Below are 109237 nucleotides of genomic sequence, written 5' to 3'. Positions count from 1 at the left end.
GGTACTGCGCGTCGGGCCACTGAAGCCGTCGCTGACGGAGACGTTGGTTGCCGAGTACGACGCACTGGAACTACCCGAGGGCGACGATCGTGATCAGTTCCTCGATGCGCACGGTGAGTCGGTCATCGCGGTCGTCACCTCCGGCCGCACCGGCGTCGACGCGTCGCTGATGGCACGCCTGCCGCGGCTCGGTGCCGTGGTGAACTTCGGCGTCGGATACGACACCACCGACGTCGACGCGGCAGCCGAACGAGGCATCGCCGTCAGCAACACGCCCGATGTGTTGACCGATTGCGTGGCGGACCTCGCCGTCGGTCTGGTGATCGACACCATGCGAGGTATGTCGTCCGCCGAGCGATTCGTGCGCGCCGGGCGGTGGCCTGTCGAGGGCCACCCTCCGCTGACGCGCCAGGTCACCGGCAAGCGCGTCGGGATCATCGGACTGGGCCGGATAGGTTCGGCAATTGCCGAACGGCTCAAAGGTTTTCGATGCACTATCTCGTATCACAATCGCAACGAGATCCCCGGTTCGCCGTACTCCTATGCGGCAGGCCCGGCCGAACTCGCAGACGGTGTCGACGTTCTCGTCATCGCGGCATCGGGCGGTTCGGGAACGGCGCATCTGGTTGATCGGACGGTGCTCGAAGCATTGGGGCCGCAGGGATACCTGATCAACGTGGCACGCGGAAGCGTCGTCGACGAGGAGGCGCTCATCGAGTTGCTCGCCGCCGGGAAGCTCGCCGGAGCCGGTCTGGACGTCTTCGCGCACGAGCCGCACGTCCCCGAGGCCCTGCGGGCGATGGACAACGTCGTACTGCTGCCGCATGTGGGCAGCGCAACGGTGCAGACGCGCGACGCGATGGAGGCGTTGACGCTCGAGAATCTCGATCGCTTCCTGGCCGACGGCACTGTGGTCACGCCGGTCACGCCCTGACCTCGTCCTCACTGCGAGGATTCGCAACCTTCCCTCCGGTAAGAGTAGAGTTCCCGGCGGAGCAGACGCCCGTGTCACCCTGTCCGGCTCGATCTGCTCGCATCCAAGAAACCGATCGGAGTTGTTGTGTCTCGAGCTGCCCAGGTGCCTGTCACCGCCGTCGAAGACGTCTCGGTGCTGGGTGCGTTGCGCTCGCCGAAGCGACTCAAAACGGAGGTCCTCGCCGGCTTGGTGGTGGCGCTGGCGTTGATTCCGGAAGCCATTTCGTTCTCGATCATCGCCGGAGTCGATCCGCGGGTCGGTCTGTTCGCGTCGTTCACGATGGCGGTCACCATCTCCATCGTCGGCGGTCGACCCGCGATGATCTCCGCCGCTACCGGAGCGATAGCGCTGGTCGTCGCTCCGTTGGCACGCGACTACGGTCTCGACTATCTGATCGCTGCGGTGATCCTCGGCGGGGTTCTGCAGGTGGTGCTCAGCGTGCTCGGCGTCGCCAAACTGATGCGATTCATTCCGCGCAGCGTCATGGTCGGATTCGTCAACGCGCTGGCGATCCTGATCTTCACCTCGCAGTTGCCGTACCTGATCGGGGTGCCGTGGTTGGTCTACCCGCTGGTCGCCGTCGGCTTGGTCATCATGTTCTTCTTGCCCAAGCTCACCACCATCGTGCCGGCACCGCTGATCGCGATCGTGATTCTCACCGCCGCCACACTCGTGTTCGCGCTGGCTGTGCCCGATGTCGGTGACGAAGGCGAACTGCCGTCCTCGTTGCCGTCGTTCCTGATCCCGAATGTGCCGTTCACTCTCGACACACTCTCGATCGTCGCTCCGTTCGCGTTGGCCATTGCCCTCGTCGGGCTGCTCGAGTCACTGATGACGGCCAAGCTCGTCGACGACATCACCGACTCGCACTCGAACAAGACCCGCGAGGGTTGGGGCCAGGGCGTGGCGAACCTGGTCACCGGGTTCACCGGCGGCATGGGCGGTTGCGCGATGATCGGGCAGACCATGATCAACGTCAAGGTCTCCGGTGCCCGCACCCGGATCTCGACGTTTCTCGCAGGCACCTTCCTGCTGATACTCGTGGTCGGTCTCGGCGACATCGTCGCGTTGATTCCGATGGCTGCGCTGGTCGCGGTGATGATCATGGTCTCCGTCGGAACCTTCGATTGGCACAGCATCAACCCGAAGACGCTGCGCCGGATGCCCAAGAGCGAGACTCTCGTGATGGTGGCCACCGTCGCGGTCACCGTCGTCACCCACAACCTTGCATACGGTGTGGTCGTCGGTGTGATCACCGCGATGGTGCTGTTCGCCCGACGGGTGGCCCATCTGACCGAGGTCATCGACGTGGCACATCCCGACGAGGACACCCGCGTCTACGCAGTCAAGGGCGAGTTGTTCTTCGCGTCGAGCAACGATCTGATCTATCAGTTCGACTACGTCGGAGACCCGAAGAACGTCGTGATCGACATGTCCGAGTCACACATCTGGGACGCGTCGACTGTGGCGACCCTGGACGCCATCACCACCAAGTACGCGGCGAAAGGAAAAACGGTCGACATCGTCGGTCTGAACGCCCCGTCGATCGAGCGGCACGATCGCCTCAGCGGAAATCTGGGCGGCGAGCACTGATGATGAGGGTGGCCGGTCGGGTGAAGAGAGGCAGCAGATGAGCGAGGACGGCAGTCACATGCAGATCGGGCAGGTGGCTCAACGAACCGAGCTCTCGATCCGCACGGTCCGCCACTACGACGACGTCGGGCTGGTCACCCCCTCTGCCCGGTCGGCAGGCGGATTTCGGCTCTACACCGAGGCCGACGTCGAGCGTCTGCTCGTCATTCGGCGGATGAAGCCGCTGGACTTCACGCTGGCCGAGATGAAGCAGCTGCTCGAATCCCTCGATACGTTGGTCGATGCGGACGCGACCGAAGACGACCTGTCATCGGCCGCGGCCTTCGTTCGCGAATGCCACACCAAGGCCGAGGAGAGCTGCCGGACGTTGCGCCGCCAGCTCGCCTACGCCGAGGAGCTGACCGAGGTGTTGTCGGCTCGCGGAGCCGCAACCCGGAGCGAGTAGGTTCGGCTCTAGCGGCCGAAGCTACTGCATCCGGGTTGAACCGGAATTCCTGCGAGGCGGTCGTCCAACCACGCGAACGCACCGGGAGCTCCGCTGCCGGCAACGATGCTGTGCTCACCCAGGTATTCCTCGAGGCGGACGTCGGCTCCGCGTGAACACCACTTGTCGAACACGGCCTCGGGACCTTCCTTCGGAATCCAGAACTCCTGCTGTCCGTGATACATGAACACCGGTGCCGTCGGGGTTCCGCCGTCTCCCAATCGGTTCTGATCAGCAACCGCGAGCGCCAGCGGCGAATTGAATGCATCGGGAGTGATGGACAGTGACTCGATGCGGATCGGAGCAACGATTCCGAGCGGGGCAATCCCGACGATGCACAGGTCCTTCGACGCTTGTGCGAGCCGCCACCCGTCGTCGTTGTAGAGCGAAAGCATCTCCGGGTACTCGCGAGCAACACCCATCGCTGCCGCAAGGAACACTGCCGACGCTGCGTTGCCGTTCATGGACTGACGCAGCAGTGCGAAGTCGGTGGGCGTTCCGCCGAACGCTGCGCCGACGATGTTCAGTTCGGGGGCGTATGCCGGAGCCTCCTGCACGGCCCAGCCCGATGCGATCGCCCCGCCCGAGTAGCCTGTAATGCCCAGGGGCGCAGTCGGATCGAGGCCGATCGCAGCGGTTGTGACCGCGCCGCGCAGACCGTCGAGGACGGCGTGCGCCGCCATCGGTCCGACGGCGTACGCATGGCGTGGCCCCTGATGGTCGGTGACGACGACGGCGTAGCCCCGCGCCAGAAGCAGCTGCACGGGTGCCAATTCCGGAGCGATGCCGCGTTGCATGGTCCACGATGGCTCACACGTGGCACCGAGCGAATCTATGGCCATGTTGTAGGCGACAACAGGGCGCCGGCCGGGCGAGGTCCAGGGCGCGGTCGGGACGATGACGCTGGTGATGATGGCAGCGGGGCGGTCCTTCGCGTCGGTCGAGGCGACCAGCAGTTGGGTGGTGGTGACCGGGGTGACAAGTGGTCCGACGGTGACGCTGCGGGTCCGCAGAACTGTTCCGGGGGCTGCCTTTTCGTATCCGGGCGGCGGAACGACCCACGGATCGTCGAGCGGTGTCGCGGCGATCGATTCGGCGGTTCGCGGCGGATTCTGGAAATCGCCGAGTGGATCGGCAGCCGCCGACCATTGCCCGCCCACTACCACCAGTGAAACCGCAGCGACCACCGCCGCACACCGACGGCCGAACTTCGCGTACTTCCCCATCGAGACCCCCCGGTCAAGTTCCGGATCGTTACCGGTGCTTTCCACACGACTCTAGGGGCCCGGAACCATCTACAGGGGCCGAACGCACTATCTGCTCGGTGCGAGCATGATGAATTGCTTCAGCGCCGGTGCGGCTTTCTTGTGGTGACGTCCCTCGCCACCGACAAGACATGCTTTATCCGTCGACCACCACCGGGACGATGAGGGGCTGACGACCCAGGGACTGCTTGGCCCATCGAGCCGATTCCTGGACGATGCGCTTTTCGATCTGCTCGCGCGATGCGACCGTGCTGTCGCTCTCGCGGGTGAGTGTCTTGCCGATCGCCTTGGCCAGTGAGTCGAAAGCGTTGGGCTCGTGCGCGAATCCGCGTCCGATGAAGTCGACGTCGTCGACCAGCAGGCCGGTATCGGGATCGACGATCGCGATGACGGTGAGAACGCCCTCGTTGGCCAGCAGTCGACGGTCGGCCAGCGAATCCTCGGTGACACCACCGACGGCACTGCCGTCGACGTAGATCAGTTCGATGGGCACACTGCCGGTGATGCTCGCGACGCCGTCGAACAGGTCGATGACGCTGCCGTTCTCGGCGATCAGGACGCGATCACGCGGGACACCGGTCTTGATCGCGAGATCGGCATTGGCGCGCAGGTGTCGGGATTCGCCGTGTACGGGAAGCACATTGGCGGGTTCGAGAATGTTGTAGCAGTAGACGAGCTCGCCTGCGCTCGCGTGACCGGAGACGTGCACCTTGGCATTTCCCTTGTGCACCACGCGCGCACCCTTGTCGACGAGCCCGTTGATGACGCGGTAGATCGCATTCTCGTTTCCGGGAATGAGGCTGCTCGCCATCAGCACGGTGTCGCCGTCGCCGACCTTGATCTGATGCTCTCCCGAGGCCATTCGCGACAACGCGGCCAAGGGCTCGCCCTGCGAGCCGGTGCAGATCAGCGTTATCTTGTGTGCCGGAAGCCGATTGAGCTTCGGTAGGTCCACCACGAGTCCGTCGGGAACATCGAGATAGCTCAGGTCGGTCGCAATCTTCATGTTGCGCACCATCGATCGTCCCACGAATGCGACTTTGCGACCCTGCGCATGTGCGGCGTCGAGCACCTGCTGGATGCGGTGCACGTGACTGGCGAAGCTCGACACGATCACTCGTCCCGATGTTTCGCGGAACACCTTCTCGATGGCCGGAACCAGATCTCGTTCGGAGACCATGAACCCGGGAACTTCGGCGTTGGTCGAGTCGACGAGGAGGAGATCGAGGCCTTCCTCGCCGAGGCGTGCGAATCCGCGAAGGTCGGTGATTCGACCGTCCAGCGGAAACTGGTCCATCTTGAAGTCGCCGGTGTGCAGGACGAGACCGGCGTCCGTGCGAATGGCGATGGCGAGACCGTCGGGGATCGAGTGGTTGACGGCGAGGAACTCGAGCTCGAACGGGCCTTCCTGACGGGTTTGCCCCGCCTCGACCTCGATCAGTGTGGTCGAGACCTTGAACTCCTCGAACTTGGCAGCCAGGAAGTGCAGCGTCAGTCTCGACGAGATGACCGGGATGTCGCCGCGCTCACGCAGCAGATAGGGGACGCCGCCGATGTGGTCCTCGTGCCCGTGGGTGAGGACGATCGCGACCACGTCGTCGAGACGATCCCGGATGCAGCTCCAGTCGGGGAGGATGACGTCGACGCCGGGCTGGTGTTCCTCGGGGAACAGCACGCCACAGTCGACAATGAGCAGTTTTCCGTCGAATTCGAACACGGTCATGTTGCGGCCGATCTCGCCGAGACCGCCGGTCGCGATCACCCGAAGGTGCCCTGCCTGAAGCGCGGAGGACGATCGCTTTCTCGGAGCGGCGGGGGATTTCCGGTTACGTGGTGATCGCGACATTCCTCCAACGCTACGGGGGTCCCTCGACCTGGCTTCGACCCCGTCCGGCATTCGGGTCCCGGCAGGTTCTGCACTCGCCTCGGCGAGTGCATCAGCTCGGTAGCACGAACACGAGCCAGGACGCGACGGGTGCCACGACGATCATCGACATACCCCAGATGAGCAATCCTCTGAAAGTCTTGTCCCGCAGATGTTCTTCGGTATTGGCGATGATGAGTGCACCGCCGGTGGAGAACGGGCTGGAGTCGACAGCCGATGCGGCGATGCACAGCGCCACCACGAAACCGAGCGTGCTGACCTCGCCTGCCAGAACCAGAGGAGCTGCGAGGGGGACCAGGACGACGAACATGGCGTTGGTGGAGGCGAAGGCGGACACCACTCCAGCGACGAACAAGATGGTCAAGGCTGCAACGAGTGGCGCGCCGATCGTCGAGACGTCCGCAGCGATCTCCTCTACGACGCCTGCGCTCTGGAGCACCGAGATGTAGGTGACGATGCCCCCGATCAGAAGAATCACACCCCAGCCGATCTGCTCGAAAGCGCGTTTCGAGTCCTGCGGGCGCAGGGCGGCAAGTACCACCGCAGCGGTCAGTGCCAGGAACCCGACGTCGAGGGTGAAACCGAGTGCCAGTGCCACAATTCCTACGAGGAGGACGACGGTGAGGATGTTCGTGCCGGTCCAGGTCCTGGTCCTGGCCTTGACGGCAAGTCCGGTTCCGGCCGTCGTTCCCCCGCTCGGCTCGTCGTCCGATGGTTCGATCGCCTGCTTTCCGCGACGGAGTAGATCGGGGCCGCCGAGCATGAAGAATGCCACCAGATTCAGAACAGAATTGGCCACGAAGGTCAGCAGGAAGATCGGAACCGGGTCGAGGGTGACCCCGCTCTGCCCGAAGACGTCGTCGACGATGTTGAAGTAGACCGAGATCGGGGAGAAGCCGCCTGCGTTGGTTCCGTTGAGCACGCTGAGGCCGACCAACAGTGGGCTGATCTTGTACCGATAGGCGAATGCGAGGCCGACGGGGATGAGAATGGCGTTGGTGGCGGCACTGAGGGCCCCAGCACCGGTGATGATCGCCGCCAGGACGAAGAACACCCAGGGAATCATTGCGACTCTTCCGCGGACGAGGTGCACCGCACTGCCCACGATTGCGTCCACGGTTCCGTTGGCGCGAGCAATGCCGAACAGATACGTCACTCCCAACAGAGTCACGAAGAGGCTGCCCGGGAATCCCTGTGCAATGTCGCCGACCTCGAGACCGAAGTAGCCGACGCCGAGTGCGAACGCGGCAACCAGCGCCACTGCTCCCATGTTCAGTGAGCGCCACATCGCGATGGCAAATATGGCGACGAGTCCGGCGATGGCGATCAGTTCTGGTGTGTTCATCGAAGTTCCAATCGGTAGCGGAATGCGGCGGCTATGCCGTGGGAAACGCGGTACTCGACGACGTCGCCCGCGTGCGTGAGGGCCGTTCTTTCGATGCGTACCAACGCCTCGTCGGGCCGGCAGCCGAGTTCGGCCGCGATGTCGGGATCTGTGGCTCCGAACGAGAGATCCTCGGATGCCGAGCCGACGATGACACCGGCGTGTTGTTCGTAGGCGGGGTAGAGCAGTGGGCCGAGATCGGCGATGTCGATATCGGCGATCGCGTCGAACCGCGGCAGGGGCAGCCAGATATCCTCGACGAGAAAAGGATTCGCGTCGTACTCGCGAATCCGGTGCAGATGCAGGACGTCGCCGTCGTGTTTCAGCGCGCGAGCTGTGTCCTCGGAAGCGGTATGTCTGACTCGTTCGAGTATCCGCGCATTCGGTACCCGGTTGCCATCACCGCGGGCGCGGAAGAATCTGAAGAACGCGTTGTCGAACGTGGGGCGCCGAACGAAGGTTCCGCGTCCTTGTCGCCGGTCGAGTAGGCCGTCGGCCACGAAGTCTCCGAGAACTCGCCGCATCGTGCCGATGGAGACGTCGTACGCCGCGGCGAGTTCCGCTTCCGACGGCAGAGCCACGTCGGGACCCCACTCGTTTGCGACGATCCGTTTGTTCAGGTCGTCCCTGAGCCGCGCGTGCAGAGGCAGTCTGCTGTCGCCGTGCTGTGTCATGACTCACACTCAAGCACATACTTCTATAAACATCTAGTCCTTTACAGGTTTAAATGTTTCTCGTATGTTCGCTCGCATGCGTACCCAACCCTCGCCGCCTCTGGTCGACACCCATGCGCATGCATTTCGTCGAGGTCTGACCCTGGCGACCACACGGCGATACGCGCCCGATTACGACTCGACCGTCGAGGACTATCTGTCGGAGCTCGATACCAACGCGATCGAACGCGGAGTGTTGATTCAGCCGAGCTTCCTCGGAATCGACAATTCGTATCTCCTCGCTTGCCTCGCACTGCATCCAGCGCGGTTGCGCGGAGTGGTCGTTGTCGACCCGGAGTCGAAGCCGGACCTCGACGAACTGCACGAACAGGGCGTGCGTGGTGTCCGGCTGAACCTGATCGGAGCCGAGGTTCCCGATCTGAGCCGACCGTCCTGGCAGGGCATGGGAGAGGCGATGGAGCGGTTGGGCTGGCACCTGGAGGTGCAGGCCAAGGGTGAACAGTGGGTCGATCTCGCTCCCCGGCTCGCCTCGTGGACCTCGCAGGTCGTCATCGATCATCTCGGACTGCCGAGCGCGGAGGATTCGCGTGCGATCGACCTGGTGTCCGAAGTCGGGCAGCTTGCGCACGTATGGACGAAAGTGTCGGCACCGTATCGAAGTGAAGGTGCAGTCGAGGCTGTCGAGAGGTATCTCGACACGCGAGGAACCGAGAATCTGCTGTTCGGTACCGACTGGCCCTTCACCAAACACGAGGAGGGGCGCTGGATGAACGCTCAGGTCTCGTGGGCGAGGAGCCTGCTCGGGGACGACGCATTCGAGGACGCGCTGCCGAGGAATGCGCAACGCCTGTTCGCCTGGCACTGAGGGCACAGGGAACGAGACGAACCATTGCGGAATCGTGCGTCATCACTTTAAAGTGATGACGCACGTCATCGAATTTGGGGTCTCATCGGGAGGGGTTCGTCGGCATGAATGTTCACACCGTCGTGATCATCGGCAGCGGCTTCGGTGGCCAGTGTGCAGCGAAGGCACTGCTGGACCGGGGCATCGACGATCTCGTCATCCTCGAGAGACGCCCGTTCCTCGGTGGTACCTGGAAGCAGAATCGCTACCCGGGTGCAGCCGTCGACGTGCAGAGTCCGCTGTACTCGATCGCGTCGGAGCCCTTCGAGTGGTCGCGCATGTTCGCCGAACGCGCGGAGCTCGAGCGATACACCGACCACGTACTCGAATCGAACGGCCTGCCGGACCGCACGCATCTCGATACCGATGTCCAGAAGATCGAATGGGCCGGAGACCACTGGACCATCGCCACCTCGCGCGGTGAGTACGCAGCCACGTTCGTCATCAATGCCTCCGGCCCCCTCAGTACACCCGTCGTACCGCCGTTCCCGGGGCGGGAGAAGTTCGAGGGCAAGCAGTTCCACACCAACGACTGGGATACCGCCTACGAGCACGCAGGCAAGAAAGTGGCCATCGTCGGCAGCGGTGCCAGTGCTGCTCAAGTGATCCCGGCGATCCAACCGGACGTCGAGGAACTGCATGTCTTTCAGCGCACTCCGCACTGGGTGATGCCGCGTCATGATCGCGAGTTCACGCCGCTGCAGCGAAAGTTGCTGCGCATGGAGCCGATTCGACGGCTCGTCCGCGCAGGCATCTACTGGAGTCTCGAGACTCGCATCCTCGGCTTCAAGTATTCACGACGGTTGCTCGAGGCGGTGGCGCAGCGAACAGCAGTGCAACACATCGAGTCTCAGGTCTCGGATCCGGATCTTCGCGCCAAGGTGACCCCGGACTACACCATCGGGTGCAAACGAGTACTACTGTCCAACACGTTCTACCCGGCGCTGGAACAATCCAATGTCACCCTGCACGACAAAGACGACGGAATCGCCGAGATCACCGAGACCGGAATCCGCACCACCACCGGCGAACACGTCGACGTCGACCTACTGGTGTGGTCCACCGGATACGACGCCACCGACGGTGTCATCTCGTATCCGGTGATCGGCCGCTACGGCCGGGCGCTGTCCCAGGTCTGGGACCCGTACCCGCGCGCGTATCTCGGTACCACGATTCCCGGCTTTCCCAACCTGTTCGTCGTCACCGGGCCGAACACCGGAATCGGGCACACCTCGGCCATTTTCCTCATCGAGGCGCAGATGGAGTACATCGTGCGGGCAGTGGACGCCGTCCGTGAGGCAGGGGCGAGGTCCATCGAGGTCACGGCCGCCGCCGAGCAGGAGTACACCGAGACGATCCACCGCGAGATGGAGGGCACGGTCTGGAAGGACGGGGGCTGTCACAGCTGGTATCAGTCCAAATCCGGGCACGTCGTCGCCATGTTTCCCGGATTCAGCTTCACATTCCGTCGGTGGGCCAAACGCTTTCGGCCCGAAGCTCACCACATTCACCGGTCGACCACCGAGACGACGAAGGACGAGGTATCGGCATGAAGGATCATTCGGGTCGGGTAGCACTGATCACCGGAGCCGCAGGTGGAATCGGTTCCGCCGTGGCAACCGCACTTCACCGGCGCGGTGCCTCCGTCGTTCTGGTCGACATGCACTCGACCGATCTGGAGTCACTCGCGGCGAAGCTGGGCAACCAGCGCGTGGCGATCGCCCATGCAGATGTCACCGTGCGTGAGCAGCTCGACGCAGCCGTCGCCACTGCGACCGACACCTTCGGCGCGCTCGACATCGTGATGGCGAACGCCGGAATCTCCAGTGGCGCAACGGCAGCGACGGTACGGTCGGTCGAGGACGGGATCTTCGAGAAAGTCATCGGCGTCAACCTCCTCGGCGTGTGGAACACGGTACGGGCCGCTCTGCCGCACATCGTCGATTCCGGGGGATACGTACTGCTCACCTCCTCGACGTACGCGTACCTCAACGGTTTGGCCAACGCGCCGTACGCGGCATCGAAGGCGGCCGTCGAACAGCTCGGGCGCGCACTGCGCCTGGAGCTGGCAGGAACGGGAGCGACGGCAGGTGTGCTGTATCCCGGCTGGGTGGCAACGCCCATCGTGGACGTGGCTTTCGGCGGTGACGAGATCGCAACGGCGCTGGTGGCCAAAGGGTTTCCGGCTCTGTTGCGGCAACCGATTTCTGCGGACAAGCTCGCGCGCGGTGTGGTTCGGGGCATCGAGCGACGCGCACCGCGGATTCAGGTTCCAGCGCGATGGGTCCCGCTGTCACTGTTGCGCGGCGTGATCAACCCCGTGTACGACGCAATTCTCGAGCGAGACAAAGACGTACGTGCGCTCACCGCGCAGCTCGACGCGCGTCCGCGGTGACCGAAAGTCAGGGCCCGGGCCGGGCATACGGCGGGGAAAGTGCTGCCGATCGCGACGACCGCAGGCGCAGGCAGCTCCTCGACGCCGGGCTGCGGGTGTTCGGAAGTGTCGGATTTCGTGCTGCGACCGTCCGAGGACTGTGCCGAGAGGCCAAGATCGCGGATCGAGACTTCTACCGACAGTTCGAGAACACCGAGGAACTTCTTCTCGCCGTGTACACGGAATGCATTGGCCGCCTCACTGCGTCGATCATCGAGGCGATGCCGCAGGTGGATCCGCGCAGTGATGTTCGGGCCGTCGCGCGGCAGGTACTCGACCCGTTCTTCCACGTCATCGAGGACCCTCATCTGGCACGAGTGGTGTGGCTCGAGGTGCTCGGCGTCAGCCCGAACGTCGAACGGACATATCTTGCGGTGATGCAACAGTTCGGATCGATGCTGATCGGCTACCTCCGCACATTCGCAGGCCCCGTACCGTCCACTCCGGATCTCGATATCGAACTGCTCGCCACCGCGTCCGTCGGGGGTATCAGCCACACGGCCCTGACATGGTTCCTCAGTGACTATGCGGCAGAACGACGCGTTGTCGTCGCGACCATCGCGACAATGCTGGGCAATGTGGTCGAGCCGCTGTCGCTTCCTCCGGAATCTCGATCTACTTGATGCGCAATGCCATTCGAGGGCACAGCCGCACAGCGTCCTGCGCCCGCTCGGTGTCGGTTCCGTGTAGCAGGAGATCGTTTCCGGGTCTTCTGGCAAGCGGATAGCCCCACTCGTCTCTGGTGAGGGTGGCGGGAAGCAACTCGGTGCACACGCCGCGTCCGTCGCACCGCGTCCAGTCGATGTGCAGGACGTCATCTTCTCGGCGTTCGATGGTCATCGCCGTCCTCCTCGGTGAATTTCGCACGAGCCCAACCGATGCAGATGTACGTCGTCGGCGAAGACCGACATCGCCGACCGGATCAGACGCGCCGTACCGTCGGGGTGATGGCAGGCTCCCCGGCCGTCGACCAGACGGGTGTATCGCTCGATCTCGCCGATGGCGACCTCGACGTTCTGCCCGGTGGACAGCCGCGAGAACGCGTCGGCCAATCGAGGCAGGCCGTTGAGGCAGGGGCCGCACTGACCGGCGCTTTCCTCGGCCAGGTAACGGACGAACTCGGCCGTGGCCGCGAGCCCACAGGAGCCGACGCCCAGTACATGCACGATGCCCGCGCCGGGGCGGACACCGATGTCTGCCAGCGATTCTCGAGACATCGCACGGCCGACCAGAGCATCACGGCCGGCCCAGGTGCCGTGAAACCCGCCGAGCAGCACCGCCCGCACCGAGCGTAGGTCGATACCGGCATCGCGGGCGAGCATCTCCTCGACCGACGAGCCGAACGGAACCTCGACGACGCCGGCTCGCCGGACGTCCCCCGAATAGGTCACGAGCATCGTCCCGGGCTCGGACGAGGTACCCCGCGAACGGAACCACCGTGGACCCCACCGCTCGATCAGCGCGATATGCGCGAAGGTCTCGACATTGAGCACCAACGTGGGTCGCCCGCGAACCCCGGACACCGCGGCACTGTTCTTCTTGTCCCGGGGAAGTGGCGGACCTCCTTCGATGGCCGAGATCACCGCGGACTTCTCCCCGGAGACGAAACCGGATGCGGATGCGACCACCTGTACGTGCGTCGTATCCCATCCACGACGCCGTCGCTCGTCGATCGCCGCTCGTACGCCGACCACGGCGTCCTGCGGAACGTACAGGTAGCAATCGCGGCATCGAAGTGCCGAGGCCGTGGCGGCGATACCGTCGAGAATCAGATGCACCGACCGTTCGAGCAGCACTCGGTCCTTGCTGCTCAACGGTTCTCCCTCGGCACCGTTGGCGATCAGGACCGATGCACGACCCGAGATCGCGCGCATCTTCGCGCCGGTGGGAAATGCCGCACCGCCGTGCCCGCGAAGGCCCGATCGGACGACCGCATCGACCAGCGAGCCGTCGCCGGGCGGTCGCGCGCCATAGAGATCGGTGTGGCGTCGCAGGTCGGTATGCGCTTGGGACAGGAGCGAGTCCGTGAGATATGTCGGTGTGGTCATCGGCCGATCCTGATTCTGGTGTGCTGGTGTTCTTGGAAGTTGTAGCGCAGGCGCCAGGCACCTGCTGCGGCGACGACCATCGTGCAGGCCAGTGCCGTCGCCAGGAACCATCCGCTGCCCGCATCGGTTCCGTTGCCGATACCGTGTGACAGGGCTATCGGCCATAGTGCGTACGAAAGCCAATGCACTGCACGAAAAGTGCGATAGCCGAGACGGTGTCGGAGCAGACCGGTCAGGGTGATCGCGATCAGCAGGTCGAACGCGAGGGTGCCCAGGCCGAGCCAGAACGGTTTGTACGCCCCGGCGAAGGGGATGACGACGTCGACCAGATCGAGTTGTGCGTACGGGTCGAAGAACAGTGTCGCGATGTGGATCGCAACGAATATCGATCCCAGAAGTGCAGTGCTCCTGTGTAATTCGACGACACCGAACCGAGGGACGGTCAACAGCGGCCGCCCCGATCGAGTGAAGATCCCCGACGCCACCGCCAGGGTGAGCAAGACGAGTGCAGCGATACCCGATCCGCGGCCCAGCGCCCACAGTGCTTCGCTCATGACCTGTCCTCCTCGTCCTCGGGCCAACCGCCACAGCGAGTGACCGTGCCGTCGGCGGAGACGGCCCGAACAGGAAGACCGAGGTGCGCGAGCCACGCCGTTGCCTGCGATCCCCGGACGATGGACGCGGTGCCGACGGTGTTGGCGGTGAGGCAGCTCGCCGCGATCACAGTCACTGTGCGCCAATACGGTTCGGCGGGCCGTGACAGCTCCGGATCCAGTATGTGATGCAGCAACTGTCCCTCGTGCAGCCATCGCCGCCGGAGCGTGCTCGAGGTCGCAACCCCGGTGTCGGATCCGATCTCGACGACGGTGGCGGGCTCGGAATCCCCGTCGCACACTCGTATTCGCCAACCGCTGTCGGGATACTCCCCCCTCGTCGCGATATCGCCGCCGAGGGAGACCAGCACGCCGGTTCCGAGCTCGTCGTGTACCGCGCGGGCACAACGATCCGCCGCCAGCGCCTTGGCCGTCGCCCCCAGATCGAGAACCAGGCGCTCGGGGACCGTGATGTGGTCGTCGTCGAGCCTGACCATCGTCCAGTCGGCCCGGGTGAGAAAGGTTGCAGTTCCGACGGCGGCCGCCGTCCGCTGAGAGGGCGAGAGTGCGAGCGCGTCGAAGTCCCGGTCGTATCCCAGGTTCACCAGCGTCGACCCGACAGTGGGATCCACGGCACCGTCGGTCAGACGTGCTGCGCTGAGTGCAGCGTCGACGAAGGTGTGCAGGGTGGCGCTGATGGGCGTGGGGCGACCACCGCTGTGCGCGAGCATGGTCAGCTCCGAATCAGGTCTGAATCTGCTGCAGGCTGCATCGACCTTCGCGAGTTCTGCGCGCACGATCTGTTCGGCTCGTTCGATGCTGCCGGGGTCGGTGACTGTCAGCTCGGCTGCGCAGCCCCATACCGTCCAGCTCGCGGTGGCCGTCGCGGTGCGCGTGGCGGCGCGGTTCACGACCCGTGCGTTCTGGCGTGGGTGGTACCCGAACTCGAGGCGCTGTTCGGCGAGCCGACTCCGGGAGCAGTGACGCGGGGTGCCGACCCGAACGACGGAACGTGTGCAGAGGCATCGGTCTGTGTTGCCGTCGTGACCACCTCGGGTTGGTGAGTGCCGAGGTAGGCCAGTGAGGCGGATCCACCGAGCACGGTGACACCCAATGCAGCCACTGCTGCAGTGGCGATGCGCGTGCGCCGGTAGCCCTGCTCTGGTGTGTTCATCGTGGTTCCTTCGTCGACGAGCGGGCGGCGATGTTCTCGACGATGCCCATGTTCACTGTGAGGACGCTGTGTTCCGGCTGTGCGACCGGTTCGGAGCGAGGAGTCATGATCGTCAGTGTGCAGCGGTGCAGCTGAAGGATCGCTGAAAGATTCTGGGCGGACATCGCGTCGATCTGGTGTACTCGTGTTCCCACTGCCCGAGCGATTCGAGAGTGCGTTGTGCGAGTACTACTTGTCGAAGACGAGACGCGGCTGGCAGAGACCATCCGCCGTGGACTCGACGCCGAAGGTTTTGTCGTGGACGTCGAACACAATGGCATCGACGGTTTCCACAGTGCAGTCAGCGGCGACTACGACGCGATCGTCCTCGACATCATGCTGCCGGGCAAGCAGGGTTACGACGTCGTTCGGGACCTGCGTCGGCAGGGGGTGTGGACGCCGATCCTGATGCTCTCCGCCAAGGACGGTGAGTACGACCTCGCCGATGCTTTCGATCTCGGTGCCGACGACTATCTCGTCAAGCCGTTCTCGTTCGTCGTCCTGATCGCACGGTTGCGGGCCCTCGTGCGTCGGGGTGCACCGGCGCGCCCGACGGTTCTCACGGTCGGGGACCTCGAGCTGGACCCTTCTCGTCACCGCGTGACCCGGCAGGGCACGGAGTTGTCGCTGACGCCGCGCGAGTACAGCGTGCTGGAATATCTGATGAGGCGAAACGGAGTGGTGGCGAACAAATCCGAGATCGTTCGGTCGGTGTGGGATGCCAATTTCGACGGCGACGAGAACATCGTCGAGGTCTATATCGGTTACCTGCGTAAGAAGGTCGATCACCCGTTCGCGGTCAAGCTGATCGAGACCGTGCGCGGTGCCGGTTATCGCATTGCCGCGGGCCACTGACATGGTGCATCTCGGCCGAGATCTGCTTCGTCCCCGATCGTGGACTGTCCGCGTGCGGTCGGCGGTGGCGGCGACAGTGGTGGTGGCTGTCTGCTTGATCGCGGCCGGCGGTGCGCTGCTGGGTGTTCTCTACACCTCGCTCGAGGACTCGGCACGTTCGGCTGCGGCCGCTCGCGTGGCTCTGATCGCTGCGCAATGGGGAACCGGCGACCGCGACGAGAACGGGCCACGCGTGGAGAACTCTCTGCTGGCGACCGACGGGCAGGTAGGGATCGTGCAGGTGGTCGACGCATCGGGGAAGGTGTTGACGTCCTCGCCGGGCGATGCGTCCACGCCCCTGACGACGCAGCAGGTTTCCCCGTCGGAGGTGCAGGATCTCGGACGTATCTCCGTTCCCGGGATCGGTGACTTCTGGGTGACCGCGGCGGGACTGTCCTCGCCTCGGGGACAGGCGACCGTCGTGGTCGGTGCCGACCGGGAACCTGTGGAGAAGGTGGTGTCCACGGTTGCGCTTCTGCTGGCCGCGGTCGGTCCCTTCGTTGTCGCGCTCGTCGCCTTCGCCACGTACCGGCTGGTGGGTGCGGCCTTGAGCCCCGTCGAGAGCATCCGGGCCAGGGTCGCATCGATCTCGGGAGCTCGATTGACCGAACGGGTTCCGGTTCCCGATACTCGCGACGAGATCGCTCGGCTCGCACTGACGATGAACCATATGCTCGAGCGCCTCGAAGACGGGCAACGTGCTCAGCAGCGTTTCGTCAGCGATGCCTCCCACGAATTGCGCAGCCCACTGGCCACGATCACGGCGGCGTTGGAACTGGCCGAGACGCGACCTGAATTGCGTGATGCGGCGCTGTTGAACGACTCCCTGCTTCCCGAGGTTCGACGGATGCGGCAGCTCATCGAGGACCTGTTGGTTCTTGCGCGGTCCGACGAGATCGACACCGCTGCCGCCTACGGCGATGTCGATCTGGAGGATCTGTTGTACGAGGAGGCCAAACGGGTCCAGGCCACGTCCGGTGTGGTGACGGAGTTGTCCATAGTTCCCGTTCGAGTCAGCGGAGACCCCTCGGCGCTTGCCCGAATGGTGCGCAATGTCGTCGACAACGCCGTTCGGCATGCGAGAACACGAATAGTGTTGTCCTGCTCGATGTCCGGTGACGACGCTGTGGTCTCCATCGACGACGACGGTCCGGGTGTGTCGATGGCAGATCGAACACGCGTGTTCGATCGTTTCGTTCGGCTCGACTCGTCACGGGCGCGGGACGAGGGCGGTGCAGGCCTCGGTCTGGCCATCGTCGCCGATACCGTGTCCGCCCATGGCGGCAGCGTGCGAGTGACCGATTCCCCGGCCGGCGGAGCTCGATTCGAGATTCGACTTCCCACGTGAGGGTCGACGCATGCGGCACTCGCGCACACCACCGCGAGAGCGCACAGTAGGGTTTCGCAGGTGACAGACGCTCACCCGAGATCGCGATGGACTGCGAGCTTCCGACCGACGCCGGTTCGGGTGATGGCGGCGGGTTTCGCACTGGCCATCGTGCTCGGAGCGGGCGTGCTGATGATTCCGGGCTCCACCCAGTCCGGGAGCGAGGCCGGATTTCTGCAGGCGTTGTTCACCTCCACCTCGGCTGTCAGTTTGACGGGTCTGATCGTGGTGGACACCCCGGTGTACTGGTCGGGCTTCGGGCAGGGGATCATCCTGGCCCTGATCCAGATCGGCGGGTTCGGGATCATGACGATCGCGTCCCTGGTCGGATTGTTTCTGGCCGACCGAATCGGTTTGCGCGGCAGACTCAATGCCGCCGCCGAGGTACGCACCTCGGGGCTGGGAGACGTCAGGAGCGTCGTCGTCGGCGTATTCCGCACCAGCCTGATCATCGAGAGTCTCGTCGCGATCTGCTTGGCGGCCCGCTTTGCCATCGGCTACGACGAGCCGCTCGGTCGCGCAGTCTGGTTGGGGATCTTCCATGCCGTCTCGGCCTTCAACAACGCCGGCTTCGCCCTGTTCAGCGACAGCATGATCGGTTTCGCCACCGACCCGTGGATCTGCGTCCCACTCATGACGGCGGTCGTGTTGGGCGGCATCGGATTCCCTGTTCTGTTCGAGATCGGTCGCCGAGTCCGGACTCGGGCACGCGGTCACCGATCGCGTCGACGCTGGTCACTGCACACCCGGATGACGCTGACCGTCACCGCCGTGCTGCTGGTCCTCGGTCCCGCCGCGGTGTTGGCCCTCGAGTGGTCGCGGACTCTGGGCGGGTTCGGTTTGTGGCACAAGATGCTCGTCGCGACATTCCAGGGCACCATGCCCCGAACCGCAGGATTCAACAGCGTCGACTACGCGGACGTGGACAACGGGACCTTGCTGATCACCGACGTTCTGATGTTCATCGGTGGTGGCAGCGGCGGCACGGCAGGCGGCATCAAGGTGACGACCTTCGCGCTTCTGCTGTTCGTGATCCTGGCCGAGATTCGAGGTGACCGCGAGGTGACGGCATTCGATCGTCGGATCGACACGCGCGTACAGCGCCAGGCGCTGACCGTCGCGCTGATCGGGGTCGCGCTGGTCATGGTGCCGGTCCTGGCGTTGCTGGCAGGCACCGAGTTCGATCTCGATGCACTGCTGTTCGAGGTGGTCTCGGCGTTCGCCACGGTGGGACTGTCCACCGGGATCACCGCTCAGTTACCCGGCTGGGGCCAGGTGATCTTGATCGTCCTGATGTATCTGGGCCGCATCGGTTCTATCACGCTGGTCAGTGCCCTCGCCGCCCGCGACCGCGGGCGGCGCTACACGCTCCCCACGGAAAGGCCGTTCATTGGCTAAGAAACCGTCCTCCGACGTCGTCGTCGTCCTCGGTCTCGGCCGATTCGGCAAGTCGCTGGCACTGGAACTGATGGGCCAAGGCGTCGAGGTCCTGGGCATCGACACCGATGAAGCTGTGGTGCAACGGGTTTCGGATCGGCTCACTCATGCGGCCGTGGCCGACACCACCGACGAGGAGTCGCTGCGGCAACTGTCGGTGCACGAGTACGACCGCGCTGTCGTGGGCATCGGATCCGATCTGGAGGCCAGCTTGCTGACAGCCTCCGCGCTGATCAACCTTTCCGTATCGAATATCTGGGCCAAGGCGATCAGCAACGCCCATGCCAAGATCCTCAACCAGATCGGCGTCCACCACGTGGTGCGGCCCGAGCACGACATGGGCAAACGCGTCGCGCACCTGGTCCGCGGGCGGATGATGGACTACATCGAGTTCGACGACGGTTTCGCGATGGTCAAGACCTCGCCGCCGGAATCGATAATCGGAAGAAAACTGGGCGAGAGCGTGATTCGCACCAAGTATCGGGTCACCGTCGTTGCGGTGAAACGACCGGGCGAAGGATTCACCTACGCCACAGCCGACACCATCATCGCCGCGGGCGATACCGTCATCGTGTCCGGTCAGGTCCGCGACACCGAACGATTCAGTGAGCTGACCTGAGCGCCTCCAGGGTGGCTCGCGCACCGTTCTCGTGCAGCGATGCAAGCTGTTTCGTGTACTCGGCGACGAATCGCTCGTTGTCGATCAAGTCCCCGAACACCGCGCGATTGGCGATGAACGCCGTCGGATTCTCGCGCTGACTCTGCGCGATCGGCACCAGCGAGTCTTTCAACTGGTCGACGATCTCGATCGGTTCGCCGGATTCGTCGACGGCTTCGGCGTACCGTGCCCAGCTGGCCACCACGGCGGTGGACCGCGAGATCTCCCCACCGGTGTCGAGATTCTTCCGGATCACAGGCAAGAGCCACTTGGGAATTCGATCCGAGGACTCGGCGCACAGTCGCGCCACGGTATCGCGGATCTCCGGGTTGGAGAACCGCTCTATCAGCGTCTGCTTGTACTCGGCCAGATCGATGCCGGGGACGGGCTGCAGCGTCGGCGTCGCCTCCTCGTCCATGTATGCGAGCAGGAATTCGGAGAACAGCGAGTCCTGGCAGACCTCGTGCACGAGTCGGTAACCACTGAGGTACCCGAAGTACGCCAGGGCCTGATGGCTGGCATTGAGCAGTCGTAGTTTCATCAGCTCGTACGGCGTGACGTCCTCGACCACCTGGACGCCCACATTCTCGAACTGCGGTCGACCGAGCGTGAACGAATCCTCCAGTGCCCACTGAGTGAACGGTTCGGCCGCTACCGGCCAGGCGTCCTCGATGCCGTAGCGGTCGGAAAGTTCTTGCATCACTTCGGGAGTGGTCACCGGGGTGATTCGGTCGACCATGGAGTTCGGGAACGTGGCCTCGGCCTCGATCCAGTCTGCGAGTTCCGAGTTCTTCAGACGAGCGAACGTGATGAACGTCGACTTCGCGATGTGACCGTTGCCTTCGATGTTGTCGCAGGACATGATCGTGAACGGTGTCATGCCACGATCCTTCCGCCGCGCCAACGCCTCGACCACCAGTCCGAAAGTGGTTGCCGGAACGGCACCGTCGGCCAGGTCGGCGACGATCGCCGGATTCTCGGTGTCGAACTCGCCGGTGGTCGCGGAGAAGTTGTATCCACCCTCGGTGATGGTGAGCGAGACGATCTTGACCGCCTCGGACGCCATCTTCTCGATCACCGCTTCCGGATCCTCGGGGGCGAACAGATATTCCACTATCGACCCGATGACGCGCGTTTCCCAAGTGCCGTCGGAGTGCTTGAGAGCGAGGGTGTACAGGCAGTCCTGTTCATCCATCACCTCTTTCATCTTTCGATCGTGCGGCAACACACCCACCCCGCAGATGCCCCAGTCCGACGCCTCGCCGCGCGCGAGCAGCCGATCCACGTACATCGCCTGGTGTGCGCGGTGGAAGCCGCCGACGCCGAAGTGCACGATTCCGGTGGTGACCGCTGCGCGATCGTAGGTCGGTACCTCCACATCGGAATGGATCTCTGAGAGACTGTTCGTTCGAAGTTTCATGCATTGTCTCCATCTTCTCGAAAACCAGGTATCACAACAGCTTTGATGCTTCCGGGCAGCTTGTCGGCGTTCAGTGCGTCCTCGACGCGATCGAGTCCGAATCGAGAGGTGACCATCGCGTCGAGATCCACCATGCCCGACTCCACCAGGGCGCGCGCGACGGGCCACGTGTTGGCGTATCGAAAAACCCCGGTGAGCAGCAACTCTCGGTTCTGGATCACCGAGATCGGCAGTGGGTAGTCGGATCCGCCCATGCCGACGAGCACCACGTTACCGGCGGGTCGAACCGCGTGAATGCCGTCCACCACAGCCCGGGCGGCACCGGAGGCGTCGATGAACGCGTCGACAGTCAGGGTGCGTACGTCCTCGGTCGTGGGGTCGAGCACCCGGGTGGCTCCGAATCTCTCCGCATTGGCTCGGCGGGAGGCGTCGAGGTCGGTGACGATCACCTCGGTGGCTCCGAACGCGCGAGCGACCTGCGCGGTGACGAGCCCGACGGGTCCTGCGCCCGCGATCAGCACGCTCGATCCCGGCGAGATCGCTGCCTTCTGCGCCGACGCGATGCCCACGGACAGCGGCTCGAACAGCGCTGCGGCCTCGTCGGTGATGGTGTCGGGAACCTCGTGCGCAAACGTCGATTGGATCAGCACGTACTCCGCCAACGCGCCGTCGATGGGCGGCGTCGCGAAGAATTCCATGGCCGGGCACAGGTTGTAGCGGCCGGCGCGAGATTGGGCGCTAGTGGGATCGGGCCGCTGCGGCTCGATGGACACGCGTTGCCCGATGCGGGTCTCGGAGACCCCGGAGCCCACCGCGACGACAACGCCTGCCGCCTCGTGACCGAGGACGAGGGGACCGTCGACGACGTAGTCGCCGATCCGTCCTTCGCGGTAGTAGTGGGCATCGGAACCACAGACTCCGACGGCCGTGACCTGGACGAGAACCTCGTCGTGGGCGGGGGTGGGTACGGGTCGGTCCTCGGTGTGTATCTCGTGCGCTCGGGTGAGCACGCTGGCCTGCATGGACTGTGGCACAGCTCGCTGCGTGTGAGGGGGTGTTGTGTAGATCACACCTTAATGTTACCTTAGTGAGCAGATGAACACGAGCTGAGCATATGCTCACCCAAGGAGGTATACATGGCCGGATCAGCGTCCGGTGGCGGCGGGGCACAGTCCTCCCGGTCCAGCGAGGACCTCCGCCTGGCCCTGCGGGCCGCAACCATGTATCACCTCGAGGGTGCGACGCAGGCGGAGATCGCCCTGAAGTTGGGTGTCTCGCGTCCCACTGCGGGTCGGCTCGTCGCGCGTGCTCGAACGCAGGGGTTGGTGACGATCGAGATCAACGTCCCCGACGATCTTCAGGGCACCGTGCACGCCGAGGTCGAGCGCGAACTCGAAGCGCAGTACGGGCTCACCGAGGTGCTTGTGGTCTCGGATGTCATCGACGGCACGGACTCCGGCTACGGATCTCTGGGCCGGGCCGCGGCGACATTGCTGTCACGACGGCTCAAGGACCAGGACGTTCTCGGATTCACCTGGGGCCCGGAGACGGTGGCGGTGGCCGGTTCGCTCAAGACGCGGTCCACCAAATGTACTGCGGTGGTGCAGCTCGACGGCTCCATCACCTCGGCCGACTATCAAACCGGCGTCGAGTACACACTCGGACGGTGCGCCGCCTATCTGCAGGCGACACCCATCAGGCTCAACGCGCCGCTGTACGCAGATCAGGCGACAGTGGTTGCACTCGAGCAGGATTCCGTGATCTCGCGCGCCCTCAAAGCCGGGACCGATGCCGACGTGATGATGTACGGCATCGGTCCCGTTTCCACGTCCACCACATTGTTCGAGGGCAGCTTCATCGACCTCGAAGTGCTCGACGAACTGCGCAGGCTCGGTGCGGTCGGCGAGATCGGCGGACGGTTCTACGACGCCGACGGTAACGACACCGGGGGATCGCTCCCGGGTCGAACCGTGTCGGTGGGGCTCGACGCCATCAGAGCGTGCGAGCGGGCTGTGCTCGTCACCGGCGGACAGCGCAAACACGAGGCGCTGCTCGGTGCGCTGCGCGGTGGACTCGCCTCGATCTTGGTGACCGATATCGAAAGTGCACGTTGGCTTGTGGCGCAGGCCGCAGCAACGAACGGAAAGGTAGCTCAGTGAGGATATTACCGAAAGTGGCTGTCGCGGCCTCGCTCGCGACGACCTTGGTACTGTCCGGATGTGCCGGAGCAGGCTCGTTCGGAGGTGGCGGTGACGGCACGACGATCACCGTTGCGATCGTCTCGAATTCGCAGATGTCCGACGCCATTTCCCTCGCTCCGGAATTCGAGGCGGAGAATCCGGGCATCAATCTGAAGTTCGTGTCGCTGTCGGAGAACGAAGCACGCGCCAAGATCACGGCCTCGGTGGCCACAGGTGGCGGCGAGTTCGATGTGGTGATGATCAGCAACTTCGAGACCCCGCAGTGGGCCGAGAACGGGTGGCTGACCAACTTGTCCGAATATGCCGATGCCACACCGGGCTACGACCAGGACGACTTCATTCCGACGTTGAAGGAGTCGTTGTCCTACGAGGGCGACATGTACTCGGTTCCGTTCTACGGCGAGTCGTCGTTCCTGATGTACCGCAAGGACTTGATGGAAGCCGCGGGCATCACGATGCCGGAAGAGCCGACCTGGCAGCAGGTCGCCGATGCGGCAGCCAAGCTCGACAGTCCCGGTGTCTCGGGCATCTGCTTGCGCGGCAAGCCCGGTTGGGGTGAGGTGCTGGCACCGCTCGACACCGTCATCAATGCCTTCGGCGGACGGTGGTACGACGAGAACTGGAATGCGCAGCTCACCAGCCCGCAGGTCGAGCAGGCCGTACAGTTCTACGTCGACCTGGTTCGCGAGCACGGGCAAGCCGGCGCTGCCACAAGTGGATTCAGCGAGTGCGGCACCCAGCTCTCGCAGGGAAATACCGCGATGTGGTACGACGCAACGTCCGCAGTGTCGGTGTTGGAGGACCCCACCTCGAGCAATGTCGTCGGCAAGATCGGATACGCCAAGGCGCCGTCGGCGGTCAAGGGCGACAACGGCTGGCTGTACTCATGGGCGCTCGGCATCCCGAAGACCACCGAGCATCCGGACGACGCATGGAAGTTCGTCTCGTGGATGACCAGCAAGGAGTACCTGAAGAAGGTGGGCAACGAATTGGGCTGGGAGCGAGTGCCTCCCGGCAGCCGCCTGTCCACCTACGAGATCCCCGAGTACAAGGAAGCATCCGCGGCCTACGGCCAGGTGACCCTGGATTCGATCAACGGTGCAGACCCGAACAATCCGACCGTTGATCCGGTTCCCTACACCGGAGTGCAATTCCTGACCATTCCCGAGTTCCAGGACCTGGGAACCCGCGTCAGCCAACAGATCAGCGCAGCAGTGGCAGGACGAATCAGCGTCCAGGACGCGCTCGACCAAGCGCAGCAGTACGCCGAAGTGGTCGGCAAGACGTACCAGGAGGGCCAGGGATGACCACCACCGAAACGCGATCGGCGCAGGCCGATTCCGAAGAGTTCGTACCGAGAACCAGAACTGTCTCGAAGGCAGAAGGCTGGCGACGCCGCGGCCCGCTGCTGCCCGCCATGGTGTTCGCCATTCTCGTCACCCAGGTTCCGTTCCTGTTCACGCTGTACTACTCGACGCAGTCGTGGAACCTCGTCCGGCCGGGTTCGCAGAGGTTCAACGGGCTCAACAACTATGTCGCGGTCTTCCGAGACAGCCAGTTCCGTGAAGTGGCCCTCAACACGGTGATCATGATCGTCGGAACCGTCATCATCTCGGTGGTTCTCGGGCTGTTCCTGGCGCTGCTGCTGGATCGAAAGTTCATCGGCCGCAGCCTGATCCGAACACTGCTGATCACCCCCTTCCTGATCACCCCGGTCGCGGGAGCGTTGATCTGGAAGACCACGATGTTCGATCCGGTATTCGGCCTGATCAATTTCGCGCTCAGTCCGTTCGGCGTCGATCAGATCGACTGGGTCTCGCGCTTCCCACTGCCCGCGGTCATGGCGAACCTGATCTGGCAGTGGACTCCGTTCATGATGCTGCTCATCCTCGCGGGTCTGCAGTCCATGCCCAAGGACATAGCCGAGGCTGCGCGGGTCGACGGTGCAGGCCCGATCAAGCTCTTCCGTGAACTCACGTTGCCGCACCTGCGCCGATTCATCGAACTCGGTGCAGTGCTCGGAGCGATCTATCTCGTCAACACCTTCGATGCCGTCTACATGATGACCTCGGGCGGGCCTGGTGTGGCCAGCGCGAACCTACCGTTCTACATCTATCAGCGCGCGTTCCTCGGCTTCGACATCGGCCAGGCCGCAGCCATGGGCGTCGTCACCGTCGTCGCCACCATCATCGTCAGCACCCTGGCGCTGAGACTGATCTTCAAGAGCTTCAGCGGAACCGAGGAGGCTGCGTGATGAGCACCGCAACTGTGGACAGAACCGACACCGACGCCGCGCCGATCAAGCGCAAGAGCAAGTGGGGACCGGGATCGATCTGGTCTCTCGTGGCCTGGGTCGCGGGTATCACCTTCTTCTTCCCGGTGCTGTGGATGGTTCTCACCGGCTTCAAACAGGAGGCCGACGCCTACTCGGACCCGCCCAAGCTGTTCTTCACTCCGACCCTCGATCAATACCGCGGCGTGCTCGAGAGCGGCATCGGGACCACACTGCTGAACTCGGCATTCGCGACGATCGTCTCGACGATCTTCGTTCTGCTGCTGGGTGTTCCGGCAGCGTTCGCATTGTCGCTGCGTCCGGTGAAGAAGACCAAGGACGTGCTGTTCTTCTTCATCTCCACCAAGATGCTCCCCGTCGTCGCGGCGATCGTGCCGCTGTACGTCATCGTCGGCGACATCGGGATGTTGGACAACATCTGGACCTTGGTGGTGCTGTACACCGCGATGAATCTGCCGATCGCCGTATGGATGATGCGTTCGTTTTTCCTCGAGGTGCCGAGCGAACTGCTCGAGGCTGCGAGCATGGACGGCGCATCACTGTGGACATCGGTACGCGAGGTGATCCTGCCGCTCGTCTCGCCTGGCATCGCGGCCACGTCGTTGATCTGTGTGATCTTCTCGTGGAACGAGTTCTTCTTCGCCGTCAACCTCACCGCCGTTCAGGCCCAGACGATTCCGGTGTATCTCGTCGGATTCATCACCGGCCAGGGCCTGTACTGGGCCCAGCTGTCCGCTGCTGCGACATTCGCAGCCCTCCCCGTCGTCCTTGCCGGATGGTTCGCGCAGAACAAGCTCGTGCGCGGCCTGTCCTTCGGCGCCATCAAATAGGAGAAAGTCTCATGGCTGCAATCACGTACAAGAAAGCGTCCTGCGTCTACGAAGGTGCCGACAAGCTCGCCGTCGATTCACTCGACCTCGACATCCAGGACGGCGAATTCGTCGTACTCGTCGGCCCTTCCGGCTCCGGCAAGTCCACCGCCCTGCGGATGCTCGCAGGACTCGAGGAGATCGACGGAGGTGCCATCGAAATCGGCGGCAAGAACATGGTGGGTGTTCCGTCCAAGGACCGCGATATCGCGATGGTGTTCCAGAACTACGCGCTCTACCCCAACAAAACCGTCGGGGAGAACATGGGATTCGCGCTCAAGATGCGCGGCATCTCGCTCGAAGAGCGGACGAAGAAGGTGGCCGAGGCCGCGAAGATCCTCGACCTCACCGAATACCTCGACCGCAAGCCCGGCAAGCTTTCGGGTGGTCAGCGTCAGCGAGTTGCCATGGGACGCGCCATCGTTCGCGAGCCGCAGGTGTTCTGCATGGACGAGCCGCTGTCCAACCTGGATGCGAAACTGCGTGTGCAGACGCGTACGCAGATCGCTGCGCTGCAGCGCAGACTCGGCACCACCACCGTCTACGTCACCCACGATCAGGTCGAGGCCATGACCATGGGTGACCGCGTAGCCGTACTTCGCGGCGGCAAGCTCCAGCAATTCGCGTCGCCGACGGACCTGTACGACAAGCCGGTCAACGCCTTCGTCGCCGGCTTCATCGGGTCACCGGCGATGAACCTGATGACGGTACCCATCGGCTCGGGTGGTGTGCAGATCGGCAAGTTCCTGCTCCCGCTCGAGCGCGACGAACTGACCAAGCTCGCGAGCCTCGGTCTCGACGACGTCACCGTCGGGCTCCGTCCGGAGCAGCTCGGCATCGTGCACGGCAGTGGTGAGGGCTTCGAGGGCAAGGTCGATCTGATCGAGGAACTCGGCAGCGAGTCGTACCTCTATGCGCACCTGGACGATCCGAAGGTCCGGGGTCTCGACGGGGGTCCGGTTTCGCTCGTCGCCCGTTCGGCAGTGCGGGCACCGGCGAAGATCGGCGAGAGCATCGGCCTGACGCGTCTCGATGGTCCGATTCATCTCTTCCACCCGGAGACGGGGGAGCGGATCTAGCGGGGCTCACCTGCGGTTCTTCGGGCGAGGATCAGGGCCGTCAGTAGCGAGGCCCCCCAGAGCAGGAAGATGCCGTCGAAGAGCAGGTGTCCGTATTTGACGCTGCGGTTCTCGTCCGAGGCGATCAGGCCGATCACCGCACCGAAGAACGACAATCCACCCCACGCGATCAGCAGCACCGAGCCGGGCCAGGAAATGCCGAGAATCAGCGACGCCACCCTGGCCCGGCTCTGTGCTGTCAGGCGCGGCTTGTTCATGTATGCAAGGGCGGGCAGAATCGCCGCGGCAAGCTTGACGAGCGCGAGCACCAGCAGTGCGGTCTTCGCGGTCGCCGGTTCGGTGTCGACCCACTCCGTCGCGAAGGCACCGACGGTAGCGAGCATCCAACGCCCACCTGCGGCCCAATAGGCGGAAAACGCGGCGTGGACTATCCCCAATGCGCATGCGACCGCGAAGTATCTGATGGCCACGGTGCGCCAGGGTAGCGGATCTAGGCCCCCCATTCAGGGGTAGCGGGCGTGTCCGAGATTCCCTAGCGTGGCAGTGATGGGCATCACAGGCGTAGGAGGCAACATGGTCGAGTCGGCGTACACGGCGTTCAGGAACGCGCGCGATCTACTGCTCGACACGTACGGCGAGTACGACCGCGCAGTAGCGACTTTCGACTGGCCGTCGTTCGGTGAGACGTTCAACTGGGCGATCGATTGGTACGACGCGATCGCCCGCGGCAACGACGCTACCGCGCTGTGGATCGTCGAAGAGGACGGCAGCGAGGCCAAATACAGCTTCGACGACATCGCGCGCCGCTCCGACCAGGTTGCCCGCTGGCTCGAACAGCAGGGAATCGGCCGCGGCGACTCGGTGATCCTGATGCTCGGCAACCAGGTGGAACTGTGGGAATCGATGCTGGCGGTGATGAAGCTCGGTGCGGTACTGATGCCGACCACCACCGCCATCGGATCGAGTGATCTGACCGATCGCGTGGTACGTGGAAATGCACGCGCCGCGATCGTGAACCCCTCGGACACCGGCAAATTCGACGAGGTCCCCGGCGACTACCTACGCATCGCAACCTCGGCGGCAGACGGTTGGATCGACTACTCCGAGGCCCGCTCCGTGGAGCGCCGGCCGTTCGAGTCCGTCACTGCGCCCACCGACCGGCTGCTGATGTACTTCACCTCCGGCACCACAAGCAAACCCAAGCTGGTCGAACACACGCAGATATCCTATCCCGCAGGACACCTGAGCACGATGTACTTCCTCGGCCTTCGTCCGGGCGACGTACACCTGAACATCAGCTCGCCGGGCTGGGCCAAGCATGCGTGGAGTTGCTTCTTCGCGCCGTGGATAGCCGAGGCCACGATTTTCATCTACAACTACGGCAAATTCGACGCGAAGGCATTGCTCGAGCAGATCCGTCGCGCCGAGGTGACGACGTTCTGCGCACCACCGACCGTGTGGCGCATGCTCATTCAAGCTGACCTTGCCGGTGGTGGAGGTTCGCTGCGTGAGGCCATCGGTGCCGGTGAACCGCTCAATCCGGAAGTGATCTCCACGGTGCAGCGGGAGTGGGGCCTGAACATCCGCGACGGATTCGGGCAGACGGAAACCACTGCGCTGGTCGCCAATACACCTGGCGCGGTGCTCAAGTCCGGATCGATGGGCCGGCCGCTACCGGGCGTACCGGTGGTGATCGTGGACCCCGGCACCGGAGAGCTCGCCGACGAAGGCGAGATCTGCCTCGACCTGGCCCAGAACCCGTTCAACCTGATGACCGGCTATCTCGGTGACCCCGAACGCAATGCCGCCGTCATGGCCGACGGCTACTACCACACCGGCGATGTCGCATCGCGGGACTCCGAGGGCTACATCACCTACGTCGGCCGCACCGACGACGTGTTCAAGGCCTCCGACTACAAGATCTCCCCGTTCGAGCTCGAAAGCGTGCTCATCGAACACCCCGCAGTGGCCGAGGCCGCCGTGGTGCCGGCCCCCGACGAGACGCGACTGGCCGTGCCCAAAGCTTATGTGGCATTGGCATCGGGCTGGGAACCCAACGAAGAGACGGCATTCGAGATCCTGAAGTACGCCCGCGAGCACCTGGCACCCTTTCTGCGAGTGCGCCGAATCGAGTTCTTCGAGCTGCCGAAAACCATCTCCGGAAAGATTCGCCGAGTGGAACTGCGTGCCCGCGAGGACGCGGCCGTCGGGCCGCTGGACACCGAGTGGCGTGACGACCAGTTTCCTGCACTGAAGAAGTGACGTGGGTGTCCACTATTCGCTGTGGGAGGCGGGATCCCGATTGCGGAGGCGAATTGTGGACACTGAGGTCCGTTGGTACGGGTGTGCAGGGTTTCGCGTGCCGTAGGTGATGTGGGTGTCCACTATTTGCGGTGGGAGGCGGGATCCCGATTGACGAGGCGGATTGTGGACGGAGAGGTCAGTTGCCCCAGAACCGCTCGAGAAGCTCGAGCACGTCAGCCGAGGCCGCCATCGTCGTCGAATGATCGAATCCGCGAATGACATGCAACTCGGAGTTCGGAACCAACGCCGCAGCAGCCCGGGTGTCGTCGAGCCTGGTGCCGTCCTGGCTGCCGACGTAGAACAGCGACGGCTGCGTGAATCCCTGCAGAACCTCGTCGGGTAGTCCGGGATCGGCGTCGCAGGCCCGGATGTACGCAGCCAAGGCCTGAGCATCGTTGGCGGAAAACACCGTTCGCGTTCCTGCATCCACCGGGAAGATGCGGTGTTCGTTCCACGCCTCGAGAAAGCCGTCCATGCCGGCCTGCTCCAACACGTCCGCGCACCCGGGAAAGAACAGGCGATCGAATGCGCCCGCCTGAGCGCCGTGGCTCCCGCCGCCGACCGCCAGTGACCGCACCCGCTCGGGTGCCGCGGCCGTCAACGCCAGGCCCGCCCGCGCCCCGAACGAATACCCGAGGTAGTCGACGGTCTTCGTGCCCACCGCATCGAGCACCGCCGTCAGATCGCCGACGATAGTGCCCATCGCATATGCGTCGGGGGAGTGGGGCTTCTCGCTGCGGCCGTGCCCACGATTGTCGACCAGGATCAGCTGCCGACTCCCGCGCAGCGCCTTCACGTAGCCGAACGTCCGCCAGATCGTATGCGTCAGAAAACTGCCGTGCACCATCAACAGCGGTGGGCCGGAGCCCGTCACCGTGTACGCGATCTGTGTTCCATCGGCTGCATTCACGGCGTACTCCACCCCGCGATTGTTGCCCGTCGAGTCCACTCAATGTGACATTGACCCCCGAAACATTGAGTCCCCACGGGCGGCCGCTTCTTCGGCAGCTTCGGCGGGCGGTGTGGGCGGGGTGGGGCTCAGGTCGATGGTGCGGGTGGGACCGATGGCGTCGAGGAATGGGCGATCGTGACTGGCGACGATCAGTGCACCCTCGAAGGTTCTGAGTGCATCGATGAGGTGTTGTCGGCTGGCGATGTCGAGGTTGTTGGTTGGCTCGTCGAGCATCAGTAGTTTCGGAGCAGGCTCGGCGAGCAGAATTCGTGCCAGTGCTGCCCGCAGTCGTTCGCCACCGGAGAGAGTGGCGACGACGGCATCGGCGTCGGATCCGCGGAACAGGAATCTGGCGAGCTGGCCCCGGATCTGTTCGGGGGTTGCGTGCGGTGCGACGTCGGCGACGTTGTCGGCTACGGTTCGCGATTCGTCGAAGACATCGAGTCGCTGCGGCAGGTATTTCCACGGCACCGTCGCGCCAGCGGCTTCGAGGGTGCGCAACAGTGTGGTCTTGCCGCTGCCGTTCGGTCCGGTCAGAGCGATCCGCTCCGGGCCGACGATGTGGACGTCCCCGCAGGCGAGTACTTCTTGCCCTGGATGGACTTTTGTTGCGGGAAGGTCGACGCGTATCTCGCGGTCGTCGCGCAGGAGGTCCTCTGCGGCGGACAGGGATGATCGGGCGTCGTCGAGTCGGGCGGTGTGGGTTCCGTGCAGTTTGCCTGCCGATTCCTGTGCTGCTCGCTTGCGTCGGCCCGCGAGGATCGGAGGCACGCGCTTGTGTTCTTCCATCTTCTTGCCGTAGCGCGCACGTCGGTCGAGTTTGATTCGGGTGTCGATCAATTCGCGTTCCTGCTTGCGGACGTCGTTCTTGGCATCACGGACGGTTGCCCGCGCTGCGTCTTGTTCCGCGTCGACGACCGAACGGTAGTGCTGGTAGTTTCCGCCGAACATGCGCAGCCGCGAGACCCCGCCGCGTTCGGCCCGCACTTCGGCGATGGAGTCGACGCGTTCGAGCAGCTCGAGATCGTGAGTGCAGACGATAAGCACGCCTGTGTAGCCGTCGACGGCCGTGTACAAGCGTTCTCGTGCAACCTGATCGAGGTTGTTCGTGGGCTCGTCGAGTAGCAGTACCTCGGGTTCGGCCAGCAACTGTGCAGTGAGAGCGAGCAACATGGCTTCGCCGCCCGACAGGGTGCCTACTGGTCTGTCGAGGTCATCGAGCGAGCCGACGATGGCTCCGAGGCCGAGCTTGTCCAGCAGTGCCAGTGCGCGTTCTTCGATGTCCCACGCAGTTCCGACGATCGCGAAATCGTCCTCGGTCGACGTTCCGGATTCGATGCGGTGCAACGCTTCTCGGGTGGCGGCGATGGCCAGTACCGAGTCCACGCGAAGCTGGGGATCGAGTGTGACGTCCTGACGCAGGTAACCCAGGACGCCGGGCGTCGAGATCGAGCCGCGCTGCGGTGTCAGTTCACCGGCGATCAACCTCAACAGAGTGGACTTTCCGGCACCGTTGGAGCCGATGAGACCTGTTGTACCGCTGGGGAAGATGGCGGAGAGGGCGTCGAAGGCGGGATCGCCGCCCGGCCAGGTGAACGTCAGGTTCGAGACAGACAGGGATGAAGGACGAGGCATCGAGAGCTCCAAAGGTGTGCATGCGGACGATCAGCAGGCGTCTAGAACCTTTGGAAGAGCAATGGCCTCTCCGAATCTGTGGGCAACAAGGCAAGGGCAACGGTAACCCCGAGCCTGACGTTCGCGCAATCGAATTAGATCTTCGGCCCCTTCTTGCGCAGTTCGTCGACCGATTCCATCGCCCCACGTAGCTCGTCCAGCCACTCCTGAGTGTGTTCGCCGACCAGCTTGACTGCCCAGGCGAGTGCATCCGCGCGAGATCGAGCGACGCCTGCGTCGACGAGGGTGTCGAGAACGCGGCGCTCGGGCTGACGCAGCCGCGTCATGACCGGGACGGCGAGGTGAGTGAACAGGACGACCTCGGAATCGTTGCGGACTCCCCAGGCGACCTTGCGGCCGTAGCGTTTCTCGGCCTCGGCAGCGATCTGCATGCGGTCACCGCGGGTCGTCTCCCGGAAGCGAGCGATGCGGCCCTCGGTGGCGGCGGGTGAACTGTCCTGTTCGGTGGGCAGTTCGCCGATGACGACGATCTCCTCGCGGTCGACCTCGACGGAGGCTTCGCCGTCGAACCAGCTTTCGGGAAGTCGGCCGCCGAACCATTCTCCTACGTCGGTGGCATCAGGGATGTCTGTGTGCTGCCAGCCGCCGGGGCGGCCGAACGAGCGTCCGTTGGGTTTCATGAGTGCTCCTAGCTGGGATGTAATCGTAGTTACATGATTACACTTTGGGCGGCGGGTGCGCCACCGATTCCTCGAACCACCGGCCCGACACGCAGCACACCGGACGGATCGTGTTCATCGGCGAGAGCGCTGAGCCAGTGCACGGTGTCCTCGTCGTACGTCCGCGCAATGCGCTCGGGCTCGACACCCGCCGCGAAGTTCGGCAGCGCCCCTCCGGTCGACCACGGGGCCATCGCCTGCTCGACCTTTCTCGCGTGTTCGTCGAGCGCCCCGTGCCCTGGCACGCCGACGGTGAAGAGCGTGAACGCGGCATCTCGATGGCAGAAGGCGCTTCGGTGCTGTGGCTCGCGAGCGAGAGCGCCGCCGAGCAGGCGGAGTTCCACCACCGTCTGCGGTGAGCCGGACTCGGGACCTGCCACCGCGAGTAGTGAGTCGACGGCAGCATGGGTCAATCGGTTGGTGAGGCAACTGAATTCGTGCGACGGCATAGGGTCGGTCGGATCGGCGTGCACCGCACCGATGGCCGAATAGGGAAGTACTCCAACGGCATCGATGACGGGAGCGGCGACGGCTCGCATCGGAGCCAGCAGGGCCTGCGCAGCATCCGGTTCTGCGACACTGGCGAACCGGATCGCCACGGTGAAGCGGCCGGCCAGTGGCGGGGGAACCTGAGGGAGTGCCGGTAGCTGAAGCAGCGCCATCGACGTGGACGTGTGCTCGGGCAGATCAGCGCACAGATCCAGCCAGGCATGGGCGACGGCGGAAGCATCGGAGCCACTGAAATACAGTGCACCCCCGTAGAAGTGCGAGATCTTCATCAGGTCGATCTCTACCGCGGTGACGATGCCGAGAGTCGACTTCCCTCCACGCAGTCCCCAGAACAGTTCGGCGTGCTGATCGGCCGTGACGCGCAGGATGTCGCCTTCGCCGGTAACCAGTTCGAAAGCCAGGACGTGATCGGAGGACAGACCGAATGTGCGCACCAGGGGGCCGATGCCCGCACCGGTGAGGAAGCCGACCACCCCGACGGCAGTGGACGATCCGCACAGTGGAGCCAGACCATGCGGTGCTGCGGCGTCGACGACGTCCTGCCAGATCACGCCTGCGCCGAGCCGTGCGGTTCGGGTTTCGGGGTCGACGACGCAGCTGTCGAGGTGTCCGGTGTGGACGAACAGAACGTTGTCGTCGATCGGGACTGCGCCGTGGCCGGTGCGGCCGACAGCCACCCGTAGCCCGGTTCGTGCGGCACATCGAACAGTGCTCACCACATCGCGCGCGTCACGTACCGCGACGACGGCGAGCGGTCGCACGGGTACGGCGACATTCCAGGGCATCGCGAGTTCGTAGCCCGGTTCGCCTGCCGTCGCGAGCGAGCCCGTCAGTTCGCCGCGCAGCGAGTCGATATCAGCGTCGATCGTGGAGGAGTGAACAGTCATGGTGGAATCCGTTTCTCGTCGTGTGGTTCAACGAGAACGACAATGACCGATCGCGCTTGGAGAATTCTTGAACTGATCAGCGAGGCCGCGCATGCCGCTTCGTTCGGCCTCTGCGAGTATCTCGGCCACTGCATCCGCGCGGGCGGTCGACGGTGGCAACAGCTGCGCTCGAAGCAGTCGGCACCGCAGCAGGGTCGGGCGGCTGCCGGTACGGGTTGCCAGTGCCTCGGCACGATCGAGCAACTCGGCGGCTCGATCGGCGCGACCGAGCACCGCATGCAGCCGTGCCGATGCCTCTGCGACCGACCCGATGCAGCCGACATGCCCGACCGTCGCGATGCGGTCGGTGAACGGCTCGAGCAGATCCACGAAAACCTCGGCGAACTGGACCAGCTCGAGATCGGCGACAACGCGCGCCAAGAGGGTACGGTGGCCGAGCGTTGTCCATGTCGACGGCCCGGGCTCGGCCAGCCATCGAGCTATCGACTGTGCCACTTGCTCTCTGCGGCCGTTCGCGGCGTCGATGGCAATGGTCCACGACTGCGGCTCGACGATCCCCGGCTCGGTGTTCGCGAGACTGCCGCACTCCCACTCCAGCGAGTTCCATGCCAGCCCGGCGCTGCCGGCGGTGTACAGCTCGGTCTGCAGGTGGATCTGGCGTGCCGTTTCGTGCTGCCGACGACTGTGGTCGAAGTCTCCGTGCCAGGCGGCCAATGTTGCTTCCATCCAGCGTAATTGGACTCGCAGCACTGGCAGTCTCAGTAGGTCGCACCCGGCGATCCCGCGTCGCAGATGATCGGTGGCCTTGCCCACCTCGCCCAGGTTCATTTCGGTCATGCTCGCCACGGCATGGGCGATGACGTTGTCGAACGGCGCATGACGATGAGGGAGCGCGAACAGTTCTCGGAGCAGTCCGAGGGATTCCTCGCTGTGCTCCGCCACACCTGAGAACAGCAGGATCCGGCCCAACAGGGCGTCGGCGAGCACCTCGGAGTTCCCTGTCGCCGTCGCGATGTCCAGGGCACGACGGCTCAGCGCATCGGGCACCGTGGAGTCCGGGTGATAGCAGAATCCGACGGCCGTGGCCGCCAGCACTCGCGCGTGAGCAGGTGCGTCGGATTCGACGAAGTGTTCCATGCCGGCGAGCCTGCCGAGCAGGGGTGCGGGGTCGCGCCCGTAGGACACCCACGGCCAGGCACCGGCGGCGCGCAGGAGGGCAGCGGCCAACCGTCCGACCGTCGACGTCCGGCCCTGACGCACCGCGTCGAGCAGACACTCGTCGACGACATCGAGCACAGTCTGGCCGCGGCCTGCCCGCGCCAGCGCTTCCACGCGTGCCACCAGTAGGTCGTCTCGCTCGTCCGAGACCTGCTCCGAGGCCGGAAGGAGATCGAATGCCCGGACTGCGCCCTCCCACCACCGCGCCGCCGTTTCCGAGCTCCACCGTTCGGTCGCTTCGCGCGCTGCATCGGTGCAGGCCGAGAGAACGATTCGAGGATCCACGATCGGCAGCGCGGCCATCAGATGTTGCGCGCGCATGCTGGATCGGTCCGCATCGTGCGAATCGGTCAGGGCCCGGGCCACCGAGGCATGGATGCGTTGCCTGCGCAGTGCTGGAATTGCCTCCAGCACTGCCTCTCTCATCAGGCCGTGGGTGAAGACACAGCCGCCGGTGGGATCGGCCACGATGATGCGTTCGTCGGCGGCGTCGTCGAGGTAGTCGGCGAGAGTGTCGACGGTCATCCCGGTAGTCGCAGCGAGCAAACCGACGTCGATGGAGTCACCGATCACTGCTGCGACCCGAAGTATGTGCAGTACAGCCGGTTCCACCGCGTTCAGGCGACGGCCGAGTACCGAACGGACGGCAGAAGGTATCTGGCTGCTCTGGCGATCGTCTCGTGGTAGGCGCGCGTACTCGGCGACGAAAAGCGGGTTCCCCCCGGTGCGCTCGGCGAGACGGCGAATTTCCTCGGCCTCCAGGGCCTCGCCCGAGACCCGCCGTGCCAGTGCGTCCACCTCCGCCGGTCCCAGGGGAGCGACCGTGAGGTGGCGGTTGGCCGGCGCGTGCAGTACCGCATCGACCAGTCTGTGTACCTCGGGGCCGGTCTCGCTCTCGCGCAACGTCAGAACGAACCATACGGGGTATCGATGGACCACGGTGACCAAGTGCATCAGGCATCGCAGGGAGGTCGTGTCGGCCCACTGGACATCGTCGACGATCAGGGTCAGCAACGCAGATTCCGATCCCGATCTCAGCCCCTGTACGGCAGCCTCGACGGCGGAGGAGACCCGCTCGTAGACCGCAAATCTTGCCTCGTCCGGTTCCACCTGAGCAGGTGGGACGAGGATGCTGTCGGCGTCGACCCCCAACTGGCGCAACAGTTGCCGAATCGGCCACCAGGCCGGGGTGCCCTCGTCCTCGAGGCATCGCGCCCACACCGAACGTCCGGCACCGGCGGCTGTGCGACGGTCACACTCCTCGGCCAGTCGCGTCTTGCCGATGCCGGCCGGGCCGGTCAACACCAGCCAGCGACTCTCGCCTGCACGCACCTGATCGAGCATTGCGTCGATCAGTTCGGATTCGGTGGTGCGCCCGATCAGCGTGGATTCGGGTGCTGCCTCGGCGAACTCGGCCGGAGCGGCAGGCGAGTCCGGGATGGACAGCTGTTCCGCGCCCGTCCATCCCGGCTGGCGCGGCCATGCCGCCAGCCCCGGATCGTGACGCAGGATGGCGGTGTGCAGTGAGGCGAGTTCGGTTCCCACGTCCAACCCGAGTTCCTCGTCCAGCCGGGCGGCGTGATCGCGGAAGGTCTGCAATGCCTCGGTGGAGCGCCCGGCTCGGTGCAACGAGAGCATGCGCAGCCAGCAGGTGCGATCTCGCAGCGGATATTCGTGGCACAGCGCAGCCGCCTCCACCAACGCCGGTGCCACACGTCCGGCTGCCAACAGAGCCGTGATTCGGGTTTCCCGGCATTCGGTGCGCACTTCCTCGAAAGCCGCTGCTTCCACCTCGACCCAGTGCTCGTCGCGAAGGTCTTCGAGGAAGGGCCCGCGCACCTGGTTCAGGGCGCGTTCGGACATGACCAGGGCCTGCTCCCACCGAGCCGCCTGAACATGTCCGCGCGCTGCTTCGGCATCGGCAAGGAATGCGGTGCGGTCGATGTCGCGCTCGTCGATGTCGAGCACGTAGCCCGGTGCTTGCCGAACGATGACCGATGCCGCGGCAGGGTCGACGCGTAGCGCACGCCGCAGGTTCGAGATGTAGGCCTGCAGGCTCGCCATGGCACTGGACGGGACGTTGTCCTGCCACAGGGCGTCGATCAATCGATCGGTCGATACGACCCGCCCGCTCTCGACCACCAGGGCGGCGAGCACAGTGCGTTGCTTGCGCGGGCCGAGGTCGAGCGGGTGGCCGTCGGGGTCTGTCACCTCCAGCGGGCCGAGCAATCGGTAGATCATGTGTTAGCCCCTCCCGACGTGCCGTTCCGAGTCGAGTGACTGTGTGTCGGCGTCAGTGTAAGTACGGCGGGTCGATTCCGGCAGCGAGAACGATCACGCGGGTACCTCGGTCCCTGGTGAGTTCGAGACCGCTACGGACGCCGGGGCATTGTGCCGGGTGGGGTGGATAGTGGTCGCGCAGACGAGAGCGCCGACCGCGGCGATCAGGGCGGCGGCGAACAGGGCGGCGTGCAGGCCGTGCACCAACTCCGTCGGCGACCCACCGGGCAGCAGCGACTCCGCGGGGAGAAAAGCGCCGAGTCCAGCGACTCCGACGGCAATTCCGCTCTGTCGGAAAGCGTCGTTGATACCGGCGGCCAAGCCGGAGTGTCGGGCGGTGCTCTCACCCAGAACGAGGCCGCTCATGACGGGATTGAACACTCCGGCACCGATGCACGCGACCACGAATCCGGGTATCAACGCATACGGAGAGCCGTCGACATCGACGACCGTCATCATCAGCAGGCCGACGGAGACGAGTATCAGCGAGACCGTCAACGACAGTGCAACCGGTATCCGCCCTTCGAGCTTGGCCGTCATGCCGGCCACGACGAACATCGCCACCGTCGCGGGCAGGTAGGTCAGACCCGCCTCGATCGGGGAGAGATTCTGCACGTTCTGGAGGTAGACGGTGGTGTAGACGAATACTGCGAACAGCGACGCCGAGATGGCGAAGGCGGCGACCTGAGCTCCGGCGAACGCCCGGTTGGCAAGCAGATGCGGCGGTAGCATCGGCTCCGGTGTATTGAGTTCGTGCAGGCAGAACGCTGCCAGTGTGACTGCGGCGATGCCGAGCGCGAGCATGGTGATCGGCTCCGTCCAGCCGGCCTCGTTGCCGTGCAGCAGTCCGTAGACCAGGCCTGCCAGGCCCATCGAGACCAACAGCTGCCCGGGCAGGTCGGCCCCGCGGGGACGTCGATCACGGGATTCGGGTACCCACGTGAGCGTCGCGACCAGCGTCAGCAGTCCGATGGGAATGTTGACCAAGAACACTGCCCGCCAATGGAACACCTCGGTCAACACCCCGCCGACGAGTGGGCCGACAGCGAAGGCGCCACCGATCGTGGCTCCGTAGGCGGCCAGTGCCGATGCTCGTGCCGGACCCTTCTCGAACACGTCGGCGAGCAGTGCGAGCGAGCACGCGAAAAGTATTGCGCCGCCCACTCCTTGAGCGGCACGGGCGATGTCGAGTATCACGATGTTCGGTGCGAGCGCACACAGCAGAGAGGTGACTGTGAACGTGACGATGCCGATGACGAACACCCGTTTGCGTCCGCGGCGGTCCGCCCACGAGCCCGCACTGAGAACCACTGTTGCCAGAGCGAGGGTATAGGCGTCGACAACCCATTTGAGGGCGCTGACGCCGGAGTTCAGGTCGGCTGCGATCGACGGTAGGGCGGTGTTCACCACCGCAATGTCGAGCATCAGCATCGCTGTCGTCACGCAGACGACGGCCAGGGTGGCACGGCGGACGGCCGTACTCGTCGTGTTCGAGGGCATGGTGAGTCCTGGTAGGTCGAAGGAACAGTGCTCGATCACGGTGCGTGAGAGGACTTGGTGAACTCTTGGACTCCGCCAGGACCGACTCGAGGCATGATCGAATCCGTGCGTACATCGACGAGACCGACGACTCTGGCCGCGAGCGTGACGGTAGTGGCGCTCACCCTCGCCGCATGTGGGCAGAGTGGGCCGGATCAGCCGCAGACGGTCGCCGAGCAGTTCGCGACCGCGGTGAACAGCTCCGACATCGCGCAGGCGGCTGCGTTGACCACCGATCCTGCCGCGGCGACGGCAGCGCTCACCGAGTTGTACGACGGTTTGTCCGGCGGCGGGACTGTCACGGCCACTCCCGATTTCGAGGTGGCCGATGCCGACGGGGATGCGGGGACGTTCACGTTGAACGCCGACTGGCGGTTCTCGACGACCACCGACGGCACCGCCGAACCCGATGGTGAGCCGAAGGAGTGGAACTACACGACCGCTGCGACGGCGGCGGAGACCGAGCAGGGGTGGAAGATCACCTGGGACCCGGCGATGTTGGTGCCCGGGCTCACTGCCGATTCCTCGGTGCGGTTCACTCCGACCGATGCGCTCGTTGCACCCCGAATCTTCGACGGTAACGGCGTCGAGCTCATGTCACAGCAGGTGGTCACTCTCGTGAATGTCGACGCGACGGCCGATCCGGTGGCGGTCGCGAATCTCGTCGGATCCGTCGTTCCCGGCATCACTGCTCAGTCCATCTCGTCGACTGTCTCTGCTGCACAGGGGAGCTCGGCGACGATAGTGACGCTTCGGCAGTCGGACATCGACCCCATCGGTGCTCAGCTCGCGGCACTGCCGGGGGTGACCCTCGCGCCGCAGACCCGGCTGCTGGCCACCGACCGCAGCCTCGTCTCGCCGGTGCTCAACGACCTGACGACCGTGTGGGAGCAGCAGCAGGCGGCCAACCGAGGCTGGGCCGTCCAGGCGGTCGCGGCCGACGGCACCGTCACCCGGTTGGCCGGGCGCGATGCCGGAACCGGCCAGGACATCGCCACCACTCTCGACTCGGCACTGCAGCTCAAAGCCGAGAACGCGCTGGCGTCGTTGCCGCAACAGGCGGCGATCGTCGCGCTCAGGCCGTCGACGGGAGAGGTACTGGCCGTGGCCCAGAACGCCGCTGCGGACGCCGAGGGCCCGATTGCCCTGACGGGCCTGTACCCGCCGGGGTCGACGTTCAAGACGGTCACCACCTCGGCCGCCCTGCAGTCCGGCGCGGTCACCCCCGATACCGTTCTGCCGTGCCCGGGCACCGAGAACATCGAGGGCAGGCAGATTCCGAACGACGACAACTTCGATCTCGGCGACGTCCCGTTGCACACCGCCTTCGCCAAGTCCTGCAATACGACGATGGGCCGGCTCGGCGTTGCACTGCCCCCGAACGGTTTGACCGAGGCGGCCGCGCAGTTCGGGCTCGGCGTCGACTACGTCACTCCCGGACTGACGACCGTGACCGGATCGGTGCCCTCGGCCGATACTCCGGCGCAACGCGTCGAGTCGGCCATCGGTCAGGGGCAGGTGACCGCGTCACCGTTCGGAATGGCGCTGGTGGCGTCGTCTATAGCGAACGGTGCGCTGCTTCCGCCGACGATGATCGCAGGTCGTCCCGGGGTGCCGGACATGTCACCTGCGCCGGTGAACCCGCAGGTCACCGATCAACTGAAGGCGATGATGCGCGAGACCATCACCGGCGGCACCGCGACGCAATTGGACGATATTCCCGGCTTGCTCGGGAAGACCGGGACCGCTGAATTCGGTGCCGACAACGGCGGCGCTCATGGCTGGTTCGTCGGGATCGCCGGTGATCTCGCGTTCTCCGTCTTCGTGTACGACGCCGGTAGTTCGACACCGGCGGTCGAGGCCGCGGGCCGCTTTCTGCGCTAGGACCTCGCCGAAACAGACCACGCCGTATCTCAATCGTGATCGGCTCGTGTGAATACCGTGCTTGTTACTCATGTGACTGCAGTGAATATTGTGACTCATGAGTTCTACGAGTCGCGTCCGTCGGGGCCCGCGCACAGTTCGCGGTCGCTACCTCGTCGCCGTAGTAGCGGCGGCGACAGTGACGGTCTCGGCCGCGTACTGGATGGTCGATCGCCCACCGAGTGAGGCCGAGCTGCTGGTCTCGAAGTTCGTCGACGCACTGGACCATCGCGATGTTGCCGCCGCGGCAGCGCTGACGACGTACCCGAACGCTGCGTCGGCCGCGATCACCCAGATGTTCGACGGCTTGTCGGCAGGCGGCACGTCCACCGGCGACTTCGATCTCACCCAGTACATGGATCTTTCCGACGAGAGCGGCTTCTTCACCCTCGCGTCCGCGTGGCACTTCGGTGAGGGCAAGGATTGGAAGTACAGCACGCAGGGCTCGACCAAGAAGCTCAGCGTCGGCTGGCGGATCGCCTGGGACCCGGCCACCGTCGTTCCGGACCTGACCTCGGGCGGCTCGGTGCGATACACCCGCACCGACGCCGCTCCGCCGCTGATCTTCGACGCCGCGAACAACGTGCTGATGAGCGAACGCACGATCAACGCCATTTCCCTCGATCCTGCCCAGATGAGTGATCCGGTTGCGTCCACGCAGCAGCTGGCCGACGTCATCGATGTCGTGGCACCGCTGATCACCTCCGAATCGATGCTGGCAGAGCTCAATTCGTCCGGAGGTGCTCCGATCACCGCAGTGAACCTGCGCGATGACGACTTCGCCGTTCTCGAGGACGACCTTCGGGCCGTGCCGGGAGTCGTGGTCTCGCCCCAACCGAAGCTCATCGTCGACGATCGGCGCAACACCTCACCGGTACTCGATTCGCTACGCGCCGCATGGCAGGCCGGACGCGACGCCACCGCAGGCTGGGCCGTCGACACCTACACTGTCGACGGAATCGGTCAACGCCGCGTCGGATTCCAAGGGCCTGCTGGGCCGGACCTGCACGCGACGCTCGATCCGCACATCCAGTTGGCCGCCGAGAATGCAGTCGTGATGGCCGGAAGCTCGGCGTCGATCGTCGCTCTGTCTGCGTCGACCGGTGCGATTCTCGCTGCCGCACAGAACAGTTACGCCAACGAGCAGGGTGATGTGGCGTTCGGGGGCTCGTATCCAGCGGGCACGGCAGCCGATCTTGTCAAGGCTGTTCAGTCCGATCGCGGCGACGACAGCGCACAGGACGCGGCCTCGCAGCTCGGTCTCGGAATCCACTACTCGATGCCTGGTCTCGATGCCTACACCGGAACCCCGGCAGACAGTCGCAGCGCGATCGACGGTATTCGGACCGTGTCCACCACCTCGCCAGCCGAGGCGACGGTCACGCCGTTCGGACTGGCACAAATGGCAGCGGCGATCTCGCGGGGTAGCGCGCCGACACCGGCGATCGTCGTCGGGCAGACCGCAGTCGCCGACCGCGCGGCCGAGCCGGTCGGGCCGGACGCGGCGCAGCGGTTGCGCGGGATGCTGGCCGATTCGTCGCGCAGCAGTGGCCTCGATACGTTCGACGGTGTGCAGGGATTCGCAGGGCAGAGCGGTGATGATCGCTTCGTGCTCGCCACCAGTGGCGATGTGGCGTTCGCGGTGTACATCGAGGACGCAGACGGCGGAGACCAGGCAGTGCGCATGACGAGTCGGTTGCTGCAGGAAATGGCGAACCCGAGCGAGTGATGTCGAGCAGATAGTTAGGCACGGTAGTTTTGTCCGGTGACCGTGCTCGATTTCGGACTTCTGGTGGTGGCCGGGTTCTTCGCTGGGCTCGTGGGTTTCGTCACCGGCCTCGCCTCGCTCGTCTCCTACCCGGCGCTCCTGGCGGTTGGCTTGCCTGCGGTGTCGGCGAACGTGACGAACACGGTGGCGTTGGTGGCGGCCGGTGTCGGAGCGACGGCGAGTTCCTCGGCCGAGTTGGCCAAGGACGGCAAGCAACTCGTTCGATATGCGGTCTACTCGGCGCTGGGCGGCACCACCGGTGCGGTTCTGTTGCTCGTCACCCCGGACGGTTCGTTCGAAGCGGTCGTGCCGTTCCTGGTGGCGATGGCAGCCATCGCCCTGCTGCTGCAGCCGAACATTCGAAAGCTTTCCGGGGACAAGCAGTTTCCGACGCTCTATCCCCTGGCACTGTTCGTCGTCGCGATCTACGGCGGCTATTTCGGTGCCGGAGCAGGCGTCATCTTTCTCGCGTTGGCGCTGATCTGTACTGCAGATACCTTCTGGCGCGCAAGTGTTCTCAAGAGCTTCTTCCTCGGTATCGCCAATCTGATTGCTGCCATCATCTTTTCGTTCTCCGGCCAGGTGCACTGGCTGGCGGCTCTCGCACTGGCGATCGGCTGTTTCGTCGGCGGAGCCTGCGGGCCACCGACGGTCAAGGTCATCTCGCCGATCGTGCTGCGCATCGGCGTGGGGATTCTGGGACTCGGCCTCGCCGGCTGGCTGGGGTATCAGGCCTTCGGTTGAGTCGGGTCGAGCGAGAATTCAACGATCGAGGCGGGGTCGAAGCAGTGTCGCGGTGATGCCACCCTCGGCGAATCGGAGCAGGGCGGTATGGCGTTCGTCCATATCGCGCGCGTGCATCCGGCCCTTGGTGAGACTGTCGAGTCGGAGATTGTTGGAGTAGGTGTGCATCGCGGCGGCGACGAGGTGTAGATACGCGTCGTGAATCGCCACCTCGTTCGCCTCGGGAAACAGTGCCTGCATATGGCTCATGAACTCGGTGGCGATGGCGTTGAAGTCGTCGACGATCAGACGCCCGATAGGACTTCCCGAGTTGGCGAGTTGGGCGATGAGCCGAAAGTAGTTGTCCCATCCGGGATCACCGGTGCGGCGGCGCATCGGTTCGGTGAACGCCTCGATCAGTGCGCGAAGACGTTTCGCGCGGCCTCCGCGCGTCGGCAGCGTGGCCAGCTGGGCGCGCCGATCGGCGTTGAGAGGGCGGATGCGTCGAGCCAACACGGCCTGGAACAGTCCCTCTTTGCCGCCGAATTGCTCACTGACCGATGCCAGACGCGTGTGTGCGCGATCGGTGATATCGCGTACCCCGACGCCGAAATACCCGCGGCCGGAGAAGAGTTCCTCGGCCGTGTCGAGCAGTCGAGTCTGTAGTTCGGCGCGGTTGGCGTCTCGTTTCGAGCGGGACGGCGACGCTCCGGCGGCGCTGAAGGTCACGAATCGAGTACGACGTGGCTGATGGTGCCGATCCCATCGATGCTGAGTTCCAGGCTGGCTCCGGGTGTGAGCCAGTGCCCGGTTTCCATCCCGCTGCCTCCGGGCAGGGTGCCGGTGGCGAACAGTTCGCCGGGCCGCAATATCTCACTGCGGGAGGCGTGCGCCAGCACTTCGCCGATGCTGTGCTGCATCCCAGCGCTCGATACCGTCGACACGGTGGTGCCGTCGATGGTGACCGTGCCACGCAGCGAGTCGATGATGGGCAGGATCTCGTCGGCGGTGACGGCCACCTCGGACAGCGAGGTCGCGAAGTGTTTGGACTTCTGTGGCCCGAACCCGCTGGCCATTTCGGTGCGCTGTACATCGCGGGCGCTGAAGTCGTTGAGCACGACGAACGCTCCGATGGCATCGAGAGCCTCGTCGGCGGTGGCGTCGAACAACGTTCGGGCCAGGACGAACCCGATTTCGAGCTCGTAGTCCAGCGCTCGTGAGTAGGAGGGCGCAGCAATCGCAGTCCCCGAGGGAACGAACGTGAGTGCATTGGACATGTAGTACATGGGTTGGGCATAGAACAAGGGCTTGGGGCGCAGCAGCGGAAAGGTGCGCCGGGTGATCGCTTCGACTGCGGCGACGGCCTTCGCCTGCATCGGATGGAAGCGTCGGACCAATCCCCGACTGGCGTCGACGACGTGGTGTTCGTAGAGCATGAAGTCACGGAACGAGGCCGGTTGGAACGGCAACAACACCGCACTGTTGCGGAGATGTTCGTCGGCGCGGGCCAGTTCCCACTCGGGGTCGAAGACTCGGCCGCCCAAGGCAGACCGGTCCTCTGTCGGTTGCCAGGATGTTCCCTCCGTCGAGGTCTGCAACTGCAGTCCGTCCGCAGTCCGTATCCGTCGCAGTTTCATCGTGCGAGTCCTTTCGGTGACGGAACGACTGTTCCGCTCAGCGTGTTCCCGATGTTAGCGTCGGAACGATCGTTCCGAAAGAGTGAGTGAGGGCCGGTATGCAGGAAATTGCCGACGACGTGTTCTGCGTCGAAGGGACAGCGGTGAACTGGGCGTTGTTGCGTGACGGCGCGGCGCTGACGTTGATCGACGCGGGATGGTCGAAGGACACGGCCCGGGTGGAGGCCTCGATTCGAGAACTGGGCTGCCACCCCCGCGACGTCCAGGCGATACTGCTGACGCACGCTCACATCGACCACATGGGTGCGATCAACCACTTCCATCAGCGCTACGGCACACCGGTGTTCATGAGCGCTGCCGATGCCGAGCATGCACGCAGCGGCGATCTCGAACAGGCCAGTCCGGTCGACATCGTCAGACGCTGCCTGCGGCCGCGTGGACTGCGTTGGACGGCCCGCATCCTCGGAGCGGGTGCGCTGACACCCATCACGATCGGGCACGCGCAGCCGTACCCGCAGTCCGGTCCCCTCGATCTACCCGGTGCCCCGGTCCCCGTGGCCTGTTCGGGGCATACCTCGGGCCACAGCGCGTTCCACCTCCCGAGCAGCGGTGTGCTGATCACCGGTGATGCGTTGGTGACCGGTCATGGGCTCTCGCCCATTGCCGGCCCGCAACTTCTGCCGCCGTTCTTTGCCCATCGACCCGATGAGGCAGAGGCGGCACTGTCTGCGCTCGCCGATATCGATGCGGAGTGGATTCTGCCGGGGCATGGCGCGCCGTGGCACGGAACACCCACCGCTGCTGTCGAACTCGCTCGTCGCAACGCGAGTGTCACCGACAGGATCTGACGGAGAAGCGGCGAAGGTCGTAGCTGGGCGGTGCACTGAGCGTCCACGATCGTGAACCGAAGGCGGGATCCCGCTCGCGGAGCGAAATAGTGGACAGTCAGGTCAGCTGCTCGATACCACCGGGCTTTCCACGTGAATCAGGGCTTCGTGCTGAGCAATCGGGATGTGAGAGCCTCGACACGGATGGCGATATCGTCCCGCACCAGGCGCATTCGTTCCATTCCGTCGATACCGCGCTCGGAGGGCTCGTCGGTGTCCCAGTTCTCGAACGTCGGCCCGTCGACGGTCTCGACTCGCGCCTCTCCGCCGAGGGTGATGACGTAGTCCATCCGAGCGAGCAGAGCCGGGTCGATCGGTTTCGGATGTTCGCCGGACACATCGACGTCGACTTCGAGGAGGGATTCGGCCGAGAGAGCATTGATGGTGACGCCGGGTTTCGTTCCGGCAGAGTGGACTTCGACCGCAGTACCGGCCAGCTTACGCATCAGTCCGGCCGCCATCTGCGACTTGCCGCCGTTCTTGACGCAGACGAACAGCACACTCGGGGTATCGGGCATCAGGACTCCTGGCGTGCTGCAGTGGCGGTTGGCATGGGAGAGAAGCGTTTACGCAGTGCGAGCGAGACGTACACGAGGCCGACCAGTACCGGGACCTCGATGAGAGGCCCGACGACACCGGCGAGTGCTTGCCCGGACGTCGCGCCGTAGGTCGCGATCGCCACGGCGATCGCGAGCTCGAAGTTGTTGCCCGCGGCGGTGAACGCGAGAGTGGTGGTGCGCTCGTAACCCAGGCCCATTGCGGCACCCAGGGCGTAGCCGCCGCCCCACATCACCGCGAAGTACACCAGCAGTGGCAGCGCGATGCGTACCACGTCGAAAGGCTGTGACGTGATCTGATCACCCTGCAGCGCAAAGAGAATAACGATCGTGAACAGCAGGCCGTAGAGCGCCCACGGAGCGATACGGGGGATGAACTTCTCCTCGTACCAGTCGCGGCCCTTGGCGCGTTCGCCGAAGAAGCGCGATGCGAATCCTGCTATCAGCGGGATTCCGAGGAAGATGAGGACCGACTTGGCGATCTGCCACGGCGACGCCTCGATGGTGGTCTGCTCGAGTCCGAGCCAGCCGGGAAGAATCGAAAGGTAGAACCATCCGAGGACGGCGAACATGAACATCTGGAAGACGGAGTTGATCGCCACCAGAACCGCGGCGGCCTCACGGTCTCCGCACGCGAGGTCGTTCCAGATGATGACCATCGCAATGCATCGAGCCAGGCCGACGATGATCAGCCCGGTTCGATACTCGGGCAGGTCGGGGAGGAAAAGCCAGGCGAGAGCGAACATCAGCGCCGGCCCGAGGATCCAGTTGAGCAGCAGCGATCCGATCAGCAGACGCTTGTCTCCGGTGACGGTGTCGAGGCGGTCGTAGCGCACTTTGGCCAGCACCGGGTACATCATGATCAGCAGTCCGATGGCGATCGGAAGCGACACTCCGTCGATCGAGATGGACGACAACACGTCGTTCAGGCCGGGGATCAGGCGTCCGAGGAGCAGGCCCACAACCATGGCCACGCCGATCCAGACGGGCAGCAGCCGGTCGAGGGTGGAGAGCTTGCCGACCACGGCTGTATCGGTCGTCGTACTCATGCCACGGCCCGAGCGGACTCTGCAGCATCGAGAACTGCCGACAGTTGTTGCAGCGCAGCGGGAATCACCGAGTAATAAACCCAGGTGCCACGTCGTTCGCAGTCGAGCAACCCCGCCTCGCGCAACACCTTGAGGTGGTGGGAGATGGTGGGCTGCGACAGGTCGAATGCTGGGGAGATGTCGCAGACACACGCTTCGCCGCCTGCGTGGCTTGCGACGAGGCTGAGCAGCCGCAGCCGAACCGGATCGGCGAGGGCTTTGAACATCTGGGCCAGATCTGCTGCTCGATCCGCGGTGATGGGTTCACGGATCAGCGGTGAGCAGCACTCGGTCGCCAGTTCTTGGTTCGACATGCGTCTATATTGACAGTCGTCGAATCAGCCGTCAATCGGGGCGACGAACCTGTACCAGTCGATATCCGACACCGAGCGCCACCACCACGATGCCGACGGCGATCGAGGTTGCCGGCAGGGTAGCGAGGAGAATCACGCAACCGATACTGCCGACTATCTGGAGAGCTCTGGGATAGCGGCGGTGCTGGGAATCCTGGTTGTATGCGCTCAGGTTCGCGACCAGGTAATACAGCAGCACTCCGAACGACGAGAAGCCGATGGCGTCCCGCAGGTCGACAACCAGAATCAGGACGCAGACAACTGCCGCCACCGTGATTTCGGCACGATGGGGAACCGAGTATCGCGCGTGAACCGCAGTCAGATACGACGGCAGATCCCGATGCCGGGCCATCGCCAGGGAGGTGCGGCCGATTCCGGCGATCAGCGCGAGTAAGGCACCTAGCGCGGCCGCGGCGGCTCCGAAGCGCACCAGCGGCGCGGCCCATGAATGCCCTGCAGTGGAGACGAGATCGACCAGTGGAGCCGAGGACGACGCCAGTAACTCCGGGCCGAGGACCGACAACAGTGACAGTGCCACCACCGCGTAGACCAGCAACGCGATGCCCAGCGCCGAGACGATGGCGCGCGGGATGGTGCGTTCGGGCTGCACGACCTCCTCGCCGAGGGTGGCAATGCGCGCATAGCCCGCGAAGGCGAAGAACAGGAAGCCGGCCGACTGCAGAATTCCGTACCAACCATCGGCGGTGAAGGAGCCGAGTCCCTCGGCTGCCGGGCTGGACGAGCCGGTGGCGCCGAGAGTCACTGCGGTGACCAGGACGGCGAGCACTGCCAGGACCAGGACCTTCGTCAACAACGCTGTCCGCGTGATGCCGAAGTAGTTCACAGTGGTGAGGGCCGTGATGGCGAGGATGGCAACGAGTTCGGTGTAACCGGCAGGCGCGACGTAGGCCGCGAACACCAACGCCATGGCCGCCGAGCTGGCGGTCTTACCGATCACGAAGCTCCACCCGGCCACGAAACCCGGCCACTGTCCGAGACGCTCACGGCCGTAGACGTACGTGCCGCCGGACGTGGGGTACTGCGCAGCGAGTTGCGCCGACGAGGTTGCGTTGCAGAACGCCACCACGGCCGCGACAGCCAGACCGATGAGCAGCCCAGCCCCCGCCACGGCGGATGCCGGTGCGAACGACGCGAACACCCCGGCCCCGACCATCGAGCCGACGCCGATGACGATGGCGTCGAACAGTCCGAGTCGACGGGCCAGCGGCGGCGGAGCTGTCACGCGGGTAGCCGGTAATCGATCACGGCGACCACTGTAGAGGGGCTCGGCGATAGTTGTTCGGCGACGCCTCCCGCGCCCTGGACCGGGATACGAGTAAGGCCCGCCTCCTCGCGGGGGCGGGCCTTACTCGGTATTGCACACGTGGTCCGGGATCGGACCAGGAACTGCGTACTACTTCTCGTACACGTCCGGGATGCCGTCGTGGTTGTCGTCGCGGGTCTCTTCGATGTGGTATGCCCGGTAGGCCTTGTTGCGGCTGCGCAGGATGATGGCTGCCAACGAGGCCGCGATGATTGATCCGGTGAGCACACCGACCTTGACGTGGTCGTCGCGCTGCGTTCCCTCGCCGAAGGCGAGATCGCCGATGAGCAGCGACACCGTGAATCCGATGCCCGCGAGCATCGCCACGCCCAGAACGTCGAGCCATTTCAATCCGGCATCGAGCGTCGCTCGGGTGAAGCGAGACACCAGATACGTGGTGCCGAAGATGCCGATTGCCTTGCCGATGACGAGGCCGGCGATGATTCCGATGGCAATCGGATCGGTCAGGGCGCTGGCCAGGCCGGAGAATCCGCCGACGGTCACGCCTGCCGCGCAGAAGGCGAACAGCGGGACCGCGATACCTGCCGAGATCGGCCGAATCTTGTGCTCGAAGTGCTCGGCGAGGCCGGGGCCTGCCTCGGGGCCACCGGCGGCCTTGCTGCGAATCACCGGAACGGTGAAGCCGAGCAGCACGCCCGCAACGGTCGCGTGAACGCCGGACTCGTGCATCAGTACCCAGGTCACGACCGCCAGCGGGATGAGAACCCACCACGAGCGGACGCGCATCTGCACGGCGACAGCGAACAGGGCGAGCGGAATCAGCGTCAGGCCGAGCGCGACGAAGTTGATGTCGTCGGTGTAGAAGATGGCGATGACGCTGACGGCCAAGAGATCGTCGACCACGGCCAAGGTCAGCAGGAACGTCCGTAGCGCGGCGGGTAGATGGGTGCTGATCACGGCAAGCACAGCGACCGCGAACGCGATATCGGTTGCGGTGGGGATAGCCCAGCCGAGCAGAGCGCCGTCGCCCGTGCCCAGGTTGATCAGCACGAAAATGACTGCCGGAATTGCCATTCCGCCGATGGCTGCGGCCACCGGTAGAGCCGCTCGTGCGGGATCACGGAGATCGCCTGCAACGAATTCTCGTTTGAGTTCGAGTCCGACCACGAAGAAGAAGATGGCCAGCAATCCGTCGGCTGCCCAGGTCGAGAGCGTCAGGTCCAGATGGAGCGCCGAAGGGCCGACTCGGGTCCCCATCAGAGAGTGGTATGCGTCGGACCAGGGTGAGTTGGCCCAGACCAGTGCGATGACGGTGGCGACGAGAAGCAGCGCGCCGCCGACGGTCTCCTTACGAAGAATCTGCGCGACGCGATCGGTCTCGGACCAGGAACCACGCGAGAACAGCGGCAATCGCGTTCTCGGCCTGGGTGAATCTGTCGAGCTGGATGGATCTGTCACGGAGACAACGCCTTTCGGTAGCTTCGTCGAGCCGCGAACCAACCGAACTTTACTCAGCAAGTACGCAGCACAGAGTTGTTGCCGACCAGACTTCCCGGCGCACCGAGTATCACTCTATCGCGTGCAGGCCGTCATGGACGACCGCTGGGGACCAATTTCGCCAGAGCTCGCCAACCCAGCAGCAGCACGGCGGTGGCCACCGAGGCGACGATGATGAACGACCCGGCCGTCCCTTGCCCGGTCAGCGCACGCAGAGTCATACCGACCACGACGGTCATCACCCACACGACGATGCCCGTCGGGACGATGAGGAAAGCGTCGAACTTGTTGCGATACAGCGCGAACGTGACGAGCCAGCCGATGGCACCGCCGACGACGAACGGCCACGCGGTATGGAACAGGCCGGACAATGCAGCGGCCTCGGCATGGCTGCGACGGCCGATAGCGGCGAAGAGCACCACCATGAGCAGGTCGAGGACGGCGGCAATGGCGGGAGAACGAAGCTTCACGCGCCCCACTGTAGACACCCCGACATTCGACACCGACGGCGAACGGCCCGTATCGCGTGTGCGATACGGGCCGTTCGGAGGGTGAGGCGGGGAGGGCGGAATTACGCCTGCAGCCCGGCTTCGATTTCCAGGTTCAGCGTGATCTTGTCGCCGACGACTGCGCCGCCGCCTTCGAGGGGCATGTCGATGCTGATGCCGAAGTCCCTGCGGTTGATGACGGTTTTGGCTTCGAACCCGGCGACCGGCCCGTTGCCCATGCCGGCGTTGACGCCGTTGAACTCGAGCTCGAGATCGATGGAGTTGGTGACGCCGTGGAGGGTGAAGTCACCGGTGACGACGAAGTCTCCGCCGTTGGCCTTGACCGAGGTGGACTTGAACGTCGCGGTGGGGAACTTCTCGACCTCGAAGAAGTCTGCGGTCTTGAGGTGACCGTCGCGCTGGGCATTGTCGGTGGTGATGGAGGCGACGTCGATCTCGGCGTCGACCGAGGGGGTGCCGTCGGCGGCGACGGTGATGGTGCCACTGAAGTTCTGGAAGCGGCCACGGACCTTGCTGACCATGAGGTGGCGGACGGTGAATCCGACGGTGGAGTGGGATGCGTCGATGGCCCAGGTGCCTGCGGTGAGCTCGGGAAGTGCGATGGCGGTGGTCATGGGGACTCCTTGATGAGTTGAAGTTTCAATTCTCATAGTACACAAACGGACCAAGGTCCGAATAAATTTCTCGAGAACGGAAAGTGACGGATACCACAGGGCGCGCTATGCGGGCTCCGGGTCGCCCTTCGGGCCGCGAACATCCTCGGTGCCGCGCAGATCAGCCGTTTCCTGCCGCTCGAGGGCGATGTCGAATTCGAGATCGGCATGTTGATGGCGCCGAAACAGCACCAGGAACACGATCCATCCGATGATGGCGACGAGAATGAAGCTGATCCCGCGGTACACCAGTGCCGAGGCCACGGCCTGCGATGCGGTGATCGATGCGGCGCTGGTCAAGAACGCGATCAGGGTGGCATCGACGACGACCAGCCCACCAGGAGCAAGTGGAACCGAACCGACGGCCTTGCCCGCGGCGAAGGCGATGAGCAATCCGGACAGTCGGGGATCCGCGCCGACGGCCAGGCATGCGAACGCCAGGCACGCCACATCGGCGAGCCGATGAACCGCAGACCACGACAGCGTCAGTGCGCCATCGCGCTTTCCGAGCTCGACGGACTGAATCTGCCCGATGATCTTGTCGATGCCCTCGGCACCGGCGTCGAGCTCGTGGTTGCGTAGCGCGTTGTACCGACGCAGCCCCCAGCGTGCGATGTTCTTGATCGAGTCCGGGTGACGCGAGATATAGCGGACTGCGGCGACGATGGCGATGACACCGGCGATCGGGAGCACCACGGTGAAGGTGTTGAAGGAGCTACCCACGATCAGCCCACCGGCGAGCCCGAGGACGGCAAGTCCAGCCGCGGCGATGACGCCGGAGATGGCCAGCTGCCACGACGCCACGACCGGGCTCGCTCCCCACCGGCGGGTCTCGCGATAGGTGAATGCCGTCGAGAACACCTGTCCGGCGGGAAGCGTGAGCGACATGGCGGTGCTGCCGTAGATGACGGCAACGGACTTACGCTGGCGCACCTGCACGCCACCTGCGTCGAGTAGCTGCTTCTGCACTCTGCCGAATGCGCTCAACGACACCGCCTGCGCACCCACGCAGGCCGCCAGCCAACCCCAGTGAATCTCGCGCACCGCGGTCCAGGATTCGTGCAGTCGCGGCCACAGGTAGACCGCCTCGGCCACCAGCAACGACACCAGTGCGATTCCGGCGATCCACTTGACCCACCGCAGTCGGTTTCGCGGACGCCGCACTGCGGGTCCGCGGGTGGAACTGGGGTCCGGCACCGTGTCAGACTAACTGTCGTCGGGCGTGGCGTCGGGGTGCTCCACCGGCCAGGCCAGGTGAGTGGCGCGGCGTCGACCACGAAGTTGCACCTGGTCGCCCAACTCCCACTGCTCCTGTTCCTCGTCATCGGCGAAGTACAGGGCCGAGGTCGACGCCAGTACGCGTCCCGGTCTCAACTTGGCCAGCTCGGTGAGCCGCGAGGCCTCGTTGACCGGGTCTCCGATGACCGTGTACTCGAAGCGTTCCGCCGCACCGATGTTTCCTGCGACGGCCAGGCCCGCGGAGACGCCGATGCCGATATCGAGCCCGGTGATCTCGTTCAGCGCAAATCTCAACTCCCGCGCGGCAGCGAGCGCCGCAGTAGGGGCATCCGGGCGATCGAGCGGAGCCCCGAAGATCGCGAGGGCGGCATCGCCCATGAACTTGTTGACGAAACCGTGATGGTTTCCGACGACATCGACGACCACCCGGAAGAACTCGTTGAGCAACACCACGACCTCGCTCGGTGGGCGCTCGGAGGCGGTGGCGGTGCTGCCGACCATGTCGACGAACAACACCGCGACGAAGCGGGTCTCGCCGCCGAGTTCGGTTCCGAACTGCAATGCCCGACGCGCCACGTCCTCACCGACGTGCTGACCGAACAGCTCCCGCAGGACGCGTCGTTCGGTGGACTCTTCCATCATCCGGTTGAAGCCCACCTGAAGGCGGCCGATCTCGCTGCCGTCGAACACATCGACCTCGACGTCGGTTTCACCGCGCTGCACTCGCTCGATGGCGCTGTGCAGCGCACTGATCGGGTCGGAGATCTGGCTCGCGGTGAGCATCGAGAGCACGAACGCCTGCACGATCGCCAACACGCTGAGCAGGATGATGGCGACCGCGAGTGCATTGGGGGAGAAGACGAGATCGGTGGTGAGCTGGGTGGCGCACAGCAAGATGATGCCGATGACGGGCATCAAGGTGCCCAGCCCCCACGTCATGGCCATCCGGGTGCCGACGCCGGGCGTCATCGTGCGATCGAACCGACCTTCGCTCAAGGCCATCGCCGCGACGGGACGCAGAATGCGTTCGCCGAGCATGTAGGTGAACCCGAAGGTGACGGTGGCGGCCATACCGACGGTGACGATGACGGCGACCGACAGGGACGGCATCTCCGCGATGGTCAACAGTACGAAGATGATGCCGCCGATGATCCACAGAATCAGGTGCACGATGGCCTGTCGCAACGGCGCGTGCAGCGTCGTCATCTGTTCCTTGCGGGTGGGCGGACCGCCGCGCAACTGCCATCGAATGACCGAACGCAGCAGGAAGTAGGCGTAGATCAGGCTGACCACCAGGGCCACGCCCAGATAGGCCCCGAAGATGTACACGTTGCGAACCCGGTCGGCCACGATGGACTGCGACTCCGGGATGGGTAGGCCGTAGCGAACGAATGCGAACACCAGCACCGCGCCGAAGACGTTGGCGATGAGCATCGAGAACATATAGAGCGGCCAGCGACTCTTCAGGGTGAGCGAGACCGCTCGGAAAGATGCCAGCACAGGTTAAATTTAGCGGGTGAGCACCGACGAGTTGCGGGCGCAAGGTACGGGGGCGTCCCCGCGCCTCACTTCGGCCGCGGATTCGGTGCATCCCCTGGTGCGGGTGGGGGCGGAATGGACGTGGCGACTGCTTGTCCTGTTTGCCGGGTTCGTCACTTTCGCCTATGTGGTCGCGAGACTCAGCACCGTCGTCATCCCGTTGGGTCTCGCCTTGTTGGCCTCGGCGATGTTGGTCCCGGTCGTCGACTGGATGCACCGGCGCGGGGTACCGCGAGCCCTCGCGGTGATCATCGTCATCATCGCGAGCATCGGCGTAGTCGCCGGGATCATGACCTTCATCGTCGAGCAGTTCATCGAGGGCCTCCCGCAGGTGGGCGATCAGTTCACCCAATCGATCAACAGCGTCGAGAGCTGGCTCACCAGCGGCCCTCTGCACATCAGCGAAGACCAGATTCGACAAGCCACCGACAACATCGTCAAGGTCGTTCAGGACAATCAGCAAGCAGTCACCAGCGGAGCACTGACCACCGCCACGGTGATCGGCGAAATCCTCACCGGGGCAGCGCTCACCCTGTTCATCCTGATCTTCTTTCTGTACGGCGGTGATCAGATCTGGCAGTTCGTCACGCGTCTGGCACCGACCCAGGCCCGCCGCAAGATCCGGACCGCCGGCATTCAGGGTTTCGGTTCGCTCGTGGGATACGTCCGCGCGACGGTCGCCGTCGCCGCCGCCGATGCGATCGGCATCGGCGCAGGTCTCGCCGTTCTCGGTGTTCCGCTGGCTCTTCCGCTCGCATCGCTGGTCTTCATCGGTGCGTTCATCCCGATCATCGGTGCCGTGTTGACCGGGTTCGTCGCCGTGTTCATCGCCTTGGTGACCAAGGGGCTGATCACCGCCGTCATCACCCTCGGCATCGTGGTGGCCGTCATGCAGCTCGAAGGGCATGTGCTGCAACCACTTCTGCTGGGCCGCGCAGTGCGACTGCACCCGCTCGCGGTGGTGCTGTCCATCACCGTCGGAATCCTGCTCGCGGGCATCGTCGGAGGCTTGCTGGCAGTACCGATCGTCGCAGTCCTCAACACCGCCGTTCGGTCACTGCTCGCCGACGACCCGGACGAGGTGTTTTCCGAACCCGAGGAGACCGATCCGCTGTACTCGGCCGAACCGAGCGATCCGCACACACCGCCGGGTGCCTACGAGCCGGAGCGGCTTCCCAAGGGGGAGTTGACGATCCCGGAGCCGGAGAGCGGAGGTTCGAAGACCGATGCCGACGGTTGATCGGGTGCGAACCACGCTCACCTCGTCCGATCCCGACACCCCGCTGTGGCGGGCCTCCCAGGCTTTCAGGCTGATCACCCTCGTCTACGCCATCAGTTATCAGGCCGCCACCGTCGACAATTACGTCAATCCGCGGTTGAGTTGGGTTCTCGTAGCTCTGATGGCCGTGTGGTCGGGAGCTTCTGCGCTGGTGCTCTCACGTGCAACGCTTCCGCGTTGGCAGGTGGTGCTCGCCGACCAGGTCATCGTCATCGCGTTGATGGCATCGACGCGCCTGGTGGCCGACTACGACTGGTACAGCACCCGCCAGACCTTGCCGACCACCCTGTGGGCCACCAATGCCGTCATCTCCGCCGCGATCCTGTGGGGGCCCAGAGGCGGAATCGCGTCGGGAGTGGTGATGTCGGTGGTCAGCGCCCTCGTCCGTGACCGCTTCGATCTCGACCTGTGGTCCGACGCCACCGCCCCGGTTCTGCTCTCGGCGGGACTGGCACTGGGATTGGCGTCGAACACCGCCCGCCGCTCGCACGAGGAGTTGCGTCGCGCAGCACGTTCGGCCGCGATCACCGAAGAACGCGAACGGCTCGCCAGGCAAGTGCACGACGGGGTGCTGCAGGTCCTGGCCTTGGTTCGAAGGCGCGGTCTCGAAATAGGCGGTCCGGCAGCCGAACTCGCGGAGCTGGCCGGGGAACAGGAAGTCGCTCTGCGGGTACTGATCTCGGAGCAGGCCGTTCCGCGTAGTGAGCACCCCGGTTCGATCGTCGACGTCAGGGCGCTGCTGAACACCCAGGCCAGTACCGCGGTGTCCGTCTCGACCCCTGCCGATCCGGTTCTCGTCGAATCCCACGTGGCCCGGGAACTGGCCGCCGTCGTCGCAACTGCCTTGTCCAATGTCGAACTCCATGCCGGTGCCGAGGCACGGGCCTACGTACTGCTCGAAGACGTCGACGGGGAGTTGATCGTGAGTATTCGCGACGACGGACAAGGGATCCCAGCTGGACGGCTTGCCGCCGCCGAAGCCGAAGGCCGGATGGGAGTGTCGAAATCGATCCTCGGCCGCGTCGAATCCCTCGGTGGCACTGCGATACTCGACACCAACGAGGGCGAGGGGACCGAATGGGAGATCCGAGTACCACGAGCGGGAGGACCGGCATGAACGAGGACGAGAACGCGCATTCCGAGATCGCGGTGATGGTCGTCGACGATCATCCGATGTGGCGCGACGGTGTTGCCCGTGATCTCGATGCCGCCGGATTCAGGGTCGTTGCCACCGCGGACGGCGTTGCCGCTGCTGGACGCCGGGCCCGGGCCACCACTCCCGACGTCGTGCTGATGGACATGCATCTACCCGACGGCAACGGAGCCGACGCCACTGTGGCGGTGCTGGAAGCGTCGCCCGAGACCAAGATCCTGGTGCTGTCGGCGTCGGCAGAACGCAGCGACGTGCTCGACGCGATCAAGGCGGGTGCGACGGGATACCTGGTCAAGAGTGCGTCGGCGGAGGAACTGTTCGACGCGGTCCGCGCCACGTCGGCCGGGCAGGCGGTGTTCACACCCGGCCTCGCGGGCCTGGTCCTCGGGGAGTTCCGGCGGATGTCGTCCTCGCCCGAACCGGAATCCGACACCCGCCCGACGCTGACGGATAGGGAAACCGAGGTGCTGCGTTTGGTCGCAAAGGGACTGAGCGCCAAGCAGATTGCGACGCGATTGACGCTCAGTCACCGCACCGTCGAGAATCACGTGCAGGCGACGCTGCGGAAATTGCAGCTGGCCAATCGTGTGGAATTGACCCGCTACGTCATCGAAAAGGGTCTGTGAGGGTTTGCGTCGCGGGCCGACGGGCACTCTTGACCCCATGACCGACAACGAAGCAGTGGACACCACCGTCGACCCGGCGAAGCATTCGAAAGGCGTCGACGCCGATCAGGATCAGACCGGCGGCGAACGCGATGAGGCGATCGACGAGTTCGACGGCCATCTCGACGGGTCCGGCGAGGAGTCGTCGTTGCCGACGCCCGAGCCGACCGAGGTAGCCGACCAGTCCGAGGAGAAGACAGTGCCGCGGTCCGAGTAGCTCTACCGCGCACACAACCGGTGGAGCGCGAACTTGGCGACGGGCAGATAGGGCAGCACCAGGGGTGCAGGGCCGTCGACCGTCAACCAGGCCCGGGTTCCGCTCGGCCGCGACACGACCCCATGAGTCAGGTCGATCCCGATGGCCTGATTCTGGAACCACGCAGACCACGCCCAGGTCCGCGACCGTTCGTCGATCGAGTGCACCCGAAACTCGATCGGAACACCCAGTGGTCCCAGCACCCGACCGGTAGTCTCGGCAGTGAGACGCTCGCCGCCGTATTCGACGCCGGTGATCTGCGGTGCCCAGATCTTCCACTGCGCCGGTTCCATGTAGCGTTCCCAGACCTCGGACGCCGGGGTGTGACCGGTGGATTGCAGTGTCGCTCGCATCTGCCCCGCCTACCCGTTGGTAGCAATTGCCACACAGAAATTCCGCGAGGGTTCGGTCACTGTCCATCGGCGCGCCGCCGGATGGATCCTCTGGTGAGAAGACTGAGCGAGTGCGCATCGTGCAACTCGCCAACTTCTACGGGCCACGCTCCGGTGGGCTGCGGACGGCAGTCGACCAGCTCGGGGCGGGTTACGTGGCCGGTGGTCACGAGGTGACGTTGATCGTGCCGGGAGCGCAGTGGCGTGAAGAACTGTTGCCTTCGGGAGTGGTCCGCATCGAAGTACCCGCACCGCAGATTCCGTGCACCGGCGGCTATCGGGTGGCCGATCCGCGCCGGGTGTCTTCGGTGGCGTCCGGACTGCGGCCGGACGTGATCGAGGTGTCGGATCGACTCACGCTGCGTGGCATGGGTCGCTGGGCCGCCCGCCGGGACATCCGCAGCGTGATGATCTCTCACGAGCGCCTCGATCGACTGTTCGCGCAGACGATGCCGATGCGCTGTGCCCGACCCGTCGCCGATCTGGCGAACCGGCGCACCGCCGAGCAATACGACGCCGTCGTGTGCACCACGCAGTTCGCTCAGCAGGAGTTCGAGCGCATCGGTGTTCGCAACGTGCACCGGGTGCCTCTCGGGGTGGATCTGGACCTGTTCCATCCGCGGCGCAGACACGTCGAGAAGCGCTCGGCACTGGCGGAACGGCTACTGGTGCACTGCGGCCGACTGTCGGTGGAAAAGCACGTCGAGAGAAGTATCGATTCGCTTGCTGCGCTGCGTAACTCAGGAGTTTCCGCGCGATTGATCATCGCCGGCGACGGACCTCGCCGGGCAGGTCTGCAGCGACGCGCCCGCGGCCTACCCGTCGATTTCCTCGGATTCGTCTCCGGCCGATCGACGGTCGCGGAGTTGCTGGCCTCGGCCGACATCGCGCTCGCACCCGGACCGCACGAAACCTTTGGGCTCGCCGCGCTGGAGTCACTGGCAGTGGGCACCCCCGTCGTCGTCTCCGAGACCTCGGCGCTGGCACAGATCGTCACCCCACACTGCGGAGGATCCTCGAAGAACACCGCGGACGGGTTCGCCGCCGAGATCGCGCGCGTACTCGAACTCCCTGCCGACGGCCGTCGCATCGCCGCCAGGTTGCGTGCCGAACAGTTCGGTTGGCCCGCTTCGGTGTCTGGAATGCTCTCGGTTCTCGGTGGTCGCGCAGCCTGAGATCTTCGCTACCCTGGATGCATGGAGGCCAGGGATCTGCGAGTGTCCGATGCCGAACGCGAGCACGTCGGCCAGCTGCTGCAACGCGCGGTGGGACAGGGCATGCTCTCGCTCGGCGAGTTCACCGAGCGCATGGACACCGCCTTGGCGTCGAAAACTCGTGGTGAGCTGAATTCGGTACTGGCGGACCTGCCCGGGATGCAGATCGCCGAGCAGCATCGCCCGTCGGTGAAGCCGGTTGCCGAACCGCCCCCGCGCCGCGTCGTCCAGGAGCACTGGGGCCACGGCGGCGGATCCTCGGACACGCTGCGCGGCACCATGTCCACCATCGCCCGCAAGGGGAAGTGGAACGTGCCACCGAGCTTGCGCCTGTCCACCCGCATGTCCACGGTGACGCTCGATTTCACCCAAGCCGTGATGTCCACCCAGGTGGTCGAAATACACGTCGACGACTACTGCAGCACCGTCACGCTGATCGTGCCGACCGAAGCGACCGTCGACCTCAACGCTGTCGACACCGTTGCGGGCAGCGCTACCAACAAGGTTCGCACCGGCCCACCCTATGGTCCGCTTCACCTCGTCGTCTCGGGCAAGGTTCGCCTGGGCTCGGTGACCGCGAAGCATCCCTTCGGTAGCTCGCTGCGCAGGATGTTCGGCTAGCGCCCGGCCTGCGTCGATTACTCGAGCGAACCGAGTAGCACTACTCACGCTATTCGAGGCCGACCGCCGCAGAATCTTTCGCATGACTTCTTCCCAGAACGCCGGGCTTGATCCGCAACTCGTCGCGCGCCTGTCCAGTCGCTTCGATTCACTGGGCGACCACATGCGTCAGGTCGCCGTGGATCTGCAGACCCTGCAGTCGCAACTCGGTGCTGCCCGCCAATTTCCTGTTCCCCAAGCTCCTGTTCCCCTCGCGCAGTCCTATGCAGCGCCTTTCGTGCCGCAGCAGCCCCCTCCGCAGAACTACGGTCAGCCGATCCACCGGACCATGGGTCAGCCCGCCGGCCGGCCGGCCGATCGCACTCAGCCGGCCGCGCCAACGCCGCGTGGGCCGGTAGTTGCGCCGCGTCCGCCCGCTCCGCCCAGGGAGCCCTGGTGGCAGCGGGACGGTGTCATCAGCCGCCTGCTCGCCGTCGCCGGTGCAGGCGTCACCCTCGTCGGTGTCGTGATGCTGTTGGTGCTCGCGGCGCAGGCGGGGTGGTTCGGCCCGCCGCTGCGCGTCGCGGCCGGCGCCGTGTTCTCGCTCGCACTGATCGCCGCAGGCGTTCGGGTGTCCGGACGCTCCGGAGGACGCGTCGGCGGAATCGCCCTCGCCGCCACCGGAATCGCCGGCCTCTACCTCGACGTTCTCGCGACGTCGGTGCTGTACGGCTGGCTCGATCCGGTCATCGGTCTGCTCGTCGCATTCGGAATCGCAGCTGCGGGAACGGCCCTGGCGGTGCAGTGGACATCGCAGCCGATGGCCGTGTTGATCCTGGCCGGTGTCGCCGTGTGTGGCCCGGTGCTGACCGACGGGCTCACCCTGACTTTGATCGCGTTCTTCACGGCCACCTATCTCGCCGGCTTCCCCGCCCAGCTCGGACGGAATTGGCAACTCCTGCAGATCGTTCGCACCCTTCCCCTCGTCGGTACGGTACTGGCGGCCGTCGCCAGTGCCGATGTGAGCGGAACGACCGGCGACTACTGGCTGCTGTCGGCCATCGTCTCGGTGGCCGTCCTCGGCATCGGAACCTCCCTGGAATTGCTGCGCCGCAACACCTCCGATGTGGTAGCGACCGTGATGATCGCCCTCGCGTCACTGCCGGTCCTGCTCTGCGTGGACGTCTTCGATCGAGCCGTCGTCGTCGCCGTTCAACTGGTCCTCGCTGCGGGCGCTCTGGCGATCGTCGTGCTGGTCGGTTGGCTCCCCGGACACGCCCGCGTCACCGTCGCGGTGATCGGCGCGTTGGCCACCCTGCAGGCTGCCGTCGAATCGACGACCGTCGAGATCCGCCCGGTCGTAGTGTTCGCCGTCGCCCTGGCGCTGCTCGCCGTTGCGCACAGCACCCGTTCGACGTTGGCGTACTCGATCGGCAGCGGATTCGGCGTGATCGCCGCGTTGATGTTCGTCTCGATCTGCCCTCCGCGTACCCTGCTGGACTCCGACCATGCCGTCGGAAGCGCGGGGATCATCGTCGGCGGAATCCTGCTTGCAGCAACGGCCTTCGCGTTCGCCTACGTCCTGGCCGCACTGAAATTGCTCGACGACGGAAGGCAGACCCTGGCTGTCGTCTCCGGTGTTCTCGCGCTGTACGGGCTGACGGCGGCCACGGTGACCCTCGGTATCGGAATCGGCGGGGAAACAACCGGATTCACGGCCGGCCACACCGCGGCGACCATCGAGTGGATGATCGCGGCCTTCGCGCTGCTGGCCTTCGGGCTGCGCAGCGTCACCCACGCCCACGTGGCGCTACTGGCCGGGCTGTCCTTGACCGCAGCGGCGATCGCGAAACTCTTCTTGTTCGATCTGGTCGCCCTGGACGGACTGTTCCGCGTCATCGCCTTCATCGCCGTAGGACTGTTGCTGCTGATCGCCGGTACCCGGTACGCCAAGGTGTTCGCGGATCGCGAGAGTGCAGCTACATCCTGACTCCCGCGATGGGGCGGAGAATCAGACCTCGTCGGGAGCAGTCTCGCCGAGTCCGAGCTTCTTCTGCATTCGTTTCATTGCGGCCGGTGCCCACCAGCTGGCGTCGCCGAGCAGTTTCATCGTGGCAGGTACGAGGAACATGCGGATGACGGTGGCGTCGATGATGAGTGCGGCGATCATGCCGTAGGCGATGTACTTCATCATCACCAGATCGGAGAACGCGAATGCTCCGGTGACGACGATGAGGATCAAGGCTGCGGCGGTGATGATGCGTCCGGTGTGCGAGGTGCCGATATGGATGGCTGCACTTGTACTGGAACCGTTTTCGCGAGCCTCGACCATTCGAGACAGGAGGAACACCTCGTAGTCCGTGGACAGGCCGAACACGATAGCGGCGATCAGCAGAAGAATCATCGCCATGATCGGCCCCGGGGTGAAGTTCATCCACGCAGCTCCGTGCCCGTCGATGAAGATCCACGTCAGGATGCCCATGGTGGCCCCGAGGCCGAGCGTCGTCATGAGCACTGCCTTGATCGGCAGCACCAGAGACCCGAATGTCAGGAACATCAGGACAGTCACGATGAGGACGACCAGTACGGCCATCAGAGGTAGCCGGTCGACCAGGGCATCGATCGAATCCCGTTCGATCGCAGGCGTTCCGGTCACCTGCATTGTGGTGCCGTCGGGGGTGTTGATGCTGCGCAGATACTCGATGGCGGGCGCACCGTCGTTTCGGTCGATCAGCCCGGCCTTGAAGACGATGATGCCGTCTTTGCTGGCACCGACCGGAGTGAACGGCTCGATCAGGCCGGGTGCGTTGTTCGCCTGCGTGGTGATGGCCCCGAGTGTGGGGCCTTGCGCGTTCTGGATGACCAGTTTGATGGGTTCGGTGCGTTGCCCGGGGAACAACTCGTCGAATTGCTCCTGCGCCACTCGAGTCGGATTGTCCGGCGGCAGATACGTTTCGTTGATTCCGCCGAACGCGAGGTTGCCGATGGGCAGCGTCAGGGCCAGCAGTCCGAGAACGATGGTGACGACCACCTTGATGGGGTTGCGCATCACCCAGTTCGTGAGCTTGCCCCACCTACCGTTCTCGATCTCCTCCGAGGACTTGGTCTTGCGCATGAACTTCAGACCGAGCGCGTCGACACGAGGGCCGAGAATCGACAGGATGGCGGGCAGGATGGTGATCGCGTTCAGCGCGGCAAGAGCAACTGTCGCAATCGAACCCAGGGCAACGGACCGCAAGAACCCGTGCGGAAACAGCAGCAGGCCCCCGAGGCACGCAACGATCATCGTCGCCGAGAACACCACCGTGCGGCCCGCGGTCATGACTGTTCGACGGATCGCATCGGGAGTCGAACGGCCGTCGCCCAGTTCCTCTCGGAAACGCGAGACGATGAACAGGCCGTAGTCGATCGCCAAGCCGAGACCCACCAGGGACACCACCGGTGCGACGAAGGTGTTGACCTCGGTGACGTGGGTGAAGAGCTTGACGATGCCGTTGGCCCCGATCACCGTCAGAGCGCCGACGACGAGTGGCAGCGCGGCAGCGACCACCCCGCCGAAAACGAAGAACAGCAGTACCGCCACGGCTGGGATGGCGAGGACCTCCATGCGATGGATGTCATCGGTCATCGTCGACTGGAGTGCGGCAGCGACCGCCTGTTGGCCGGCGACCTGCACGTCGACACCATCGATGTAGAAGTCGTTCTGGACTGCCTGAAAATTGTTGGTCAGCTCGGTGTCGTCGTTGCCGACGATCGCGATGCTCGCGATGGCATGCTGCTTGTCGGCGGTGCCGAGCACGGGGAGCGCAGGGGCCTGGTCTGTCCGGAAGTAGCTACCGTTGATCTTCGCGATGCGATCCGGGTGGTCGGCGACCAGGGAATCGAGATTCTGGACAATCGCTGCGTCGAAAGCCGGATCGTCGATGGTCGAGCCCTCGGGGGCGGTGTAGAGGACGATGACATCGCCCTGGGTGTCGCGGCCGAACGTCTCGTCGATGAGATTACTGGCGGCGGCCGACTGCGACGTCGGGTCGTCGAAGCCGCTCTGACTCAGGTGGTCTGGGAGGTCCCAGCCGTAGGCGGCCAGAATTGCTGATCCCGCCACCATGACCCCGAGAACGGAGTATCGGAGGCGGTGGACGACATTTCCCCATCGAACGAACACGTGTGTAGAACTCCCCCTCGGTACACGCGACGATCCGCCTCGTGAGTGAACCCGACCCTTGAAGCGGGAGTGTAGCCTGCGAAACGATCCTCCCGGGGGCGGGAGCACTGCTCGGGGAGCTGTCTGGAGAAGACAGCCGGTTCATCCGATCGTCAGCGTGAACGATTGCGCTCGCGGGCGATCAGTTCGCTGACGCTGACCACCTGTCCGTTCTCGCCGCCGCGATGACGACCGCTGTCTCCGCCTTCGGTGGACGGTGCTGCCCGTCGGCCCGAGGGCTTGGGTGACTCGCTCGGCGTGGGTTCGGTGTGGCCGCTTCCGTTGTGCTCGGACCCGTTCTGCTCGGTGTCGGTGCGTCCGGAGCCATTGGTGCTGTTGCGCCCGGAGCCATTTGTGCTGTTGCGCTCGGAGCCATTGGTGCCGTTGCGGCCGGATGCATTGGTGCTGTTGCGCCCGGATGCATTGCTGACGTAGCCGTTCCGAGGGGAACCGTTCTGTGACGAACCGTTATCGGCACGCCCGTTGTGGCCCGCGTCCTCGGAAGCGGAACCGTTGTAGCCCGATTCGTTCTGGCCCGTGCCCTCGGCTGTGGAACCGTTGTGGGACCCATTCCGGCCTGCGCCTGCGCCTGTGCTCGTCGAACTCGGCCGACTCGACGGCGGAGATGCACTGGGTGCACGCAGGTCGGCGAGCCAACTCTCGATCGATCGTGAGTCGGGTTCCTCGGCTCGTGGTGCCCGCCCGACACGGCTTCGACTGGGCGGCGCGACCGGTGGTCGGGGAGCACTCGATGGGCGCGGGGGCCGAGCCGACGGGGGAGCGGCGTCCGAATCGGCCGGGGACGCAGGACGAACAACATCGGCAGCCTGGGTCGGCTCCGGTTCGACGGTTGGACGCGGCGGCACCGGCCGGCTCGGGGCCGGCTCGGGAGCGCGTCGAGGCGCAGGGGCGGCCTGAGTTGCGCGAGTCGGTTCGTCCTCGGGTGGTGTTGCCGGCCGCCCCGTCACGGTGCGCCGGGACTCTTCCTTCGCCGCGTGAGTCGCCCTGATGGGGCCTGAACCATGCGGTGCGACAACGGGAATGGGCTCGGTGAGTGGTTCGCTGCGGCGCGGTGCCGGACGGATGGGCGGTGCGACTTTGGTGGACGGCGCGCCCCCGGCCAGGGCGAGTTCGGGAACGTCGGCGATCGGGAGGAGTTCGTCCTCGAGAATTGTCTCGCCGAGTCCGAGCTTGCGCTGAATGCGCTTCATCCACTGCGGGGCCCACCAGCAGTCGTCGCCGAGCAGCTTCATCGTGGCAGGCACGAGGAACATGCGGATCAGGGTGGCGTCGATGATGAGTGCGGCGATCATGCCGTAGGCGATGTACTTCATCATCACCAGATCGGAGAACGCGAATGCTCCGGTGACGACGATGAGGATCAAGGCTGCGGCGGTGATGATGCGTCCGGTGTGCGAGGTGCCGATCCGGATGGCTTCGCTTGTGCTGGCACCCTTTTCGCGTGCCTCCACCATTCTGGAGAGTAGGAATACCTCGTAGTCGGTGGACAGTCCGAACACGATGGAGATGATCAGCACCAAGACCGGGGCCATGATCGGTCCGGGGGTGAAGTTCATCAGCCCCGCGCCGTTTCCGTCGATGAATATCCACGTCAGAATTCCCATGGTGGCCCCGAGGCCGAGGACGGTCATGAGCACCGCCTTGATCGGCAGCACCAACGATCCGAACGTCAAGAACATCAGCAGCGTCACGATGAACACCACCAGCACGGCCATCAGTGGCAGTTTGTCGATGAGCGCACTGATGGAGTCCTGCTCGATGGCAGGGGTGCCGCCCACGAGAACCGTCGCCCCGTCCGGGACGTCGATGCTGCGCAGGTAGTCGATCGCCGGCTTCGAGTCGTTGCGATCGACCAGGCCGGCTTTGAACACGATGACGCCGTCTTTGCTGGCGCCGACGGGTGTGAACTTCTCGACCAGGCCCGGAGCGTTGTCGGCTTGGTTCGTGATCTGGGCCAGGTTGGCGCCCTGCGCGTTGCTGATCACCAGTTTGATGGGCTCGGTGCGCTGGCCTGGGAAGAGGGAATCGAACTCGCCCTGCGCGACGCGGGTGACGTTGTCCGGAGGCAGGTAGGTCTCGTTGATGCCGCCGAATTTGATGTTGCCGACGGGCAGCGTCAGGAGCACCAGACCGAGCACGATGGGCACGGTGACCTTGACGGGGTTGCGCATCACCCAGCGGGTGAGTCGGCCCCACATGCCGTTCTCGATTTCCTCGCTCGACTTGGTCTTGCGCATGAACTTCAGGCCGAGCGCATCGACGCGCGGGCCGAGGATGGCGAGGATCGCGGGCAGAATCGTGATGGCGGTCAGTGCCGCGAGTGCGACGGTGGCGATGGAGCCGTAGGCCACCGACTTGAGGAAGCCCTGCGGGAACAGCAGCAGGCCGCCGAGGGACGCGACGATCATCGTTGCGGAGAACACGACCGTGCGACCGGCCGTCATGACGGTGCGGCGGACGGCCTGTCGCGTCGTATAGCCGTCGCCGAGTTCTTCTCGGAATCTCGACACGATGAACAATCCGTAGTCGATAGCGAGGCCGAGGCCGACGAGCGAGACCACGGGCGCGACGAACGAGTTGACCTCGGTGAAGTTGGTGAACACCTTCACGATGCCGTTGGCTCCGACGACCGTCAGGCCGCCGATGATCAACGGCAGCGCGGCAGCGACGACGCCACCGAAGATGAAGAACAGCAGCACCGCGACGGCAGGGATGGCGAGCAATTCCATCCGGTGGATGTCGCCTGCCATCGTCGACTGCAGCGCGCCTGCCACGGCCTGTAGGCCGGTCACCTGCACATTGACGCCATCGATGTAGAACGCGTCCTTGACGGCCTGGAAGTTGTTCGTCAGTTCGGTGTCGTTGTCGCCTTTGATGGCGATGCTGGCAATTGCATGTTGCTTGTCGGAGGTACCGAGAACAGGGAGGCTGGGCGCGACCGCCGTCTTGAAGTAGCTGGCGTTGACTTTGTCGATCTGATCGGGATGGTCGGCCGTGAGCGAATCGAGGTTGGCGATGATCTTGGACTGGAACGTCGGATCGTCGATGGTCGAGCCCTCGGGCGCGGTGTAGAGGACGATGACGTCACCCTGCTTGTCGCGGCCGAACGTCGTATCTGCCAGACGGGCAGCCTGAGCCGATTCCGACGTGGGATCGTCCCAGCCGCTCTGACTGAGATGGCTGTTGAGATCGAGACCGTAGGCAGCGAAGCCCAACAGTGCAGCCACCATGACACCGATGACGGTGTACCGCAGGCGGTAGACGATGTCTCCCCATCTGGCGAACACTTAAGAAACTCCTTGGCGCCCGACGAGCAGGGCGGACAGCGGTCGGAAGGGCTGCAGCCACGCGCCCTCGTCGGGGAGCGAATCGAGACTCATCCGAGGCAGTGGTTCACGGAAGACCCCCGGAATGTCCTCCAGATCGAGGAACTCCAGAATGTCGGACGTGACAGCCCAGCTTGCGTGCTCCCGAAAGCCCAGTACCTGCACGGGCACTCCGGTCGCTGCGATGGCCTCCAAGGGGCCCTTGAACGCTTGACCGTCGGCCGACGCGACCATGACCCCGGCGAGGCCGCCGTCACGGTTGCGGAAGTCGATATGGTCGAGCATGTCTTCGTCGACATCGCTGTCTTCGTCGACCTTGGGCTTGGCGAACACCGCGAACCCCACGTTACGCAATGCTTCGACCCAGGGCCGGACGACATCGGCGCTGCCGGGAGCGATGTTGGTGAATACCGTCGCCTCGGGCTCGAGGGTCATGGTGCTCGAGGCGGAGAGTTCGGCGGTGCGGCTGAGCAGCCATCGGCCCAGCGCATCGAACCGGGGGCGGTAGGCGGCCGTTGGTCTACCGCCCAGAATCGCGCCGAGTCCCATGTCCAGGTTGGGGGCATCCCAGACCAGCAGGACTCGCTTGGTGTGGCGCGAGTCACCGATCGCACCGAGCTCGGAGGGGTCGATCACGGTGTCGGGCATGTCGGTACTGACGCTCATGATGTCTTCTTTCCCCAGATCAATTCCGTCACCGAGCTACCGATCTGCTGCGCCTTGCCCTCGAACTTGGTCACCGGCCGCTCGTGCGTCATGGGTGATTCCCAATCGAGAACGGTCAAACCGGGCTCGGCGTTCCCGGCCTCGGCAATCCACTCAGCGTATTCGGAGTGATCGGTGGCCACGTGCAGAACGCCACCCGGTTTCAGCCGATCCGCGATCATCGCGAACGTCGGCCCCTGAAGCAGGCGACGTTTGTGGTGGCGAGCCTTGGGCCAGGGATCGGGAAAGAAGACCCGAACGCCGGTCAACGACTCCGTGCAGAGCATGTTCTCCAGTACATCCATCGCGTCACCGCGTAACAGTCGGATGTTCTCGATGCCTTCTCGCTCTATCTGTTGCAGCGTCTGTGCCAGACCCGGGCGGTACACCTCGACCGCCATGAGGTTGACGTGCGGCTCGGCCGCAGCCATTGCGGTCGTGGCGGTGCCGGTGCCGGATCCGATCTCGAGGATCGCCGGGCCGCTGCGGCCGAACCAGGAGTCGATGTCGATCTGCTCGTCGGCGACATCGCGGCCGATTCGCGGCCACAGGTTGTCCCAGGTGCTCTGCTGAGCCTCGGTCAGTGCTCCGCGCCGAGAGCGAAAGCTCGTCACTCGTGGGTACAGCCGAGAGCCCCGTTCGTGGGTCTGCACGGCGTCGTCCTCGGTGTCGACAGAGGTGTCCTGGGGCTCGTTCACCGGTCCATTGTCGCGCATCCACGGAGTGTGTGACAGGTGGGTCTCGAGTTGAAGTTGAGACTTGCGTTCCCGGCGCTGATCAGGGGCCGAACGCCGACTACGAATTACAACGCTGCAATTCTCACGAACCGGCTTCACAGCGTCCCGATGTGTCAGAATCGGTGCCGCAGCAGGGGGCTGTGCGCCGGGTACGGGTGGACGGCGGGTCGTTCTGGGGGGATCGATGACGAACGTCGCCGAGACGAGTCTGAACCGTCTACGTGACCGCACCGCAGCGGGCCCGAGCGAAACCGACGGATCGACGTCGGACGCAGCGGCCCGGGAGGCGATCGCTACCGCCGTGCACCGCCGACTCCGGCCACTCCTCGTCCGGGTCGCAGGCCGACCGGGAGTGGGGAAGTCCGCCGTCCGCGCCGTGCTCGAGTCGGCCGATCTGGACGCCGACGGGCTCGACGTCCAGATACACGAGAGCAACGAAGCGGATAACGGTGCAACAGCGCGGAGCACCGAGAGTGCAGACGTAGACAGATCGGTTGGCGATGTACTGGTGTACGTCTTCGCCGGCGCGATCTCACCGGACGACAGCGCCGCTCTGACATCTCCGTCACGTGGCGCGCACAACGGAACTGTCGTGGTGTTGACCAAAGCCGACACCCTCGACGACCCGGCAGCGGCCGCCGCGGCCGCATCGGAACAGCTCGGTCTGGCCGTCCTTCCGGTGATGGGGACGATGGCCGCGGGACTTCGCGGCTCGGGGAGCTCCGGTACGCCACTCGTCATGGACGACGTACGGACCGTTGCCGCCGCCGATCTCGGGCCTGCCGACCTGCTGACGGTCGAACGGTTTCAGGCCGCCGATATCGCGCTGTCGGGCCGCCGCCGGGAAGATCTTGTCGACTGCATCGAGCTGCGTGGCCTTGCCCTGCTCGTCAGTGCACTGCGCCGGCCGATTCCCGTACCTTCTGGTCGTTCCGCAGGCTCCACTCCCGTACCTTCCGACGACGATCTCGTGCAGATACTGGTCGAAGCGTCAGGTCTGGATGCCCTGGTCGAGGCGGTCTCGGCGGCTGTATCGACAGCTGCGGCCAACCGTGACGCGGATCTGCACCGAAGCTTGCGGCAGATCGCGGCTGGGCATCGGCACGTCCGCGGCGCCGTCGAGTCGTATCTGGCCTCGGACGAGGCGGTGGCCGCTGAGATGCGCTGCGCAGCTCTGCATCTCGGGGTCCCGATCGAGACCGGTTCGGAGTGGGAGACGGTGCAACAAGCGGCCCTGTGGAAGCAGCGCGCAGCGACCGCGAAGGACTCGGACGTGCGTCGATCGGCACTGGCGCTGTGCCGAGGCCACGTCCGATTGCTGGGTCGATGATCGCGCTGTCGGAGGACATGAAAAGCGTTCTACGACGGTGGAATTCGGACGCGCTCGACGCCATCGGAGCAGCTCGGCACAGTCGGCCCAACGGTGTCTTCCTCACGGGCACGGCCGGATCGGGCAAGTCGGAACTACGCGCCGAGCTGACCGGGCTCACCGGTCTCGCATTCGCGGACTCGGTGGCCGAGGCCGCCGTCGTCGTGATCGTCGTCGACGCGTCGGCACCGATCGGACGCATCGAGCTGGAGCAGTGGCGAGTGGCCCTCGAATCGACGCCGACGGTGTTCGTGGTGAACAAGATAGACGTGCATCGACACTGGCGGGATGTGGTGGCCGCCGACAGCGACCTCGTGGCCGAGTGCGTGCCGCGGGCGGTGGAGTGCTCGTTTCATCCGATCTCGGCTCGGTTGGCTCGGATGGGGCGGGACAGCGGCGACGCGGTGATGTCGGGCCAATCGGGTCTGGAGGAGTTAGCGGACCGACTCGGTGCACTGCTGGTGCAGGCTCCAACGCTCGGGGCACAGCGCAAATACGCAGCGGCAGTACTGCACAGCGCAGCCGAAGCACGGGCGTCGATCGTGGCCAAGGCACGGACGGTGACCGGGGGAAGTGACGCTACCCCTCTCCGAGCGCGTCGCGCAGCACTTCTGGCCGAACGGCAGAGCCTCGGCGGCGATCGACGTGCACTGCTGCACAATCGAATTCAGCGAGTTCGGGTGGATTCCGTCCACGCCGCTGCCGAGGATCTACGGGGGCTCGGCATCGAGTTCAGGCAGACAATCGATACGGCCCGCCGCGCTGAACTCGAGCACTTACCCGCCCATATCGCCGAGTCCGCGCGCGACGCACAAGGGCGAGCCGACGCCGCGTTGACGGCCGGATTGCGAGCAGTGGAGACCGAGCTGGGACTCGACAATCGGCCGGTGCAGCCGGAAGCGACGGACGAGCCGATCGATGTCGTCGCTCCATCGCGGCGTCGCGGGATCGAGGACGCCATCATGATCGTGGTCGGTGCCTCCGCCGGGGTGGGGATCGGGCGGTTGGTTCTCTCCCCGATGGCACTGGTGCCGGCGTGGGCGGTGGCAAACACCGCGATCACCCTCGTGCTCGGCGGTGTGCTGGCCTGGTGGTTGACGCGTTCGCGGGCACTGGTGGCCGACAGGGCGCACTTGCGGGGCTGGACGCAGGAATGCCTGGCCGGAGTGAAGTCTGCAGTGGAGCAGCGGTTGCTCTCCCGCATTCTCGACGCGGAGTCGGTGCTTGCGATCGCCCTCGCGGCGGCGGACCGGGAGGCGGCGGCCAGTATCGACCTCGCGCTCGCGGAGGTGGACGCCGAACTGAGAGCGCTCGCCGACCGTCGATCGGCATTGCTGTCGGCGTGCGATCGCGACCTGTCTGCGCTCGAGCGGGGGATGGAGCGATTCCGCGGGCCCGACAGCGCCGTCGTACCCCGCGAATCCGCCCAGGAGATGTAGGCGGCCACGGAACCGTTCGAGCAGCCGGTGCGTCGAATTCGGTAGAGCGCGGTGTCAGTAGAGCTCAATCTGAGTAGACCGCAGAGTCGGTACAGCGAGGTGAGGCGTCGATGAACGTGGTGGATGGCTTCGGGCCCGGTGATCTTTCCCCGGGCGACATGGCGGATCACGATCTCGGCAGCGGGGTTGAGCAGGCGGTCTCGGCAGACCTGTTCGATCTCGATGGCGACGGTCACTACGAGACCACCGTGCGGACGACCGACGCCGGAATCACGGTGGCGACCGATGTCGACGGAGACGGTGTGACAGACACGTTCACCGCCTTCGGACGTGATGGGCAATACCGAACTTGGGAAATATTTCGAGAAGCGAACGGTATCGGCCGGGGCGAAATGACCGAATCCGGCGAGCTGTAGGACGATTGCCGCCTCCGATATCGCCGCTGGTAGAGGCCTTCTTGCGCCGATCTTTCCCTATCTGAATCGGTCCTGTGACTAATCGGACAACACCCTGTTTCTGGATTTACGTCGCTCAGCGTTAACCTGGTGAACAGGACATCCGGCGCTCGGCCCTAGGCTTGCCGTACCCAGTAAGATGGTGTATTGCAGCACGAACGGTCGAGCAGCGCCCCGCCGAGAGGGGAAAATCGAGATCTGCTCGCGCATGCTTGCCAACAGCAGTCGTGCGAGTTCGTCCCGGTTCCGGCTAACCCCAGGAGAGTTAGATGACCTCAGCGACCATTCCCGGTTTGAGCGGCACCGACAACGTGCCGACTCGACACAAAGAACTGCTTGCCTGGGTTGCTCAGGTAGCCGAACTGACCGAACCGGACGCAGTGGTGTTCGCTGACGGGTCCGACGCCGAATGGGAGCGCCTGACCGGCAAGCTGGTCGAGGCAGGCACCTTCACTCGTCTCAACGACGAGAAGAAGCCCAACTCGTTCCTCGGCAACTCCGATCCCTCGGATGTCGCCCGCGTGGAGTCGCGCACGTACATCTGCTCCAAAGAGGAAATCGACGCCGGTCCCACCAACAACTGGATGGATCCCGCCGAGATGCGGACGTTGATGTCCGATCTCTACCGCGGTTGCATGCGTGGACGGACCATGTACGTCGTTCCGTTCTGCATGGGCCCGCTCGATGCGGCCGACCCGAAGCTGGGCGTCGAGCTCACCGACTCCGAGTACGTCGTCGTCTCGATGCGCGTGATGACCCGCATGGGTCAGGCAGCGCTCGACAAGATCGGCGAGGACGGCTTCTACGTCAAGGCGCTGCACTCGCTCGGCGCACCGCTCGCCGAGGGTCAGGCCGACGTGCCGTGGCCGTGCAACGACACCAAATACATCACGCATTTCCCCGAGGACCGCGAGATCTGGAGCTTCGGTTCCGGTTACGGCGGCAACGCACTGCTGGGCAAGAAGTGCTACTCGCTGCGTATCGCCTCGGCGATGGCGCACGACGAGGGCTGGCTCGCCGAGCACATGCTGATCCTCAAGCTGATCTCGCCCGAGGACAAGGCGTACTACATCGCGGCGGCGTTCCCGTCCGCGTGCGGCAAGACCAACCTCGCGATGATTCAGCCGACCATCCCGGGCTGGCGTGCCGAGACCATCGGTGACGACATCGCGTGGATGCGTTTCGGTGAGGACGGTCGTCTCTACGCCGTCAACCCGGAGTTCGGTTTCTTCGGCGTCGCGCCCGGCACCAACTGGGATTCCAACCCGAACGCGATGAAGACCATCGATCAGGGCAACTCGGTGTTCACCAACGTCGGTATGACCGACGACGGCGACGTGTGGTGGGAAGGCCTCGAGGGCAAGCCCGATCACCTGATCGACTGGAAGGGCAACGACTGGACGCCCGAGTCCGGGACCGATGCAGCACATCCGAACTCGCGCTACTGCGTGCCGATGGCTCAGTGCCCGTCGATGGCACCCGAGTGGGACGACCCGCAGGGTGTGCCGATCTCGGCGATCCTGTTCGGAGGACGTCGCAAGACCACCGTTCCGCTGGTGACCGAGGCCCGCGACTGGCAGCACGGAGTGTTCATGGGAGCCACCGTCGGCTCCGAGCAGACCGCCGCTGCCGAGGGCACCGTCGGTACTGTTCGACGCGATCCGATGGCGATGCTGCCGTTCCTCGGCTACAACGTGGGCGATTACTTCCAGCACTGGATCGACCTCGGTAAGAACGCCGACGACTCGAAGCTGCCGAAGGTGTTCTACGTCAACTGGTTCCGTCGCGGCGAGGACAAGCGCTTCCTGTGGCCCGGATTCGGTGAGAACTCGCGCGTGCTCAAGTGGATCGTCGAGCGCATCGAGCACAAGGCCGCGGGCGTCGAGACCCCGATCGGTGTGGTCCCCACGGCCGAGGCTCTGGACATCGACGGTCTCGACACCACCGTCGACGACGTGGCCGAGGCACTCGCGGTGAACACCGAGGAGTGGAAGGCCGAGATCCCGCTGATCCAGGAGTGGTTCGACTTCGTCGGCGAGAAACTGCCCACCGGAATTCAGGACGAATTCGACGCCCTCAAGCAGCGTCTGGGCGCGTAGTATTCAGCACACGGAACGGGGCTCACCGAGGGGTGGGCCCCGTTCTGGCTGTACGGGTACCTGTCAGCCGGTGAGGGCAGCCGCGCCGTACACGGTTCCGAGCCCACCCAAGGCGGCCGGTACCACCTGTAGGCCGTCGAGGAACTTCAGGCGAGCGTGCAGCCCAATCGACTCCCGAATCGGATCCCACAGCGGCGGGCCTGCCTGAGCGAACCCACCGCCGATCACCACCATGCGCACATCGACCAGGGCGACGGCCGACGCGATCGCCTGACCCAGTGCCACTCCAGCGCGCTGCAACGACGTGATCGCGACCGGCTCTCCGGCGGTGGCGGCTGCAGCGAGTTCGGTTCCGGTGCTGCCGGTCCAACCCTGCTCGCGCGCCCATCGCACCGCAGACGGCCCGCTCGACACGGTTTCGACGCATCCGATGCCACCGCACGCGCAGGCCGTCGTCGATCCTGGAACGACGATGTGACCGATGTGGCCCGCATTGCCGCTGGCACCTCCGACGATCTGGCCGCCGAGCACCAATCCGCCGCCGATGCCGGTCGAGACGACCAGGCTCAACACGTCCGGCACCCCCACGGCTGCCCCGAACCGGTGTTCGCCCAGAGCGGCTGCGCTGCCGTCCATCGCCAGGCGGACGTCGACGTCGGGAAAGATCTCAGCGATGCGGCCCGCCAGCGCGAAGCCGTTCTTCCACTCCGCGATGTTGATCGGCGCGACCGATCCGGTGTCCAGACTCACCGGACCGGAGCAGGCGACACCGATGCGGTCGATGTGCTGTCCGGGAGCGATCTTTCGAAGCAACGACGCGCAGGCCGACCACACTCCGGACGCGGGCGTCGGCACCGTGACCGGCTTCTCCGGACGCCCGTCGCGGCCGACGAGTGCCGCTGTCATCTTGGAGCCGCCGATGTCGAGAGCCAGTGCCGTCATGGGTCCAGACTAGGCGGGAGTGGAGCCTGCGGAACGACCCTTCTTTAGTCGGGAGTGGAGCCTGCGGAATGACCCTTCGCTAGGCGGGAGTGGAGCCTGCGGAATGACCCTTCTTTAGGCGGGAGTGGAGCCTGCGGAATGACCCTTCGAAGGGGGGTTCGGTGTCAGTACGAGGACGAGGTTGCTGCCGAAAAACTCTCGGAGCAACGGAACACGCATCATCCACCATGCCCATCGCGGGTGGTATCGCGGGAATGCGGCCAGTAGTGTCGCATTGGGAGTGCTTCTCGCCCAACGTAATCCGTCTGCAGCGCTGATGTCGAACAATGATTCGCCGAATCGGTTCTTCGGTTCGTGGCCGGTGGTGCGGGTGTAGCGGCGGGCGGCGTATTCGCCGCCGAGATAGTGCCAGGGCCTGGTCTCGTGGCCACCGAAGGGACCGAACCAGATCGTGTAGGACAGCACGGTCAACCCGCCGGGCTTGGTGACACGCAGCATTTCCTCGGCCATCGTCCACGGCTCACGTACGTGCTCGGCGACATTCGAGGAGAAACAGATGTCGACGCTGTCGCTGCGAAACGGCAGTGCCATTCCGGACCCTCGTACCGATCCGGGTATCTGCAGTCCGGCTGCGTGCATCTCCGACGCATCGGGTTCGACGGGAAGGTAGCGCTCGCAGCTCTCCCCGAAGACCTCGGCGAAGTATCCCGGGCCGCCGCCCACGTCGAGTACCGTTGCCGCGGACATGTCGGTGCCGGTCAGGCCTCGGTACAGGTCGCCGATCAGTTCCACGGAATCGCGGGCCAGGGCTCCGTAGAAGATGTCCGGTGCACTCTGCTCGTGGCCGAAGTCCTTCAACAGACTCACCGAGCGGCGCAGTGTCGCGCGGGAGGCGAACAGGCGTGTCACGGCGGAAGTCACGAAAACGAACCCTAGCGGTTAGTGTGGCAGCGGTGATCGACGGCGGTCGAGACGAGCATGGGGAAATGGGTGAAGCAAGCTGTGCGCGAGGTTCTGTTGCTGTGCTGGCGCGATACCGGGCACCCGCAGGGCGGCGGCAGTGAGCGTTATCTCGAGCAGGTGGGCGCGGGTCTGGCTCGACGCGGCGTCCGCGTCACCCTCAGAACGGCGTCGTACCCCGGTGCTCCTGCCGAGGAGATCGTCAACGGGATTCGGATCAGTCGCGGTGGTGGGCGGCTGTCGGTGTACCCCCGAGCGCTTGCCGCGATCGCTGCCGGGCGGCTCGGAATCGGACCGCTCAAAGGCATTGCTCCCGATGCGGTGATCGATACCCAGAACGGAATCCCCTTCTTCTCACGCGTCGCGTTCGGCGTGCCGGTCACGCTGCTGGTGCACCATTGCCACCGTGAGCAGTGGCCTGTGGCCGGCCCCCTGATGGCCAAGCTGGGCTGGTGGTTGGAATCGACGGTGTCTCCGCGAGTGCACCGTCGCAACCAGTATCTGACGGTGTCGTTGCCGTCCGCAGACGAACTGATCGCCCTCGGCGTGGACCGCGAGCGCATCGCTGTGGTGCGAAACGGTGCAGACGAGATCCCGTTGTCGGTGCGAGAGGGCGACGAGAGCACCCGCACCGCGCATCCTTCGCTCAGCGTGCTGTCCAGGCTGGTTCCGCACAAGCAGATCGAGGACGCACTCGATATCGTGGCGGCGCTACGCGGACGGATTCCCGATATCCACCTCGACGTCATCGGCGGCGGCTGGTGGGAGCAGAACCTGCGCGACTACGTGAGCGAGCTGGGCATCGAGCACTACGTCACCTTTCACGGGCACGTCGAGGAGGCGCGCAAACACGAGCTGCTCGGTCGGAGCTGGGTGCACGTCCTGCCCTCACGCAAGGAGGGCTGGGGCCTCGCGGTGGTCGAAGCGGCCCAGCACGGGGTGCCGACAGTGGGCTACCGAAGCTCCAAGGGTCTGACCGATTCGATCATCGACGGGGTCACCGGCGTTCTGGTGGGCGGACAGTCCGTAGAGGACAGAGACGTCGCCGGGCTGACAACGGCGGTCTCGGAACTGCTGCTCGATGCCGAAGCACGAACTCGGCTGGGAGAGAAGGCGCGAGTGCGCGCAGGGGAGTTCTCCTGGGAGCAGTGCGCCCAGGGTGTGTACTACGTGCTCGACGCCACGACGCGGGGCAATTGGTCGTCAGGGCTGGTCGGATCGGCCGGCGTTGTGCCGCAATCCGATTCGGCGCATGACTCCTACCGCTAGACCGCCGAGAAGCAGCAGTGCCCAGGCCAGGTGGGCCACCACGACGGCTGCGGTGGGACGGTGCTGGGCGATCAGCGGATCCGGCACCCGGTAGAGCGTGAGCTGTGCGTCGGAATAGGCAATATCGAGTGGTTTCAGTGTCTGCTCGGATTCGCCGAGTTCGCCGTGGGTCGTGTTCTCCACCAGCACCCAGCCGACGCCCAGTTCAGCGAGTGCGTCGGCAGATTCGCCTGCAAGCAAAGCGTTCTGGACGTCGGTGGCGCGTGCCCCCTCGCCGCGTACCGTTCCGCCTGCCACGATGAGTTCGCCGGTCTGCAGCACGTCCAGTGGCAGCATGCGCGGGGCTGGATCGAGGACCGGAGCATCGCCGCTGTACGGGAAGCGGCGAAACATACCGGCCGGAAGTACCGCAACATCACCTGTGCTGCCCTCCAATTCGGCCGCGACGGCGCGCCACGAGGGTGGATACGTCACGGGTCTGACGGAATTGCCGACGCCCCAGGCGAGGTCCGGCAACGCAATCAACAGAGCCAGCACCGTGACCGTCCCCGGTAGCCATGCGGTGCGAAATCGGGTGCACTGGGCCGCGCTGGGCGCGGCCGGCTGCACCCGATTTCGCCGTCGGCCCCGACACATCTGCCCGATTCCGGCTGCAGCGGCGAGAACGTAGAAGGGCATGGCCAACGCGACCCACTTCTGGGAATCGCGGAGCAAACCGGCTCCGGGCACGATGTCACCCATCGCTCGGGCCACGGCCAGCCCCGGTCCCGTCGCCGCGAGCGCCGGGATCACGACGGCGCAGAGCGCAACAACGCCGAGCCCCACGATCACCGGATTTCGTCGACGCCTGATCAGCGGCCATACGCCGAACGCGACCGGCGTCAGCAGCAGGACCGTACCAACGAGAGCGAAAATTCCTGTCCGAGAGCCGGGTACGGCCTCGGAGTTCCAGATGCCGCCGAGGCCGGCCAGGCTGCCGAGGGTACCCAGCCCCGGCTCCGCTCGTGCTGCAAAAGCCGCCCAGCCGGCCGGATCCGTCTGGTCGACGCCACCGCCCGACACAGCCGTCGCCACCAGCCACGGCGACGACGCCACCGCCGCGATGCCGAGGGTGACGACCACGCGCAGGCCGCGTCGGGAACCCCCGGGGGTGGCTAGCACGACGAGCGCGATGACTGCGGCCAGCAGTGCTCCGGTGGGGGTGAGGCCGGCGGCGGCGAGACAGACTGAGAGCGCCCACCACGAACGACCTTGCCTGACCGCGAGTGCGGCCACCACGGTCCACGGTAGGGCGGCGTATCCGACGAGCAGGCTCCAATGTCCCTGTAGCAGTCGCTCGGCCACATACGGGTTCCACACGGCGACGGTCGACGCGACGAGCAGTGCAGGTAGCGAGACTGCCGGAAGCACCGTTCGTACCATGACGGCCGCGCCCCATCCGGCCAGCCACAACGCCAGCAGCAGGATGGTCTTGACCACCAGGCCCCCGTCGAACACCGTCGTCAGGGCCGCTATCGCCGCATCCTGCGGGACTGCGCGGGCGGCAGCATCTGCAATGCCCCAGGCGGAGTCGGTGAAGTAGGAACGGGGTGTGCTGACGGCGTCGCGCAGCAGCAGATAGCCGGGGCCCAGCAACGGGCCGAGAACGACCGCGGAGAGCAGCAGGCTGTAGACGGGCGGCGTCCACCTCGACCTCGACCACGCCATGATCGGCACCCTATACCGTGGGCGCATGTCTTTCCGCGCCTCGTCCGAGGCAGACCATTCCGCCGGTGCCTCGGTCGCCGGGATGGGGATGGTGACGGCCGGTTCGATGTTCGCGAACGTGGCGGCCTATGTGCTGCAGGTGCTCGCGAGCCGGATGCTCGGCGTCGAGGGCTACGGCGAGTTCGCGAGTCTGCTTGCTGCACAGTTGGTTCTGGCAGTGCCCGCGTTGGCTTTGCAGTCGGTGGTGGCGCGTGAGGTGGTACGGGGCCGCAGTTCTCGGGAGCTGCGGACCGTGGGGTACCGCTGCGCGGCGGTGGTGGGCGTGTTGGCGCTGGCCCTGGCACCTGCCCTGTCCGCCTCGATGGATGTCTCGATGGCGTCGACGGTATCGGCGGTCATCGCTGCCCCGGTGCTGGTGCTGCTGGCCGCCGAACAGGGGTTGCTTCAGGGGCGCGGGCGATTCGGGGCCCTCAGTGTCGTACTGGCCGCCGCCGGCTTCGGCAAAGTGGCTCCGGCCGTGCTGGTGTTGGTGCTCGGTGGTGGTCCCGGTTCGGTGCTGTTGGCCACGGCCGCGGGCATCGGGGTGGTGGCGCTGGGCGCGCGATGGACCGCCGGGGTGCCGGTGCACGCGGTATCGGAAACGAAGGTCACCGTGCTGGCCGTCTTACAGGCCTCGCAGGTGCAACTGGTGCTGATCGCGATGTCGGCGCTGGATCTGGTGCTCGCTCGTGCCGTCCTGAGCACCAACGAGGCCGGCCTGTATGCCGTCGGTGCCGTTGCGTCCAAGGCGGCATTCTGGCTGCCGCAGGCCGTCGGCGTGGTGCTGTATCCGCGGATGGCGGACCCGGTGCATTCCGCCTCCGCGGTCCGATCGGCGCTGGCTGTCGTCGCAGGCCTCGGCACGGTGTTGGTGATCGGCGGCGCGGTGGCGTCGCCGCTGCTGCCGTTGGTGGTCGGCGATACGTACTCCGGTGTGCAGGGCTATGTCTGGCTGTTCGTGTTGCAGGGTGCGTGCCTGGCGGTTCTGCAGAGTGCGCTGCTCTGGGCCATCGCGGGCGAGCGCACCCACCTCGCTCTCGTGGCCTGGTTCGCCCTCGGCGTCGAAGTGGTGCTGCTGCTGTTCGTCGCGTCGACGCTGGCACAGTTCGTCACCGTTGCCGCCGTCACCGCGGCGGTGACGATGGTGGTGGTGGTCGGGTTGGTGTTGTGGGGAGGAGGCGTCAGTCGGCAGAGGGACGGATCTCGCTGAGGATCTCGAAGTCGACCTCGCCTGCCAATGCCAGGTAGATCGGTTGAGACACATGGCCGTTCGATAACGACAGACGTCCGCGGGCACCGGTGAACGTCACCGAATCGGAGATGGATTCGATCACGCTCACGTCCGCGGTACCCGCCCTGTTCAGCAGTGCGCCCAGAAGTTTGATGCCCTCGTAGCACGATTGGCCCAGGGCTCCGACGATGGGCGCGTCCACTCCGAACGCGCGGGCGAATCGAGCCGAGAATCCCAAACTGTCCTCGGTGGCCAGTGTCTCGAAGTATCCGGATGCGACGTACAAGCCATGAGTGTTGTCGCCGCCGGCCGCAATCAACATGTTCTCGTCCATCAGCGGACTGAGCCGAACGCACCGAACATCGAGACCTGCAGCTGCAAATTGTTGATGGAAATGTACGGCGTCATCGCCGAGTAGCAGCACCACGGCACCATCGGCCCCGGATCGCTCGAGTGCGGCGACGGAACCGGTGAAGTTCGTGCTTCCGACCGGCCGAAAGTCCGCATGCACCACGGCCGCGCCCAGTTCACGTAGGCGTGCGGCTGCGATAGCGGCGCTCTTGCGGGGCCAGACGTAGTCGTTGCCGACGATCGCCCAGCGCCTTCGTCCGAACTCGTGGACCAGGAAATCCAGGGCCGGGACGAGTTGGTTGGTTGGCGTTTCTCCGGTGATGAACAGGCCGGGGAAGCGATCTCCGCCCTCGTACAGTGAGGTGTAGACGTACGGAATTCGGTTCACGGTCACGGGAATGACAGCTCGTCGAACCGCCGATGTGTGCATCCCTGCGACGGCGTCCAGGGCACCTGCGTCCACCAGAGTCGAGACCTCGCCGGCCACGGCGGCAGGGTCTCGGCCACCATCGATTGCGATCAGTTCGACGGAGCGGCCGAGTACGCCATCGGCCGCATTGAGCTCGTCTCTGGCCAGCTGCGCGGACAGCTCACTCGACGGTCCGACCAGTCCGAACGGTCCGGACATCGGAAAGATCAGGCCGACCCGGAACGGGCCGACCCGATCGCTGTTCATCGTGCTGTCCATCCGATCCGGCTCGATTCAGTGTTCGCTTCGCTCTAGAATCGCTGAGGAGACTGTAGCGCCGACGGCGCACGACGAGCAGAGGGGCGCGATCGCGTGAAGCACGACGAGGCCGGCTCTGCTGCTCGTTTGCTCACGGTGGTCGAGCGGGCCGTCTCGGATCGGCTGCGCAGCGCGCTCGTCTCCTGGGAGCTCGATCTCGAAGAGTGGCGGGTGCTGTCGTTGTTGTCGGACGGCGAGGGGCACACGATGGCAGAAACGGCGGAGTTCGCCCTGCTGTCGCCACCGACGCTGACCAAGGCCGTCAATCGGCTGGTCTCCAATAATCTCGTGCATCGCCGAAACGGCACGGTGGATCGTCGCCAGGTGCTCATCAGGCTGACTGCGCGCGGCAGAGCCATGCACGACGAGGCGGCTCCGGTGATGGAGACCATCGCCGCGTCGGTGTTTGCGTCGGCGTCGGAGCGCGAGCTGTTGGAAACGCTGCTGCGCGCCCTCGAGACCAACGCGAAAGCGTCTTCGGTCACTCACTGATAGGCCTGATAGCCCCGCGTAGGGCATGTGCTGTGCCGTCTTCTTGCTGGTCGGGAACTCTCGTGATCTCTTTTTAACATATTTCACCTTGCAATAGTGTCCAGGGAAAGTATTGTTCCGTGGCAGCGCAATCAGCGCTCTACCCGCGATCCGAAGTGGACACCCGTTCATGAACATGAAGAAGTATTTCGAGGGGCCTGCGACCAGCCTCGACGATCAGATCGAAAGTTACGCAACCTCCCGCGTCCCCGATAACCAACGCTGGCGTCGTCCGGCGATTCTGCTGGTGCTCACCGGCAACGTCACCGCGATGTTCTGGTTCGCCCTCGGCGGCCAGATCGGCTTCCTGGTGGGATGGCCGATGTTTCTGATCCCCGTCGCGTACATGGTGATCGGCGCGACGATCGTCGGCAGCCTGATCATGCGCATCGCCAGCCAGGAGGGTCTGTCGCTGCCCCTGCTCACCCGTGGAATGGGCTTCGGAACCAAGGGTTCGGCAGTCGCATCACTGGTGTACGCCGTGAACTATGTCTTCTACTTCATCTTCGAGGGCAGCATCGTCTCGCACGGTCTGAGCGAAATGGCCGGGATCGACATCAATTCAGCATGGGCGACAGTGGTATTCGCCCTCGTGGCCCTGGTCGCGCTGTTCTTCTCCTGGCGCGGGATGCACTCGATGAATATTCTGCAGCGCTTCGGCATGCCAATCTTTCTGATCCTGTTCGCCATCGGCATGTACATGCTGGCCAGCGGGTACGTTCTCGTGGGCCCCGGTCAATGGGAGGCCACGGGCGGACTGACCGCAACCGCGATGTGGCAGGCTCTCAGTCTCGCGAACGGGCAGGTGGTGTTTCAGGCACTCATCGCCACCGACTACGGACGGTTCGTCAAGAAGAGCGTCAGCTATGTCGGGACGGCCGGGCTGATGCTGGCCGAATTGTTGATGATCGTCGTCGTGATGATTCTCGGTGTCTTCCTCGGCTTCACCATGCTCCGTCACTTCACCGGAAGCACTGCAACACCAGAACTTTCGGCGACCGACCCCGGGCTCTACTTTGCCGTGGTGATGGGATTGCTCGGCGTGATCTTCGCCGTCGTCACCCAGGTGCGCATCAACGTGATGAATCTGTACTCGGGATCCCTTGCACTGTCCAACGCCTGGGACGTGCTCTCGCCCCGCAAGGTCGGACGCCAGTGGTGGATGGTGGCGCTGCTCGTCGTCGGTGTGCTCTGCTATCCGGTCAACATCCTGCAGTACACCGACAAGTTCCTTGCCGTCACCGGCATCATGACCAACACCTGGATCTTCATCCTGCTCGCGGACTACTTCGTCTGCAGGCGGATGCTCGGCCTCGCACCGCGCAACAACATCGAATTTCGCGAAGGGCGCGTACGTAACTGGAACCCCTGCGGCATTGCCGCCATGGCAGTGGGTGTGGCCGTGGGTGGCCTCGGTGTGTTCGGTCTCTACCCGTCGTACTACGCCTCGTTCATTGCGATGATCCTCGGACCGATCGTCTACGTCCCCCTCACCATGGCCACCCGAGGCAAGTACTACCAACCGCCGGTCTCGGCCGGAGCTCCTGAAACCGAAAGGACTGCAGCACTATGACATTCACCGCAGCAGCCATCCAGTTCGAGCCCACGTTGTTCGCCAAGGATGCCAATATCGAGTCCCTGGCAGAGCTCGTCGAGAAGGCGGCATCGGACGGGGCGGAATTGATCACGACACCCGAGATGGCCACCACTGGTTACTGTTTCCATGACGGCGAGGAAGCGGCCACCGTCGTCGAACAGATTCCAGGGCCGACCACCGGCGTGTTCGAGGAGATCGCAGCCCGCCGCGACTGCTACATCGTGCTGGGGATGCCGGAGGTCGATCCGGACAGTGGATTGTTCTACAACAGTGCAGTTCTCATCGGACCAGAAGGAATCCTCGGAACCCATCGCAAGACGCATCCGTACATCGCCGAACCCAAGTGGGCCGCACCGGGCAATCTGGGGCATCAGGTTTTCGAGACCAGACTCGGCCGCATCGCGATGTTGATCTGTATGGATCTGCACTTCCTCGAGACGGCCAGGGTGGTCGCGCTGCAGGGCGCAGATGTCATCTGCCACATCAGTAATTGGCTCGCCGAACGGACTCCCGCCCCCTACTGGATCAGCCGGGCGTTCGAGAACAACTGCTACGTCATCGAAAGCAACCGATGGGGTCTCGAACGCACCGTTCAGTTCAGTGGCGGCACCTGCATCATCGAGCCCGACGGTACCGTCGCCCAGCGCATCGACGTCGGAAACGGCATCGTCTCGGCGCAGATCGACATCCGACGCGGCGGTTGGGGCCTACCGGAGCGCCGGCCGGAGCTGTATCGCGAACTCCAGATCAATTCGTACGCGTGGAACCCACTGGACTTCTTCACCTTGTACGGGCACGCTCCGCTACCGACCGGGGCGACATCCACGGTCAGCGTCGTCCAGTGCACGCCAGGAACATCGGTCGAGAGCAACCTTGCCGACATCGAGTCCTGGGTCGAAAGACTCTCCGGCTCCACCGATCTCGTGGTCTTTCCCGAGTTGTCGATCAGCGGGGCGGTCTCCGAGCAGCGGCCTCCGCGTGAGATTGCCGAGACCCTGGACGGGCCCTCGATCACACGGATCGCCGAACTGGCTGTTCGTCGGGATGTCTCGATCGTCGTCGGACTTGCCGAGCGCGACGCCGAGACGGGTCGGGTGTACAACTCGGCGGTTCTCATCGGTTCCGACGGAGCGTGCACGGCCTACCGACAAATTCACTTGTCCGCCGAACACAGACCGCTGTTCGCCGCGGGAGACTCGTGGACGGTCGTCGATCTGCCGACAGGACGCGTTGGAATACTGGTCGGAAACGACGCGCTGCTACCGGAATCCGGTCGAATCCTGGCGCTGCGTGGGTGCGATCTGATCGTGTGTCCATCCGCACTGGCCGGGACGTTCGTCGGATCGCATCCCGGGACCGAGATTCCCCATGCGGCCGAGGTCCCCACCGGCGTCGACGCCCTGCACTGGCACCACATGCGGGTGCGTGCGGGCGAGAACAACGTCTACTTCGCGTTCGCCAACAGCATCGATCCGAGTCGCGGAATTCATGGGCACAGCGGGGTATTCGGGCCGGATACCTTCGCATTTCCCCGAACCGAGACCATAGTCGACGGCAGCGAATCCGGCTACGCGACGTGCGTTGTGGATACCACCCATCTCGGTGGCCCGTACCCCACGACAGTGGTGCGACGCAAGGATCTCGTTCTGATGCGGCAGCCGCATCAATACGGGACGCTGTCGACTGCCTGACACACGCCAGTGGCGTGGTCGAGTGTCCGTGAGGGCACCTGACCACGCCACTGTGCGTAGCGCACTCGCTCGTGCGCGGCGGACCTACTCCTTGGAGAGATTCGTCCTCGGGATTTCTTCGGTGCGATCGGTCGTCCAATCGCGGCCCGGAGCGGGTGCTGCTCCACCGGCAGGGTTCGGACGCGGAGCGTTGTCCGCCCGGGCGGGCTGACGGTGGTCACCGTTTCCGCCGCGCAGCAGCAAGAACACTCCGGCGATCAATGCGATGACACCGAGGACACCTGCGACGATCGGAATCGTACGGCCGAAGAGTGAGATCTTGTCCTGACCGTCCTTGGCCTGCTGGATCTGGTACTCGACGGTGTTCTCGTCGAACGTGATCGGTGCTTTGAGAACATCGACCTCGGGCGTGCCTGCTTCACGCGCGTAGTACTGGTGCAGCTGCTCCTCGCCCTTGACGATCACACCGGTCTCGGGTTCGACCCACACAGTGCGGGTGTTCTCGTACCAGCGGGTCATCGTCACCGGTTCGGTGCCGCCCTCGACGCCCCAGGTGTCGGCGGGCAGCGTCACCTTGTTGGTCGGCAGGTTCACCACGGTCGACAGGTCGACCGGTCCGACGGTCTGCTGGTACTTGTACACCGGGGTGCCGTTGATCTCGGTGGCTTCGACGAAGTCGATGTCCTTGGACGCTCGCGCGTTGATGTCGAAGTACGGGTAGCTCTTCTGCTCGGCGTTGAACGGGAACTTGTACTGCAGGCCGGTGTGGGCAACTTCCTCTGCGGGCTTGTCGCCGGAAACCTGGATCGTGCCGATCGGGTTGTCGACGGGCATCGAGGTCTTGCGGTCGACGGTGACGCGGTCGACGTTGGCCGTCAGCAGCCCGGTGTCGGCCTGCTTGTCGCTGCGACGGAGAGTCTGGCCGGCCTGCAACGTCATGATGTCGGCGTTGGAGGGGTCTTCGACGGTGACGAAACGCTGCGAGACGAGCGGAACGTTCTCGTCCACCACGGCCCGGCCCGCGGCCAGCGAGCTTGAGTTGAGCACACTGCCCTCTCCGGTGGAGACGGTGGTGACCTCGAGATCCAGGGGCGTCTTCTCGAGCGCCGAGACCGTGTATGTGGGAATGAGGATGGCGGCGACCACCAGAAATGCACCCAAGCCGATGAGTACGAGGGCTACTATCCGGCTCGGCCCTGAGCGCTCCGCCATGCTGACTCTCCTTAGTTGACCGCTTCATTGGAAGACACCGCAGGCGGGATGAAGCTCAGCCCCCCGCACGATGCCCGTTTTCTATCGACACGTCGCAGGTGACAGTAACAGTCGACAGTGGTGCCGGTCTCGTCTGCGCCGGTTCGACACGGCACACTTGACGGCACCATGAGCACTCGAGTCGACTCGGCATCCGTCGTACCGCTTCGCGGGTTCGTCCCGGCACTGGAGGGGATGCGTGCGCTGGCCGCGATCGGCATCGTCGTCACCCACGTCGCCTTTCAGACCGGGGCTGCCACGTCGCCGCTGATGGGCCGGGTATGGGGCAGGTTCGATCTCACGGTGGCGATCTTCTTCGCGCTCTCCGGATTTCTGCTGTGGCGTCCGCACGCCGCGCAGGCCAGGGGGCTTGAACAGGCCCAGAGCGCCCGCCGCTACTTCTGGTCGCGGGCCGTGCGCATCCTGCCTGCATACTGGGTCGTCGTCGTGCTGGTGTTGCTGTTCCTTCCGCACGCGGGTGGGGACTACCGAGTGTGGTTGGCCAATCTGTCTCTGACGCAAGTGTTCGTGCCCCTGACGTTGACCGAGGGCATGACGCAGATGTGGTCGCTGTCGGTGGAAGTGGCTTTCTATCTGCTCCTGCCCGTGTTCGCGTGGCTGATGGTGCGCCTTCGAGGGTCGTCGGCCCGATACCGGATCTGGGTACTGCTCGGCGCAGCTGTCGTGACGCTGTCGTGGGCGTTCGTGCCGGTCACGACCGCAGACGCGATCCATCACGACAACTGGCTGCCCGGGTACTTCCCATGGTTCGCGGCCGGGATGGTGTTGGCGGAAGTGTCCGTCGGACCGCAGATATGGGTGCATCGCTGGGCACGGCGCAGATGGGTGATGCCCTCGTGTGCCGTCGCGGCCTTCGTGCTGTCGGCTACCCCGTTGGCCGGCCCACAAGGATTGGTGCGGCCCGAGCCGTGGCAGTTCGAGTTCAAGATCGTGGTGGGGGCGGTCCTCGCGTTCGCGATGCTCTCGCCTCTGGTGCTCGCAGATTCCGGCCGACGCCACCGAGTACTCGAGCATCCGGTGATGCTCACGCTCGGCCGGTGGTCGTACGGAATCTTCATCTGGCACCTGGCCGTTCTGGCGGTGGTGTTCCCGGTGTTCGGAATAGTGCCGTTCTCGGGAGGGACGTGGTTCGTGTTGGCGGTGACCCTGGCATTGTCGATACCGGTGGCCGCGGCCAGCTACGCGTTGGTCGAAGAACCTGCTCGACGACGCCTGGTGCCCCGCAAGAGTGCTGTCACTGCTTCCGCATCGCGCTGATCGCCAACGCGACAACTCCGATCAGAGACGCCAGCTGCACCCAGTAGGACCCACCGACGTATCCATCGGGAGACCGCCACGGTCCCAATGACAGCAGTGCCGCACCCAGCAGGGCGAATCCGCCTGCCACACAGACCGAGACACGGGCCGAGAGTGCTCGCCCGTAGCGGCGGTCCAGGAACACGGCACCGGCACCGAGCACGGCTACTGTGACCACCCCGGTTGTCCCGGCCAACACGATTGCTGCCGCAAGCAGGGCCACGAACGCAGCGCCGACGCTGCTCCACGGGCGCGGCGACGGGTCCGAATTCGGCACACTGTGAGGCCGCCGGATCGCGGCGAACAGCAGCGGGATCAACAGCAACAGGCCACCGAAAATGCCGAGTCGGTACCAATGGTCGGTGGTGAAATCCAACGAGACGGTGCCTGATGCCCCTGCCGGAACCAGCCAGGCCTGTTGCCACCCGTCGACGACTACGGGGGTCAGCTCCGTACCGCCGGAAGTGGTTGCGCGCCAGCCGCTGTTGTTGCTCTCCGGGATCACCAGCAGACGATCCGCGGATGCGGAGGCGAGCGTCACCTCGCGGTGATCGGCGCTCCAGGCGGTCGTCCGCGCAGGCTGCGGGCTGGAGCTGGTCGGCCACTCGGCCGGAATGGGCATGGTGCGCAAACGAATACCGTCGACGAAGAACGACGCTCCTGGTTCGACCACCACGTCCTGGCGGCCCTGGGGCAGCGAGACCGGGTTCACGAAGTTCTCGAGCGCCGGAGTAGCGGCGTCGCAGACCGAGGCTTTCAGGGGTTCGCCGGATCGGAACTGATCTGCCGTGGCAGTCACCGAGGTACGTACCGTCTGCCCGGCAATGGAGATCAGCGGACCGTTGAAGCAATCGACGGTGATCTCACGATTACCGTCGTACGGCGCACCGATCGCTTCGCCGTCGGACAGCGGTGTGACTTCCGCGAACCCGGGCGGTTGAGATTGCACGAATCCCAACGAGTTCCGATCCAACACTCCGTCCCAGTCCACGATGGACAGCACGATTTCGTCGGTCACGTGTGGCGGCAGTTCGAGTGTCGTCGAACCGTCTGCCTCGACGTCGCGTACCACCGGTCCGTTGCCGAGGTTGACCGCGACGCGGGTGGGATGGGCCGGGAGTGCCCCCAGGCTGGGGCTGAGCCGCAGCCCGTCCACCAGTGTGGGAGAGGGTAAGTCGATGGTGAGTGTGGGGTAGGTCCCGGCCCGGTCGGTGATCGACTTCTCCGGCGCGGTCCAGGACGTGCGCGGATCACCATCGGTGGCGGCGAAGGCGGAACCGCGCAGATCCGCGACGTCCGATGCCCCGGTGGCCAGCGGCCTACCCGGTTGCGCCAGCAGGGCCTCGAGTTCGGGGGATTGCCGCGTCCGTACCGTCAGCTCGGGGATGACTGCTGTGCCCATCGGCACCTGAATCGTGCGCGAGAAGCGCCCCAGTTCCTCGGGTGCCTTGGACAGGCCACTGCTACAACGGATCCGATCCTCGGTGTCGAGGCATCCGGAGCGCCCGGGGAGTTCCTGGCCGAGTTCCCAGGCCTCGACGCTCGCCCCGGCCGGGGTATCGGGCAACACCGCGCGGTGCACGATCGACACCGGCTTCGGATTGTCTCGATCGGAATAGTCGTCCACCGAGACTTCGCTGATGCCGAACTGGCTTCCGCGGGTCCCGTCGACCGTCGACTTCGCGGTGATCCGCAGCCACGGTGTGTCCCCACCGGGCAGCGATACCGTCATCGGGTCACCCGGTTTGTCCACTCGCGCAGCCGTGGACCCGTTCGGTGTGGTGATCTCCACCCATTTCACCGGGTCGCCGATCGTCCCCGGGCTGGTGCGCATGTGCAACAGACCGCCGCGTACCGGGGTATCGAAGTCCAGTTGAAGCCATTGCCCCACAGCGCGTTCGATGCCGTTGCTGATCCAGCTGGTCGCCAGATCCCCGTCCACGGCCGCAGCGACGCCGCTCCCAGGGGAACTGCCACCGATCTGCGTCGCGTCCGATGCCGAACTCGACGCCGTCAGAGTGGCACCCTCCCACTCGCCGTCCACGGTCTTCGCCCCGTACACCGGGTAATCGGGAACCTCGTTGAGTGATCGCCGAGGTTCGTCCGCAGCCCGCAGCGCAGAATTGTGATTGTCGACCTGGCCGAAGTCCGTCTCGCGGTTCATCGGCGTGTCCGTCACGGTCACCGCATCGACAGGTAGCCCGGCGGCGGCTGCGTCCGATGCCAGCAATGTGGGTCCTGCGGGTACTGGTGTGCGAATCCCGCTGTTGCGCAGTTCGTTCGAGCGCAGAATGGACTCGGGTCCACCCTGGACCACTGGAACTCGATCGAGATCGACGGTGTACGGGCCGGATGCGGGTACATTTGCCGAGCCACGCACCGAGTAGATCTCGACCGCAGGGTAGGGCGGTCTCAGATCACCGTCGAGCACGACGCCATCGACTCGACCGGGGGCGACGTCCTCACCGAATTCGGCCACCTTGGTCAACCCCGGCGAACCGTCGAGCACCTGGTGCACCGAGGCCGGACGGGTGGATCGGGAATCCTCGGGATCCAGGTCGTTACGCACGACGACGTAGCTGATGCCCTGCCCTATCAGGGTGTCGGCCAGCCCGGGCGAGGGCTGACCGTCGGCGAAGAGTCGTTGTACGGAGTCCAGAGCCCGAATGGCTCCGGGCGGAGTGAGCGGAACGGCGTCGCGGACCGCCCAGGGGGTGGTCGCGAGGGCCTGCAGTGGTTCGTCGCGAGTCAGTCCCCAGGTCTGTAGCGCGAAGGGGGCTCCGGGTACGACCAAGGCCCGCTGCGCGTCGGAGCCGTCCGGACTCGAGCCCGACGCATGGTCGGTGAGCCAGTCCGCGGCGTCGTGCCAGTACTGCGGAACTGCCTCGTACGCCCCGCGGGGAGCGAGCTTGCCCGTCCAGGCCAGCGAGGTGGACAGCGCCAGTGCCACCAGGACCAAGGCGGTGACGGCCAACATCGGGTGCTTCTCGGGGTGCGCGGCGGCCGACCGCCACTGCGGACGCGGCACGGACCCCGGTAGGGGGACGCGGCCCACCAGATGCGCCAGGCCGAGCACCAACGGAATGCGAATGACCGGCTCCAGCTTGTGCACGTTGCGTAGCGGAGCGCCCCCGGAATCGAGGAACAGCCGGACGCTGCCGGCGAACGGGCCGTCCAGGTCGCCGACGAATCCGGCTCCGAGACCGACCAAGCCGACGAAGAGCATCACCGTCAATCGGCCACGGGCAGGCATGGACCGCATCGCCAAGCCCGCGATACCCGCTGCGGCGATCAATCCGGTCGCGATGACGGCGGCAGGCTGGGTCACCAGCACGGCACCGGCCACGCGTTCGGGCGAGACGAACGGTGTCCAGCTGCCGGTACCGCGCAGCACCTCCGTCAGCGACGTCCATTGGGTGGTGGTGCCCGAGGACTCGATGTAGTCGAGAAACGGTGGCGAGACCTTGCCGAGCAGCAGCAGCGGGACGATCCACCACAGTGTCGCGAGCACCAGGAAACCCGCCCACCAGGCACCGAAGACGAACCAACGTCGATTCGGACGATGCATCAGCATCCAGATCACCGCGACCAACACCGCTGCGGCGGTCGCGACGGCATTCACCGCGCCCATCAACGCCACGGCGAGTGCTGATTGTGCGGCGGCGCGCTGCACCGTCAGTGTGGCGGGCACCGAGCCCGGATCCCGGGGTGGTTCGGCGCGATCCACTCGCAGGTAGAGCACGATCGGGATCAGTACCCACGGCGCGAGCATCATCGGCAGCGTCTCGGAGGAGATCGAGGCCAGGGTGGTGATCACGCGCGGAGACAGTACGAACGCGACGGCAGCTATCAGACGAGAGCTACGGCTACCGATGCCGAGTGCTTCGGCGAGTCGGACGATGCCCCAGAAGCCCGCGATGAGCAGGAGCGCCCACCAGATGCGTTGGGTGATCCACGGTGGGATGGACAGCAGGTCGGCACCTGCGAAGAACGCTCCGTGCGGGAAGAAGTAACCGTAGGCCTGGTTCTGCACCTGGCCCAGCGGTGCGGCACTGTTCCACTGATGCGAGGCGCGTTCGAGAAATCCGAGAGGGTTCTGCGCCAGGTCGTACTTGGTGTCGGCGACGGTGAAGCCGGGGACCTGCAGGAACGTGAGGAGAAACGCCAGAGCCGAGACGCCGAGAAGCCATTTACGGCCGAGCGGCTCGGCCGAGATCATCGAACCACGAGAGCGACCAGCGTCAGCGGCTGCCGTACTCAACCTGGTTCAGCAAGGAGGAGTCGGCGTTTCCGGTGCGATCGATATCCGGACGAGAGTTGTCGGCTGCGGCGGCGGTGACTCCGAACACGACGCCCGCACCCAGCACGGCACCGACGACGGCGGCAATGACACCCGGGACAGCGAACTTCATCTCGGTTCTCCAGTCAGTCGGCTCAGGTCAGAGATGGGTGAGGTGGACCCCCACGCGGGCATCACGGTATCACTGACAGGAGTGAAGCCTGCGGAATGACCCGATTGACCTCGAGTGAAGCCTGCGGAATGACCCGATCGACCTCGAGTGGAGGCCCGGAGAATGGGTGCGTTACTGGCCGGGCGGGACGATCAGGACCGGGCGGTGGCTGTGTCGTAGCACGTGCTCTGCCACGGAGCTCTGCAACAGTGCGCGCAGACCGGTGGCACCTCGGGTGCCGGTGACGATGATGTCGACATTCATCTCGTCGGCTTTTTCCACGATGGCGCTCCAGATGGCGGTGGTGCATTCGGTGCACTGTCCCTCCACCTCGAGGCCGGCGGCTTCGGCCAGTGCGACGCCTTCGCTGTTGGTGACTTTCGCGTCGGTGAGTGCGACGTCCTCGGCTTCGTCGTCGGGGACCCATTCGGGCTGCATGACTCCTGAGAGACCGGACATTCGCGCGGCCTGACGGACCATGGGCTCCCAGGCGGTGACGACGATCGCGCGCGAGGTGGTGAGAAACCGTCCCGCGTAGTCGATTGCTCGTTTGGCGTTGTCGGAGCCGTCGTAGGCAATGAGTATGAGATCTGCGGTCATGGTTCGAAACCCTCCTCATGTCGCGTTGGTCCAGATTACCGCTCCGGTTGGGATCGATGCGGCGTCCAGTCGCTCGGAGTGCACAACAAAACCACATCGATCCGAAACCCCGGGGCGATGGCAGCCCTTCCGTTCTCGGCTACCGTCTTGTTCCATGCGACTTCGGTTTTCGGTTCGGTCCGCTGCGGTGATGACGGTCGGTGTGGGTTTGTTGGTTTCGTGCTCCACCGAGTCCGCGCAGGTTGCGTCGACGCAGTCGGTGACAGCCGACCCGACGACGACGGTGGCCGGGAGCACCGAGATGCAGCCGGCTCCTCCGGTCGACGCGTGCGTTGCGTTCGTGGACGGGTTGTCGGAGCGGCAGCGTTTGGCTCAGTTGCTCACTGTCGGAGTCACCGGAACGCAGGACGCGGTCCAGATCATGTCGACCGAGCAGGTCGGCGGAATTTTCATCGGGAGTTGGACCGACGAGTCGATGCTGAGAAATCGGGAGGTATCTCAGGTGCTCGACGCGTCCGCGGTGGCTCCGATGGTCACGATCGACGAGGAGTCCTGGGAGAGGCGCCGTCGGCGCGGGTGTTGGCTCGGACGATGTCGGTGGACGAGGTGTATCAGGAGGCCCTCACCCGCGGCCGAGGGTTGAAGGACTTGGGTGTCACCGTGGATTTCGCCCCGGTGGTCGACGTGAGCGCGCAGCCCGACGATTCGGTCATCGGCGACCGGTCGTTCTCCGATGACCCGCAGGTTGTCATCGAGTACGCGGGGGCTTATGCGCGGGGCCTGGAGGATGCAGGAATCAAGCCGGTGATCAAACATTTTCCGGGGCATGGTTCGGGTTCGGGCGATTCGCACACCGGTGCGGTGAGCACGCCCCCGCTCGACGAGTTGAAGACCAAGGATCTGTTGCCGTTCGCTGCTCTGGACGACACCGGTGTTGGCGTCATGGTCGGGCATCTCGATGTTCCCGGGCTGACCGATCCCGGTGTTCCTGCGAGCATCAGCCCGGCGGCGATGGCGTTGTTGCGCGATGGCGTCGGCTTCGGGGCGCAGCCTTTCGACGGTCCGATCTTCACCGACGATCTCAGCGGCATGGCGGCCATCACTGCCCGGCTCGGGATCGTCGACGCGGTGGAGGCAGCGTTGGTTGCGGGTGCCGATGTGGCGCTGTGGCTGACAACCGATCAGGTGCCGGCGGTGTTGGACAATCTCGAGGACGCGGTGGCCAGTGGGCGTCTGTCGGCGGCCGAGGTGGACCAGGCCGCAGCGACGGTGGCCCGGTTCAAAGGGGCGTGCGGCACCTGATTGGGTGTACCGGACCTTACTGTGGAGTAACGTCTAGTGCTTCGTACGTATTGGAGGGTCCATGGCTGGCGGCACCAAGAGATTGCCCCGCGCCGTCCGCGAGCAGCAGATGCTGGACGCGGCGGTAGATGTTTTCTCCGACAACGGTTTTCACGAGACGTCGATGGATTCGATTGCCAAGAAGGCCGCCATCTCCAAGCCGATGCTGTATTTGTACTACGGGTCGAAGGAAGAGCTGTTCGCCGCCTGCATCCACCGCGAGGGTCTCAAGTTCGTCGAAGCGTTGACCCCTGCGGCCGATCCCACTCTCACTCCGCGTGAGCAGCTGCGCAGGGCGTTGATCGGTTTTCTGGGATTCGTCGGCGAGAACCGCAAGTCGTGGATGGTGCTCTACCGTCAGGCGATCGGACAGCAGGCCTTTGCCTCACAGGTGCAGAGCAGCCGGGATCGTCTGATCGAGTTGACGGCGGGTTTGCTGGCGATGAGTACCAGGGATCCGGAGCAGTCTCAGAACTTCGGGCTGATGGCCGTCGCGCTGGTCGGTGCCGGTGAGGCTGTGGCCGACAGGGTGGCAGGCGGCGAGATCGAGGTGGACGCGGCCGCCGATTTGCTCGAGAACCTGGCGTGGCGCGGCCTGGCAGGCAAGAAGGCTGCCACTACCTAGTCGGTGCCGAACTCGAAGTCATGGACGAGATTCGCGAGGAATCCGTCCATGACTTCGAGTTCGGCGGGCAGAGCTGAATCAGCGCAGGGTGCCCGTCAGATGCGGGTAGCCCTTCTTCGGGTTCTTCAGCGACAGGTCCCACCCGGTACCGACGGCATCGGCGTAGGCGTTCACGGTCGCGGGCAGAACGATGGGCTTGCCGAAGCGGATGCTGTAGTTCACCGCTTCCGGGATTCGACCCTCGACGGTCTGCAGAACAGCCGCAGCGCTCCACATTCCGTGCGCGATGGTCTTCGGAAAGCCGAATGCCTTTGCGCCGAGCGAGGATACGTGGATGGGATTGCGGTCTCCGGAGATGGCCGCGTACCGGCTGATGATGCGCTGGTCGACGCGCAGTGTGCGCGTCGGGGGCGGCGGAACCTCGTCGGCGGGCGGTGCCTCGCGAGGACCACCGGACAGTGAGGTCTTCTGCAGGCTCAGGAAGCTCGAGGTCTGCTTCCAGACCAGCTCCCGGCCCACATTGACCTCACTGATGACGTCGACGAGCAATCCCTTGCGGTGCTCACGCAGGTTCTCCGCGTGTACGCGCACGTCCAGCGGCTCGGAGGCCGAGATGCCGCGGAATTGTTCGATGACGTTCTCGGCGTGCACCGAGCCCATGGCGGCGAACGGAAAGCCCTTCGACACCATCAACTTCATCACCGTCGGGAAGACGAGGGTGAACGGGTAGGTGATCGGAAGGCGATCGCCGAACCGTAGTCCTGTCGTGCGGCAGTAGCCGGCCAGGTTGTCCGGGTCCACCCGGAGGCCTTTGAGTTCGTAGACCGTGCTGGGAACCGAGGACGACTTGGATCCGAAGAACGGCAGCGCACCCAACGCGGCCGCGGTGTAGAGATCGGACGTCTTCGGCTGCGCGGTCAGCGTGACGGTGCTCATGCGCCGATCAGGCTCTGGCCGCACACGCGCACCACCTGTCCGGTGACGGCGTTGGATGCCGGAGATGCGAAGTAGGAGACCAACTCTGCGACGTCCACGGTCTCGCCGCCCTGTAGCAGCGAGCTCATCCGTCGTCCGGCCTCGCGGGTGGCGAACGGAATCGCAGCGGTCATCGCGGTCTCGATGAAGCCGGGGGCGACGGCGTTGATGGTGATGTTCTTCTTCGCGAGCACGGGTGCGGAGGCGTGTACGAGGCCGATGACGCCTGCTTTGGACGTGCCGTAGTTGGTCTGACCGCGGTTGCCTGCGATGCCGGCGATGGACGACACGTCGACGACGCGGCCACCGTCCTTGAGGGCACCGGATGCAATGAGCTCATCGGTGATGCGCTGCGGGGCAGCGAGATTGACGCCGATGACCGAGTTCCAGCGGCCGTCGTCCATGTTGGCGAGCGTCTTGTCGCGGGTGATGCCTGCGTTGTGCACGATGATGTCGGCTCCGCCGTGGCGCTCGAGCAGGTGCTTGCTCAGTACCTCGCCGGCGTCGGGCGAGGTGACGTCGAGTGCGAGCGAGGTGCCACCGACTTTGTTGGCTGTCTGCGAAAGAGCTTCTCCGGCAGCGGGAATGTCGGCTGCGATCACGGTTGCTCCGTCGCGGGCGAGAACCTCGGCGATGGTGGCACCGATGCCGCGGGCTGCTCCGGTGACGACGGCCACCTTGCCTGCGAGCGGCTTGTCCCAGGATGCGGGTGCTGTCGAGTCGGCGTCACCGACGACGATGACCTGGCCGTCGACGAAGGCGGACTTCGCCGAGAGCAGGAACCGCAAAGTCGACTCGAGTCCGGAGAGGCCGGTGGAGGCATTGGGGGAGATGTAGACCAGCTGGGCGGTGGAGCCGCGTTTGATCTCCTTGCCGACGCTGCGGGTGAATCCTTCGAGGGCGCGCTGCGCGACGTGCTCGTCGACGCTCGAGGTCTCCTCGGGGGTGGTGCCGATGACGACGACGCGTGCCGACGGGGCCAGGTTGCGAATGACCGGCTGGAAGAACTGGAAGAGCTGCTCCAACTCGGCGACGTTGCCGATTCCGGTGGCGTCGAACACCAGCCCGCCGTGCTTGTCGTCGTGCGGCTGCGACTGCGGGTAATCCGAGAGCAGTTCACGCAGGGGTTCGACGAGACGACCGCTGCCACCGATCAGTACCGGTCCGGCCAGCGGCGGTTCGCCTGCTTTGTGGCGACGCAGCTTCTCGGGCTGCGGCAGGCCGGCCTGCTTGGCGATGAAGGCTCCCGGCGCGGACGCGAGGAACGTTGAGTAGAGATCTGGGGCTCCCTTGGAGGCTGCCACTGTCGTACCTTTCATTCAGCGCTGCTCGCTCGAGGAGCAAGGCGCACGACCGGGTGTCGACAACCAACTTACTCGCCAGTAAGATGAAACTCCACCAGGGCCATTCCCCACGATGCTGGGGACGATGTTTGGAGACGTCAGTGACAAGCAAGCAGCTACGACCGGTCGCAATCGTCGGTGGCAACCGCATTCCGTTCGCGCGTTCGGACAAGAAGTACGCGCTGGCGTCCAACCAGGACATGCTGACCGCCACCATCGACGGACTCGTCTCGCGATTCGGACTGCAGGGCGAGCGCCTCGGTCTCGTCGCCGCCGGTGCCGTGCTCAAGCATTCGCGTGATTTCAACCTCACTCGCGAGGTCGTTCTCGGCAGTGCGTTGAGCCCGTACACCCCGGCCTTCGACATCCAGCAGGCCTGCGGCACCGGCCTGCAGTCGATCATCGCCGTCGGCGACGCCATCGCATCGGGCCGTATCGATGCCGGTATCGGTGGCGGTGTCGACACCACCTCCGACGCCCCGATCGGCGTCAACGACGAACTGCGTGAATTCCTGCTCTCCCTGAATCGGGCCAAGAGCACCACCGATCGCATCAAGCTGCTCGGCAACGTCCGGCCCGGAATGCTCGGCATCGAGATCCCGCGCAACGGCGAGCCGCGTACCGGCCTGTCGATGGGTGACCACGCCGCCATCACCGCCAAGGAATTCGGTGTCCGCCGCGAGGACCAGGACGAACTGGCCGCTGCGAGCCACAAGAACATGGCGGCCGCATACGATCGCGGTTTCTTCGACGATCTGGTGACGCCGTTCCTCGGTCTGACCCGCGACGACAACCTGCGTCCGGGATCGACCGTCGAGAAGTTGGCCACCCTCAAGCCGGTGTTCGGAACCAAGCTGGGCGACGCGACCATGACGGCCGGTAACTCGACGCCGCTCACCGACGGTGCGTCGGCCGCGCTGCTGTCGAGCGACGAGTGGGCCGCCGAGCGCAACCTTCCGGTGCTGGCGCATCTGGTCGACTCCGAGACCGCTGCGGTCGATTACGTCCACGGCAACGGCTCGTTCAAGGACGGCCTGCTGATGGCCCCGACCTACGCGATTCCGCGTCTGCTCGCCCGCAACGGCCTGACCTTGCAGGACTTCGACTACTACGAGATTCACGAGGCGTTCGCTTCGGTGGTGCTCGCGACTCTGCAGGCCTTCGAAAGCGACGAGTACTGCAAGGAACGTCTTGGTCTGGACTCGGCGCTCGGCTCCATCGATCGCAGCAAGCTCAACGTCAACGGATCCTCGCTCGCTGCGGGTCACCCGTTCGCGGCGACCGGCGGACGCATCGTGGCCTCGCTGGCGAAGATGCTGGCGGAGAAGGGTTCGGGCCGCGGCCTGATCTCGATCTGCGCTGCCGGTGGCCAGGGCGTCACAGCCATCATCGAGCGCTGATCACTGCAGCGTCGGCTGCTCACGATCCGGGGGACACAGGGTCGGCGGATCCGGTAGACGAGGGGTTTTCGGATCTGCTGACCACTACGTGAAGAAGGGCACGCAGAGTTCGCTCTGCGTGCCCTTCTCGCGTCCGATCAGCCGGGAATGCCGCTGTCCGGCGGGGTCGACTCTCCGCCGGTGTACTCCACCACTGCCGAGTCACCGATATCCGTCTGCAGCACCGGAGTCAGGTACTCGGGCACTCCTGCGCGGATTTGGAAGACACTGGCACCGGAGATTCCGAGGTGACTCGAATCCGAGTACCGGAACGGAGCCAGCTGCGGGCCCTCGAAATCCATGCCGCCGTCCTGGATGGCCGCGACGATTCCCTCGCGGGTGGGGTTCTCACCGGCCGCCTCCAGGGCTTGCACGAACGCATATGCCTGACTGAGTCCGTAGACGCGGTAGTTCGTCAACGGCTCACCGTTTCCGTTCTCCGCCCACACCTTCTGCCACAGTTGGGTCCACGGATTCTCCGGCGAGTCGACGCCAGGGATGTACTCCAGCGAGATCATCCCTTCGAGGGACTGCGCGCCATCGGTGACCGCACCCTGGGAGAACCGCCCGAGCAGAGAGCCCACGAGATCGACATCGGAACCGATCGAGCTGTAGAACCACTCGGGGTCGTAGTTGAGCCGCATGGCAGTCAGCTGGCTCAGCGCGGTGTACGAGGGCACGTTGAAGCCGAGGACCAGATCGGCTCCGGCACCCTGCAGAGCCGCGATCTGAGGTGCGACGTCGGTGTTGCCCGAGGTGTAGCGCACCACCTCGACTATCTGATCGTCGAGGTACTGGCGCACGGCCTCCTCGCTGTCTCGGCCGAGGTCGTCGTCCTGGAGGAACAGGCCGACCTTGGCGTCGGGCCGGTTCTTCGTCACCCAGTCGCCGATGATCTTGCCCTCGACCTGGTAGTCGGGCTGCCAACCGAAGGTATTGGGGTACTTCTCGGGATCGTTGCCCCACATGATCGCTCCGGAGGAGACGAACAGGTCCGGCACACCTTCTTCGTTCAGGAAGTCGATGACGGCACTGTGGGTCGCCGTGCCGAGTCCACCGACGACGGCGAACACCTCGTCCTGGAGCACGAGTTCGTTGACGACCTGGGTAGTGGTGGTGGGATCGTACGAGTCGTCTCGAACCACGTACTCGATCTGTCTGCCGTTGATGCCGCCCGCGGCGTTCACATAGTCGAAGTACGCCTGCGCACCCGTGGGAATTTCGCTGTAGCCGGGTGCCGCGACCCCGGTCAACGGAAAGTGGGCGCCGATCTTGACCGAGGTGTCGGTGATACCGACCGTCGAGCCCTCCGAGGTTTCCGTCGCCTCGTCCCTACCGCCCGCCCCGCAGGCTGCGGCCAACGAGACCACGGCGATGAGCGCGGTCGTTCTGACCGCCACCGATCCGATCTTTTTCATTTCTTCTCTTTTCTGGTTGAACGCAACTTTCGAAACATGCCCACCAAACCCAGTGGGGCGAAAAGGATGACGAGGACGGTGAAGATTCCTGTCACCAGTGGTGCGAGTTCGGCCGATTGCAGACTGCTCAGCCCCAGATCGAGCCCGAGGTTGGTCACTACCGGTGGGATGTAGGTCAGCAGCAAGGCCCCGATCAACGCTCCGGACAGGGTGCCGAGACCGCCGATGACGACCGCCGAGAGCAAGGTCAAGGACAGCATCAGCGTGAATCCGCTCGGAGCTGCGATCCGCGCGGACATCGCCAGCACGGCACCGCCCGCGCCCGCACAGGCAGCGCTGACGACGAACGCCAGAATGCGGGCACGCCCCAGATCGATACCGGCAAGTTCGGCGGCGACCTCGTCGTCGCGGACTGCGCGCCAGCGACGTCCGATCCGGCTAGACGAGATGTTCGCCAACAGGAAGAACACGATGACGAGCAGAATCCAGCTGGCGTATGCAACGAATTTCGTTCCACTGAGCTCGTTTCCGGTGACGAAGTACATCACGTCGTCGATCAGTTGTGGCACTGTCGGTGCCGGAACGACCAGTCCCTGCTCACCGCCGAGATAGTCCGAGAAGTACAGTGCCAGGCCGGGTACGGCGACGGCGAGCGCCAACGTCGCACCGGCCAGGTACGGCCCGTGCAGCCGGGCGGCGGCCACTCCGACCACAACACCGACCACGGCCGAGATCACTGTGGCGGCAAGCAGCACCAGGGGCACCGACCATCCCGAATCGTTGGCGCGGAGCATCAACGCCGCGGTGTACGCGCCGACGGCCATGAACGCGCCGTGTCCGAGCGAGAGTTGGCCACTCAACCCGGTCAGCACGGTCAAACCGCCGGCCGCGATGGCCAGGTACGCGACCGAGGTGAGCTGACTCTGGCGGAAGGTGCTCAGCGATTCGAGGGCAAGCACGATGACGACGAGTCCGATTACCGCACAGAGGAAATGGCGTCGTACCGGGGTTGCGGCGAGACGCGTGAGGGTTGCGTTCATCTCACACCCTCCTTGCTGCAGCGTTGGCGAACAATCCACTCGGTCGGACCAGAAGGACGACGATCAGGATCACCAGGGCCGCGCTCGACACGAGATCCTGACCGAGATAGCCACTGACGAAGCTCAGTCCGATGCCCATCAGCAGCCCGCCGACCACCGCGCCCGCCGGACTGTCCAGGCCGCCGAGGACGGCTGCGACGAAACCGAATACGACGATCGAGTCCATGTATCCCGGATGTACCAGTGACCCGCCTGCGATGAGCAGCCCTGCCAGCGATCCGACCACTGCAGCCAGAGCCCAACCGAGGGTGAGCATTCGGCTCACGCGTACGCCGAGAAGTTTTGCGACCTCCTGCTCGAATGCGCTCGCACGCATCTTCAGCCCCAGATCGGTGAAACGGAACAGCAGGATCAGCAGTGCCAGCACCACCAGGACGGCGATGATCTTGAAGATGTCGTAGCCGGTGATTGCCACGTTGACATCGCCGATCCGTTGGCCGGTCAGGCCGAACGGTGCTGGAAAGGAACGGAATTGGTTGCCGAAGATGATGGCCGCCAGGGCGTGCAGGATGATGAACAATCCGAGCGTCAGAATCACCGGGTTGATGTGCGAGGAACTGTCGACGAACCGGATGACGAGCCGTTCGACGAGCGCCCCGAGGAGCAGACCGCTCAAGAGTGCTACCCCGAATCCGATCCAATACGAGTAGCCCGCGTCGATGACGACGAGTGCGACGTAGGTGGTGATCATGGCCATGGGGGCCTGGGCGAAGTTGACGATGCGGGTCGATCGCCAGATGAGAACGAGAGCGAGCGCGAATGCGGCATAGATCATGCCGGTCGTCACGCCGTTGATGAGGATGGTCAGCAGTTGTTGCACTGTGGCAGAAGTCCTTTCCGCTTGCTCTAGAACCCGAGGTAGGCGTGTCGGAGGGCGTCGTCCCCGGCGAGGGTGTCGGCGGGGCCTTCCATCGCGACCTTGCCCAGATCCAGGACCACGGCGTGTTCGGCGATCGACAGAGCGCTCCTCGCGTTCTGTTCGACGAGGACGACGGTCATGGATTCGGAATCGACCAGTGCGCGGAGAGTCTCGAAGATCTGCGCGGAGACCTTCGGGGCGAGTCCGAGTGATGGTTCGTCGAGAAGCAGTACCGATGGTGTCGCCATCAGGGCTCGGCCGATCACCAGCATCTGCCGCTCCCCGCCGGACAGGGTGTGCGCCGAGGACGCTTTCCGCCCGGTCAGTGGCGGGAACATGTCATAGATCCGGTCCAACGTGACTGCGTCGTGGCTTCGGTTGCGTCCCAGCGCGCCGAGTCGAAGATTCTCGTCGACGGTCAGTTCGGCTATCACTCCTCGGCCCTCGGGAACGTGCGCCAATCCTTTGCGGGACATACGGTCCGGCGCTATCCCGACCACATCGACGCCTGCGAGTTCGATGCGCCCGGACGTGGGTCGAAGCAGGCCCGAGATGGTGCGGAGCAGTGTCGTCTTCCCTGCTCCGTTCGCTCCGAGTACGGCGGTGATTGCTCCGGCCGTCACGGTCATCGACACCGAATCGAGTGCGGTGACCGGTCCGTAGCGAACGGTGAGGTCGACGATCTTCAGGTGAGCCGCGTCAGTCTTCATGTGCCACTTCGTTTCCGAGGTATGCAGCCAGAACGGCAGGGTCCTCGCGGATTTGCTCGGGTGTTCCCTGGGCGATGACTTTGCCGAAGTCCAGTACGTAGATCCGGTCGCACACGCTCATCACGAGGTCCATGTGATGTTCGACGAGCATGACCGACGTCGCGGGTCTGTCTGGTTCGGAGTGGCCCGGTAGTGCTGCGAGAGAGCGGATTTCGTCACCGAGTTCGCTCATTTCGTCGCTGGACAGACCCGAGGCGGGTTCGTCGAGCAGGAGCAGTGTCGGCTCGCTCACGAGGGCGCGTGCGAGTGCCACACGTTTGCGGACCGCGTACGGCAGGCTCGGTGGTAGTCGGTGGGCGTAGTCGTCGATCCGCAGCCGTCGCAGTGTGGCCATCGCTGTCGACCGGACTGCTGCGTCGTCGGAGGCGCTCGACGGCAGGCCGAGGAGGCCGGCGAGAACTCCGGTGCGAGCTGTTCGGTCGGCACCGATCATGACGTTGTCGAGGACGGTCATTCGATCGAACAATCCGAGTCCCTGCAGTGTTCTGCTCATGCCGAGCCGGGGAAGGTCGTGGGGTCGCAGGCGGGTCAGGGGTTCGCCGTGTCGGCCGAGGGTTCCCGATTGCGGGCGAACGAGTCCGCACGCGACATTGAACAGGGTCGTCTTACCCGCGCCGTTGGGGCCGATGACGCCCAGGACTTCGCCCGGGCGCACTTCGAGACTGACTCCGGAGAGCGCGACGATTCCGCCGAAGGACACGTCTACATCGGTCATGGTGAGGACTGGGTCCATCGTGTCGAGAGAATTCAAGTGATGCACCTCACAATCTGTTGCGATCACTATGGTGCGTTGGGCACATCGGGCGATATGGGCGCTGCGCACAGAATCTTTGGGTCGCAGGGCACCAGTACCGGTCAAATCGCCCTGTGATGTGGGCTGTGTGCGCAAAACTACGAGGGTGGGTGCTTCCGCTGATCAACGAACCTCGACGCGTTCGGCTGCCCGTGGCGCGGTGACGGACTCGGACCAGGAGAAGATTCGGAGTGCGTGGGCCGCGTTGACGCCCCGCGCCGACGCCATCGCCGACTCGATCACGTTGGCGCTGATCGAGCAGGAACCGGCGTACCTGGCCAGCCCTACTCCGGATATCGCGGGCGAGATCAGGCGAAGTACCCGCGAGCACATCGGTCAGGGCCTCCGCACGCTGTCGGGTTTGCCTGCTGCCAGCGACAACACCCGCGAAGTGTGGCGTCGTACCGGGAGGGAGCGAGCTCGCCAAGGTATTCCGATGGAGTTGGTGCTCAAGGCATACACCCTCGGCAGTCGCACACTCTGGGAGGAGTTGATGCTCGAGCGTGAGCAATGCCGGTCGAGAATCGACGAACATCTGCTTCTGGTGGCCGGTCAGCAGCTATGGCGTGCGCTCGACAGTCAGTACGAGACTCTCGTCGAGGCGTACCGCCAGGAGAGCGCTCGGATGCAGCAGCGAGACATCGCCAATGTGTTGGAAATCCTCGACGGACTGCGCTCGGGTCGGGGCGGCGATCCGGCGTTCGTCATCGAGGCCCGTGCCACTCTCGGTCTGTCCGCTTCGCAGCAGATCGCCTGCGTGGTCGGACCGCTCGACGATCAGGGAGCGCCGCCGCTTCCAGCGCCCGAGGACGCTCTGGATCAGATCGGTGCGGTGTCGCATTGGAACACCCGGGACGGACACCAGTTCGCGCTCGTCGCGCTCGGCACGGGTTCGTGGAATTCGGTGGTGGAATCGCTCGCGGCTCAGGCCGTCGGGCCGGTCGGTGTCGCGCATTCCCCGGAGGGGGTGTCGTCCTTCGCGGCGGCATATCGTCTCGCGGCATTGACCGCCGAGACGGTCAGCGAGGCCAGCGGGGTGGCATTGGCGACGGATCGACTACCCCGAGTGATCATGGCCGCCGATGATCAATCCTCGGAATTGCTCGTGCGGCATGCCTTGGGCAACTTGTGGACGCATCCGGAACCACATCGAGGAACGCTGCTCGACACGTTGGCTCACATGCTCGCGTCCGACGGCTCGCCCACCAACGCCGCCAAAGCGCTGTACTGCCACCGCAACACCGTCATCTATCGCGTTCGCCGAATCGAGGAGTTGACCGGTCATGATCTGACCGATCCGCGAGATCGGCTGCTGCTCACTCTCGCGCTGGTCAGGACAGGTCATTGGGTCCGGGCCGTCGGAGAAGGCGACAGTTCGACATCGACCGGTTCATTCATCCGAATGAACTGACGAAACATTTTCGAGCTCGGTGTAACGGTCGGTCGAGGAATGCATATAGTCCCGGTGGCTCCGTACTGCTGCCTGACCCCCGACCCGGCAGCAGTGCGGGGCCTTTCTCGTTGGTCGCATTCGACTGTCTCGAGGTGAGCGCCGGTGTTCGGTTTGCGTAAGCTCGTGCCCGGGGTACGCCGGCCAGAAGCGAATCTGACATCGAACGGTGGTCCTGGAAGGGTCGAACGTGAGCGAGCGCAACAGTAGGTCGGGTGATGCGCCCATCGAGGGCGAATCGCAGCCCGACGTACCGCCGTACGATGCGCCCACCGAGGTCTTCGGGGCTGTCCGCGGCGAGGCCGACGGAACCGATCATCCGTCCGAGAACGAGGCGGATGGCACCCACTCCGAGCAGGAGCTCGATGCCGACGCTTCTGATGCCGACGCTACTGATGTCGAAGGTGCTTCGGTTACCGACGAAGCCGACGCTGCTGTGTCCGACGCCGGCGAACCTGAGGCCGTCGATCCTGAGGCCGCCGAGCCCGACGTTGCTGAGCACGACACTGCTGAGCACGACACTGCTGAGCCCGAGGACGTTTTCGATTCGGCGGACGATGTCGAGACGAGTCCGCCGGTCGCGCACTCGGACCAGATGCCCGTCGCAGACGAATCTCCGACCATCGCACAGCCGATCGTTCCGGCACAGCCGATCGTCCCGGCGCAGCCGGAAACCCCTGCTCAAAGCCCCGATGGAACCGGGTTCGTCCCGCCGTGGAGGAAGATCGCCATCGGTGCCGGTGCGGTGGTTGCCGTTCTGACGTTGCTGTACGCAGCAGACTGGTTGGCATCCAGCGACCGGGTACCGCGTGGTGTGACCGTCGCCGGCATCGACGTCGGCGGCAAGAGCCACTCCGATGCCGAGGCTCTGTTGCGTTCCGAGTTGGGCCAGCGAGTCGAACAACCCGTGCAGGTCGACGTCGGCGATCGGATGGTCGAAGTGGTCCCGTCCGCTGCCGGTCTCGATGTGGACTGGAATGCCACATTGGACCGCGCGGGGTCGCAGCCGATCAATCCGATCACCCGGTTGACGTCGTTGTTCGGCAGCCGCGAAATCGGCGTGGTGTCGACGACGGACGAGCAGGCCTTGACTGCTGCCGTGGATCGGTTGCGGGACGAGACCGATCGAGAAGCCGTCGAAGGTGACGTGGTGTTCGAGGGCAGTACTCCGGTCGCCATCGCACCATTGGATGGTCGGGTGCTGGACGCCGACCAGACGCGTCGCAACCTGCAGACCGAATGGGCCTCGGGTGCAACGGAAGTCGCCTATGCGTCGACGCCCGTGTCGGTGACGCAAGACGCGGTCGACCGAGCCATGGCCGAGGTTGCGGTACCTGCCACATCAGCACCGGTCATCGTCGAGGGTCGGGAGAACGTCGACGCAATCCTGCCACCGGATCGAGTCGGCGAGGTTCTGCGCTTCGATCCGGACGGGCAGGGTGGCCTGACTCCGATCTACGACACCGATGCGGCCACCGGAATCCTCGCCCCGCAACTGGTCAGCACCGAGATGCCGCCGAAGGACGCGTCGTTCACCTTCTCCGGCGGCGCGCCCACAGTCGTGCCAGGGGTGATGGGCGAACTGGTGGAGTGGCGCAAAACTCTCGAGCAGTTGCCCGCTCTGCTGGCCGCCAACGGAGATCGCACCACCGACGCGATCTACGAACCCGCCCCGCCCGCACTCACCACCGAGGGAGCTCAGAATCTGGGCGTGCGGGAGGTCATCGCCGAGTACACCACCGGTGGGTTCGAGTACGCCTCGGGCGTCAACATCGGACTGACCGCGCAGATCGTCAACGGCGCTCTCGTGAAGCCGAAAGAGACGTTCTCGCTCAATGGATACACCGGTCCGCGAGGCACAGCACAGGGCTTCGTCGAGTCGGGGATCATCGACAACGGGAGACCGGATCGCGCCGTCGGCGGTGGCATCAGCCAGTTCGCGACGACGCTGTACAACGCCGCCTACTTCGCCGGGATGGAAGACACCGACCACACCGAGCACAGCTACTACATCAGTCGCTACCCCGAGGCCCGCGAAGCGACCGTCTTCGAAGGTGCCATCGACCTGAAGTTCACCAACCCCGACGACACCGGCGTGGTCATCGAGTCGTTCGCGGATGCGTCCAGCGTGACTGTTCGGCTGTGGGGAACGAAGACGGTCGACGTCGACTCCATCACCGGGCCGCGAACCAGATTCACCTCTCCGAACACCATCACTCTCCCCGCCGGTCCGGGCTGCATCGCATCCGGTGGGGGCCAGGGCTTCACCGCCAGCGATACCAAGGTGATCACCGATGCCGCGTCGGGCAGGGAATTGTCGCGGAACACCAGAACGGTGAAGTACGACCCGATTCCCATCGTGAAATGCGTCGAGCCCGAACGCCCGGATCCTTCTCCGGAACCGGAACCGGAATCGGAACGGCGCACCGACCCGAGACCTGCACCGGAACCCGAGGAGGGATCGGACGGTTGATGTCCGGGCACATCGGCTCCGATGGTGGCATCACCGCCGGATCGGGTGTTTGCTGGTGGTAGATGTGCGCTCGAAATGAATGTGTCCGTGCGGGGGTTGCACAGCGCAGGTGCGAAAACTGCATCACGATCGAAAGGGAGTGTCGCCCATGACCCTCACACGTACCGTTCTCGATCAGCAGACTCTGCGCGAGGCGTACGCCCAGTTCCCCAGCGGCGTCGTTGCGATTGCTGCGGAGATCGACGGGGCTCTGGTAGGTCTGGCGGCCAGCAGCTTCGTGTCGGTGTCGATCGATCCGCCACTGGTGGCGGTCTGCATACAGAACACCTCGACAACCTGGCCCAAACTGGAGGCGGCACCCAATATCGGAGTCAGCGTTCTCGGCGAGGCCCACAACGATGCCGTCCGCACCCTGGCGGCAAAAACCGGTGACCGTTTCGCCGGCCTCGATCTCACCGTTACCGAAGGGGGAGCCGCCTTCATCGTGGGTGCAACCGCGTGGCTGGACACCACCATCGAGCAGCACATCCCCGCGGGGGATCACGCCATCGTTCTGCTTCGTATCCATTCCCTGGAAGTGCAGAGTGAAGTGAACCCAATCGTGTTCCACGGCAGCAAATTTCGCAAGCTCCAGCAGTAGCAGTTCGTCCGGGCCGCCATCACCGCGCCGCCCCATCTCC

Annotated in this window: 92 protein-coding genes and 1 pseudogene; 44 read left to right on the top strand and 49 right to left on the bottom strand. The window is 64.9% G+C overall.

The window, feature by feature from the left end; genetic code table 11:
- The 3 genes from J1M87_RS11745 to J1M87_RS11735 all read left to right on the top strand — a co-directional run.
- On the top strand, positions 1 to 934 hold a 934-nt coding region (locus tag J1M87_RS11745; RefSeq protein WP_241256784.1), incomplete at its 5' end, for a 2-hydroxyacid dehydrogenase.
- A gap of 126 nt (positions 935 to 1060) precedes the next feature.
- Entirely contained in the window at positions 1061 to 2569 is a 1509-nt protein-coding gene (locus J1M87_RS11740) for a SulP family inorganic anion transporter (RefSeq protein ID WP_307830788.1), read from the top strand.
- Positions 2570 to 2606: 37 nt separating this feature from the next.
- Entirely contained in the window at positions 2607 to 3014 is a 408-nt protein-coding gene (locus J1M87_RS11735) for a MerR family transcriptional regulator (protein ID WP_206489746.1), read from the top strand.
- Between the two features lie 8 nt (positions 3015 to 3022).
- Here J1M87_RS11735 and J1M87_RS11730 read toward each other — a convergent pair whose 3' ends face one another.
- The 4 genes from J1M87_RS11730 to J1M87_RS11715 all read right to left on the bottom strand — a co-directional run bounded on the left by J1M87_RS11730 (position 3023) and on the right by J1M87_RS11715 (position 8261).
- Positions 3023 to 4279, bottom strand: a complete 1257-nt coding sequence (locus J1M87_RS11730) for a lipase family protein (RefSeq protein WP_206489745.1) — start codon at positions 4277 to 4279, stop codon at positions 3023 to 3025.
- 175 nt (positions 4280 to 4454) lie between these two features.
- Positions 4455 to 6164 carry a ribonuclease J gene (locus J1M87_RS11725; RefSeq protein ID WP_307830787.1) on the bottom strand — a complete coding sequence of 570 codons (1710 nt, stop codon included), beginning with the start codon at positions 6162 to 6164 and terminating at the stop codon, positions 4455 to 4457.
- 91 nt (positions 6165 to 6255) lie between these two features.
- Positions 6256 to 7548, bottom strand: coding sequence for an SLC13 family permease (locus J1M87_RS11720; RefSeq protein WP_206489744.1), 1293 nt, complete (start codon positions 7546 to 7548; stop codon positions 6256 to 6258).
- Positions 7545 to 8261 carry a GntR family transcriptional regulator gene (locus tag J1M87_RS11715; protein WP_206489743.1) on the bottom strand — a complete coding sequence of 239 codons (717 nt, stop codon included), beginning with the start codon at positions 8259 to 8261 and terminating at the stop codon, positions 7545 to 7547. Before J1M87_RS11715 ends, J1M87_RS11720 begins: the two co-directional genes overlap by 4 nt.
- 76 nt (positions 8262 to 8337) lie before the next feature.
- Here J1M87_RS11715 and J1M87_RS11710 point away from each other — a divergent pair, with 76 nt between their 5' ends.
- The 4 genes from J1M87_RS11710 to J1M87_RS11695 all read left to right on the top strand — a co-directional run bounded on the left by J1M87_RS11710 (position 8338) and on the right by J1M87_RS11695 (position 12222).
- Positions 8338 to 9126, top strand: a complete 789-nt coding sequence (locus tag J1M87_RS11710; protein ID WP_206489742.1) for an amidohydrolase — start codon at positions 8338 to 8340, stop codon at positions 9124 to 9126.
- A gap of 104 nt (positions 9127 to 9230) precedes the next feature.
- Complete coding sequence (locus tag J1M87_RS11705; protein WP_206489741.1) at positions 9231 to 10718, top strand: NAD(P)/FAD-dependent oxidoreductase; 1488 nt, start codon at positions 9231 to 9233, stop codon at positions 10716 to 10718.
- Positions 10715 to 11560, top strand: a complete 846-nt coding sequence (locus tag J1M87_RS11700; RefSeq protein WP_206489740.1) for an SDR family NAD(P)-dependent oxidoreductase — start codon at positions 10715 to 10717, stop codon at positions 11558 to 11560. The genes J1M87_RS11705 and J1M87_RS11700 overlap by 4 nt, the downstream gene beginning before the upstream one ends.
- Positions 11557 to 12222 (top strand): TetR/AcrR family transcriptional regulator, encoded by a 666-nt coding sequence (locus tag J1M87_RS11695; RefSeq protein ID WP_206489739.1) that lies wholly within the window; start codon positions 11557 to 11559, stop codon positions 12220 to 12222. Before J1M87_RS11700 ends, J1M87_RS11695 begins: the two co-directional genes overlap by 4 nt.
- On the opposite strand, the gene J1M87_RS11690 is transcribed toward J1M87_RS11695, so the two are convergent.
- The 5 genes from J1M87_RS11690 to J1M87_RS11670 are packed head-to-tail and all read right to left on the bottom strand — an operon-like array spanning position 12215 to position 15414.
- Positions 12215 to 12439 (bottom strand): ferredoxin, encoded by a 225-nt coding sequence (locus J1M87_RS11690; protein WP_206489738.1) that lies wholly within the window; start codon positions 12437 to 12439, stop codon positions 12215 to 12217. The two genes, J1M87_RS11695 and J1M87_RS11690, sit on opposite strands and share 8 nt — an antisense overlap.
- The gene (locus J1M87_RS11685; protein WP_206489737.1) at positions 12436 to 13647 is read right to left on the bottom strand and encodes an NADH-ubiquinone oxidoreductase-F iron-sulfur binding region domain-containing protein; all 1212 of its coding nucleotides are present in this window, start codon (positions 13645 to 13647) and stop codon (positions 12436 to 12438) included. The genes J1M87_RS11690 and J1M87_RS11685 overlap by 4 nt, the downstream gene beginning before the upstream one ends.
- A complete protein-coding gene (locus J1M87_RS11680) occupies positions 13644 to 14201 on the bottom strand; it encodes a ferric reductase-like transmembrane domain-containing protein (protein WP_206489736.1) in 558 nt (185 codons plus the stop codon). Before J1M87_RS11680 ends, J1M87_RS11685 begins: the two co-directional genes overlap by 4 nt.
- Positions 14198 to 15151, bottom strand: coding sequence for an FAD:protein FMN transferase (locus J1M87_RS11675; protein ID WP_206489735.1), 954 nt, complete (start codon positions 15149 to 15151; stop codon positions 14198 to 14200). Before J1M87_RS11675 ends, J1M87_RS11680 begins: the two co-directional genes overlap by 4 nt.
- Positions 15148 to 15414 carry a hypothetical protein gene (locus J1M87_RS11670; protein ID WP_206489734.1) on the bottom strand — a complete coding sequence of 89 codons (267 nt, stop codon included), beginning with the start codon at positions 15412 to 15414 and terminating at the stop codon, positions 15148 to 15150. The genes J1M87_RS11675 and J1M87_RS11670 overlap by 4 nt, the downstream gene beginning before the upstream one ends.
- A gap of 219 nt (positions 15415 to 15633) precedes the next feature.
- Between J1M87_RS11670 and J1M87_RS11665 the strand changes: the two genes are divergently transcribed.
- From J1M87_RS11665 to J1M87_RS11650, 4 genes are all read left to right on the top strand, one after another.
- Positions 15634 to 16308 (top strand): response regulator transcription factor, encoded by a 675-nt coding sequence (locus tag J1M87_RS11665; RefSeq protein WP_206489733.1) that lies wholly within the window; start codon positions 15634 to 15636, stop codon positions 16306 to 16308.
- A gap of 1 nt (position 16309) precedes the next feature.
- The gene (locus J1M87_RS11660) at positions 16310 to 17695 is read left to right on the top strand and encodes an ATP-binding protein (RefSeq protein WP_206489755.1); all 1386 of its coding nucleotides are present in this window, start codon (positions 16310 to 16312) and stop codon (positions 17693 to 17695) included.
- A 123-nt stretch (positions 17696 to 17818) separates the two neighbouring features.
- On the top strand, positions 17819 to 19132 hold the full coding sequence (locus J1M87_RS11655) for a TrkH family potassium uptake protein (protein ID WP_206489754.1): 1314 nt from the start codon (positions 17819 to 17821) through the stop codon (positions 19130 to 19132).
- Positions 19125 to 19790, top strand: a complete 666-nt coding sequence (locus J1M87_RS11650; protein ID WP_206489732.1) for a TrkA family potassium uptake protein — start codon at positions 19125 to 19127, stop codon at positions 19788 to 19790. Before J1M87_RS11655 ends, J1M87_RS11650 begins: the two co-directional genes overlap by 8 nt.
- Here J1M87_RS11650 and J1M87_RS11645 read toward each other — a convergent pair.
- Positions 19774 to 21249 carry a mannitol dehydrogenase family protein gene (locus tag J1M87_RS11645; RefSeq protein WP_206489731.1) on the bottom strand — a complete coding sequence of 492 codons (1476 nt, stop codon included), beginning with the start codon at positions 21247 to 21249 and terminating at the stop codon, positions 19774 to 19776. The two genes, J1M87_RS11650 and J1M87_RS11645, sit on opposite strands and share 17 nt — an antisense overlap.
- Positions 21246 to 22271 carry an NAD(P)-dependent alcohol dehydrogenase gene (locus J1M87_RS11640; RefSeq protein ID WP_206489753.1) on the bottom strand — a complete coding sequence of 342 codons (1026 nt, stop codon included), beginning with the start codon at positions 22269 to 22271 and terminating at the stop codon, positions 21246 to 21248. Before J1M87_RS11640 ends, J1M87_RS11645 begins: the two co-directional genes overlap by 4 nt.
- A gap of 114 nt (positions 22272 to 22385) precedes the next feature.
- On the opposite strand from J1M87_RS11640, the gene J1M87_RS11635 reads away from it, so the two are divergent.
- Genes J1M87_RS11635 through J1M87_RS11615 form a run of 5 tightly spaced genes read left to right on the top strand, consistent with a single transcriptional unit; the run spans position 22386 to position 27691 of the window.
- Positions 22386 to 23408, top strand: a complete 1023-nt coding sequence (locus tag J1M87_RS11635; protein WP_206489730.1) for a sugar-binding transcriptional regulator — start codon at positions 22386 to 22388, stop codon at positions 23406 to 23408.
- A 14-nt stretch (positions 23409 to 23422) separates the two neighbouring features.
- Complete coding sequence (locus tag J1M87_RS11630) at positions 23423 to 24757, top strand: sugar ABC transporter substrate-binding protein (RefSeq protein WP_206489729.1); 1335 nt, start codon at positions 23423 to 23425, stop codon at positions 24755 to 24757.
- Complete coding sequence (locus J1M87_RS11625) at positions 24754 to 25704, top strand: carbohydrate ABC transporter permease (protein WP_206489728.1); 951 nt, start codon at positions 24754 to 24756, stop codon at positions 25702 to 25704. The genes J1M87_RS11630 and J1M87_RS11625 overlap by 4 nt, the downstream gene beginning before the upstream one ends.
- Complete coding sequence (locus J1M87_RS11620; RefSeq protein WP_206489727.1) at positions 25704 to 26573, top strand: carbohydrate ABC transporter permease; 870 nt, start codon at positions 25704 to 25706, stop codon at positions 26571 to 26573. The genes J1M87_RS11625 and J1M87_RS11620 overlap by 1 nt, the downstream gene beginning before the upstream one ends.
- A gap of 11 nt (positions 26574 to 26584) precedes the next feature.
- Entirely contained in the window at positions 26585 to 27691 is a 1107-nt protein-coding gene (locus tag J1M87_RS11615) for an ABC transporter ATP-binding protein (protein ID WP_206489726.1), read from the top strand.
- Here J1M87_RS11615 and J1M87_RS11610 read toward each other — a convergent pair.
- Positions 27688 to 28161, bottom strand: coding sequence for a DUF3995 domain-containing protein (locus J1M87_RS11610; protein WP_206489725.1), 474 nt, complete (start codon positions 28159 to 28161; stop codon positions 27688 to 27690). The two genes, J1M87_RS11615 and J1M87_RS11610, sit on opposite strands and share 4 nt — an antisense overlap.
- Before the next feature lie 76 nt (positions 28162 to 28237).
- Between J1M87_RS11610 and J1M87_RS11605 the strand changes: the two genes are divergently transcribed.
- Positions 28238 to 29953 (top strand): AMP-binding protein, encoded by a 1716-nt coding sequence (locus J1M87_RS11605; RefSeq protein ID WP_374222380.1) that lies wholly within the window; start codon positions 28238 to 28240, stop codon positions 29951 to 29953.
- Between the two features lie 178 nt (positions 29954 to 30131).
- Here J1M87_RS11605 and J1M87_RS11600 read toward each other — a convergent pair whose 3' ends face one another.
- From J1M87_RS11600 to J1M87_RS11575, 6 genes are all read right to left on the bottom strand, one after another.
- Positions 30132 to 30917: an alpha/beta fold hydrolase gene (locus J1M87_RS11600; protein WP_206489724.1), complete on the bottom strand. Its 786-nt coding sequence runs from the start codon at positions 30915 to 30917 to the stop codon at positions 30132 to 30134.
- A 27-nt stretch (positions 30918 to 30944) separates the two neighbouring features.
- Entirely contained in the window at positions 30945 to 32582 is a 1638-nt protein-coding gene (locus tag J1M87_RS11595) for an ABC-F family ATP-binding cassette domain-containing protein (RefSeq protein WP_206489723.1), read from the bottom strand.
- Positions 32583 to 32716: 134 nt separating this feature from the next.
- Positions 32717 to 33262, bottom strand: a complete 546-nt coding sequence (locus tag J1M87_RS11590; protein WP_206489722.1) for a hypothetical protein — start codon at positions 33260 to 33262, stop codon at positions 32717 to 32719.
- A gap of 29 nt (positions 33263 to 33291) precedes the next feature.
- A complete protein-coding gene (locus J1M87_RS11585; protein ID WP_206489721.1) occupies positions 33292 to 34698 on the bottom strand; it encodes an FAD-binding oxidoreductase in 1407 nt (468 codons plus the stop codon).
- A 27-nt stretch (positions 34699 to 34725) separates the two neighbouring features.
- Positions 34726 to 38157 carry a BTAD domain-containing putative transcriptional regulator gene (locus J1M87_RS11580; protein WP_206489720.1) on the bottom strand — a complete coding sequence of 1144 codons (3432 nt, stop codon included), beginning with the start codon at positions 38155 to 38157 and terminating at the stop codon, positions 34726 to 34728.
- Positions 38158 to 38250: 93 nt separating this feature from the next.
- The gene (locus J1M87_RS11575) at positions 38251 to 39696 is read right to left on the bottom strand and encodes an MFS transporter (RefSeq protein WP_206489719.1); all 1446 of its coding nucleotides are present in this window, start codon (positions 39694 to 39696) and stop codon (positions 38251 to 38253) included.
- A 93-nt stretch (positions 39697 to 39789) separates the two neighbouring features.
- On the opposite strand from J1M87_RS11575, the gene J1M87_RS11570 reads away from it, so the two are divergent.
- The 3 genes from J1M87_RS11570 (at position 39790) to J1M87_RS11560 (ending at position 44170) form a co-directional block, all read left to right on the top strand.
- Complete coding sequence (locus J1M87_RS11570; protein WP_206489718.1) at positions 39790 to 41619, top strand: penicillin-binding transpeptidase domain-containing protein; 1830 nt, start codon at positions 39790 to 39792, stop codon at positions 41617 to 41619.
- A gap of 97 nt (positions 41620 to 41716) precedes the next feature.
- Complete coding sequence (locus tag J1M87_RS11565; RefSeq protein ID WP_206489717.1) at positions 41717 to 43387, top strand: NTF2-like N-terminal transpeptidase domain-containing protein; 1671 nt, start codon at positions 41717 to 41719, stop codon at positions 43385 to 43387.
- Positions 43388 to 43423: 36 nt separating this feature from the next.
- Positions 43424 to 44170 (top strand): sulfite exporter TauE/SafE family protein, encoded by a 747-nt coding sequence (locus J1M87_RS11560; RefSeq protein WP_206489716.1) that lies wholly within the window; start codon positions 43424 to 43426, stop codon positions 44168 to 44170.
- A gap of 18 nt (positions 44171 to 44188) precedes the next feature.
- Here J1M87_RS11560 and J1M87_RS11555 read toward each other — a convergent pair whose 3' ends face one another.
- Together J1M87_RS11555 and J1M87_RS11550 are read right to left on the bottom strand one after the other, a co-directional pair.
- Positions 44189 to 44878 carry a TetR/AcrR family transcriptional regulator gene (locus J1M87_RS11555; protein WP_206489715.1) on the bottom strand — a complete coding sequence of 230 codons (690 nt, stop codon included), beginning with the start codon at positions 44876 to 44878 and terminating at the stop codon, positions 44189 to 44191.
- Positions 44875 to 45786 carry a fumarylacetoacetate hydrolase family protein gene (locus J1M87_RS11550; RefSeq protein ID WP_206489714.1) on the bottom strand — a complete coding sequence of 304 codons (912 nt, stop codon included), beginning with the start codon at positions 45784 to 45786 and terminating at the stop codon, positions 44875 to 44877. Before J1M87_RS11550 ends, J1M87_RS11555 begins: the two co-directional genes overlap by 4 nt.
- Positions 45787 to 45884: 98 nt before the next feature.
- Between J1M87_RS11550 and J1M87_RS11545 the strand changes: the two genes are divergently transcribed.
- Entirely contained in the window at positions 45885 to 46634 is a 750-nt protein-coding gene (locus J1M87_RS11545) for an MBL fold metallo-hydrolase (RefSeq protein ID WP_206489713.1), read from the top strand.
- A gap of 137 nt (positions 46635 to 46771) precedes the next feature.
- Here J1M87_RS11545 and J1M87_RS11540 read toward each other — a convergent pair whose 3' ends face one another.
- The 9 genes from J1M87_RS11540 to J1M87_RS11500 form a co-directional block, all read right to left on the bottom strand.
- Positions 46772 to 47191, bottom strand: coding sequence for a low molecular weight phosphatase family protein (locus tag J1M87_RS11540; RefSeq protein WP_206489712.1), 420 nt, complete (start codon positions 47189 to 47191; stop codon positions 46772 to 46774).
- Positions 47191 to 48279, bottom strand: coding sequence for an ACR3 family arsenite efflux transporter (gene arsB, locus J1M87_RS11535; protein WP_206489711.1), 1089 nt, complete (start codon positions 48277 to 48279; stop codon positions 47191 to 47193). Before arsB ends, J1M87_RS11540 begins: the two co-directional genes overlap by 1 nt.
- On the bottom strand, positions 48276 to 48632 hold the full coding sequence (locus J1M87_RS11530) for a metalloregulator ArsR/SmtB family transcription factor (protein ID WP_206489710.1): 357 nt from the start codon (positions 48630 to 48632) through the stop codon (positions 48276 to 48278). Before J1M87_RS11530 ends, arsB begins: the two co-directional genes overlap by 4 nt.
- Before the next feature lie 31 nt (positions 48633 to 48663).
- A complete protein-coding gene (locus tag J1M87_RS11525) occupies positions 48664 to 49914 on the bottom strand; it encodes an APC family permease (RefSeq protein ID WP_206489709.1) in 1251 nt (416 codons plus the stop codon).
- 171 nt (positions 49915 to 50085) lie between these two features.
- The gene (gene nhaA / locus J1M87_RS11520) at positions 50086 to 51414 is read right to left on the bottom strand and encodes a Na+/H+ antiporter NhaA (protein WP_206489708.1); all 1329 of its coding nucleotides are present in this window, start codon (positions 51412 to 51414) and stop codon (positions 50086 to 50088) included.
- Between the two features lie 131 nt (positions 51415 to 51545).
- Positions 51546 to 51923: a DUF3054 domain-containing protein gene (locus J1M87_RS11515; RefSeq protein WP_206489707.1), complete on the bottom strand. Its 378-nt coding sequence runs from the start codon at positions 51921 to 51923 to the stop codon at positions 51546 to 51548.
- A gap of 101 nt (positions 51924 to 52024) precedes the next feature.
- Positions 52025 to 52576, bottom strand: coding sequence for a YceI family protein (locus J1M87_RS11510; RefSeq protein WP_206489706.1), 552 nt, complete (start codon positions 52574 to 52576; stop codon positions 52025 to 52027).
- Positions 52577 to 52681: 105 nt separating this feature from the next.
- A complete protein-coding gene (locus tag J1M87_RS11505; RefSeq protein WP_206489705.1) occupies positions 52682 to 53812 on the bottom strand; it encodes a YbhN family protein in 1131 nt (376 codons plus the stop codon).
- A gap of 9 nt (positions 53813 to 53821) precedes the next feature.
- Positions 53822 to 55297 (bottom strand): adenylate/guanylate cyclase domain-containing protein, encoded by a 1476-nt coding sequence (locus J1M87_RS11500; protein ID WP_206489751.1) that lies wholly within the window; start codon positions 55295 to 55297, stop codon positions 53822 to 53824.
- Positions 55298 to 55439: 142 nt separating this feature from the next.
- On the opposite strand from J1M87_RS11500, the gene J1M87_RS11495 reads away from it, so the two are divergent.
- The 4 genes from J1M87_RS11495 to J1M87_RS11480 are packed head-to-tail and all read left to right on the top strand — an operon-like array spanning position 55440 to position 58707.
- Positions 55440 to 56633, top strand: coding sequence for an AI-2E family transporter (locus tag J1M87_RS11495; RefSeq protein ID WP_206489750.1), 1194 nt, complete (start codon positions 55440 to 55442; stop codon positions 56631 to 56633).
- On the top strand, positions 56620 to 57789 hold the full coding sequence (gene macS / locus J1M87_RS11490) for a MacS family sensor histidine kinase (RefSeq protein WP_206489704.1): 1170 nt from the start codon (positions 56620 to 56622) through the stop codon (positions 57787 to 57789). Before J1M87_RS11495 ends, macS begins: the two co-directional genes overlap by 14 nt.
- Positions 57786 to 58451, top strand: coding sequence for a response regulator transcription factor (locus J1M87_RS11485; protein WP_206489703.1), 666 nt, complete (start codon positions 57786 to 57788; stop codon positions 58449 to 58451). Before macS ends, J1M87_RS11485 begins: the two co-directional genes overlap by 4 nt.
- Positions 58452 to 58488: 37 nt before the next feature.
- Positions 58489 to 58707, top strand: a complete 219-nt coding sequence (locus J1M87_RS11480; protein ID WP_206489702.1) for an autophagy-related protein 2 — start codon at positions 58489 to 58491, stop codon at positions 58705 to 58707.
- Between the two features lie 2 nt (positions 58708 to 58709).
- Here the strand turns inward: J1M87_RS11480 and J1M87_RS11475 are convergent, their stop codons facing one another.
- Positions 58710 to 59099: a MarR family transcriptional regulator gene (locus J1M87_RS11475; protein WP_206489701.1), complete on the bottom strand. Its 390-nt coding sequence runs from the start codon at positions 59097 to 59099 to the stop codon at positions 58710 to 58712.
- Positions 59100 to 59209: 110 nt separating this feature from the next.
- Here J1M87_RS11475 and J1M87_RS11470 point away from each other — a divergent pair, with 110 nt between their 5' ends.
- The 3 genes from J1M87_RS11470 to J1M87_RS11460 all read left to right on the top strand — a co-directional run bounded on the left by J1M87_RS11470 (position 59210) and on the right by J1M87_RS11460 (position 62942).
- The gene (locus J1M87_RS11470; protein WP_206489700.1) at positions 59210 to 60313 is read left to right on the top strand and encodes a glycosyltransferase; all 1104 of its coding nucleotides are present in this window, start codon (positions 59210 to 59212) and stop codon (positions 60311 to 60313) included.
- A 21-nt stretch (positions 60314 to 60334) separates the two neighbouring features.
- Positions 60335 to 60973 (top strand): DUF1707 domain-containing protein, encoded by a 639-nt coding sequence (locus tag J1M87_RS11465; RefSeq protein ID WP_206489699.1) that lies wholly within the window; start codon positions 60335 to 60337, stop codon positions 60971 to 60973.
- Positions 60974 to 61055: 82 nt separating this feature from the next.
- A complete protein-coding gene (locus tag J1M87_RS11460; RefSeq protein WP_206489698.1) occupies positions 61056 to 62942 on the top strand; it encodes a DUF2339 domain-containing protein in 1887 nt (628 codons plus the stop codon).
- A 21-nt stretch (positions 62943 to 62963) separates the two neighbouring features.
- Here the strand turns inward: J1M87_RS11460 and J1M87_RS11455 are convergent, their stop codons facing one another.
- From J1M87_RS11455 to trmB, 4 genes are all read right to left on the bottom strand, one after another.
- The gene (locus J1M87_RS11455; RefSeq protein WP_206489697.1) at positions 62964 to 65117 is read right to left on the bottom strand and encodes an MMPL family transporter; all 2154 of its coding nucleotides are present in this window, start codon (positions 65115 to 65117) and stop codon (positions 62964 to 62966) included.
- Between the two features lie 152 nt (positions 65118 to 65269).
- Positions 65270 to 68464: an MMPL family transporter gene (locus J1M87_RS11450; RefSeq protein ID WP_206489696.1), complete on the bottom strand. Its 3195-nt coding sequence runs from the start codon at positions 68462 to 68464 to the stop codon at positions 65270 to 65272.
- On the bottom strand, positions 68465 to 69169 hold the full coding sequence (locus tag J1M87_RS11445; RefSeq protein ID WP_206489695.1) for an NYN domain-containing protein: 705 nt from the start codon (positions 69167 to 69169) through the stop codon (positions 68465 to 68467).
- Complete coding sequence (gene trmB, locus J1M87_RS11440; protein ID WP_374222381.1) at positions 69166 to 69942, bottom strand: tRNA (guanosine(46)-N7)-methyltransferase TrmB; 777 nt, start codon at positions 69940 to 69942, stop codon at positions 69166 to 69168. The genes J1M87_RS11445 and trmB overlap by 4 nt, the downstream gene beginning before the upstream one ends.
- 187 nt (positions 69943 to 70129) lie before the next feature.
- Here trmB and J1M87_RS11435 point away from each other — a divergent pair, with 187 nt between their 5' ends.
- The 4 genes from J1M87_RS11435 to J1M87_RS11420 all read left to right on the top strand — a co-directional run bounded on the left by J1M87_RS11435 (position 70130) and on the right by J1M87_RS11420 (position 75307).
- Positions 70130 to 71275 (top strand): hypothetical protein, encoded by a 1146-nt coding sequence (locus J1M87_RS11435; RefSeq protein WP_206489693.1) that lies wholly within the window; start codon positions 70130 to 70132, stop codon positions 71273 to 71275.
- 17 nt (positions 71276 to 71292) lie between these two features.
- Positions 71293 to 72753 carry a hypothetical protein gene (locus J1M87_RS11430; RefSeq protein ID WP_206489692.1) on the top strand — a complete coding sequence of 487 codons (1461 nt, stop codon included), beginning with the start codon at positions 71293 to 71295 and terminating at the stop codon, positions 72751 to 72753.
- Between the two features lie 110 nt (positions 72754 to 72863).
- Entirely contained in the window at positions 72864 to 73169 is a 306-nt protein-coding gene (locus J1M87_RS11425; RefSeq protein WP_206489691.1) for a DUF6802 family protein, read from the top strand.
- A gap of 308 nt (positions 73170 to 73477) precedes the next feature.
- The gene (locus J1M87_RS11420; RefSeq protein WP_206489690.1) at positions 73478 to 75307 is read left to right on the top strand and encodes a phosphoenolpyruvate carboxykinase (GTP); all 1830 of its coding nucleotides are present in this window, start codon (positions 73478 to 73480) and stop codon (positions 75305 to 75307) included.
- Positions 75308 to 75370: 63 nt separating this feature from the next.
- Here J1M87_RS11420 and J1M87_RS11415 read toward each other — a convergent pair whose 3' ends face one another.
- Together J1M87_RS11415 and J1M87_RS11410 are read right to left on the bottom strand one after the other, a co-directional pair.
- Positions 75371 to 76249, bottom strand: a complete 879-nt coding sequence (locus J1M87_RS11415) for an ROK family protein (protein ID WP_206489689.1) — start codon at positions 76247 to 76249, stop codon at positions 75371 to 75373.
- A gap of 114 nt (positions 76250 to 76363) precedes the next feature.
- Positions 76364 to 77158 carry a class I SAM-dependent methyltransferase gene (locus J1M87_RS11410; RefSeq protein WP_206489749.1) on the bottom strand — a complete coding sequence of 265 codons (795 nt, stop codon included), beginning with the start codon at positions 77156 to 77158 and terminating at the stop codon, positions 76364 to 76366.
- Positions 77159 to 77251: 93 nt separating this feature from the next.
- Between J1M87_RS11410 and J1M87_RS11405 the strand changes: the two genes are divergently transcribed.
- Positions 77252 to 78478: a glycosyltransferase family 4 protein gene (locus J1M87_RS11405; RefSeq protein WP_206489748.1), complete on the top strand. Its 1227-nt coding sequence runs from the start codon at positions 77252 to 77254 to the stop codon at positions 78476 to 78478.
- Here J1M87_RS11405 and J1M87_RS11400 read toward each other — a convergent pair.
- Entirely contained in the window at positions 78413 to 80185 is a 1773-nt protein-coding gene (locus J1M87_RS11400) for a hypothetical protein (protein ID WP_206489688.1), read from the bottom strand. The genes J1M87_RS11405 and J1M87_RS11400 overlap by 66 nt on opposite strands.
- A 25-nt stretch (positions 80186 to 80210) precedes the next feature.
- Between J1M87_RS11400 and J1M87_RS11395 the strand changes: the two genes are divergently transcribed.
- Positions 80211 to 81434 carry a polysaccharide biosynthesis protein gene (locus J1M87_RS11395; protein ID WP_206489687.1) on the top strand — a complete coding sequence of 408 codons (1224 nt, stop codon included), beginning with the start codon at positions 80211 to 80213 and terminating at the stop codon, positions 81432 to 81434.
- On the opposite strand, the gene J1M87_RS11390 is transcribed toward J1M87_RS11395, so the two are convergent.
- Complete coding sequence (locus J1M87_RS11390; protein ID WP_206489686.1) at positions 81406 to 82482, bottom strand: substrate-binding domain-containing protein; 1077 nt, start codon at positions 82480 to 82482, stop codon at positions 81406 to 81408. The genes J1M87_RS11395 and J1M87_RS11390 overlap by 29 nt on opposite strands.
- A 105-nt stretch (positions 82483 to 82587) precedes the next feature.
- Here J1M87_RS11390 and J1M87_RS11385 point away from each other — a divergent pair, with 105 nt between their 5' ends.
- From J1M87_RS11385 to J1M87_RS11375, 3 genes are all read left to right on the top strand, one after another.
- Positions 82588 to 83025 carry a MarR family transcriptional regulator gene (locus J1M87_RS11385; protein WP_206489685.1) on the top strand — a complete coding sequence of 146 codons (438 nt, stop codon included), beginning with the start codon at positions 82588 to 82590 and terminating at the stop codon, positions 83023 to 83025.
- Positions 83026 to 83194: 169 nt separating this feature from the next.
- The gene (locus J1M87_RS11380) at positions 83195 to 84637 is read left to right on the top strand and encodes a cytosine permease (protein ID WP_206489684.1); all 1443 of its coding nucleotides are present in this window, start codon (positions 83195 to 83197) and stop codon (positions 84635 to 84637) included.
- A complete protein-coding gene (locus tag J1M87_RS11375) occupies positions 84634 to 86352 on the top strand; it encodes a nitrilase-related carbon-nitrogen hydrolase (RefSeq protein ID WP_206489683.1) in 1719 nt (572 codons plus the stop codon). Before J1M87_RS11380 ends, J1M87_RS11375 begins: the two co-directional genes overlap by 4 nt.
- Positions 86353 to 86436: 84 nt before the next feature.
- On the opposite strand, the gene J1M87_RS11370 is transcribed toward J1M87_RS11375, so the two are convergent.
- Positions 86437 to 87564, bottom strand: coding sequence for a DUF3068 domain-containing protein (locus tag J1M87_RS11370; protein ID WP_206489682.1), 1128 nt, complete (start codon positions 87562 to 87564; stop codon positions 86437 to 86439).
- 168 nt (positions 87565 to 87732) lie between these two features.
- Here J1M87_RS11370 and J1M87_RS11365 point away from each other — a divergent pair, with 168 nt between their 5' ends.
- Positions 87733 to 88881, top strand: a complete 1149-nt coding sequence (locus J1M87_RS11365) for an acyltransferase (protein WP_206489681.1) — start codon at positions 87733 to 87735, stop codon at positions 88879 to 88881.
- On the opposite strand, the gene J1M87_RS11360 is transcribed toward J1M87_RS11365, so the two are convergent.
- The 3 genes from J1M87_RS11360 to J1M87_RS11350 form a co-directional block, all read right to left on the bottom strand.
- Positions 88859 to 93139 carry an alpha-(1->3)-arabinofuranosyltransferase gene (locus tag J1M87_RS11360; RefSeq protein WP_206489680.1) on the bottom strand — a complete coding sequence of 1427 codons (4281 nt, stop codon included), beginning with the start codon at positions 93137 to 93139 and terminating at the stop codon, positions 88859 to 88861. The two genes, J1M87_RS11365 and J1M87_RS11360, sit on opposite strands and share 23 nt — an antisense overlap.
- Positions 93140 to 93161: 22 nt before the next feature.
- Entirely contained in the window at positions 93162 to 93332 is a 171-nt protein-coding gene (locus J1M87_RS11355) for a DUF2613 domain-containing protein (RefSeq protein WP_080730504.1), read from the bottom strand.
- A gap of 171 nt (positions 93333 to 93503) precedes the next feature.
- Positions 93504 to 93971 carry a universal stress protein gene (locus J1M87_RS11350; protein WP_206489679.1) on the bottom strand — a complete coding sequence of 156 codons (468 nt, stop codon included), beginning with the start codon at positions 93969 to 93971 and terminating at the stop codon, positions 93504 to 93506.
- A gap of 154 nt (positions 93972 to 94125) precedes the next feature.
- On the opposite strand from J1M87_RS11350, the pseudogene J1M87_RS11345 reads away from it, so the two are divergent.
- Together J1M87_RS11345 and J1M87_RS11340 are read left to right on the top strand one after the other, a co-directional pair.
- A pseudogene (locus J1M87_RS11345) lies at positions 94126 to 95273 on the top strand (glycoside hydrolase family 3 N-terminal domain-containing protein).
- A 61-nt stretch (positions 95274 to 95334) separates the two neighbouring features.
- Positions 95335 to 95937, top strand: coding sequence for a TetR/AcrR family transcriptional regulator (locus tag J1M87_RS11340; RefSeq protein ID WP_206489678.1), 603 nt, complete (start codon positions 95335 to 95337; stop codon positions 95935 to 95937).
- A gap of 78 nt (positions 95938 to 96015) precedes the next feature.
- Here the strand turns inward: J1M87_RS11340 and J1M87_RS11335 are convergent, their stop codons facing one another.
- Entirely contained in the window at positions 96016 to 96873 is an 858-nt protein-coding gene (locus J1M87_RS11335) for a MaoC/PaaZ C-terminal domain-containing protein (RefSeq protein WP_206489677.1), read from the bottom strand.
- Positions 96870 to 98216 (bottom strand): 3-oxoacyl-ACP reductase, encoded by a 1347-nt coding sequence (locus J1M87_RS11330; RefSeq protein ID WP_206489676.1) that lies wholly within the window; start codon positions 98214 to 98216, stop codon positions 96870 to 96872. Before J1M87_RS11330 ends, J1M87_RS11335 begins: the two co-directional genes overlap by 4 nt.
- 140 nt (positions 98217 to 98356) lie before the next feature.
- Here J1M87_RS11330 and J1M87_RS11325 point away from each other — a divergent pair, with 140 nt between their 5' ends.
- Complete coding sequence (locus J1M87_RS11325; protein ID WP_206489675.1) at positions 98357 to 99655, top strand: acetyl-CoA C-acetyltransferase; 1299 nt, start codon at positions 98357 to 98359, stop codon at positions 99653 to 99655.
- Positions 99656 to 99792: 137 nt separating this feature from the next.
- On the opposite strand, the gene J1M87_RS11320 is transcribed toward J1M87_RS11325, so the two are convergent.
- Genes J1M87_RS11320 through J1M87_RS11300 form a run of 5 tightly spaced genes read right to left on the bottom strand, consistent with a single transcriptional unit; the run spans position 99793 to position 104556 of the window.
- Positions 99793 to 101112, bottom strand: a complete 1320-nt coding sequence (locus J1M87_RS11320; protein WP_206489674.1) for an ABC transporter substrate-binding protein — start codon at positions 101110 to 101112, stop codon at positions 99793 to 99795.
- The gene (locus tag J1M87_RS11315; RefSeq protein ID WP_206489673.1) at positions 101109 to 102152 is read right to left on the bottom strand and encodes a branched-chain amino acid ABC transporter permease; all 1044 of its coding nucleotides are present in this window, start codon (positions 102150 to 102152) and stop codon (positions 101109 to 101111) included. Before J1M87_RS11315 ends, J1M87_RS11320 begins: the two co-directional genes overlap by 4 nt.
- Before the next feature lies 1 nt (position 102153).
- On the bottom strand, positions 102154 to 103032 hold the full coding sequence (locus tag J1M87_RS11310) for a branched-chain amino acid ABC transporter permease (protein ID WP_206489672.1): 879 nt from the start codon (positions 103030 to 103032) through the stop codon (positions 102154 to 102156).
- A gap of 26 nt (positions 103033 to 103058) precedes the next feature.
- Positions 103059 to 103781 carry an ABC transporter ATP-binding protein gene (locus tag J1M87_RS11305; RefSeq protein WP_206489671.1) on the bottom strand — a complete coding sequence of 241 codons (723 nt, stop codon included), beginning with the start codon at positions 103779 to 103781 and terminating at the stop codon, positions 103059 to 103061.
- A complete protein-coding gene (locus tag J1M87_RS11300) occupies positions 103771 to 104556 on the bottom strand; it encodes an ABC transporter ATP-binding protein (RefSeq protein WP_206489670.1) in 786 nt (261 codons plus the stop codon). The genes J1M87_RS11305 and J1M87_RS11300 overlap by 11 nt, the downstream gene beginning before the upstream one ends.
- A 184-nt stretch (positions 104557 to 104740) precedes the next feature.
- On the opposite strand from J1M87_RS11300, the gene J1M87_RS11295 reads away from it, so the two are divergent.
- From J1M87_RS11295 to J1M87_RS11285, 3 genes are all read left to right on the top strand, one after another.
- The gene (locus J1M87_RS11295) at positions 104741 to 106045 is read left to right on the top strand and encodes a helix-turn-helix domain-containing protein (protein WP_307830785.1); all 1305 of its coding nucleotides are present in this window, start codon (positions 104741 to 104743) and stop codon (positions 106043 to 106045) included.
- A 229-nt stretch (positions 106046 to 106274) separates the two neighbouring features.
- On the top strand, positions 106275 to 108557 hold the full coding sequence (locus J1M87_RS11290) for a VanW family protein (protein WP_206489669.1): 2283 nt from the start codon (positions 106275 to 106277) through the stop codon (positions 108555 to 108557).
- Positions 108558 to 108705: 148 nt separating this feature from the next.
- Entirely contained in the window at positions 108706 to 109197 is a 492-nt protein-coding gene (locus J1M87_RS11285; RefSeq protein WP_206489668.1) for a flavin reductase family protein, read from the top strand.
- Positions 109198 to 109237: the final 40 nt, after the last annotated feature.

This window comes from Rhodococcus sp. KRD162 (assembly GCF_017168335.1).
GTDB lineage: Bacteria > Actinomycetota > Actinomycetes > Mycobacteriales > Mycobacteriaceae > Rhodococcoides.
This window is presented reverse-complemented; position numbering and strand designations above follow the sequence as displayed.

What these genes read in the sequence shown, in the direction of transcription:
- J1M87_RS11735 (WP_206489746.1), top strand. Translation starts at nt 2,607, where the DNA reads ATGAGCGAGGACGGCAGTCACATGCAGATCGGGCAGGTGGCTCAACGA.
- J1M87_RS11730 (WP_206489745.1), bottom strand. Translation starts at nt 4,279, where the DNA reads ATGGGGAAGTACGCGAAGTTCGGCCGTCGGTGTGCGGCGGTGGTCGCT.
- J1M87_RS11725 (WP_307830787.1), bottom strand. Translation starts at nt 6,164, where the DNA reads ATGTCGCGATCACCACGTAACCGGAAATCCCCCGCCGCTCCGAGAAAG.
- J1M87_RS11720 (WP_206489744.1), bottom strand. Translation starts at nt 7,548, where the DNA reads ATGAACACACCAGAACTGATCGCCATCGCCGGACTCGTCGCCATATTT.
- J1M87_RS11715 (WP_206489743.1), bottom strand. Translation starts at nt 8,261, where the DNA reads ATGACACAGCACGGCGACAGCAGACTGCCTCTGCACGCGCGGCTCAGG.
- J1M87_RS11710 (WP_206489742.1), top strand. Translation starts at nt 8,338, where the DNA reads ATGCGTACCCAACCCTCGCCGCCTCTGGTCGACACCCATGCGCATGCA.
- J1M87_RS11705 (WP_206489741.1), top strand. Translation starts at nt 9,231, where the DNA reads ATGAATGTTCACACCGTCGTGATCATCGGCAGCGGCTTCGGTGGCCAG.
- J1M87_RS11700 (WP_206489740.1), top strand. Translation starts at nt 10,715, where the DNA reads ATGAAGGATCATTCGGGTCGGGTAGCACTGATCACCGGAGCCGCAGGT.
- J1M87_RS11690 (WP_206489738.1), bottom strand. Translation starts at nt 12,439, where the DNA reads ATGACCATCGAACGCCGAGAAGATGACGTCCTGCACATCGACTGGACG.
- J1M87_RS11685 (WP_206489737.1), bottom strand. Translation starts at nt 13,647, where the DNA reads ATGACCACACCGACATATCTCACGGACTCGCTCCTGTCCCAAGCGCAT.
- J1M87_RS11680 (WP_206489736.1), bottom strand. Translation starts at nt 14,201, where the DNA reads ATGAGCGAAGCACTGTGGGCGCTGGGCCGCGGATCGGGTATCGCTGCA.
- J1M87_RS11670 (WP_206489734.1), bottom strand. Translation starts at nt 15,414, where the DNA reads ATGAACACACCAGAGCAGGGCTACCGGCGCACGCGCATCGCCACTGCA.
- J1M87_RS11660 (WP_206489755.1), top strand. Translation starts at nt 16,310, where the DNA reads ATGGTGCATCTCGGCCGAGATCTGCTTCGTCCCCGATCGTGGACTGTC.
- J1M87_RS11655 (WP_206489754.1), top strand. Translation starts at nt 17,819, where the DNA reads ATGGCGGCGGGTTTCGCACTGGCCATCGTGCTCGGAGCGGGCGTGCTG.
- J1M87_RS11645 (WP_206489731.1), bottom strand. Translation starts at nt 21,249, where the DNA reads ATGAAACTTCGAACGAACAGTCTCTCAGAGATCCATTCCGATGTGGAG.
- J1M87_RS11640 (WP_206489753.1), bottom strand. Translation starts at nt 22,271, where the DNA reads ATGCAGGCCAGCGTGCTCACCCGAGCGCACGAGATACACACCGAGGAC.
- J1M87_RS11635 (WP_206489730.1), top strand. Translation starts at nt 22,386, where the DNA reads ATGGCCGGATCAGCGTCCGGTGGCGGCGGGGCACAGTCCTCCCGGTCC.
- J1M87_RS11625 (WP_206489728.1), top strand. Translation starts at nt 24,754, where the DNA reads ATGACCACCACCGAAACGCGATCGGCGCAGGCCGATTCCGAAGAGTTC.
- J1M87_RS11620 (WP_206489727.1), top strand. Translation starts at nt 25,704, where the DNA reads ATGAGCACCGCAACTGTGGACAGAACCGACACCGACGCCGCGCCGATC.
- J1M87_RS11615 (WP_206489726.1), top strand. Translation starts at nt 26,585, where the DNA reads ATGGCTGCAATCACGTACAAGAAAGCGTCCTGCGTCTACGAAGGTGCC.
- J1M87_RS11605 (WP_374222380.1), top strand. Translation starts at nt 28,238, where the DNA reads ATGGGCATCACAGGCGTAGGAGGCAACATGGTCGAGTCGGCGTACACG.
- J1M87_RS11595 (WP_206489723.1), bottom strand. Translation starts at nt 32,582, where the DNA reads ATGCCTCGTCCTTCATCCCTGTCTGTCTCGAACCTGACGTTCACCTGG.
- J1M87_RS11590 (WP_206489722.1), bottom strand. Translation starts at nt 33,262, where the DNA reads ATGAAACCCAACGGACGCTCGTTCGGCCGCCCCGGCGGCTGGCAGCAC.
- J1M87_RS11585 (WP_206489721.1), bottom strand. Translation starts at nt 34,698, where the DNA reads ATGACTGTTCACTCCTCCACGATCGACGCTGATATCGACTCGCTGCGC.
- J1M87_RS11580 (WP_206489720.1), bottom strand. Translation starts at nt 38,157, where the DNA reads ATGATCTACCGATTGCTCGGCCCGCTGGAGGTGACAGACCCCGACGGC.
- J1M87_RS11575 (WP_206489719.1), bottom strand. Translation starts at nt 39,696, where the DNA reads ATGCCCTCGAACACGACGAGTACGGCCGTCCGCCGTGCCACCCTGGCC.
- J1M87_RS11570 (WP_206489718.1), top strand. Translation starts at nt 39,790, where the DNA reads ATGATCGAATCCGTGCGTACATCGACGAGACCGACGACTCTGGCCGCG.
- J1M87_RS11565 (WP_206489717.1), top strand. Translation starts at nt 41,717, where the DNA reads ATGAGTTCTACGAGTCGCGTCCGTCGGGGCCCGCGCACAGTTCGCGGT.
- J1M87_RS11550 (WP_206489714.1), bottom strand. Translation starts at nt 45,786, where the DNA reads ATGAAACTGCGACGGATACGGACTGCGGACGGACTGCAGTTGCAGACC.
- J1M87_RS11545 (WP_206489713.1), top strand. Translation starts at nt 45,885, where the DNA reads ATGCAGGAAATTGCCGACGACGTGTTCTGCGTCGAAGGGACAGCGGTG.
- J1M87_RS11540 (WP_206489712.1), bottom strand. Translation starts at nt 47,191, where the DNA reads ATGCCCGATACCCCGAGTGTGCTGTTCGTCTGCGTCAAGAACGGCGGC.
- arsB (WP_206489711.1), bottom strand. Translation starts at nt 48,279, where the DNA reads ATGAGTACGACGACCGATACAGCCGTGGTCGGCAAGCTCTCCACCCTC.
- J1M87_RS11530 (WP_206489710.1), bottom strand. Translation starts at nt 48,632, where the DNA reads ATGTCGAACCAAGAACTGGCGACCGAGTGCTGCTCACCGCTGATCCGT.
- J1M87_RS11510 (WP_206489706.1), bottom strand. Translation starts at nt 52,576, where the DNA reads ATGACCACCGCCATCGCACTTCCCGAGCTCACCGCAGGCACCTGGGCC.
- J1M87_RS11500 (WP_206489751.1), bottom strand. Translation starts at nt 55,297, where the DNA reads ATGTTCTCGATGCTCATCGCCAACGTCTTCGGCGCGGTGCTGGTGTTC.
- macS (WP_206489704.1), top strand. Translation starts at nt 56,620, where the DNA reads ATGCCGACGGTTGATCGGGTGCGAACCACGCTCACCTCGTCCGATCCC.
- J1M87_RS11485 (WP_206489703.1), top strand. Translation starts at nt 57,786, where the DNA reads ATGAACGAGGACGAGAACGCGCATTCCGAGATCGCGGTGATGGTCGTC.
- J1M87_RS11480 (WP_206489702.1), top strand. Translation starts at nt 58,489, where the DNA reads ATGACCGACAACGAAGCAGTGGACACCACCGTCGACCCGGCGAAGCAT.
- J1M87_RS11475 (WP_206489701.1), bottom strand. Translation starts at nt 59,099, where the DNA reads ATGCGAGCGACACTGCAATCCACCGGTCACACCCCGGCGTCCGAGGTC.
- J1M87_RS11465 (WP_206489699.1), top strand. Translation starts at nt 60,335, where the DNA reads ATGGAGGCCAGGGATCTGCGAGTGTCCGATGCCGAACGCGAGCACGTC.
- J1M87_RS11460 (WP_206489698.1), top strand. Translation starts at nt 61,056, where the DNA reads ATGACTTCTTCCCAGAACGCCGGGCTTGATCCGCAACTCGTCGCGCGC.
- J1M87_RS11445 (WP_206489695.1), bottom strand. Translation starts at nt 69,169, where the DNA reads ATGAGCGTCAGTACCGACATGCCCGACACCGTGATCGACCCCTCCGAG.
- J1M87_RS11435 (WP_206489693.1), top strand. Translation starts at nt 70,130, where the DNA reads ATGACGAACGTCGCCGAGACGAGTCTGAACCGTCTACGTGACCGCACC.
- J1M87_RS11430 (WP_206489692.1), top strand. Translation starts at nt 71,293, where the DNA reads ATGAAAAGCGTTCTACGACGGTGGAATTCGGACGCGCTCGACGCCATC.
- J1M87_RS11425 (WP_206489691.1), top strand. Translation starts at nt 72,864, where the DNA reads ATGAACGTGGTGGATGGCTTCGGGCCCGGTGATCTTTCCCCGGGCGAC.
- J1M87_RS11420 (WP_206489690.1), top strand. Translation starts at nt 73,478, where the DNA reads ATGACCTCAGCGACCATTCCCGGTTTGAGCGGCACCGACAACGTGCCG.
- J1M87_RS11415 (WP_206489689.1), bottom strand. Translation starts at nt 76,249, where the DNA reads ATGACGGCACTGGCTCTCGACATCGGCGGCTCCAAGATGACAGCGGCA.
- J1M87_RS11400 (WP_206489688.1), bottom strand. Translation starts at nt 80,185, where the DNA reads ATGGCGTGGTCGAGGTCGAGGTGGACGCCGCCCGTCTACAGCCTGCTG.
- J1M87_RS11395 (WP_206489687.1), top strand. Translation starts at nt 80,211, where the DNA reads ATGTCTTTCCGCGCCTCGTCCGAGGCAGACCATTCCGCCGGTGCCTCG.
- J1M87_RS11390 (WP_206489686.1), bottom strand. Translation starts at nt 82,482, where the DNA reads ATGAACAGCGATCGGGTCGGCCCGTTCCGGGTCGGCCTGATCTTTCCG.
- J1M87_RS11380 (WP_206489684.1), top strand. Translation starts at nt 83,195, where the DNA reads ATGAACATGAAGAAGTATTTCGAGGGGCCTGCGACCAGCCTCGACGAT.
- J1M87_RS11375 (WP_206489683.1), top strand. Translation starts at nt 84,634, where the DNA reads ATGACATTCACCGCAGCAGCCATCCAGTTCGAGCCCACGTTGTTCGCC.
- J1M87_RS11370 (WP_206489682.1), bottom strand. Translation starts at nt 87,564, where the DNA reads ATGGCGGAGCGCTCAGGGCCGAGCCGGATAGTAGCCCTCGTACTCATC.
- J1M87_RS11365 (WP_206489681.1), top strand. Translation starts at nt 87,733, where the DNA reads ATGAGCACTCGAGTCGACTCGGCATCCGTCGTACCGCTTCGCGGGTTC.
- J1M87_RS11360 (WP_206489680.1), bottom strand. Translation starts at nt 93,139, where the DNA reads ATGATCTCGGCCGAGCCGCTCGGCCGTAAATGGCTTCTCGGCGTCTCG.
- J1M87_RS11355 (WP_080730504.1), bottom strand. Translation starts at nt 93,332, where the DNA reads ATGAAGTTCGCTGTCCCGGGTGTCATTGCCGCCGTCGTCGGTGCCGTG.
- J1M87_RS11350 (WP_206489679.1), bottom strand. Translation starts at nt 93,971, where the DNA reads ATGACCGCAGATCTCATACTCATTGCCTACGACGGCTCCGACAACGCC.
- J1M87_RS11340 (WP_206489678.1), top strand. Translation starts at nt 95,335, where the DNA reads ATGGCTGGCGGCACCAAGAGATTGCCCCGCGCCGTCCGCGAGCAGCAG.
- J1M87_RS11335 (WP_206489677.1), bottom strand. Translation starts at nt 96,873, where the DNA reads ATGAGCACCGTCACGCTGACCGCGCAGCCGAAGACGTCCGATCTCTAC.
- J1M87_RS11320 (WP_206489674.1), bottom strand. Translation starts at nt 101,112, where the DNA reads ATGAAAAAGATCGGATCGGTGGCGGTCAGAACGACCGCGCTCATCGCC.
- J1M87_RS11315 (WP_206489673.1), bottom strand. Translation starts at nt 102,152, where the DNA reads ATGAACGCAACCCTCACGCGTCTCGCCGCAACCCCGGTACGACGCCAT.
- J1M87_RS11305 (WP_206489671.1), bottom strand. Translation starts at nt 103,781, where the DNA reads ATGAAGACTGACGCGGCTCACCTGAAGATCGTCGACCTCACCGTTCGC.
- J1M87_RS11300 (WP_206489670.1), bottom strand. Translation starts at nt 104,556, where the DNA reads ATGACCGATGTAGACGTGTCCTTCGGCGGAATCGTCGCGCTCTCCGGA.
- J1M87_RS11285 (WP_206489668.1), top strand. Translation starts at nt 108,706, where the DNA reads ATGACCCTCACACGTACCGTTCTCGATCAGCAGACTCTGCGCGAGGCG.